Below are 102,292 nucleotides of genomic sequence, written 5' to 3' on the forward strand. Positions count from 1 at the left end.
GGCGCAGGGGCAGAAGATCCGCGCCTCACTGGCCGCCAGACGCGACGTTCTGGCCGAAGTGCTCGGCGCGCTGCAGCGCATGGGGCTCAATCCGCCGCCGGCGATCCTGGTCAAGCCGGAGGACGCATTGTCGTCGGTGCGCAGCGCCATCCTGCTCGGTGCCGTGGTGCCGGAACTGCGCCAGCAGACCGACATGTTGCTGGCCGACCTCAAGGAGCAGTCGCGGGTGACGGCCTCGATCGAGGCCGAGCGGGCGCGGCTGACGGCAGCTGTCGGCGAGCAGGCGACGGAAAAAAAGCGGCTCGGCATGCTGCTCGAAGCCAAGCAGAAGCTCGCCGCCGATACGCAAACCGCGCTGGCCGCCGAAAAGCAACGGTCCGCGATGCTGGCGGCCAAGGCCGGCAGCCTGAAAGAACTGATCGCCTCGCTCGAGGCCGACAGAGCCCGCAAGGCGGCGGATGCGGCCAAGGCAGCCGAGCAAAAGACGGCCGACGCCGACAAGGGCCCGGCATCGGCTGCGGCGCCGACGGAATTGGCCTCGCTGCCGGTGCCGGAGAGCAACAGGCTCACCGCTGCCGCGCCGTTTTCCGCGCTTCAAGGGCAGATCGCGCTGCCGGTCACCGGCAGGATCAAGCGGCGGTTCGGGGCCGACGACGGTAACGGCGCGATGATGCTCGGTGACATGGTTGCGACACAATCGGGAGCCATCGTCACAGCGCCGGCGGATGGAAATGTGCTTTATGCGGGGCCTTTCCGCTCTTACGGTCAACTCTTGATCCTGAATGCGGGTGACGGCTATCATGTCGTCCTGGCGGGGATGAGCAGAATCAGCGTCGCGTCTGGCCAGTCGGTGCTCGCAGGTGAGCCGGTCGGCGCGATGGGAGAGGCCCGGGTGGCGAGCACCTCGGCATCGAAGAATGGAAATGCCACGCCGGAGCTCTATGTCGAGTTCCGCAAGGATGGAAAACCCGTCGATCCGGCCCCATGGTGGGCGGACCGTTTTTCTGGAAGGACGTGAATGATGCGGAAACTGTCGCTTCTGTTTGCCGGTGCGCTGATGGGTGCATCGGCGATGAGCCTGGTCTATGGCGCGCCCGGCTCGACAGCGAAAGCTGCGGGCTCCGAGACCTATAAGCAACTGGCGATCTTCGGCGATATCTTCGAACGGGTACGGGCGAATTATGTGACGCCGCCCGACGACAAGTCGCTGGTCGAAAATGCCATCAACGGCATGCTGTCGTCGCTCGACCCACACTCCTCCTACATGAATGCCGAAGAAGCGCAGGACATGCGCGTGCAGACCAAGGGCGAATTCGGCGGCCTCGGCATCGAGGTCACCATGGAGAACGACCTGGTCAAGGTGATCACGCCGATCGACGATACGCCGGCCGCCAAGGCAGGCGTGCTCGCCGGCGACTATATCGCCAAGATCGACGGCGAGGAGGTCCGCGGCCTGACGCTCAACGACGCTGTCGAGAAGATGCGCGGGCTGGTCAATACGCCGATCAAGCTCACCATCCTGCGCCAGGGCGCCGACAAGCCGATCGAACTGACGGTCGTGCGCGACATCATCAAGGTCAAGGCGGTCAAGTTCCGGGTCGAAAACGACATCGGCTACATGAAGATCACCTCCTTTACCGAAAAAACCTATGACGACCTCGAGAATGCCATCGACACCATCAAGAAGCAGGTGCCGAACGACAAGCTCAAGGGCTACGTGCTCGACCTGCGCCTCAATCCGGGCGGTTTGCTCGACCAGGCGGTGAGCGTGTCGGATGCCTTCCTCGACCGTGGCGAGATCGTCTCGACGCGCGGCCGCGACCCGAAGGACGTCACCCGCTTCGACGCGCGGGCCGGCGACGACATCGGCGGCAAGCCGCTGATCGTGCTCGTCAATGGCGGCTCGGCCAGTGCCTCGGAAATCGTCGCCGGCGCGCTGCAGGATCTGCGCCGCGCCACGGTGGTCGGCACGCAGTCCTTCGGCAAGGGTTCGGTGCAGACCATCATTCCGCTTGGCGAGAACGGGGCGCTGCGGCTGACGACGGCGCTCTATTACACGCCGTCCGGCAAGTCGATCCAGGGCAAGGGCATCACGCCCGACATCAAGGTCGACCAGCCGCTGCCGGCGGAACTGCAGGGCAGGGACCTGACGCGCGGCGAATCCGACCTCAAGGGCCATATCAAGGGCGCCGACGAAAGCACCACCGGTTCGGGTTCGGCAGCCTATGTGCCGCCGGAACCGAAGGACGATTTGCAGCTCATCTATGCCGAGCAGCTGCTGCGCGGCCAGAAGACCGATCCGGCGTTCCCGCCGAATCCGCAAAAGGCCGTGTTGAACCAGTAAGGGCAGGCAAGCCGGGCCAAACAGGTCTGGCTGCCTGAGCGAAGCGATGCGATGCGGCCGGGGCCGCGAGGCTCCGGCAGTTTGATTCGGGGGCCGCGGCCGGCATGCTGCGCGTCCAGTGAAGCAAGGGGACGCGCCGACATTTTGGATTTGCGCCTCCGGAGAAGGTTTCACTTCGGGGATGCGCGCCGGGGGTGCGGGCTTGGCTGATATCGGCAAGGACATAGAACGACCTCTCGGACAGGCGATCCGGCTGCCGCGCTCAGGCAGCGGGATCAGCGCCGGTGCGGTCGCGGCCGCGCTTGTCGTGCTGTCGGTGGTAGGCGTCTCCAGCGCGATCGCCTTGCGAGACAAGCCGTTCCGGAAGCTGCAAGAAGTAGCCGTTTCGACGCCTAAGACGCCGGCGGCGGATACCGCCGCCGCGCCCGCCAAGGCGACGCCCGAAATGGCTGCGCCAAGCAACGCAAGCGGGGCCAACATAAGCGGGCCGAAGACGGGCGGTCCGCAGATCATCCATGTCCAGACCGAGGGGGGCGACGGTCCACCCGAGGCGGCCATAGTCATTCGCGACCCTTCGACGATCGGCCAGAACCTCAGGATCGCGCATATTCCCGACAAGGCGCTGGTCGAGGCCAGCGAAACCGGTCCGTTGCCGATCCGCGCCGCCGACGGCAGGCGCCCGTTCGATGTCTATGCGCGGCCGTGGTCCGGGGCTCGCGGTGCACGCGTCGCGCTCGTCATCGGCGGGCTTGCCGTGTCGCAGACCGGCACGCAGGCAGCCATCGCCAAGCTGCCGGCGGAAGTGACGCTGGCCTTCGCGCCGCAAGGCAACAGCATCGGCCGCTGGATGCAGGTAGCGCGGCAGAGCGGCCATGAGGTCATCATGCAGGTACCGCTTGAGCCGTTCGACTATCCGAACGTGAATCCCGGCCGTAACACGCTGACCGTGGCTGCAACGCCGGACGAGAATTTGAAGAATTTACGCTGGGCGCTGTCGCGAACGACCAACTACACCGGCGTCATGAACTATATGGGCGCCCGCTTTTCGGCCGACGCGACGGCGATGGGGCCGTTGATGGCCGAGCTTGGCAAGCGTGGTCTGGCCTATGTCGACGACGGTTCGTCGGCGCGCAGCCTGGCACCCGAACTGGCGCTGAAGGACGGCGTGCCGTTCGTCGGCGGCGATACGGCGATCGATGCGGTGCAGGACCGCGGCGCCATATTGAAGAAACTGGATGGGCTGGAAGCGACGGCACGGGCGAAAGGGTTTGCCGTCGGCATCGGCTCGGCTTTCGACCTGACGGTGGATACCGTGTCTTCCTGGGTGACCGAGGCCAAGAAGCGCGGCATCGAGATCGTGCCGGTTTCGGCGGTGGCCATAGATCCGGAAAAAGGCTGAGATGGCAAAGAACAAGCTCGTTGACTCCGAGACGCTGCCCTACCGGCCCTGCGTAGGGGCGATGGTCCTCAATGAGGCCGGCCTGGTCTGGGTCGGCCGTCGCATTGCCGAGCCGGACAGCGAATTCGCTGGAAAGACGCAGCTCTGGCAGATGCCGCAGGGCGGCATCGATGATGGCGAGGAGCCGCTGCCCGCGGCGGCGCGTGAACTTTACGAAGAGACCGGCATGCGCTCGGTGTCGCTGCTGGCCGAGGCGCCGCACTGGATCAAATACGACCTGCCGGCGCATCTGGTCGGCGTCGCCTTCAAGGGACGATATCGGGGCCAGACGCAGAAATGGTTTGCCTTCCGTTTCCACGGCGACGAAAGCGAGATCGCGATCAATCCGCCGCCGGGTGGCCACAAGGCCGAGTTCGACCGGTGGGCGTGGCGGCCGATGCTGGAATTGCCGGGCCTGATCGTGCCGTTCAAGCGCAAGGTCTACGAAGACGTGGTGGCGGCGTTCCGGCACCTGGTGGCGTAGCCGCCGGCCTTCCGTTAAAACAGGTCGGCATGAACGACATCTCAAGCAAATCTCTTCCGCCGACCGTCACCCTGGGCGAACCGATCAGCGAAGCCGCGGCAGGGGCGATCCTGACCATCGATCTCGGCGCCGTCCGTGAGAACTACCGGCGGCTGAAGGCGCGGCTGGGCGGCGTCGGCTGTGCTGGAGTGGTCAAGGCCGACGGCTATGGGATTGGCGCGGCGCCGGTGGCGGCGGCGCTGATGGGTGAGGGCTGTAATACTTTCTTTGTTGCGCATTTGGCCGGCGGCATCTTGCTGCGCAAGGCGCTCGGCTCAGACCCGGCCATTTATGTGCTGAACGGCATTCCGCCGGGTGCGGAAACGGAAGCGGTTGCGGCAGGGCTTTGCCCAGTACTCAACAGCGCCAGCCAACTCGCGGCATGGCGCGAGATGGCCGGGCGGGTGGGCCGTAAGTTGCCGGCCGCCCTCCAGGTCGACAGCGGCATGTCGCGGCTCGGCATGATGCCATCCGAGGTGAAGGCAGTCGCGCAGGATCCGCAGGCTTTCGACGGTGTCGAACTGACGTTCGTGATGAGCCATCTCGCCTGCGCCGATGAACCCGAGCAGCCGGCCAACGAGCGGCAGCGGCTGGAATTCGAACGGCTGCGCCGGATGCTGCCGGAAGCGCCGGTTTCCCTTGCCAATTCATCAGGCATTTTTCTCGGGCAGCGCTATCACTACGACCTCGTTCGTCCGGGTGCCGCTCTCTATGGCGTCAATCCGACGCCGGCGAAGGACAATCCGATGCTGCCGGTGGTGCGATTGCAAGCCAAGGTCATCCAGACGCGGATATTGGAGGCCGGCGCCGGTGTCGGCTACGGTCACACTTTCCACGCCAAGGCTCCGCTTGCCGCGGCGACGATTTCGCTCGGCTATGGCGATGGCTGGCATCGACGCGCCGCTTCCTCCGCCTGGCTCGAAAATGTGCGGCTGCCCTTCGTCGGCCGGGTTTCGATGGATTCGATCATCCTCGACATTTCCGCATTGCCGCCCGGCAGGCTGAAGGCCGGCGACCTCGTCGAACTCATCGGACCGTCGTCGCAGACGGTGGACCAGGTAGCCGGCCAAGCCGGCACCATCGGCTATGAGGTCTTGACCAGTCTCGGCCACCGTTTCCACCGGCGCTATGTGAATGGCTAGGACGCAAGGTTGTTGTCCTCACGCATGTCTTTTCCCTAAGCATCGGCACTTGGCTGAGGCCACAGAATCCGGCAGACATGAGGCGGCGATGATCCCGGTCTCGAATCCCGACGAGATGCCGCCGCGGAGAACCAAACGATGAAGATCTTCGTGCTGGGCGGCGGCGTGATCGGGGTCACAACCGCCTATTTTCTTGCCGAGGCCGGTCATCAGGTGACGGTGATCGATCGCCAGAAAGGCCCGGCGCTGGAAACCAGCTTTGCCAATGCCGGCGAGATCTCGCCCGGCTATGCCTCGCCCTGGGCCGGGCCCGGCGTTCCGCTGAAGGCCATCAAATGGCTTTTGATGAAGCACGGTCCACTGGTGGTGCGACCGGCCCTCGATCCGCATATGTGGATATGGCTGGTCAAGATGCTGCGCAATTGCACGGCTGAACGCTACGCGCTGAACAAGGCGCGCATGGTGCCGCTGGCCGAGTACAGCCGCGACACGCTGAAGGCGCTGCGCGAGGCGACCGGCATCGCCTATGACGAGCGCGCCAAGGGCACGCTGCAGCTCTTCCGAACGCAAAAGCAGCTCGACGGCGTCGGCGGCGATGTCGAGGTGCTGAAGGCCTATGGCGTCCCCTACGAGGTCCTCGACCCCGACGGCTGCATTGCGGCCGAGCCTGGGCTGGCCGGCGTGCGCGAAAAATTCGTCGGTGGCCTGCGGTTGCCCGGCGACGAAACCGGCGACTGCAAGATGTTCACCGACAGGCTTGCCGAGCTTTGCGCGGCACGCGGCGTCACCTTCGAATACGACACGGAGATACGGCGCGTCGTCAAGAAGCGCGATCGCATCACCAACGTCAGCACCAGCAAGGGCTGGATGGTCGCTGATGCCTATGTGATGGCGATGGGCAGCTATTCGGCACGGTTCATGCGCATGCTGAAGCGGCCCATCCCGGTCTACCCGGTCAAGGGCTATTCGATCACCCTGCCGATCAAGGACGCCGCCGCCGCACCGGTCTCGACCGTGATGGACGAGAGCTACAAAGTAGCGATCACCCGGCTCGGCGACCGTATCCGGGTCGGCGGCACGGCGGAGATTTCCGGCTTCGACCTGCGGCTGCACGAATCGCGGCGGCGCACGCTCGAACATTCGGTCGGCGACCTGTTTCCGGGCAGCGGCGACATGCGATCGGCGACCTTCTGGTGCGGGCTGCGGCCGATGACACCCGACGGGCCGCCGCTGATCGGCCGCACCGATTTCTCCAATCTCTATCTCAACACCGGCCATGGCACACTCGGCTGGACCATGGCCTGCGGCTCGGCCAAAGTTCTGGCCGACATCATCTCCAGCCGGGTGCCGGACATCGACGTCGGCGATCTCGGGCTCGGACGATACGCCAAGTAAGACGCCCACCAGCTAAGACAGCCAGCGGCCGGCAGGCTCACGCAAACAAACCCCTGTCCCGTTCGACGGCCTTGGTAATGAAGCTCGCGACGACCTGGACGCGGCGCAGCGGCCTGACCGATTCATGATAGACCAGCCAGTAGGCGCGGCGTATGGGTGCGACGATATCGAGAGGCACCAGCTCCGGCATCGAGCGGGCAACGAAGGTGTGCAGGATGCCGATGCCGGCGCCGGAACGCACTGCTTCGGCCTGGCCGAGCGCGGAGGAAATAGCGAAGCTGGTGCGCCAGTCGGGGCTGAATTCGGCCGCGTAGTCGAGCGAGCGACTGACGATCAGGTCCGGCACGTAGCCGATCAGCGTATGCTGGCCTAGCTCGGCGGCGGTTCCGGGCAGGCCATGGGTGTCGGCGTAGGCCCGCGACGCGAACAGGCCGAGCGTGTAGTCGACCAGCTTTCCCGCCACCAGGCGGCCTTCCGTCGGCCGTTCGACGGTGATGGCAATGTCGGCCTCGCGCCGGGACAAAGAGAAGGAGCGTGGCACCGGCACCAGCTGGATGGTGAGCTCACGGTGCAGAGCGGTCAGCGCGCCGAGGCGCCTGGCCAGGAAGGCGACGCCAAAGCCGTCCGGCGCGCCGATGCGCACGGTGCCCGAGACGTCGTCGCCTTCGCCTGAAACGGTCGAGCGCGCGGCGATCATGTCGCCCTCCATGCGTTCGGCAATCTCGAGGAAACGCTCGCCCGCCGGCGTCAGCTCGCTGCCGGTGGTAAGCCGGCGAAACAGTTTTGTCCTGAGCGCATCCTCGAGGGCGGCAATGCGGCGCGAGACGGTCGCGTGATTAAGCTCCAGCCGCCTGGCGGCGCCGAGGATCTGGCCGGCCCGCGCTACGGCAAGGAAGATACGGGCATCATCCCAGTTCATGAGGGTGGTCTTGGCGATAACGATCAAAACCGCGTTCCTTCGCGCCCCCCTCTGTCCTGCCGGACATCTCCCCCTCAAGGGGGGAGATTGGCAGTTCCGCCGCAGGCGTCTTTCTTGCCGCAGTGAAGATTTCCGAAGGCGGGCGTGACAGCCAATCTCCCTCCTTGAGGGGGAGATGTCCGGCAGGACAGAGGGGGGCGGTGAAGGAACTCAATCTCAATCCTTGCTGCTGGGGACCTGCATTCTTCCTATTTGCGAGAATTGATGCTCTGCCGTCAATCGCTATCTATTCTCCGCACAACGGTTGCGTTTTCGCTCGCGTTGCCATCGCTCCCGCAAAGGCGGACAATGCCTCATCACGAACCAGGGAGAGAGACCATGATCGAATACGGTCATTTCATCGGCGGCAAGCGCGTCGCCGGAACCAGCGGCCGCAAGCAGGACGTCATGCAGCCGATGGACGGCACGGTGCGCGGCACGGTGGCGCTGGCTTCGCAGGCGGAATTGCGCGCGGCGGTCGAAAACGCCAAGGCCGCACAGCCCGGCTGGGCGGCGACCAATCCGCAGCGACGCGTACGCGTCCTGATGCGGTTCCTCGAGCTGGTCGCCAAGGAGTATGACGCGCTGGCCGAGATATTGGCGCGCGAACACGGCAAGACCATCGCCGACGCCAAGGGCGACATCCAGCGCGGCCTCGAAGTGGTCGAGGTCTGCATCGGTGCGCCGCATATGATGAAGGGCGAGTTCACCGATGGCGCCGGCCCCGGCATCGACGTCTATTCGATGCGCCAGCCGCTCGGCGTCGTCGCCGGCATCACGCCGTTCAATTTTCCGGCGATGATCCCGTTGTGGAAGATCGCGCCGGCCATCGCCTGCGGCAATGCCTTCATTCTCAAGCCGTCCGAACGCGACCCGGGCGTGCCGATGCGCATTGCCGAACTGTTCATCGAGGCCGGTCTGCCGGCGGGCATCCTCAATGTCGTCAACGGCGACAAGGAAGTGGTCGACGCCATCCTCGACGATCCCGACATCAAGGCCATCGGTTTCGTAGGCTCGACACCGATCGCCCAGTACATCTATTCGCGCGGCTGCGCGGCCGGCAAGCGCGTGCAGTGCTTCGGCGGCGCCAAGAATCACATGATCATCATGCCGGATGCCGACATGGACCAGACCGTCGACGCGCTGATCGGCGCCGGCTACGGCTCGGCCGGCGAGCGCTGCATGGCGATCTCGGTGGCCGTCCCGGTCGGCAACGACACCGCCAACCGGCTGATGGAAAGACTGGTGCCGCGCGTCGAGAGCCTGAAGGTCGGTCCGTCGACGGATTCTTCCGCCGATTTCGGCCCGCTGGTCACGGCGCAGGCGCTGGAGCGGGTCAAGTCCTATGTCGACACCGGCGTCAAGGAAGGCGCCAAGCTGGTCGTCGACGGCCGCGGCTTTTCCATGCAGGGCTACGAGAACGGCTACTATATGGGCGGCTGCCTGTTCGACAATGTGACCGCCGACATGCGCATCTACAAGGAAGAGATCTTCGGGCCGGTGCTCTCGGTCGTTCGCGCACCGACCTACGAGAACGCCATCAAGCTCGCCAACGAGCACGAGATGGGCAATGGCGTCGCCATCTTCACCCGCGACGGCGACGCGGCGCGCGACTTCGCCTCGCGGGTTCAGGTCGGCATGGTCGGCATCAACGTGCCGATCCCGGTGCCGATCGCCTACTACACCTTCGGCGGCTGGAAGGCGTCCTCCTTCGGCGACCTCAACCAGCACGGGCCGGACGCGTTCCGCTTCTACACCAAGACCAAGACGGTGACGTCGCGCTGGCCGTCCGGTGTGAAGGACGGTGCCGAGTTCGTCATCCCGACGATGAACTGATCCAGATCGCAAACACTGAACGAGGCCTGGGCTCGGACCCGGGCCTTTTCGTTTGAACGTTAATGTGATGGAACCAAGAAGGCAGCAATCTTCTTAGGTTGCAGTCCTGCCGCGAAGGAGACGCTGGCAGATCAACCAACGGCGCTGGTGACGGCTCCGGGGGAAATGTCCGGCGCAAAGGAGGTGTCAGATGACACGTCTCATGGCGACTATAGCTTGCGCTGCGATGGCCCTTTCCGCCGTCCCGGCAATGGCTGCCGAGCAATGCGCGGCTCGCGCCGATATGGTCAAGGCGCTCGGCGAGAAGTTTCATGAAAACCCGAGCGCGGTCGGCGTCGTCAATCCGAATGTGGTGCTTGAAGTCTTCGTTTCCGACAAGGGCACCTGGACCATCCTCGCCAGCGACACAAAAGGTCAAAGCTGCGTGATTTCAGTCGGCGAAGGCTGGGAAAGCGCGATGACGACAGCGGCGCTGCCAGGCATCTGAACGATTTATCACGGGTCTGCGCGCCTCGGCATGGCCGCGCGGCCTGTGGCCCATTCTTTCGGCGACAACCGTAAAACGGATCTGCAGGCGCCCGCTTGGGCGCCTGCTTGCGCTTTTCCATTGCCGATACCATATATCGAGAACATAATGGGAACATCTGGAATCGTTCCCACCAATGGCAGACCGGAACACAGAAAGGAACGACGCGATGATGATGACGTCGGAACCGGCCTGGATCGCTCCGGCAAAATGAGGCAATCAAACCCCTCCTTTGCCGGAACGTGATGGCAAAGGAGGTGCCCTATGGCACGCAAATCGCTGTTGAGATGGGTGAAAACCCTGGTTTTTGCTGGCGCATTGGCGGTGGGTACGAACACCGCAGGCGCGCAATATCAATACTGCGTTGAACATGGCGAGATCGTCGCCCATTTGAGCGAGAAGTTCCAGGAAAGGCAGTTTGCTTTGGGGCTGATCGGTCATGAGGCGGTCATGGAAGTCTTTGTCGCCGAGACCGGAACCTGGACCATCGTCGTCACCGATATCGCTGGCAGAAGCTGCATCGTCGCGGCCGGCGACAATTGGGAAAACGTGATGGCCCTGCCCGGCCAGGGCGCATGACGAAATGGCAGGCTCAGCGCGTAGCAGCCGCCTCGGCATGGCCGCGCAAAAGCGCCATCAGCCGCTTGGCGTCCTTGGCCGCGGCCTCTTCGTCGCCGGCGAGGATCGAACGGATCAGCGCGACATGATGCTCGGCCGATTCGGCCAATCCGGTATCGGCCTTGTAGCGGAACCAGAAGCGACGGCTGTGGGTTTGCAAGGGTGCCGCCAGGCGCGCGGCGAACGGGTTGTCGGCAGCCAGCGCCAGCGCCTCGTCGAGCGCCTTGTCGGCCTGGATGAAGTAGAACACATTTTCCGAAATCACTGCCTTTTGCATGGCAAGGGCAGCGTCATGGAACAGGTCGGCGGCCTCGCGGGTAACGAAGCGGGCGGCCGAGCGGGCAAGCACCACCTCGACGCCACGGCGGGCGTCGAGGACACGCAGCCAGTCGCCGGGGTGGAGCGGCGCGATGGCGATGCCGGCGCGCGGCCGGACCTCGAGCAGCCCCTCCCAGGCCAGCCGCTGGATTGCTTCGCGAACCGGGGTGCGGCCGAGGCCGAGCCTGTCGATCAGCGCCCCCTCGGTGATGAAGCTCGCCGGCGCCAGTTCGAGAGTTACGATCATGTGCTCGAGCCTGCGGTAGGCCTTCGCGGTCGCCGGCTCGGAGCCCGGTCTGTCATATACCAATGCGACTTCTCCTGATATATTGTTGATATATCATATCAGATTCAATGTTGACAGCCGGCTTCTTAAGAAATATACGACTGATATATCAGATGGAGCGATCGACATGTGGGCCGGAGTCTTCCCCGCCGTTACGACCAAATTCACCGAGGACGACGGCCTCGACCATGCCGAGATGGAGCGCTGCTTTGCGCTGCAGATGGAGGCCGGCTGTGACGGCATCATCGTCTGCGGGTCGCTCGGCGAAGGCCCGATGCTGTCGCACGACGAGAAGATCGCGGTGCTGAAGAACGCGCAGAAGATCGCCGGCAAGAAACCGGTGCTGTTGACGGTCAACGAGGCCGGTACACGCGAGGCGGCGGCGATCGCGCGCCGCGCCGCCAAGGCGGGCGCCAACGGTTTGATGGTGGTGCCGAGTCCGATCTACCATACCAATGCCGAAGAGACGGTCGCGGCACTCAGCGCCGTCGCCGCGGCCGGCGACCTGCCGGTGATGATCTACTCCAACCGGCTTGCCTACCGCGTCGACGTCACCGTCGACCAGATGGAGGAGTTGGCGAAGGACCAACGCTTCGTCGCCATAAAAGAGTCCTCCGACGACATCCGCCGCTCGACCGAGATCATCAACCGCCTCGGCGACCGCTACGACCTGTTCACCGGCGTAGACAATCTCGCCTTCGAGGCGCTGTCGGTCGGCGCCATCGGCTGGGTGGCGGGCCTGGTCACCGCGTTCCCGCGCGAGACGGTCGCCATCTACCAGCTGATGAGACAGGGCCGTCGCGAGGAGGCGCTGAAGATCTACCGCTGGTTCCGGCCGCTGCTCGACCTCGACGTCTCGACCTATCTGGTGCAGAACATCAAGCTCGCCGAAGTGTTGGCGATCAACACCAACGACCGCGTGCGCATGCCGCGCCAGCCATTGTCGGGCGAGCGGCGCAAGGCAGTCGAAAAGATCGTCAGGGATGCGCTGGCGGTGCGGCCAGAGCTGCCGACATTCTGATCCAGTCGCTTTGAAGGCATTTGCAGATGTGCAGCGCGGCGCATGGCAATGAATGATAATGCTACGCTCGATGTCGCCATCATTGGTGGCGGCATCATCGGCATCTGCGCCGCCGCCTTTCTGGCAGAGGCGGGCCAAAATGTCACGATCTTCGATCGGACGGGGATCTGTGAGGAAACCAGCTCCGGCAATGCCGCTGCCTTTGCCTTCTCCGATGTGCTGCCACTCGCCCACAAGGGCATGATCAAGCAGTTGCCGAAATGGCTCGCCGACCCGCTCGGCCCGCTCAGCATCCCACCCGCGTATCTGCCGAAGCTGCTGCCCTGGCTGGTCCGCTTCTGGCGCGCCGGCCGAAGCGACCGCTATGAAGCCGGCCTTGCCGCGCAGGCCGGGATGATGAAGCTCGCCGAGGCGGAATGGATGGGCTTGCTCGACCGTTCCGGCACACGGCCGATGCTGCATGAGGACGGCTCGCTCGAACTCTACGACAGCGAGGCTGAGTTCAAGGCCTCGCTGACCGGCTGGGCGGCAAGGCAGCGCTTCGGCATCGGCTTCAGCCATGTCGAGGGGAGCGCTCTCACAGCCCTGCAGCCCGGTCTGTCGCCGCGCTTCGTCAAGGGAACGTTCGTGCCGGGGTGGAAAACCGTTGCCGATCCCAAGCTGCTTGGAAAGGCCTTGTGGGCCTATGCCGAGAGGTTGGGCGCCGGGTTCGAAAGGGCCCGGATCGAGCGTGTCAAGGCGGGACAGGACGGCGCGATCTTGACCACGGCCGACGGCACGCGGCGACGGGCGAAGCACGTCGTCATCGCTGCCGGGGCCTGGTCGCATCTGCTGGCGAGACATCTCGGCGACGGAATCCCGCTGGAGACCGAGCGTGGCTACAACACGACGTTGCCGAAGACTGCCTTCGATGTAAGGCGGCAATTGATCTTCTCCGGGCATGGCTTCGTCATCACGCCGCTCGAGACGGGCCTGCGCGTCGGCGGCGCGGTCGAACTCGGCGGCCTTGAGCGGCCGCCCAATTATGCGCGCTCGAAAGCGCTGCTCGAAAAGGCGCAGAAATTCCTGCCGGGACTGGATCCGGCCAATGGACGCGAATGGATGGGGTTCCGGCCGTCGCTGCCGGATTCGCTGCCGGTGATCGGGCGGTCGCAACAAACGCCGTCGGTGGTGTATGGTTTCGGCCACGGTCACCTCGGCCTGACCCAGGCTGCGGCGACCGGGCGCTTGATCCGCGAGCTCGTTCTCGGGCAGAATCCATCGCTCGATCTCGGCCCGTTCAGCCCGCAACGGTTTTGAGTTCGAAGACATTCAGTTGGGAGCCGGCATGGCCAAGAATTCCTTCTTCTGCATAGACGGCCACACCTGCGGCAATCCGGTGCGGCTGGTCGCCGGCGGTGGGCCTTTGCTCAAGGGCTCAACGATGATGGAGCGGCGAGCGCATTTCCTGGCCGAATATGACTGGATCCGCACCGGGCTGATGTTCGAGCCGCGCGGCCATGACGTGATGTCCGGCTCGATCCTCTATCCGCCGACGCGTGAAGATTGCGACATCGCCATCCTGTTCATCGAAACCTCGGGCTGCTTGCCGATGTGCGGCCACGGCACCATCGGCACGGTAACTTTTGCCGTCGAGCATGGGCTGATCAAGCCGAAGACACCGGGCGTGCTCAGGCTGGATACGCCGGCGGGCGTGGTCGTAGCGGAGTACAGCCAGGTCGGCGACTATGTCGAGGAGGTGCGCATCACCAATGTGCCTTCCTTCCTCTATGCCGAGGCACTGACGGTCGAATGCCCCGGGCTCGGCGAGATCAGCGTCGATGTCGCCTATGGCGGCAATTTCTACGCCATCGTCGAACCGCAAAAGACCTATCGCGACATGGCCGACCATTCGGCCGGCGAACTGATCGCCTGGAGCCCGGTGGTGCGGCAGCGGCTCAACGAAAAATATACCTTCGTGCATCCGGAGAATCCCGGCATCAATACGCTGTCGCACATATTGTGGACCGGCGCGCCGACCAACCCGCAAGCCGATGCCCGCAACGCCGTCTTCTACGGCGACAAGGCAATCGACCGGTCGCCCTGCGGCACCGGCACCTCGGCGCGTATGGCGCAGCTTCACGCCAAGGGCAAGCTTGGGGTTGGCGACGACTTCGTCCACGAATCGATCATTGGTTCGCTGTTCAAGGGCAGGGTCGAGGAAGAGGTCACCGTCGCCGGCAAGCCGGCAATCATTCCCTCGATCGGCGGCTGGGCACGAATGACCGGATTGAACACGATCTTCATCGACGACCGCGACCCGTTCGCGCACGGCTTCGTCGTCAAATAGAAAAAACACTGACGCAAGGGAAAGAGAGAGCGCAAGCGGATTGACGTCAACGGCGCAACGATCCCGCTCATCAACTTATTTTGACGGCGATTTCTTCGAAATGGAGCGCATGCTGCGATTGAATCGTCAAAGACATTGCGTTAGGCCAATGGTAGGGTCCGCGATGGTCCAGGGGGCGGACGGGAACAAAACGGGCAATCGAACGGCGTGCGGCGAAAACACGCATAATGATCGAAAAATCACGTTGCAATCCGGGCTCGAAACTTTACGACTAGGGGAAATACGAAAAGGAATGCGTCTGCATGGGCGACATTCCAGGGGAGCCACGACAGCATGCAGTATTTTGTCCAGCAGCTTATCAATGGGCTGACGCTGGGATCGATCTATGGGCTGATCGCGATCGGCTATACGATGGTCTACGGCATCATCGGCATGATCAATTTCGCCCATGGCGACATTTTCATGATCGGCGCTTTCACCGCGCTCATCGTTTTCCTTATCCTCGGTGCGTTGTTCTATTCGCTGCCGATCGTCGTTGCGCTGCTGATCATGATGATCGTCGCGATGCTGCTGACCAGCCTGTATAATTGGACGATCGAGAAGGTGGCCTACCGGCCTTTGCGCGGTTCATTCCGGCTGGCGCCGCTGATCACCGCGATTGGCATGTCGATTGCGCTGTCCAATTTCGTCCAGGTGACCCAAGGGCCGCGCAACAAGCCGGTCCCGCCAATGGTGTCCAAGGTCTACAACATCGAAGGCATCAGCGTCTCGCTGAAGCAGATCATCATCGTCCTGGTCACCATAGTCCTGCTGGCGCTGTTCTGGTACCTGGTCAACAAGACCTCGCTCGGTCGGGCGCAGCGCGCCTGCGAGCAGGACCGCAAGATGGCCGCACTGCTTGGCATCGACGTCGACCGCACCATCTCGATCACCTTCATCATGGGCGCCGCCCTTGCCGCCGTCGCCGGCACGTTGTTCCTGATGTACTACGGTGTGGTGGTGTTTTCCGACGGCTTTACGCCCGGTGTGAAGGCATTTACTGCCGCGGTGCTCGGCGGCATCGGCTCACTGCCCGGCGCCGTGCTCGGCGGGCTGATGATTGGCTTCATCGAAAGCATGTGGTCGGCTTATTTCTCGATCGATTACAAGGACGTCGCCGCCTTTTCCATCCTGGCGATCGTGCTGATCTTCCTGCCTTCCGGCATTCTCGGCCGGCCAGAAGTCGAAAAGGTCTGAGATCATGGCGGTTACCGTGTCTCCGGAAAGCACCGTCGTCGCCACCCCGGTCCAGCGCGCTTTTCGCGAAGCGCTCTATGCCGGCGCCATCTCGCTTGGCCTGTTCGTGCTGTTCATCGGCCTGAAGACCGACCAGAACATCTCCAACGAACTGATCCTGGTGCAGCGCTGGGGCTTGCTCGCCGGCGTCGTGATCGCCACCATGGCCGGACGCTTCCTTTACGTCGCCTATGGCCAACCCTTCCTGGCGAACCAGAAGATCGTCGACGTCGCCACCGGCCTGCTGCCGGTCAGCCTGGCTTCGCGATTCTTCCGCCTTCCCGCGTTCATCGTGGCGCTCGCCGTCGCCGTTATTCTGCTCGCGCTCAGCGGCTTTCTGACCGAGGCCTTAGGGCCGGAACTTTCCGATTTCGTGCGGTTCGTGCGGGCGCTTGCAATCATCTATGCGCTGGCCTGGCTGATTTATCATTTCCGGGCCTTCATTCATGCTCATTTCTCGGCATTGGGCATAACTGCACTGGCGCTCTACCCGATCGTGGTGGTGTTGGTGCTAGCGCTATATGCCGGGTCGATGGCCGCCGGTTTCCAGGGTTCGCTGAAGTATGTCGACAATTACGGCATCCAGATCCTGATCTACGTGATGCTGGCCTGGGGGCTGAATATCGTTATCGGCTTGGCCGGCCTGCTCGATCTCGGCTATGTCGCCTTCTACGCCGTCGGTGCCTACGCCTATGCGCTGCTCGGCACGCATTTTGGCCTCTCCTTCTGGATCCTTCTGCCCGCCGCCGGCCTAATGGCTGCGTTTTGGGGGGTGATGCTAGGCTTCCCGGTGCTGCGCTTGCGCGGTGACTATCTGGCGATCGTGACGCTCGCCTTCGGCGAAATCATAAGGCTGGTGATCATCAACTGGCGCGAGGTGACCAACGGCTCGGCCGGGATTTCCGGCATCCCGAAGGTCTCTTTCTTCGGCCTGATGTCGTTCAACGTCTCCGATCCGAACTACATCTCGAAGGTGCTCGGCATCGCCCAATCGGGTGCCTACTACAAGATATTCCTCTACTATTTGATCCTCGGGCTCTGCCTGCTGACGGCCTTCGTCACCGTGAGGCTCAGGCGGATGCCGGTCGGCCGTGCCTGGGAAGCGCTGCGCGAGGACGAGATCGCCTGCCGTTCGCTCGGCATCAACACCACCACCACCAAGCTCACCGCCTTTGCCACGGGCGCGATGTTCGGCGGCTTCGCCGGCTCGTTCTTTGCCGCGCGGCAAGGCTTCGTCAGCCCGGAATCCTTCGTCTTCCTGGAATCGGCGATCATCCTCGCCATCGTCGTGCTTGGCGGCATGGGCTCGCTGGTCGGCATTGCCGTCGCCGCCATGGTGATGATCGGCGGCACCGAAGTCCTGCGCGAACTGGATTTCCTCAAGACCGGCCTCAGGTGGGGCAACACTACGGTCATACCCGGTTTCGGGTCCGGCTTCACGCCGGAACTGTATCGCATGCTGCTGTTCGGCATGGCGATGGTCATCGTCATGCTGTGGAAGCCGCGCGGCTTCGTCGGCAGCCGCGAGCCGACAGCTTTCCTCAAGGTGCGCAGGGCGGTGTCCGGGTCCTTCACCAAGGAGGGACACGGCTGATGAACGCGAGCCCCTCCATGAACAATGCCATCCTGCAGGTCGAGCATCTGTCGATGAAGTTCGGCGGTCTCGTCGCCATCGGCGACCTTTCCTTCCAGGCCAAGCGCGGCGAGATCACCGCGCTGATCGGTCCGAACGGCGCCGGCAAGACCACCGTGTTCAATTGCATCACCGGTTTCTACAAACCGTCGGAAGGCATGATCACGCTCAACCGGCGCGACGGCTCGACGTTCCTGCTCGAACGCTTGCCCAACCATGAGATCCCGGCGCGCGCCAAGGTGGCGCGCACCTTTCAGAACATCCGCCTGTTCTCGGGCATGACGCTGCTGGAGAACCTTCTCGTCGCCCAGCACAACAAGCTGATGAAGGCCTCCGGTTACACCATTCTCGGCCTGTTCGGCTTTAGCGGCTACAGACAGGCCTCGGCGGAATCGGTTGAACTGGCCGAGCACTGGCTGGAGAAGGCCGATCTTGTCGACCGCGCCGACGATCCGGCCGGCGATCTGCCCTATGGCGCGCAGCGGCGGCTCGAAATCGCTCGCGCCATGTGCACCGGGCCTGAGCTTCTGTGCCTCGACGAGCCGGCCGCTGGTCTCAATCCGAAAGAATCGGCGGGGCTCAATGCGCTGCTGATGGACATCAAGGACAACACCGGCACGTCGATCCTTTTGATCGAGCACGACATGGCGGTGGTGATGCAGATTTCCGATCACGTCGTGGTGCTCGAATACGGGCGCAAAATCTCGGACGGCAACCCGCAATCGGTGCGAACCGACCCGCGCGTCATCGCCGCCTATCTTGGCGTCGACGACGAGGAGGTCGAGACGGTGCTCACCGAAGTCGGCGACGAAGATGTCATCGAGCAATTGGATACGGGCCCGGATGCCGCCCACGGCCCAGGCACATCGTCTTCCTATCTCGCCGGACCGGTTGCCGACACGGTCGGCCACAGCGAGGGCGAGCGCGTCACCGTGTCGAAAGGTGCCTCGAAAGCCGGGCAGTTCGATGCGAGGTCGAGTGCCGCAGCAAGCAAGGCGGCAGCGCAGGCCAAAGCCAAACCGACGGCGAAATCTTCTGCCGCGAAATCCTCTGCAGCAAAGCCGGCCACCAAGGCTCCGGTGAAGCCGAAGACGCCGCGCGTCTCCAATCGGCGCGGAGGGCGCAAGTGATGGCCGGCACAACGCTGCTCGATATCAAGGGCGTTCAGACCTACTACGGCAACATCAGGGCGCTGAACGGTGTCGACGTCACCGTCAGGCAAGGTGAGATCGTAGCGCTGATCGGTGCCAACGGCGCCGGCAAGTCGACGCTGATGATGACCATCTTCGGTGCTCCCCGCGCCCGCGCGGGTACCATCACATTCGCCGGTACCGACATCACCCAACTGCCGACCCACGAGATCGCGCGCATGCGCATCGCCCAGTCGCCGGAAGGGCGCCGCATTTTCCCGCGCATGACGGTGATGGAAAACCTGCAAATGGGCGCCAGCCTCGACAACCTTGAGCATTATGACGAGGACGTCGAGAAGGTGTTCACGCTGTTTCCACGCCTGAAGGAACGCATTGCCCAGCGTGGCGGCACGCTGTCCGGCGGCGAGCAGCAGATGCTGTCGATCGGGCGCGCGCTGATGGCACGGCCGAAGCTGCTCCTGCTCGACGAGCCGTCGCTCGGCCTGGCGCCGCTGATCGTCAAGCAGATCTTCGACGCCATTCGCGAGCTGAACCGCACGCAGGGACTGACGGTGTTCCTGGTCGAGCAGAACGCCTTCGGCGCACTCAAGCTCGCCACGCGCGGCTATGTCATGGTCAACGGCAATGTGACGATGAGCGGCACCGGCAAGGAACTGCTCGCCAATCCGGAAGTGCGCGCCGCCTATCTCGAAGGCGGCCATCACTGAGTTTCAGGAGACATCAATCATGCAGGGCATTCTCTATGAGGAACCCTCGATCTGGCAGTTCTTCTTCGTCACCTGCCTGCTCGGCGGCTGGGCGGCGTGGATGACGGGCAAGGCGTGTGCGCAGACGTGGCGCAGCTTCGCCCAGTTGTTCGCCTTCATGCTGGGGCTCGGCATCGGCATAAGGTTCATTCATCACGCGCTGTTCGGCGGAACGATGTTCTCGCTGCATTACTACATCGTCGATACCATTGTGCTGATGATCTTGGGCTTCATCGGCTACCAATACACGCGCACCAACCAGATGGTAACGCAGTATAATTGGCTTTACGAAAGAGCCTCTCTTTTGAGCTGGAAACCAAAAGGTTGACATTTATCATTAACGGCGTTTCAGGGATGAATCGGCGTGACAAGTGCCTGAAAATCGGCAAAGTACTCTTTCTGCGAGCAAGAGTGGGCATCGCATGAAAGCAACATCCACGCCCACTCGGTAAATGGGAGCGTTTCAATGAAAAAGTCACTTTTGTCCGCCGTCGCCCTGACCGCGCTTGTCGCGTTCAGCGGCAACGCGTGGGCTGACATCCTGATCGGCGTTGCCGGTCCGATCACCGGCCCGAACGCAGCGTTCGGCGCCCAGCTTCAGAAGGGTGCCGAACAGGCAGTCGCCGATATCAATGCGGCGGGCGGCGTTCTTGGCCAGCAGCTCAAGCTTGAAGTCGGCGACGACGTCTCCGATCCCAAGCAAGGCATCTCGGTCGCCAACAAGTTCGTCGCCGACGGCGTCAAGTATGTCGATGGCCACTTCAACTCCGGCGTCTCGATCCCGGCGTCGGAAGTCTACGCCGAGAACGGCATCCTTGAGATCACGCCGGCCGCGACCAATCCGAAGTTGACGGAACGTGGCATGTGGAACACCTTCCGCACCTGCGGACGCGACGATCAGCAGGGCAAGGTCGCTGGCGACTATCTCGCCGCGAACTTCAAGGATGCCAAGATCGCTGTCATCCATGACAAGACGCCTTATGGCCAGGGCCTCGCCGACGAAACCAAGAAGGCGCTCGCAGCCAACGGCGTGACTGAGGCCATGTATGAAGGCATCAATGTCGGCGACAAGGATTTCTCGGCCCTCATCGCCAAGATGAAGGACGCGGGCGTCTCGGTCGTCTACTATGGCGGCCTGCACACCGAAGCCGGCCTGATCATACGCCAGCTCGCTGACCAGGGCCTCAAGGCAACCTTCATGTCCGGCGACGGCATCGTGTCGAACGAATTGGCCTCCATCGCCGGCGACGCCGTCGAGGGCACGCTGATGACGTTCGCTCCGGATCCGCGCAAGAATCCGAACGCCAAGGAACTCGTCGAGAAGTTCCGTGCGGCCGGCTTCGAGCCTGAGGCCTATACCCTTTACTCCTACGCGGCGATGGAAATCATCGCGGCCGCCATCACCAAGACCGGTTCAGCCGATGACGCTCAGAAGGTAGCCGAGACCATCAAGTCGGCCGGCCCCTGGAAGACCGCGATCGGCGAGATCGGCTACGACGCGAAGGGCGATATCACCCGTCCTGACTACGTCATGTACACCTGGAAGAAGGGTGACGACGGCAAGTACACCTATGTCGAGAACGCACCCGGCAAATAACCGGACGTTGCTACATGAGAATGCCCGGCGCCTCGCGCCGGGCATTTTTTATGAGAGTTCCCGAAAGCCTGGATCGGAACTGCCCAGGCGTTCTTCGGATCGACACGCAATGTGTCAGCGCGATGGATCAAATTAAATCGGTTTAATCCTCTTTTCGATTTTGTTTGCACTGCAGCATTTTCGCGCTAATCATGTCCGGCAGTTCCCTTCCCCGCGTCCGGAGCCCTGTCCTTGGCAATCTCGAAGATCCTTGTCGCCAACCGCTCCGAAATAGCCATCCGCGTCTTCCGCGCGGCAAACGAGCTCGGCCTCAAAACCGTGGCGATCTGGGCAGAGGAGGACAAATACTCCCTGCATCGCTTCAAGGCCGACGAAAGCTACCAGGTCGGGCGCGGGCCGCATTTGGCCAGGGATATGGGGCCGATCGAAAGCTATCTGTCGATCGAGGAGGTTATCCGCGTCGCCAGGCTTTCGGGCGCCGATGCCATCCATCCAGGCTACGGCCTGCTGTCGGAAAGCCCGGAATTCGCCGAGGCCTGCGCCACGGCCGGCATCATCTTCATCGGGCCAAAGCCGGATACGATGCGCAGGCTGGGCAACAAGGTCGCTGCCCGCAATCTCGCAATCGAAGTCGGCGTGCCGGTAATTCCCGCTACCGATCCCTTGCCGGACGACATGGCGGCGGTAAAGGAACTCGCCAAGACGATCGGCTACCCGGTGATGCTCAAGGCGTCCTGGGGCGGCGGCGGCCGGGGCATGCGCGCCATCCGGTCCGAGGCCGATCTCGCCCGCGAGGTGATGGAAGGCAAGCGTGAGGCGAAGGCCGCTTTCGGCAAGGACGAGGTCTATCTCGAAAAGCTGATCGAGCGCGCGCGCCATGTCGAGGTGCAGGTGCTGGGCGACACACATGGCAACGCCGTGCACCTGTTCGAGCGCGATTGTTCGATCCAGCGTCGCAACCAGAAAGTGGTCGAGCGGGCGCCGGCGCCCTACCTCGAAATGTCACAGCGCGAGGAGCTTTGCGGCTACGCGCTGAGGATCGCGCGCGAAACCAGCTATATCGGCGCCGGCACGGTCGAGTTCCTACAGGATGCCGATACCGGAAAATTCTATTTCATCGAGGTCAATCCGCGTATCCAGGTCGAGCACACCGTCACCGAACAGGTGACCGGCATCGACATCGTCAAGGCGCAGATCCACATCCTCGACGGCTTTGCCATCGGCACAGCGGAATCGGGCGTGCCGGCGCAGAAGGACATCAGGCTCAACGGCCACGCGCTGCAGTGCCGCATCACCACCGAAGACCCCGAGCATAATTTCATCCCCGATTATGGCCGCATCACCGCCTATCGCGGCGCCACCGGCTTCGGTATCCGCCTTGATGGCGGCACCGCCTATTCGGGCGCGGTCATCACCCGCTTCTACGATCCGCTGCTGGAAAAGGTGACGGCGTGGGCGCCGACGCCGGCCGAGACCATCGCCCGCATGAACCGGGCGCTGCGCGAATTCCGCATCCGCGGCGTGGCGACCAACCTCACGTTCCTCGAGGCGATCATCAATCACCCGAGCTTCGCCGACAATTCCTACACCACCAAGTTCATCGACACGACGCCGGAACTGTTCGCCAGTGTGAAGCGGCAGGACCGCGCGACCAAGCTGCTCAACTACCTTGCCGACGTTTCGGTCAATGGTCATCCCGAGACGCGCGGCCGGCCGCAGCCAAAGGCCGATGCGGCGCCACCGGTGGTGCCATATCTCAACGGCAATGTGCCTCAAGGCAGCAAGCAGAAGCTCGACGTGCTCGGGCCGGAGAAATTCGCCGCGTGGATGCGCGAGCAAAGAGAGGTGCTGGTCACCGACACGACAATGCGCGACGGGCATCAGTCGCTGCTCGCGACGCGTATGCGCACCTATGACATCGCCGGAATTGCCGGCACCTATGCGCGCGCTCTGCCGCAGCTTCTGTCGCTCGAATGCTGGGGCGGCGCCACATTCGACGTCGCCATGCGCTTTCTCACCGAAGACCCATGGGAGCGGCTGTCGCTGGTGCGCGAGGCAGCACCCAACCTTCTTCTGCAGATGCTTCTGCGCGGCGCCAATGGGGTTGGCTATACCAACTATCCCGACAACGTCGTCCAGCATTTCGTCCACCAGGCCGCTGCCGGCGGCATCGACCTGTTCCGCGTCTTCGACTGCCTGAACTGGGTCGAGAACATGCGCGTCGCCATGGATGCGGTCGGCGCCGAGGGCAGACTGATCGAAGCGGCGATCTGTTATACCGGTGACATACTCGATCCGGCGCGGGCCAAATACGATCTGAAATACTATGTCGGCCTGGCCAGGGAATTGCAGGCGGCAGGCGCCCATATCATCGCCGTCAAGGACATGGCTGGGCTTCTAAAGCCGAGCGCTGCCCGCGTGCTGTTCAAGGCACTGCGCGAGGCGACGGACCTGCCGATCCACTTCCACACCCACGACACATCCGGCCTGTCGGCGGCAACCGTGCTGGCGGCGGTGGAGAGCGGCGTCGACGCCATCGACGCGGCGATGGATTCGCTATCCGGCAACACCTCGCAGCCGTGTCTCGGTTCGATCGTGGAGGCGCTGAAGGGCACCGAGCGCGATCCGGGCCTCGACCCGCAGTGGATCAGGAACATCTCGTTCTACTGGGAGGCGGTGCGCAACCAGTATTCAGCCTTCGAAAGCGACCTGAAGGGGCCGGCATCGGAGGTCTATCTGCACGAAATGCCGGGCGGTCAGTTCACCAACCTCAAGGAACAGGCGCGCTCGCTCGGGCTGGAGACACGCTGGCACGAAGTGGCGCAGACCTATCAGGACGTCAATCTGATGTTCGGCGACATCGTCAAGGTGACGCCGTCGTCCAAGGTCGTCGGCGACATGGCGCTGATGATGGTGAGCCAGGACCTGACCGTCGCCGACGTCGAGAATCCGGCGAGGGACATCGCCTTCCCGGATTCGGTGGTGTCGATGTTGCGCGGCGATCTCGGCCAGTCGCCGGGCGGCTGGCCAAAGCCATTGCAGAAGAAGGTGCTGAAGGGCGAAAAGCCGATCACGGTGCGGCCGGGTTCGCTGCTCAAACCGGCGGACCTCAAGGCCAGTCGCACGGAGGTCGAGGAAAAGCTCGAGCGCAAGCTCAGTGAGTTCGAGTTCGCGTCGTGGCTGATGTATCCGAAGGTGTTTTCCGATTTTGCCGCCGCGCAGGAGACCTACGGGCCGGTCAGCGTGCTGCCGACGCCGACCTATTTCTACGGCATGAAGCCGGAAGACGAGATTTTCGTCGACATCGAAAAAGGCAAGACGCTGGTGGTGCGCTGCCTTGCCATCGGCGATGTCGACGAAAAGGGCATGGTCACCGTGTTCTTCGAGCTCAACGGGCAGCCGCGCCGGGTGAAGGTGCCGGACCGGGCGCATGGCGCCTCCGCCGCCAAGGCACGGCGCAAGGCGGAGCCGGGCAATGAGGCGCATGTCGGCGCGCCGATGCCTGGCGTCGTCTCGGCGCTTGCGGTGGCTGCCGGCCAGCCGGTGAAGGCGGGTGACGTGCTGCTGTCGATCGAAGCGATGAAGATGGAAACGGCGCTGCATGCCGAACGCGACGGCACCATAGCCGAGGTGCTGGTCAAGGCCGGCGACCAGATCGATGCCAAGGATCTGCTGATCGCGTTCGGGTGAAATAGGCCGGCATCAGACAGCCTTGTCGGCGCCTGGCAGCAACCCTTCATGCCGCATCGATAGCACCTTGACCCGCCGCGCCCGGTCGGGCATCGAACCGCTGCAATTCGCCGCTCGGGTCACCCCGAGTCGCGGTGAGAAAACGACGCGGAGAGAAGACTATGGCCGACGACATCATCGAGACCAGCCAGACTGTTGCCGCCGGCCAGCTGCGCGCCTTCATCGAACGCATCGAGCGGCTCGAGGAAGAGAAAAAGACGATTGCCGACGACATCAAGGAAGTGTTCGCAGAGGCCAAGGGCACCGGCTTCGACACCAAGGCGATGCGGTCGATTATCCGGCTGCGCAAGAAGGACCAGGCCGAGCGGCAGGAAGAGGAATCCATCCTCGATCTGTACAAGGCTGCGCTCGGCATGGTGTAAAGGCCGGCCTCGGCGCCGGAGACGATCGCGGGAGAAGCGGTTCTGACCATGGATTCCAGCCATGAGCGAATTCGATTTTGGCGCCCGCCGCGCCTCTGAATTCCGCCAACGCAGCTTCTGGACGCTGTTCGCGGAACGGCATCCGGATGAAAGGGCTCTGCTGGCGAGGCGCGGACCGTGGTTCTGGCAGCGTGGGCTGCCCGATTTCGCATTGGTCCTTTCCATGTACGTCGCGCCTGCGCAGAATCATGTCGGCGTCTTCTTCGGCCGCAACGAGAAGTTCGGTGCCACGCAAGCCTGGTCGCGGTTGAAGCCGTTCCAGCCGGCCATCGAAGACAGGCTGAAGCTCAGGCCAGAACAAAGTTGCGACGGCCTCGGCATCAATTCGATGTGGCGGGTGAATTGTCTTGCCGAAGACAATTGGCCGGCGATGACCGACTGGCTGGTGACGGAAGCCTCGCGTTTCGAGCGCGCGATTGCCGAAGTTCTGGGTCAGGAATAAAGCAGGGTTTCCAGACGCAATCCTTAGAATCGCTCTGGTGAGCAGAGCGAGGGAGCCGGTCGATCGATGACGATCATGTCGCGCGTTGCCGCCTTCTTCCGCTCACGCTGGTTCGGCGGCGTGCCGCTCGATCGGCTGTTCTGGCGCGACCTGGTCGTTGTCGGCACAGCGATCAACGTCGCGTCGTCGGTGGCGGCACTCATTCTGCTCGGGCTGAAGCTGCCGCTTGCGCTAGTCCTGGCGGTGCATTTCGCGCCGGTGCCCTACAATATCTTCCTGACCTTTGCCGTTTGGCGAACTGCCGGAAAATCGAGTGGCGTCATGGCCTCGCTGATGACGCTTGGCGCCACGTTGTGGCTGATCCTGGTGGTTGTGGCCTGACGATCAGGCGGCCGGATCGAATTTGAGCGCCACGCCGTTGATGCAATAGCGCAGACCGGTCGGCGGCGGGCCGTCGTCGAAGACATGGCCGAGATGGCTGCCGCAGCGGGCGCAATGGCACTCGGTGCGGACCATGCCATAGCTGCGGTCGACGGTGGTCTCGAGCGAACCCGGCACTGGGTCGTTGAAGCTCGGCCAACCGGTGCCGCTCTCGAATTTCAGCTTGGATTCAAACAAGGGCTGGTCGCAGCCGACGCAGGAGAAGGTGCCGGCGCGCTTCTCGTGCAGCAGGGCGCAGCTTCCCGGCCGCTCGGTGCCGTGGTTGCGCATCACCGCATATTGCTCGGGCGTCAGCCGGGCGCGCCATTCGGCATCGGTGCGGGTAACGGGGTAGGTGTGGCTGTCCATTTTTTCCTCTTAGCTTATCTCGCTATTTGGGTTGCCTTCCCAACTTCGCCTGAAATAGGCATTTGTTACGGCGTTTGCCCGTATTTCCAATCCCGTTGCAAAGAATTCCTCAGGCGATGGCCGCGAGATAGCGCGCAACCGATGCTGAAAATGCCGCCTTTGCATCTCCGATGACGTTCTGGTTCCACCATGCGCCGTAGATATGGTCGAACGCGAAAGGCTCCAGCGCGGCCTTGATGCCGTGCACCTTCGTCGCGTTGAGCGGGATATAGTTCGGATAGCTGTACATGAAGCTGACATGACGGCGGGTCGGCGTCACCTGCAGGATGTCGCCGGCCAGGATGGCATTGCCGGCATCGCGCTTCCAGTGCAGCACCTGGCCACCGGCAAAGTGGCCGCCGCAGCGGATGAGCGTCAGCGACGGGTTTATGGCGCGCATCTCGCCCTCCCAACTGATGATTGCCGGATGCGGCCGCATGATCCACTGACGATCATCGGCGTGCAGATAAATCGGCACGCCGCCAAACGCCGCGCTCCATTCGACCATTGCCGAATAATAATGGCCGTGCGAAATGGCGATGGCGGCCAGGCCGCCCCGGCGGTTGATCTCCGCCACCGCCTCGTCGCTGACCATCGAGATACAGTCCCACAGCACATTGCCGTGCGGCGTTTGCGCCAGCAATGCGCGCTGGCCGATAGCGAAGCGCGGCTCGATGCCGAAGGCGAGCACGCCGGCGTCATCCCTCATCATGATCCGATGGCCGGCGGCGAGCTCTTCCGGCGTGATCCAGGCCTGGCCCTCCCAGCGCACATATTGCCGCTCGTCCTCGCAGATCGGGCAATGTCGCGGCGGCGTCGCTGTTGCCGCGAACTGGACACCGCATTGCAGGCAAAGGAAACAGGTCGACCGTCCTGTTTTGCGTGGATCCATTCAGTGCTTCCTTGAAAGTTGCTTCGTCGCGGCTTCGAGGCCGGCGAGCGTCAGCGGAAACATGCGGCCGCCAAAGATATCGCGGATCATGGCAATCGAATGGGTATAGCCCCAGTTCTTCGCGCCTTCCGGATTGAGCCAAATGGCGTTCGGCCATTGCTGCAGCAGCCGGCCGAGCCAGACGGCACCGGCCTCCTTGTTCCAGTGCTCGACCGAGCCGCCGGGATGGGCGATCTCATAGGGGCTCATCGAGGCGTCGCCGACGACGATCACCTTGTAGTCGGGGCCATATTTATGCAGGAGATCGAAGGTCGGAATCACCTCGGCATGGCGGCGGCGATTGTCCTTCCACACGCCTTCGTAGAGGCAGTTGTGGAAGTAGAAATATTCGAGCTGGCGGAATTCGGCGCGGGCAGCCGAAAACAGCTCCTCGACGCTCCTGATGTGGTCATCCATCGAGCCGCCAACATCGAAGAACATCAGAAGCTTGACCGCATTGCGACGTTCGGGTTGTGTCTTAACGTCAAGATAACCGTGTTCGGCGGTGGCGTGGATGGTGCCGGACAGGTCGAATTCCTCTTCGGCGCCTTCGCGCACCCAGCGGCGCAAGCGCTTCAGCGCGACCTTGATGTTGCGGGTGCCGAGTTCGACGGCATCGTCGAAATTCCTGAACTCGCGCCTGTCCCAGACTTTTACCGCGCGGCGGTTGCGGCTCTCGTGCTGGCCGATGCGCACGCCTTCGGGATTGTAGCCATAGGCGCCGAAGGGCGAGGTGCCGCCGGTGCCGATCCATTTCGAACCGCCCTGATGCCGGCCCTTTTGCTCCTCCAACCGCTTCTTCAGCGTCTCCATCAGCTTTCCGAAGCCGCCCAGCGCCTCGACAAGTTTTTTTTCCTCGTCGGAGAGGTGCTTTTCAGCGAGCCTCCGCAGCCATTCCTCCGGGATGTTTGCGACATCGACCGCGTTTTCGCCAGCCAGCGCCTCGACACCTTTGAAGATGTGCGAAAAGACCTGGTCGAAGCGGTCGATGTGGCGCTCGTCCTTCACCAGAGCGGCGCGGGCGAGATAGTAAAAGCCCTCGACATCATAGTCGACCAGCCCGGCCTCCAGCCCCTCCAGCAGCGACAGATATTCGCGGAGCGAGACCGGAACCCGCGCTGCCTTCAGTTCGAGGAAGAAGGGGATGAACATGAAAATGAATGTATTAGATTGAATGCTGGCTGTCATTTACGATAACCTCGAACGAGGCTATCCGGTTATAGGGCATTTTGTCGTGAATTCATGTCTTTGAGAAGAACCCTACTGAGCAAAGGCCTTTTCCCTGAAACCCTTCCGCCTTGCTTCGATAGTGCGGACTTAAATAGATCTCTAATTGGATTGGTGGGAGAGCTTAATACTAGAAAATTTTATAAAAAGCGGTCCACCGCCTATATTCGGTATGTCGGCACGAAACACGATCGAAATCGTCGGGCTTATGCGACGCCAAATCCTATAACGTACTTTAGTATTTGTGAGTTTGTCTCTGCAAACTGGAAAAAGTTTGAAAAACAATTCAACCTTTCTCCATATAGCCTGAGTAGCCCAAAGATTGGGGGCAAGGATGACGATCGATCCGTCATAGTAGCCTCTCTCAGCGAGTTATCAGACCAGACCGCTAAGCGAATTAGATACGCTCCATACATCCTTAAGACTGACATATCTCAGTATTTTTCCAGCATATACAGGCACTCAATACCGTGGATCGCGCATGGGACAGAGGCGTCTAAGCTGGATAGGGACCCAAAATCAAAGAAAAATAGGTTCAATGCACTCGACTGGTTCGTGCAGCAATCTCAAAGGGAGCAGACGCGCGGTATTCTAATTGGCCCGGACGCATATCGTTTGATAGCCGAATTCATTGGATGTCAGATAGACAAAGCCTTAACGAGCGAGCTCAGCATCTAATTGTCGGGGCCATTCGGCATGTCGATGATTTTTATATTGGAGTTAGAAGCGAGTCTGACGCCAGCGTTGTCTTATCTCATCTAAGAGAGGTATTGCTGGACTATGAATTGCAACTTAACGATCCAAAAACCGGAATTTTGAACGGCCTGTCTCCAATTGACGACCTGTGGGCACAAAGATTACGAGGGTTCGGTGTTGAAAAGTGGGGGGAGCTTGAATCGGATAAGGTAGCATACCTGCTCGACAGTTCCTATCAGATGTCAAAGGACATGGGCTCCGAAAGCCCCCTTAAAATCGCTTTACGAAAACTAGATAAAGCGAAAGTTTACAAGAAAGATACATGGAACATAATAGAGCCAAAGCTTCAAAGAATAGTTCAGCATTTCCCGCATTCAATATATTATGCATTTTTACTTGTAGCAAAGCGTTATGCTATTGGTGAAGATTTAGATGTGGACGGCTGGTCAGAGGTCATATCGACGTTAATCGCAAAGCATTCGTCTTATAGCCATCATCATGAAATTGTTTGGTGCCTTTGGCTCCTTTTTACGTGCGGCCTTAAGCATAGCAAGGATCTTATAGAGAGAACCGGCAAGCTGGAAAATGCTCATATTAGAGCGATAATAATTGCCGCGTATGGCGACGGCAGATGCCTTTATGGTCCTGGAATCAATTTGGGCGCTCGATTGCCATCTGACGATCAAAATTGGCTATCTGCGATTGTTTCCCGGACTTCTGGTGTTTCTAAGGCGCCTTTTGGCGGATCATTGGCGCCAGAATTTGAGCATCTGTCGGATCGAAACCTCCGGTTAATCGATTTTGAGAAGCATATCGAGGCTGTCCGTGTAAACAAGGTGCGGGCGATTAGCCGCTCTCGCTACGGCTATGACGACGATGACGATGATGTTGATTTTGACATCGATGATCTAGAATTTTGACAGTATGCGCTCTCATCACAACAGATCGTATTCGATGAAGCCGGTCCTGCGCGCCACGTGGTCGTAGAGCTTGCGTGCGGTGGTGTTGGTCTCGTGGGTCATCCAGTAGACGTTCTTGACGCCGATCTTGCCGGCTTCCTGCTTGACCGCTTCGATCAGGGCGGCGCCGACGCCCTTGCCGCGCACATCGGGGTCGGCGAACAGGTCCTGCAGATAACAGTTGTTTATCTGCGACCAGCAGGAGCGATGGTAGAGATAGTGCGTCAGGCCGACGGCCTTGCCGTCGAGGGTGGCGATGAAACCCTTCGGCTCGAACTCGCCCGCCGTGAACAGCCGCTTCCAGGTGACGGCGTAAACCTCTTCCGGCAGCTTGGTTTCGTAAAAGGTGAGGTAGGCGGTCCACAGACGCCGCCAGTTGGTATGGTCGGATTGCGCCAATGGGCGGACGGTGATCTCGGTCATTTCGTTTCCCTCTGAACTCGGCAACCCGAAGCTGCCTCCGTGCCCGGCTAGAGGCAACGGTCCAGCACCGGGAAAGCGCTGTCCGGTGACTTCGTGGGCTTCCGGCCGACCGGCCCCTCACCCCTGCCGTCTCGCCATGAAAGCCAGGCGCTCGAACAGATGCACGTCCTGTTCGTTCTTCAGCAAGGCGCCGTGCAGTTTCGGCAGCGCGTTCTTCGGGTCGGCGCGCAGGTCTTCGGGCGCGATGTCGTCGGCGACCAGCAGGCGGATCCAGTCGAGTGCCTCGGAGGTCGACGGCTTCTTCTTGAGGCCCGGCACGTCACGGATTTCATAGAATTGCGTGAGTGCGGCGCGCACCAGGTTCTGCTTGATGCCGGGATAGTGCACGTCGACGATTTTGTGCAGCGTCTCGACGTCGGGAAAGCGGATGTAGTGGAAGAAGCAGCGGCGCAGGAAGGCGTCCGGCAGCTCTTTTTCGTTGTTGGAGGTGATGATGACGATCGGCCGGACGGTGGCACGGATGGTCTCGCCGGTCTCGTAGACGAAGAACTCCATCCGATCCAGTTCCTGCAACAGATCGTTGGGGAACTCGATATCGGCCTTGTCGATCTCGTCGATCAGAAGCACGACTTTCTTGCCGGCAGCAAAGGCGTCCCACAGCTTGCCGCGCTTGATGTAATTGCGGATGTCGTTGAAGCGCTCGTCGCCGAGTTGGCTGTCGCGCAGCCGCGAGACGGCATCATATTCATAGAGGCCCTGCTGCGCCCGCGTGGTCGATTTGACGTGCCATTCGATCAGATCCAGGCCGAGCGCCGCCGCCACCTGGCGGGCAAGTTCGGTCTTGCCGGTACCGGGCTCGCCCTTGACCAGCAACGGCCGCTCCAGCGCGATCGCCGCGTTGACCGCCACCATCAGATCCTTGTCGGCAACATAGGCTGCCGTGCCTTCGAAACGCATTTTTGCTCCCGGGTTCATCGCGCGACCCTAAGGACGCGGCCTTCGCTGTGCAAGGCGCCGCTGGCAAAGCGGGGATCTTGCCGGCGCGACCTCGTCGAGCGGTTCTGCGTCGATTTAAGACTCGAAACATGTCGTCTCTCTGGCGCTTGGTCTGCCGTCTGCCTATATTGGCGGAGACGGTCTGCGCTTCCCGGCAGGAGAACATTTTCCCCGGGGCCTTAATGATCCCTAGGGAGCTGTCCCTGGGAAGACCCGTGGGTTTTCTCATACGGCGCCCACCTACTTTGTAGGTTCCCGGGATCGCTCTCTCCACCGGTTGTGTGGATCGTCACCTATCGAAAAGGCCATGTCTGGCGGATCTTGTCGTCGCGCCGCTTTGTGCGGTGCTCTCACGAACGAAAAGTTCGCCCCGCTCCTCCAAAACGTCGCTCGTAAAACTCCATTCAAATCTGACCTTTTCTAGCGTCGGCGCATGACATCCCCAAAAGACCTGAAAAAAAATCTCCGCAACCAAGCCCTCGGGCGCCGCGACGCGCTCGATCCTTTCTGGCGGGTGGAGGCAGCACTCGAAATGGCCGAGACGGCGCGCGACCGGATCACGGTCGAGCCGGGCCAGATCGTCTCAGGCTTCTGGCCGATGCGCTCGGAAGTCGACGTCCGGCCGCTGATGTTTGCCTTGCGCGAGAAGGGGGCAAGGCTCTGCCTGCCGGCCATTCTGGACAAGACCACCATCGTCTTTCGCGAGCTGGTGCGTGGCGCGCCGATGATCGACATGGGCTTCGGCACCGTCGGGCCGCATGAGGAAGCCGAGGTACTCGACCCCCAGGTCATGCTGGTGCCGCTCGCCGCCTTCGATGCGCGCGGCCACCGCATCGGTTACGGCGCCGGCTATTACGACCGGGCGATCGCGCGGCTGGCCGACAAGGGGCAGCAGCCGCGGCTGATCGGCATTGCCTTCGACTGCCAGGAGGTGGCCCTGGTGCCGGACGAGCCGCATGACGTGATCATTCCGGAAATACTCACCGAGAGCGGGTTGCGCCGGTTCGGTATCCCTTAAAATGTTCCGATCCGCTTAACGCGTTTCCAAGACATATCAGGATAGTGTTTCTGCAATACAATCCGGGTCGATGGCGCGATGGCTTTTGTCTTTATGCGATTCCTCTTGATGCCGTTCGCCCTGATCGCGGTAGCGCTGTTTGCGATGGGATTGCACGTCATCGGGACCACGCTGCATCACAAAGCCGCCTGGCATCAGACGGTCGCCACGGTGACGGATGTCGATCCCTACACCGAAACGCAGGAAAACGGCCTCACCACGGATGGCATCGATGTCGCCGTCACCTATGTGGTCAACGACGCGCCGATGACCTGGTCCGGAAAGGGAAAAATTATCGGTCTTTACAGTGCGTCCATGGGCGACAAGGTAGAATTGTACTACGACCCTGCCGATCCATCGAACCTCGATACCGCCGCAATGAAAGGCTGGCGTGGCGGGCTGTTGCTGCTTGTCGTCACCGGCGGTTTCATCGCCTTCTACGTCTGGTTCTTCTGGCTACGCGGACGGAATCCGCCGTCGCCTATGACGCCATCGCCCGTTCGCGCAGCGGGCGCGAGCGCAAAGCCGCAACGGCAGCGCGCCACTTTCGGCCGACATTAGAACCAATCGCGGGTACCGCTTGCCTAGCGTCCATGGCTCTGGATAGAAGTGCGCATGAGACTTCTCTTTCTCGGCGACATGGTCGGCAAGACAGGACGTACGGCGGTGTGGGAACAGCTGCCCGGCCTGATTTCGGATTTCAAGCTCGACTTCGTCATCGTCAATGGCGAGAACGCCGCCGGAGGCTTCGGCATCACCGAGGAAATTTTTCGTGAGACGATCTCGGCCGGCGCCGATGTCGTCACCACCGGCAACCACGTCTGGGACCAGCGCGATGCGCTGATTTTCGCGCCGCGCGAAGAGCGCTTCCTGCGTCCGTCCAATTTCCCCAAGGGTACGCCGGGGCGCGGCTCAGGCGTCTACATCGCCAGGAACGGCGCGCGCGTGCTGGTCGCCAACATCATGGGCCGGGTGTTCATGCATCCCGAGCTCGACGATCCGTTCCAGGCCGGCGAGCGCGAACTTGCCGCTTGTCCGCTTGGCGAGCAGGCCGATGCGATCGTCATCGATTTCCATGCCGAGGCGACCTCGGAAAAAATGTGCTTCGCTCATTTCGTCGACGGCCGTGCCAGCCTTGTTGTCGGCACCCATACGCATCAGCCGACCGGCGATCACCAGATCCTCAATGGCGGCACCGGTTATATTTCCGATGCCGGCATGTGCGGCGATTACGATTCCTCGCTCGGCATGGACAAGGAGGAGCCGCTCAACCGGTTCTTGTCCAAGGTGCCGAAAGGCCGCTTCGAGGCGTCGACCGGACCGGCGACATTGTGCGGCGTCGGCGTCGACATTTCCGACCGTAGCGGCCTGACCGAACGGATCGCGCCGTTTCGCCGCGGCCCGCGGCTGGAGGAAACGGCTCCATCCTTCTGGTCGTGACATTGATATAGACGCTTGCAATACCCAATTGCCGGCGAAACTGCTCTAGATCGTAGAGGGGACGACCTCCATGCAGCTAGTCGAATTCCTGGCGCCGCATCTCGCCTTTGTCTCCGACCCGACGGCATGGGTCGCGCTGCTGACGCTGATCGTGCTGGAAGTCGTGCTCGGCATCGACAATCTGATCTTCATCTCGATCCTGACCAACAAATTGCCGGTAGCGCAGCGGGCCCGCGCCCGGCGGCTCGGCATCTCGGCCGCGCTGGTGATGCGGCTGATCCTGCTGGCCACCATCTCGATCATCGTCCAACTGACGACGCCGATATTCACCGCCTTCGGCCACGGGTTTTCATGGCGCGACCTGATCCTGATCGCCGGCGGCCTGTTTCTCGTCTGGAAGGCGACCAAGGAGATCCACCACACGGTCGATCTCGATGATCACCAGGACACCATGATGGGCGAGACGCTGCAGCTTTCGCTGGCCGGCGCGATTTTCCAGATATTGCTGCTCGACCTCGTCTTCTCGATCGACTCGATCATCACCGCCGTCGGCATGACCGACGAAATCGCGATCATGTACATCGCGGTGATCGTGGCGGTGAGCGTGATGATGCTGGCGGCCGGGCCGCTGGCCGATTTCATCGCCAGGAACCCCAGCATCGTCATGCTGGCGCTCGGCTTCCTGCTGATGATCGGCATGACGCTGATCGCCGACGGCATGGGTTACCACGTGCCGAAAGGCTACATCTACGCCGCCATGGGTTTTTCGGCCTTGGTCGAAGGGCTCAACATGCTGGCTCGGCGGCGGAAGAAGGCAAAGGGCGGGGGCGGGCATTGACTTGACTCTTACAGAATTGTGCGTACAATTTTGTAAATAACGGTGCCGCCATATTGCGATTTGAATGGGATCCCGAGAAGGCCAAGCGCAACCGTGCCAAGCATGGTGTTGCGTTCGATCTCGCCGAAGATGTCTTCAAGGATCCGCTTCATCTGATTGTGCCTGACCGGTTTGAAGATGGCGAGCAAAGGTGGCATGCGATCGGGATGATCCAAGGGCTGGTGGTACTGCTCGTTGTTCACACTTATCCCGATCTCGAAGATGAGGAACGAATTCGGATTGTCGGTGCCCGGAAAGCAACGCCGCATGAAAGGAGGCGCTATGAGCAGGAAGGAACTTAGCCAAGATCAGCGCAACCAGCTCGCCAATTTGGCAGATTTGCCTGACAGCGAAATTGACACGTCCGACATTCCGGAAACTTCGGCCGAGAATTGGGTTCATGCTCGCCGAGGGCACCTCTACCGGCCACTAAAGCAGCCGGTGACCATTCGGCTTGACGCTGATGTGCTGTCCTGGTTCAAGGAGCATGTCGAAGGCGGTGGCTATCAAACGGAGATCAACCGCGTGCTCCGCCGTCATGTGCTAGAGCAGGAAAAGCGGCGTTCCTGAGCATTCGCGGTCTGTTGCCAGCCGATCTTGGCTCGCCGTTACTTAATTTGCTGGAACGTCCTTCGGGTGGCGGTCGCCGATCAGGCCGAGCATCACGCCTTGCTCCAGCCACGCCTTGGCGCCGGCGAGCACCAGCGCAAAACCGCCGGTCGAGCCGATCGCCTGCTTGACCTGCTCATCGGGGCTGCCGACAAAGCCGGAATTGCGGACCTCGACAAAGGTCGTGCCGCCCGGCATCTCGGCGAAAGTCCACACTACGGTGGTCGGCGGATCGCTCCATTGCATGACGATCTTCTTGTTATCGACGATCTCACTGACATTGACCGTCGTCGAGACGCCATACATGCGCCATTCCCAACTGATTTCCTTGCCGCTGTCCAACCTGTCGCTGCCATGGGTGAACCAGAATTTCGTCGTGATCGCCGGATCGACGAAGGCTTCGAATACGTCGGCGACCGGCCGCCTTATCAGCATGCCGGCTTCGGCGGTCGGTGTTTCACGGATTTTCATAGCGTCCTCCTTTCCACGGCGCCGCCCTGTTCACCAGGCATCGGGTTCGCGCACGAGGTGAATGATGTTGGCCGGATTGGTGATCCAGCCGCCGCGAAAGCCTTCACCCAGTGCCTCAATGGCATCGCAGCGCACGACGCCGGCCTTGGCGAGATGGTCCGCAGCGCCTGGAAAATCATCGGTGAACAGTTCCAGCCAGATCTCGGCCTGGCTAAGCGTCGGCGCTTCGTCGATCCACAGGCGATTGGGGCCGAGTTCGAAGCCGACGGCCGGCGGCTTGGCCGTGAATGGCTTCAGGCCGATGACGTCGCGATAGAAGGCGATCGTCGCCTGGTATTGATGCGGCGGGACTTTCATGGCGATGTTGATGCCGCCGGTGATCTTCGCGGTCATTCTTACTCCATTGCTCTCAGATGTTGTTCTCGTTAGCCGGCTCGCCCTTCATCTCGCTGCGGTAATAGCCGTCGCGCAGATTGATGCCGTATTCGACATAGGCCTTCATGCAGGCCAGCATCTGCGACCAGCCCTCGCAATTGAGGTAGGATTTCTTCAGGCCGACCGCGTTCTCGTGCCAGCCGGTTTCGGCGATGGTGACGAAGGTGCCGCCATCGTCGAGCGGCTCGAAATTCATCTCGATGCGGGTCTTGTAGGCTGGCTTGCCGTCGGCGTCGGTGGCATCCCAGCGCAGCACGATGCGGCTGTCCTTGGCCACCTCCTCTACCTCGACGGGAACCTTGCCCCACCAGATGACGGTGGCGCCCGCCACCAGCAGTGCGCTGGCGCCGCCGATCGTGGTGAAGTAGCCGCTGAGTTTCTTCGGATTGACGACCGCATCGAAGACTTCGGCGACGGGTTTGCCGATGCGGCCAGAAACCCTGAATCCAAGAGACATATCCACAGCTCCTTCCTTGAATGGCTCAAGGATATGTTATAGAAATATAACATGTCAAGCCAATCGCGAGACGACAATGTTTTCAAGGCGCTGGCGCATCCGCGCCGGCGTGCGTTGCTGGACCGGCTGAAGGATGCGCCGCAGACCACCGGCATGTTGTGCGATGCCTTCCCCGACATGGACCGCTGCACGGTCATGCTGCACCTGAAGGTGCTGGAGGAGGCCGACCTGGTCGTGGCGCGGCGCGAGGGGCGCGAACGCTGGAACCATCTCAACGCGCTGCCGATCAAGCACATCCACGACCGCTGGATCAGTCAATATGCCACGCACGCGATCAGCATCCTCGACCGGCTGAAATCCGATCTTAAGGGATGAAAGGTTTGCCGAAGCCTGCCGATTTTCGGATCTTGAAAGCCTTGCGTGCCGGCAGCAATGGCGCGGCTGGACGAATTGAGCCGATTTATCTATAAGCCGGCCATTCCGACAGCGAGCGCCGTCCGTCCGTCAGGGACGCAGCAGGACGTTCTGAAATTTTGAATTCGAGCATTTTTGCAAGATGCCGGGTGGTTCACCAGGCGGCAGATGCTCTAGCCGAGAAGACGACAGGGGTGCCATGGCTGGCCATTCACAGTTCAAGAACATCATGCACCGCAAGGGCCGCCAGGATGCGGTGCGGTCTAAAATGTTTTCCAAGCTGGCGCGCGAAATCACCGTCGCCGCCAAGAGCGGCACGCCCGATCCATCGATGAACCCGCGCCTGCGCCTTGCGGTGCAGAACGCCAAGGCGGTGTCGATGCCGAAGGACAATATCCAGCGCGCCATCAACAAGGCGTCGATGGGCGATGCCGAGACCTACGAAGCCGTGCGCTACGAGGGTTACGGGCCAGGCGGCGTCGCGCTGATCGTCGAGGCGCTAACCGATAACCGCAACCGCTCGGCGTCGAATGTGCGCGCCGCCTTCACCAAGGCCGGCGGGGCGATGGGCGAGACCGGCTCGGTATCGTTCATGTGGGACCGCGTCGGCGAGATCTACTATCCGGCATCGGCCGGCAGCGCCGAGAAGGTGATGGACGCGGCGATCGAGGCCGGCGCCGACGATGTCCAGTCGGACGAGGACGGCCACACGATCTATTGCGCCTTCGAGAATCTCGGCGAAGTGTCGAAGGCGCTGGAAGGCGCGCTCGGCGAGGCTGAATCGGTGAAGCCGATCTGGAAGCCGCAGACCAATATCGCGGTCGACGAGGAGCGGGCACAATCGCTGATGAAGCTGGTTGCGACGCTCGAGGACGACGACGACGTGCAGAGCGTCTACGCCAATTTCGAGGTCGACGAGGAGACCTTGGCGAAGCTCAGCGCGGCATGATCCAACAGGCGCTGCCCACAGTCCGCATCACCTATTGCACCCAGTGCCAGTGGCTGCTCAGGGCCGGCTGGATGGCGCAGGAGCTGCTGTCGACCTTCGGCACCGATCTGGGCGAAGTGACGCTGGTGCCCGGCACCGGTGGCATCTTCACCATTTCCTGCAATGACACGCTGGTCTGGGACCGCAAGCGTGACGGCGGTTTTCCCGACGCCGCAAAGCTCAAGCAGCTGGTTCGCGACGTCATTGATCCGGATCGCGATCTCGGCCATGCCGATCGCAAGGGCCATAAGCCAAAAGACCCTGCCTGAAGGCCTTTTACGCTTCCATCCTGCATTCACCGCCATGCGAAGATGAAGCAGCCCAGCGCCAGGATGGCGGTGATGGTGCGGACATGGTTCCACATCACCCAGTCCTTGAGATAGGTGGCCCACACGGCGGCGCCGTTGGCGCTTGCCGGATCGACGGCGGCCAGGGCGTTGTTGAGCGGCACGTTGAACATCATCGTCACGATCGGGTTGCCGACGAGATAGATCAGGGCGCCGGCGAGGAGCCAGAATGCACCCGGTTGGCTCCAGCCGATAAGAGCGCCGGCGGCAAGGACAAGGCAGACCAGTCCGGTGCCGAAAAGCGCGGTCATGAATGCCGGCGTAATCACGGTGATGTTGATCGAATTCATGGCGGCGATGCCGCCTCCGGCAGGCAAGCGGGCGAGCGCCGGCATGATAAAGTTGGAGAAGGCGAAGAAAACGCCGCCGACAACGCCTGAGCCAATGGCAGCGACGAAGGTGAGGGTGGGAAGCAGTTTCATGATCATATCAGTTCCTCCGGTTTCGGGGTTCGAGCAATTTGATTGGCACGTCCACAAATGTGAATAATCCTCATGTTTGCAAAACGTGATAAACCCTCGTATTTTGCGAGTCAAGGCAATTTGTTGATTGTTCGTCTGGAGACAGTCATGGAAGGCACCGCTGCACCGGGTTCCCGCAACGAGCAGATCGCATCGCCGCGCCGGGCGCCGAGCCAGCAGCGCAGCCGCGAGCGGGTCGAGCGCATGCTGGCCGCCGCCTCGGCGCTGATCGCCGAGCAAGGCAGCGACGCCATGCGCATGGGCGAGGTGGCCGAGAGGGCCGGCGTGTCGATCGGCTCGGTCTACCAGTTCTTCCCCGACAAGAGGGCGATCATCTGGGCGCTGGCCGAACGCTACACCGCCGAAAGCCAGGCCTGCATTGCGGCAGCGCTAGCCGAGGTCAATGACGCCGACGGCCTGCGTCGGGCATTTTCGGAACTGGTGAATATCTACTACGGAATGTTCCTGGCGGAGCCGGTGATGCGCGACATCTGGTCGGGCACGCAGGCCGACAAGGCGCTACGCGAACTCGAGCTTGCCGATAGCCGGGCCAACGCCGAATTCCTTACAGCCGTGCTGAAACGGCTGCGGCCATCCGCCGATCCGGAAGCGCTGGAAACGACGGCGTTTCTCATCTGGCAGATGGGCGAGGCCGCAATGCGGCTGGCGATCTCGGTCGGGCGGCAAGAGGGCGACAGGCTGGTTGCCGCCTACAAGCGGATGGCGCTGCGCGAGCTGGTCGGCGAATAGGGCCGTATTTTCGCAATAAAAAACCCGCCACGAAGGCGGGTTTCTCGATCTGCGAAACGCCAATGCGGCTTAGAGGCCGAAGCCTTCGAAACGCTTCTTGAACTTCGACAGGCGGCCACCGCGGTCGAGCAGGGTCTGCTGGCCGCCAGTCCAGGCCGGATGGGTGGTGGGGTCGATATCGAGGTTCATCGTATCGCCTTCCTTGCCCCAGGTCGAACGGGTCATGTATTCGGTGCCGTCGGTCATGACGACCTTGATGGTGTGGTAGTCGGGATGGATATCGGTCTTCATGGGTCTGTTCCTGGCTTGCCGGGTGCTGCCGACGGGCTGAAGCCTGCGTCGATGCGCCCCTTTTTAAAACTCGAAGCCGCAGCTATTGAGGAGCCACGGCTTCTAAAACGGTCGGCGAGCCTATACATCAGCCGGAATTGAATCACAAGGCCGCGGCAAGCGCATATTGATGGCGCAAACCTCAAAGGGCCAAAGGAAACGGTCATGGCGAACATCAGCGGCGATGCAGACGAGCGCAGGCGCTCGCTGAGGCCGCTGCAGCGCCTGTTTCCCTACATCACCCATTACCGCAAAATGGTCATCGGCGCGATCGTCTCTCTGGCCGTCGCGGCGGCGACGACGCTGGCGCTGCCGCTGGCCGTGCGGCGGATGATCGACCACGGCTTTTCCGCCTCCGATTCCAGCTTCATTGCCGAATATTTCGCCATGCTGGTGGTGATGGCCGCCGTGCTGGCGGCGGCATCGGCCAGCCGCTACTATTTCGTCATCACGCTCGGCGAGCGCGTCGTTGCCGATATCCGCCGCGATGTCTTTGCCCACGTCACCACCCTGTCGCCCTCGTTCTTCGATACAGCCCAGTCGGGCGAGATCGTCTCGCGGCTCGCCGCCGACACGACACAGGTCAAATCGGCCGTCGGTGCCACCGCCTCGGTGGCTTTGCGCAACGTCATCCTCGGCCTTGGCGCCGTGGCGATGATGGTCTTCACCAGCCCAAAACTGTCCGGCCTGGTCATCGCGGCCATTCCGCTAATCGTGCTGCCGCTGGTCGCCTTCGGCCGCTCGGTGCGGCGCAAGTCACGGCTGGCGCAGGATACTCTGGCCAATGCCACCGCCTACGCCAGCGAGCAGATCGGCGCGGTGCGCACCCTGCAGGCCTTCACCAACGAGAAGCTTGTCACCGGGTATTTTTCATCCGCCGTGGAAGCAGCGTTCGAAGCGGCGCGGGCCTCGATCTTTGCCCGCTCCTTTCTCACCTTCTTCGCCATCTTTATGATCTTTTCGTCAGTCGTGGCGGTGCTGTGGTTCGGTTCGCGGGACGTGCTCGACGGCACGCTGTCGCCGGGCACGCTCGGTCAATTCCTGCTCTATTCGGTGTTCGCCGCCGGCGCGCTCGGTGCCCTGTCGGAGGTCTGGGGCGAACTGTCCCAGGCAGCGGGCGCTGCCGAACGGCTGACCGAGATCCTGGCCGAGAAACCCGCGATCCAGGCGCCCGCCGATCCGAAGCCGCTGCCGGCAAAGGCGAGAGGCGCGATCAGCTTCGACGATGTCTCCTTCTCCTATCCGGCCCGGCCCGACCGCGCCGCCGTCCATGGCCTGAGCTTTCAGGTCAAACCCGGTGAGACGGTGGCGATCGTCGGGCCATCCGGCGCCGGCAAGAGCACGGTGTTTTCGCTGCTTCTGCGCTTCTACGATCCGGAGGCCGGCAGGATCGTCATCGACGGGGTCGATCTGCGCGAGGCCGATCCGGCCGCGATCCGCGCGCGCATCGCCATCGTGCCGCAGGACGTCACCATCTTTGCCGCGAGCGCGCGCGACAATATCGGCTTTGGCCGACCTGGCGCCAGCCAGACCGAGATCGAGGCGGCGGCGAAGGACGCGCTTGCCGACGAGTTCATCCTGAAACTCGAAAAGGGCTATGACAGCCAGGTCGGCGAGCGCGGCGTGACGCTGTCGGGCGGCCAGCGCCAGCGCGTGGCGATCGCCCGCGCGATTCTGCGCGATGCGCCTATCCTGCTGCTCGACGAGGCGACCTCGGCGCTCGATGCCGAAAGCGAGACGCTGGTGCAGACGGCGCTGGACCGGCTGATGAAGGGCCGCACCACGATCGTCATCGCCCATCGGCTGGCAACCGTGCTGAAGGCCGATCGCATCCTGGTCATGGATGGCGGCCGCATCGTCGAGGAAGGCACGCATCAGAGCCTGGTCGCCAAGGGCGGCATCTATGCGCGGCTGGCCAAGCTGCAGTTCGATACCGGGGCGAATGCTTTCAGGGGCGCGGCGGAGTAGCATCGCTCCATCCCGATGAAATCGGGATGAGGCTCCATCTTCTTGTTTGACCATGATCTTTTCCGAAAACCGGCATCCACTTTTCGGGATCATGGTCCCCAGCGGCCGCCGGGATTCTTCAGCTACCGAAAGCTCGGCGTTTGCCGCGTCGATAGGCGATGAACAGGGGAACGCCGACAAGCAACGACAACAAAAGCATGCTGGCGACGGTCTGTCGCTGCTCCTTTGCCGGATCGCTGAGCTGCACATCGGCAGGCGGCTCTTCATAGGTAAAATCGTACTGCCAGCGAACCTGGTCTGCGACGTCATCGACGGTTTTCAGATAATCGGCAATCGCCTTGGCCGGTACTTCAGTCGCCAGCGTCTGAAAGTTCCATTCAACTTGCAATTCGGTGGGCGTGTTGGACCAGGACGCCTTGAGAGACAGATAGGGCGTCACGACGTTTTTCATCGACTCGCCGGAAAACCTCGCCTTGAGGTTGCGCACGGTCACCTTGTGGCGGCGGTAGAACTGGGGGCCGAGGGAGACGGGCCCGGTTCGTTCGACGATTGTCGGGGTTGGAAGAGAGTTGTTGCCGAGATCGGCCGCGCGGATCGGGAAATTCTTTGCCAGATCGTTGGCCGCCAGCGCCTCCGCCGGCAAGCGATAACTTTCCTTCACGCTCACTATGTTGCCGTCGCGCCGATCCACGATTTCCGGCTTGGCGATGGTTTGGATGCCCGGATATTGCTTGTTGTAGTATTTCAGGTAGGCGTCCGACACCTCGCTCAGCGACCGGCTGGCGAAATTGCCGCGCATCCAATCGGCATCGGCGTCCTCATATGTCGAGAAGACCGTCAGCACGAGGGAATCGCCCGGTTTCCGCGGAAAGTCGAATTCCTCGGCGATCTGGATCGATGGGCTGCTAAGCACAGGGCTCGGCATCTTCTCCAACCCGCCGGTGCTGGAAAGCGGCAGCGCGAAGCCGTAGTCAGGCTGTGCGAGATTGTGCGCCCTGCCGCCCTGAAGATAGTTCGTGGCGTCCAGCCAATATGTCTTTGCTCCGATCTTTGCCTTGACGATGGCATGGTCGAAATCGCGAAGCGCCGGCAGATGCTGGTCCAGAGCCCGCCCCTCGTCGAGATCGGCCAAGGCAACCTCGGCAGCAATGCCAAGCCGCACAAGCGACGAAACCAGCAGCAGGGCCTTGTCCTTGCAGTCACCGAACCCGCTCAGGATAACCGTCGCGGGATCACGTGGAACGTAGGAACCGGCACCCATCGACAGGCTTACATAGCGAATCTGGTCCTGCACCAACCGCATTGCCTCGACCATCCGGTCTTCGGGCACCGGATGCCGCAGAGCGATGTCGTCGAGCTTTGCGGCAAAAGCCGAGGGAAAAACGGTCGCTGGCTTGTAATAGGGCGCAACGGCATCGACCACACTTTGCCAATTCGCGGTAGACGCGACATCGATGGAGCCCCAGCCTGGATAGGTCACGGGCAGGTTATCCTCGACATTGACCGGTTTCGGGTTTGGAATTTCCCATAGATAGGTGGTGTCCGGCCCAGTCGGGGAGATTGAAGGCTTGAGTCGGGTTCCCCTTGTCTTGATCTGGAGCGGCTGGCCCGAAGGCCAAATGATGCTTGTGCGGATAAGCGCTACCGGCTCTTCCCATTCGGTGGAGAAATTCTTGAAGAAAAGGTCCTTGCCGACCAGCGGTGTTACTTCGTAGGTCGACCCGTAATCGACGATGTCGCCGGCACGCACGTCATCGATGTTGACATGTGCTGTCAGCCAGCCGTCGAAGACGCCTTTCTCGGCGTCTCTTTCCCTGCGGAAGATGTCGAATTGGACGCCTTCCAGCCGGTCCAAAACGGCACCATCGCGGATGATGTGAAGATGGTTGAGCGTGACCTTGTGCCGGGACGGATCGAACTGCAGATCGATACTCGCGCCACGATCCAGGCCGGGACGGTCGACGATTTTATAGACGGTGCGCGAGTACTCGACATAGCCGCCGGCGCGATGCTTGATCTGGTCGTCCGAGAGCAGCCATGAAACGCCATTCTTGATTTGATCCGATCGGGTGGGATCGGCAGCCGGAATATCAAGCTGCTTTACCCAGCTTTCTGCCGGACCCTTGAGAACCATGTCGTCGGACATGGCCGGAGAACTCAGGCCGATCAATAAGATGAAAAATACCAAGCGGGGCCAGAAAGACTTCATCCTATGAAAACTGTAACAGACAGACATCTACGCTCGCCCAACTTGGAAGAACTCCTTTTTCAGAGGCTTTCCCACCAAAGTAAAGGCCAGTTTCGCGGATTTCTGCAGTCACCGCGGCAAGAACCTGGAATAGACGAAGCGGCTCAGTTCCCGTACCGCTTCTTCAGATGGTCAGTGAAATGTGCGGCATCGAGCTTTTCGCCGGTAGCGCGTTCGAGCAGTTCCGGTGTCGACCAGCGCGAGCCTTGCGACCAGATCCTTTTGCGGCGCCAGTCGTTGATCGCGGCGAAATCTCCCTTGGCGAGGTCTTCGTCGGCTGAAGGATGATCCCTGGTCAGCGCCGCCCATTGCTGCGCCGCCATCATGGCGCCGAGCGTGTAGGAGGGGAAATAGCCGAAGGCGGCACCCGGCCAGTGGACGTCCTGCATCGGACCGTCAGCCGGATTGTCTGATGTCGACAGGCCGAGATAATCGCGCATCTTGGCATCCCAGGCTTCGGGCAGGTCGGCTGCTTCCAGCCGTCCCGAGACAAGCTCCTGCTCCAGTTCGTAGCGCAGGATGACGTGCAGCGGATAGGTGACCTCGTCGGCATCGACGCGGATCAGGCCGCGCTCGACCCGGTGTACATGCGGCAGGATGTCGTCGATCGTCCAGCTCTCGCCGAGGTGTCTTTCGACCACCGGCAGCGCCCAGCGCCAGAATTCTGGATTGCGGCCGATCTGCTTTTCGACGAACAGGCTCTGGCTTTCATGCACCGCCATGCCGCGCGCTCTGCCCAGAGGCCAGTGCGCCCACGCCTTCGGCAGGTTCTGCTCGTACAGCGCATGGCCGGTCTCGTGCAGCACGCCCATCAGCGCCGACAGGAAATCCGAGGTCTTGTAGCGGGTGGTGATGCGCACGTCGCTCGGCACGCCGCCGCAGATGGGATGGTGCGAAACCGACAGCGAGCCGTGGGTGAGGTCGAAGCCGACTGCCGCCATCATGGCGAGGCCGAGCTCGCGCTGCTTGTCCAAGGGGTAGGTGCCGGAAAGCGGCTTCAGCGGATGTTTCGCCAGCCGCTCTTCCTGCACGGCCAGTGCCTCCGGCACGAAGCCTTTCAGGAAGGTCTTCAACTCGGCAAACACAGGCGTGATGTCGGCGGTGCGATTGCCCGGATCATATTGCTCCATCAGCGCGTCGTAAGGCTCGAGCCCGAGCACCTCGGCGCGAAGGGCCGCCTCCTCGCGGACCAGCGCCACGACGCCTTCCAGCGCCGGCAGGAAGCCGGCCCAGTCGTTCTTGGCGCGCAGGTCGCGCCAGAGCTGCTCGGAGCGCATGCGCGCGGTCGTCTGGCGCTCGACGAACTCGACCGGCAGGCAGGTCAGGTTGGTGTATTGCCGGCGGAATTCCCTGACCGCGGCCTGCTGCTCTTCGTTCAGCGCCTCCTGCTCGGCCGCCGCGATCCAGTCGGCAATCTCCGGCGCAGTCGCCCGGGCATGGTGCATGCCGGCAAGCGCCGACATTGCCTCTGCGCGCTTCTCGCCGCCGCCGACCGCCATATGGGTCGCCTCGTCGGCGCCGAGGATGGCGAGGGCGTGTTCCAGCGCTTCGAGCTTGTGGCCGAGGTCGTCGAGTTTTTGAAAGGACATTGTGGGTTCCGCTGATTTGACGGCGGGAAAAGATACCAATGCAAAACCGTTGGCAACCCCGAAGCCGTCCGCGATCGACGCATCGACTGCCAGCTGCAACGGCCGAAAAGCATCTTGTGGAAGCGGTGGCGTGCGTGATCAATGTCGTCCGGCGGCGGCAGACCGCGATGCGGAGACGAAACATGATCGCCAATGTGCTGGTCGGGCTGGTGGCCGTGATCCACCTCTGCATCGTCTATCTTGAGATGGTGCTGTGGGACACGCCGCGCGGCCATATGGTATTCAGGCTGACGCCGGAATTCGCCAGTGCCTCGAAAGTGCTTGCTGCCAATCAGGGGCTTTACAACGGCTTTCTCGCAGCCGGGCTGATCTGGGGGCTTTACTTCGGCGAAGCCGGTTTCCAGTTCAAAGTCTTCTTCTTGCTCTGCGTCGCCATCGCCGGCCTTTACGGCGCAGCGACGGCGGGCCGTAAAATCCTGTTCATCCAGACAGTGCCGGCAGTGCTGGCGCTGATTGCGCTGGCGTTGGGCTAGCGCATGATCCCTGAACCGAAAGCTGGAAAAGGATCATGCGCAAAATCAATTGCCACAGCGCCGGGCACTGCGGCCGATTTCAGCCGCCTGGATAAGTTGGGCCATAGCCGTTGGGATAGTATCCGCCATCGGCGCCGTTGCCGATGAGGAAGGCGCTGCCGGTGTCAGCGCGCAGCTTTTGGCTGACATCGTCGAGCTGCGCCATCAACTGCTGATATTGCGTGCTCGGCATCGTTCCACGGCGGGCGGCCCTCTGGGCGGCCCGATCGAGTTGAGCGACCTGCGTGCGCAAGTCGCGCGCCTCGCCCGGCTCTAGCTTGTTCGCCCGGATGGCGCCCTGGATACCCGTCTCCACGCTCTGGATCTGATTGATCAAGGCCGTCGCACGCGGGCCGGCGTAAGCGCCAGCAAACGGAACGGCGAGGAGCAGTGTGGCGAGCGTAGCAGTCCTGAGATTCCTGGGAGCGAAGAAGCGCATGGTTGCGTCTCCTTTACTGGGGAAGGCGGTGGTTGGGAGGGTCCTGCCTTCCGGCCGCGGGCCGTCAGGTTCCGTCGCGTCGCGATGAGCGGTTCCACCGCCGGCGGTTCTCGGCCCATGACCAAGGCTAAAAGGCCATGGCGGCAAAGTGTAATTAAAAAAAGGTAATTTTTTTCAGCTCTTGCCGCTGCCGCACCAGTGCCCTAAATGCCGCCGACTTGAGCCGGCTCGACCTGGCCCGACCTGGCGCATGATACAAGCCAAAGGCCTGCAGATCACCGCTCGGTCAGCTTCAACTCGATGCGGCGGTTCTTGTTGCGCGCCTCTTCGGTATCGGCGGGGTCGAGCGGCTGGAATTCGCCGAAGCCGGCCGCGACCAGCCGGTTGGCCGGCACGCCGTTCTCGATCAGGAACTTGACCACCGACGTCGAGCGCGCCGTCGACAATTCCCAATTGTCGCGGTAGCGGCCGGTGCCGGAGAGCGGCTTGTTGTCGGTGTGGCCGTCGACGCGCAGCACCCAGTTGATCTCCGGCGGGATTTCCTTTTGCAATTCGATGATGGCATCGGCGAGCTTCTTCATCTCGACCTTGCCGGCATCGTTGATCACCTCGGAGCCGGTCGGGAAAAGTACTTCCGACTGGAAGACGAAGCGGTCGCCGACGATGCGGATGTTCTCGCGGTCGGCAAGAATTTCACGTAAGCGGCCGAAGAAATCGGAGCGGTAGCGGTTTAGCTCCTGCACGCGTTGCGCCAGTGCGACGTTGAGGCGGCGGCCGAGATCGGCGATCTTGGTGTTGGATTCGCGGTCGCGCGTTTCGGACACGTCGAGCGCTTGTTCGAGCGCTGCGATCTGCCTGCGCAGCGCCGAAATCTGCTGGTTGAGGATCTCGACCTGGCTCAGCGCCTGCTGGCTGATCTGGCGCTGGCTGTCGAGCTCGCCGGAAAGTGCCGTCGCGCGCTGGTTGGCGGCATCGCCGGCACCGGCGCCTTGCGCCAGCAATTGCTCGAGCCGGCTCTTTTCCGCCTCCGACGCGGACAGCGACGCCTGCAAATTGGCAAGGGTGTCCTCCTTGTCCTGCGTCGTCGAGCGCTCCAGCGCCAGAAGCTGGGTCAACTCGTTGATCTGCGAGTTGAGGCGGTTGAGCACCGTGTCCTTGCCGGAGATCTCGCGGCCGAGCAGGAACTGCGCCAGCACGAAAACCGTGAGCAGGAACATGATCGCCAACAGCAGCGTCGACAGCGCATCGACGAAGCCCGGCCAGTAATCGATGCGGCGGTCGGAGCGCCGGCCTCGTGCCAACGCCACGTCAATGCACTCCAGGCTTCTTCAAGGCGTCGGCGATCTTCTCCAGGGTGTTGCGCATCGCCTTCTGCTCGTCGGACTGGGCCTCGACCCAGTCGCGCATGATCTGCTGCTCCGAGCGCATGTTCTTGACTAGGCCGGAAATGCCGTCGGCGAGATTGGCCATGGCGGTGGCCACGCGCGGATTGGAGCCGCCGCCATTCTCCTGCAGGGTGCGCAGCTTTTCCGACAACAGCCGGATTTCCTCGGAGGGTTCGGTCTTGGCCGCGTCGGCAACGACGATGTCGGAGGACAGGTCGGTGACCGAGGATAGCCAGTTTTCGAGTTCGGTATAGAAGCGCGTCTGGGCACGGCCGGCCTGCAGGTCGAGGAAGCCGAGCACCAGCGAGCCGGAGAGGCCGAACAGCGAGGACGAGAAGGCGGTGCCCATGCCGGCCAACGGAGCGGAAAGCCCCTGCTTCAGGGATTCGAGCACGGCCGCGGCATCGCCGGTGCCGGGATCGAGCGACTCGATGGTTTCGCGGATCGAGCCGATCGTGTTGAGCAGGCCCCAGAAGGTGCCGAGCAGGCCGAGGAACACCAGCAGTCCGACAAGGTAGCGCGACGTGTCGCGGCTTTCGTCGAGGCGGGTGGCGATCGAATCCAGCATGGTGCGCATCGAACTGGTCGAGAAAGCAATCGTCGAGGAGCGGCCGATCATCGCCTTCATCGGCGCCAGCAACACCGGTTCGGTGGTTTCGGAACCGGCGCGGAACGAGTTGACCCAGCGCACCTCGCGGAACAGCCGGCCGACCTGGACGAAGGCCAGCAGGATGCCGACCGCCAGCACGCCGATGATCAGGCCGTTGAGGCCGGGATTGGTGACGAAGGCGGTCGAGATCTGGCGGGTCAGGATGGCGGCGATGAAGGCCACGATGAACAGAAAGATCACCATGGTCAGCAGAAACACCTGCGGGCTCGACAATTTGTGCGGGTCGTAGATCAGAACGTCGGAGCGCCTGCCCATGCCGAAGGATCTGAGAAGAGTCATCCGTGCCCCGTTTCCGATGCCGTCGCCGCCGATCAATTTGTGTTTGCGACTCTAAACGGAATTGTGACGAAATTGAATGGCGCTTGGCAATATTGCCACTGTCCGCGACCGGAGGTCAAAGCCGGTTGATGACCAGGCAGTCGACCATGGCGGCCAGATGCAGGCCGGCGCCGGTGACGACAAAGCCATGCCACAGCGCATTGTGGAAACGCAGGCCCTTCCAGGCGAAGAAGATCACGCCACAGGAGTAGACGATGCCGCCGGCAACGATGAGCGCGATCGATGTCGCCGGCAGCGTCCGCACGAGCGGCTCCACCAGAACGATGCCGCTCCAGCCGATAGCCAGATAAAACACGATCGCCAGCCGGTCGAAACGGCCGGGAAGAAAGACCTTGATGGCGATGCCGACCGCCGCGGCGGTCCAGACCAGGACGATCATGGAAACGGCCTGCGGCGAGCCGCCGAGCTGGGCTAGGAAAGGCGTGTAGGTGGCAGCGATCAGCAGATAGATCGCGGCATGGTCGAAGCGCCGCAATATCCATTTTGCCGGCGACGACACCGGCCAGACATTGTAGGCCAGCGAAACCGACAGCACGGTGAGCAGCGAGACTACATAGAAGGCGGCGGCGACGTATTCGCCGGGGCCGGTTCGATAGGCGGCCAGTGCCAGCAGCGTCGAGCCGGCAGCGATCGCCAGCACGATGCCCACGGCGTGGACAATGCCGTCGGCGATGATCTCGGCGCGCGAGTAATGCCAGCGCCCCATAAAGGGAATGTCGAGCTGGGAGAGTTCGCTCTGGGGTTGGGGCCGGCTGTTCGTCATCGATGATCCTGCGCCACCTTATCTGGGCGGCCGCGGGACAGTATTTCAAGCTTTGGTTGCGGTTTTGCGACTGCGGCGGTTCAGCGCGGCGTGCCTGTATCAGCCGGCTGAGAGTGGCCTTTTGATAGTCTTCAACAGCGCGCGCTGGATGAGTTCGTTGCCGGCGACCAGTGAACCGGCGTTCAGCACATCCTGTCCCCCGGCGAAATCGGAGACGAAACCGCCCGCCTCGCGGATCAGCAAAATGCCGGCGGCGACATCCCAGGCCGACAGGCCGGTTTCCCAGAACCCGTCCATGCGGCCGGCGGCGACGTAGGCGAGATCGAGCGAGGCGGAGCCGAGACGGCGGACGCCAGAGACCTCGGCCATGACATTGCGCAACTCGATGAGGAAATTGCCGTGCTGGCCACGCCCGAGATGCGGCATGCCGCAGCCGATCACCGCATCGACCAGCTTGGTGCGGCCGGCGACGCGCAGCCGGCGGTCGTTCATGAAAGCGCCGCCGCCGCGCTCGGCGGTATAGAGCTCATCCATCGCCGGATTGTAGACGACGCCGGCGACGATCTGGCCCTGGCGCTCCAGCGCGATCGAAACGGCAAAGAGCGGAATGCCGTGCAGGAAATTGGTGGTGCCGTCGAGCGGGTCGACGATCCAGCGGTGCTGGCCGTCGTCGCCCTCGATCACGCCGCGTTCCTCCATCAGGAAGGCGTAGCCGGGCCGCGCCTTGGAGAGTTCGGCAAAGACGATGTCTTCGGCCTTGCGGTCGGCCTGGCTGACATAGTCGCCCGGCCCCTTCATCGAGACCTGCAGGTTCTGCACTTCGCCGAAGTCACGCGACAGCGAGCGGCCGGCCTTCATTGCGGCCTGGACCATGACATTGAGGATCGCGGAACGCGCCATTGCTGTTCTTCCTGTCGCTGCGCCTATTTGCCTTGACGCATCATCTTATCCAAAAAGTCTGCAACTCTTTGGGATCACGCCTTAGTCGGCGCGGCGCACGTAAGTGATTTCGTTGGTATCGACGATGATGCGCTCGCCCGAGCCGATGAACGGCGGCACCAGCACGCGGATGCCGTTTTCGAGTATCGCCGGCTTGTAGGACGAGGCTGCCGTCTGGCCCCTCACCACCGGGTCGGCCTCGGTGATGGTCAGCGTCACCTGGTCGGGCAGCGAAATGCCGATCGGCCTTTCGTCATAGAGCTGGACCGTCACCATCATGCCGTCCTGCAGGAAGGCGGCGCGATCGCCGACGAACTCCTTTTGCAATTCGAGCTGCTCGTAGCTTTCGGTGTCCATGAACACCAGCGCGTCCCCCTGCTCGTAGAGGAAAGAAAAATCCTTCAGATCGAGCCGGATCTGCTCGACCGTCTCGGCCGAACGGAAGCGCTCGTTGAGCTTGGTGCCGTTGATCAGGTTCTTGAGTTCGACCTGGTTGTAGGCGCCGCCCTTGCCGGGCTTGACGGTGTTGGTCCTGACCGCCACCCAAAGGCCGCCATCGTGCTCGATGACGTTGCCGGGACGGATTTCGTTGCCATTGATCTTGGCCATGGTGAGGTGATCCGGAAATGAGATGATCGCCGCAAAGGGCAATTTGGCGCCTCCAAGACCACAAATCGCCAGCAGAGGCAAGGAGCGCCTTCCGATGAAGCGGGAACGAAGCTGGCCCGGCAGCGCGGCGTGGCGGCCTCAGTCCGTCCTGACAGTCGCGGTGACGGCCTCGGTCACTGCGTCGGCGACCTCTCTCAAAAGATGCAGGTGCGGCGAACGCAGGACGACAATTCGCAGCGACAGCTCGAGGCCGGGAGCGTCGACCAGGGCAATGCCCTGCGGCAGCTTTTCCCGCAGCAGCCGCCTGGGCAGCAGGCCAAGGCCTTGGCCTCGACGAACCCAGTCGATCTGCAGCGCGCTGTCCTGAATCTCGGCGCCGACAGTCAATCTGTTCCCGCCCTCAGCAAGGGCAGCCGTCAGCCGCCGGCGCGCGTCGCAAGGCTCAGGGCTGAGGATCCAGGGCATGGTCTTGACGTCGGCTTGCCGGACAGTGCTTTCGGCAGCGATGACGCCGAGGGCCTCGGTTCCGACAACGCCGTCGCCAGCTTTGGAATTGCTGCCGTCCAGGATGACGGCGAGGTCAAGCTGTCCGCGCTTGTGCTGGTCGGCCAACTCAAGGCTCCAGCCGCTCTTCAGACGCAGCGAGACCTTCGGAAACCGGGCCACGGCATCACCAATGGCGGCGGCCACGGCTTTGTCGCAAAGTCCATGCGCGAGGCCGAGCCGCAGCAGGCCCTCCGGCTCGTCGCCCTTGGCGAATGATCTCAGCGCGGCGACGGCGGCGAGAATTTCCTTGCCGCGTGCCAGCACCTCTACGCCGGCCGGGGTCAGTCGCGACGGCTTTAGCCGGCGGTCGAGCAATTCCGTGCCGAGCATCTCCTCCAGCCGCTGGATCTGGCGGGTGACGGCCGGCTGCGTCAATGGCAGGCGTTGCGCCACCTTCTGAATCGAACCCTCCTCGGCAAAGAGGGCCAGTGTTTTCAGTTCTTCAAGCACGACACACCCGAACATGTCATAGAAGCATAATTATCCTGAACATTATGAATTTGAAATCCGATGGATGGCAAGCGATTTTCTTCCGGCAGGACCCCAGCTGGAAAGGAACGACGATGAAGGCGATCGAATTGCAGAGCCCGGGCGGCCTCGAGAACCTCAGAATGGTCGAGCGGCCGATGCCTGAGCCAGGGCGCCAGGAGATGATTGTGAAGGTCAAGGCGACGGCGCTGAACTACCGCGATGCCGAGATCGTTCGCGGCAGCTATCACACGAAGTTTGCATTGCCGCTGGTGCCGCTGTCGGACGGCGTCGGCGAAGTCGTTGCCATCGGCGCCGAGGTCAGCCGGTTCAAGATCGGCGACCGGGTCTGCGCCACGTTCTGGCAGCGCTGGGTCGGCGGCAGTTTCGCCATGGCCGAGCCATCCTATCAACGCGGCGGCCCAATCGACGGGCTGCTCAGCGAATTTGCCCGGCTCGACGAACAGGCGGCGGTGCTGGCGCCGGCCAATCTGAGCGACCTCGAAGCGGCGACGCTGCCATGCGCCGGCGTGACGGCATGGCACGCGCTGTTTACGGAGGGCAGCGTCAAACCCGGCGACACCGTGCTTTGCCTCGGCACCGGCGGCGTTTCGCTGTTTGCGGTGCAGTTCGCCGCCGCTGCCGGGGCGCGCGTCATCGTGACGTCGAGCAGCGACGAGAAGCTTGCGCGGGCAAAGCAACTTGGCGCGCAGGATGGCGTGAACTATCGCAGCGTCCCCGATTGGGCATCGGCCGTGCTGGGATTAACGGATGGCCGCGGCGCCGACCATATCATCGAGGTTGGCGGACCGCAGAGTTTTGCACAATCGCTGAGGGCAGCGGCGCGCGGCGCCCAGATCAACGTCATCGGCTATCTCGGCGGCAGTGACGGCGCCATCAACCCGCTCGACATCTTCCGCCGGCAGGTCCGGGCGCGAGGCATACCGGTGGGCTCACGCGAATCCTTCGAGGCGATGAACCGCGCCATTGTCGTCAACCGGTTGAGACCGGTGATCGACCGGGTCGTGCCATGGAGCCGGGCCGCCGAAGCCTTTCGGTACCTTGAACACGGCTCTCCCTTCGGCAAGGTCGTGCTCGATCATACGCAATGAGTCCGCCTGATGAGCCTGGTGCAATGAGTCGCGAGACCGCGGTCAGGGCAGGCGGTTGGCCCGTTGCAGCGCCTGCTGCGTCTGCTCGTCGGTCAGGCCCTGCAGGAAATCGTCCATCTCTTGGTCGATGAGCCCGGCGCGGCGGGCGACAACATACCAGGCGCCGGCGAGGATCAGATCCGGGTCGGTGCCGATGCCGTTCATGTAGAGCTTGGCGAGACGGTTCTGGGCGGCGACATTGCCGCCCTCGGCGGCCTGCTTCATCCAGTTGAAGCCGGATTTCAGGTCGCGGGCGCCGCCGCGCCCCTCGATCATCCAGGTTGCGAGATCGATCTGTGCCGTGTCGTAGTTCTGCCGCGCGGCCTGTGCCAGCAGGCCGCGGGCGCGGACATCGTCGCGCGGCTTGCCGCCGGCGCCATTGGCGTAGACCTGTGCCATCGCATATTGTGCGTCGGCAAGCCCGGTCGCGGCAGCGCGCTCGTAATAGGACACGGCTTTGGCAATACCGGCATCGCCGGGCTCCTGTTCGACCATCAGCTGCGCAAAATTGAACTGCGCCAGGCGGTTGCCGGCCTCGGCGGCGGCCTGCATCAGCGCATAGGCTTCCTTCTCGTCCTTTTTGACGTAGCGGCCGTCGAGCAGCATCAGCGCATACTGGAATTGCGATTCCGGCACGCCCTGCTCGGCGGCAAGCGCATACCACTTCGCCGCCCCTGCCGCGTCGACCGGCACGCCGAGGCCGCGCGACAATATCTCGGCCACCAGCGTCTGTGCCGCCGGATCGCCGTTTTGAGCGCGCGAAAGCGCAAGGTTGTAGGCCGTCTTGTAGAGCCCGCGCTGAAAGGCGCCGTAGGCAGCGTCGGACGGCTTTGCGCCGAAGCGGTCGGGGTTGATGGTATCGGCCGACGGCAACGGGGCGGTGGTGGCGGGCTGCGGCAATTGTGCGGCGATGGGCTTGTCGGCAGGTTCGCTGGAATCCGGCCTGGGCTGCGGCAGCGGAACGGGTTCCGCCGCTATCGCCTGCGTCACGGCCGTTGCAAGAAAGGCGCTGAAAAGGATTTTCCGCGAGAGCACGTCAGTCCTCGAAGCGCGGCGCGGTTTCGTCGAGCAGCGCGTTGGCGGCGGCGACCGCCATCTTCGGATCGACGCCGTCGGTGAAAACGGCGCTGGACAGCGCCACGAATTCAGCGCCGGTGGCGGCGACCGCTTCCACCGAGGCAAGATCCGATCCGGCCATGACGATGCAGGGGATCTGGATGACGTCCGCCCACCATTGCCCGAGCGACAGGTTGCGGGGGTGCGGCTCAGGCTTGTTGTCGTAACCGAAACGGCCGAAGAAAATGTAATCAGGCCTGACCTCGCCGAGTTCCAGCGCATCGTCGCGGGTCTTAGCGCCGCCGGTGCCGACCATCATCCTGGCCTGGAAGTGTTCGATCGTTTCGGCGAGCTCGTCCTTGCCGACCTCGACATGGATGCCGTCGGCCTGGACACGGCCGGCGATGCGGGTGTCGCCGGCAATGATGACGGCAATGCCGGCCGCTTGCGCCACCGGCACGATCTGTTCGGCAAAGGCTTGGAAAGAGGCCTCGTCCATACCGTTTTCCGGCAGAATGAGCGAGGCGACGTCACCGCCGTCGAAGGCCGCGGCGATGCGCTCGGCCGGCACGTTCGGCGGCGCGATCAGCACGATACGGCAGCGGTTGGGCGGCGTTGCGTCATTCATTGGTGTTCGATCCCGGTTATCGCCTATGCCGGGCGAAGATGGTTGCATTGCGGCATAGAGCAAAGTGCGGGGATTGAACAGGCGGCAGGGGGATCACGATTGCCGTCAATGATTCCATAGGGCTCGGCGCATGACTGCCGTTGGCCGAAATTCTCCTCGCCTGGTCGCTTGCGGCCCTACGCAGGCACCTTCGATTTCCACAGCGACCAGCCGAGATTCGTGCCGGCCGCGGCGACCAGGATGGCGGCGGCGCCGACGATCTGCGCCGGATGCAGCCGATGGCCGAAGGCGACGACATCGACGAGGATGGCGACGACGGGATAGATGAAGGACAGCGATCCCTGCAGATGCGTCGGCAGCTTCTGGATGGCGCCGTACATGAGGATGTACATCAGACCGGTATGGACGATGCCGAGTGTCGCCAGCATGACCCAGCTCCGCGCATCGACGGGAAGGTGGGTGAGATTGGCGAAGGGTGCCAGCATGAGAACGCCGACGCAGACCTGGATCAGGGCGATCAGGTGCGGCGGCGTGCCTTTGAGCTTCTTGGTGACGATAGCCGCAACGGCCCAGAAGAAAGCCGCGGCCAGCGCCATCGCAATGCCGGTAAAGTAATCCGTACCATGATCGCCTGCATCGGGCGCGGCCTGCACGATCAGCAGCATGCCGGCGAAGGCGATGCCGAGCCAGGTCAGCTTGGTCACCGTCAGCCGTTCGGAGAAGAAGAGCGCGCCAAAACCCACCAGCATAAAGGGCTGCGTATTGTAGACAGCCGTGGCGATCGAGATCGACGCGCGGGAAAACGCGCTGAACAGCAACAGCCAGTTGATAACGATGGCAGCACCGCCGAGCGCCGCGATCGCGACAATGCGAAGCGACAGCCTGCCGCGCAGCAGTCCCAGCGCCGCGCAGATGATCAGCAGCGTTACCGCCCCGAAAGCACAGCGCCAGAACACCACGTCCATGATGGGTTGGCCGGAAAGCACGACGAACCAGCCGATCGTGCCGAGGATCGCCATCGCCGCCGTCATTTCGATCGTGCCGCGTACCGTGTTGTCCATGGATGCTCCTGAAATCCGTTGAGATTTTATAATCCCACAGCGGATCGGGTCTTTCCATCACTTCTAGTTGGTGATATGCATGATGAACCTCATTAAATTAGGTAAACATCGGCTTTTTCTTGGAATTGTAAAATGCTGGACGAGCTCGACAGAAAGCTCCTCGATATCCTGGTCAAGGATTCACGGACCTCGCTGAAGGAACTGGCGCTGCAGGTCGGGCTGTCGTCGCCAAGCGTTTCGGAGCGGCTTCGGCGGCTAGAGGATCGCGGCGTCATCCGCGCGTTCACCATCGACATCAATCCGCAGGCGCTCGGCTACGCCTTGCAGGCGATCGTTCGCATCCGGCCATTGCCGGGCAAGCTGCACATCGTCCAGAAGCTGATCGAGGAAATCCCGGAATTCGGCGAATGCGACAAGGTGACGGGCGATGACTGCTTCGTTGCCCGGCTGTTCGTCCGCTCGATCGGCGAGCTCGACGGGATTCTCGACCGCATCGCCGACAAGGCCGAAACCAGCACGGCCATCATCAAGGCGCAGCCGATCCGGAGACGCCCGCCACCGCTCGACATGCCAAACATGTGACGGGTTCGGTGGCGTGGCCCAAGTATTTGCGGTCGCGGTCCGATCATTTCTGGTTTATTCCAGAGATCACTTTCCCTCCAGCGTCCTTTCCCATGTCAGGCCTGCTCGTCGATCCCTGGTTCTATGCCGCGGCCATTCCGGCCGTCATCCTCGTCGGCCTGTCGAAAGGCGGCTTCGGCGGCGCCGTCGGCTTTGTCGGCGTGCCGTTGATGGCGCTGACCATGCCGCCGGTTCAGGCTGCCGCAATTCTTCTGCCAATTCTGTGCCTGATGGACATTGTCTCGGTGTGGACGTGGTGGGGCATCTTCGACCGCAAGATGCTGGCCGACATGATGCCGGGCGCCGTGATCGGCATCGCCCTTGGCTGGCTGACGGCGGCACTTGTAACCGAAGAGATGGTGCGGCTGATCGTCGGCGCGGTTGCCCTGATCTTCGTGCTGCGCTGGCTCTATTTGCAACTCCGCCACGGTGCCGGCCACGCGACGGAGCCCAACCGCGTCGCTGCGGGCTTCTGGGGTACTGTTGCCGGGTTCACCAGCTTCGTCGCCCATGTCGGCGGCCCGCCTTTTCAGGTCTATGCGCTGCCGATCAGGCTCGATCCGAAGGTGCTGTCGGGCACCGCGGCGATCTTTTTCGCCGTTACCAATGCGCTGAAGCTCATCCCTTATTTCGCGCTCGGCCAGTTCGATACCACCAATTTGACCGCGTCGGCGGTGCTGATGCCGCTGGCGCCGCTGTCGACAATCGCCGGCGCCTGGCTGGTGCGGCGGATGCGGCCGGAGCTGTTCTATCCCTTCACCTATGCGACCGTGGCAGTCGTCGCGGTCAAGCTTCTGTGGGACGGCATCGCCGGCCTCCTGTAAGACGGCGGCCCCATTCGGCCGCCGCCGGATTCCTTACACCTCAGGCGGCACTCGGCAGCAGCTGCCGCGTCCTGCCAAGCGCCAGGGCAATGCCGGTTGCCAGTACGAGCGCCATGCAGCCCAGAATGGTGATGTCGTGCAGCGTCGGCTTCAGCACCATGTCCGCGATGATCACCAGCATCACCGAATAGTCGAAGCGCGCGGCGCTGAGGACGCGCTGGCCCTGGGCAAGCACTGCCGGCGTCACGCCCTCCTTGGCGATCATGCCTGCCATGCGGTCGGCAGTCGGCTTGAAGATGAACATGCCGATGCAGAAGGTCGTCGCATAACCGGCAAGGCCGATCAGCACCCACAGATCGGAAAAGCCGATCCAGAAGCCGCACATGATGAGCCCGAAGAGCAATGTCAGCATCGACATCGGCGCGAAGAACCGGTTGCCGAGCTCGCCGGTAGCGCGCATCGCCTGCAGCATGCCTTCGACGTTTCCAGCGCGGTCGGCGCGTACCGCGAGCAGCATCAGCGTGAAGCCGCCGCCGACCCAGAGGATCGCCGAGACGATGTGCAGAAATTTAACGGCCGAGTACCAGTCCATTATTCGCTCCTTGAGAGATTTGATGATTTGCCGGAGCGCAAGGTTTGCTCCGCCTCGTTGCGAGGAGCGGGCGTTTACCGCGGCGCCTGTTTCGGAACGATGTCGCGCGGCGAGCGGATCTGTTTCGGTATGTCGGTCACGACCTGGAGGAAACATGGCGCAAGCGCGTCGCCCCGACTTTCCAGCCGGTGGTGAGAACGGCAGCTTAGCCAGTCAGCTGTGCTGTTACGGCACAGATGCTGGGCGCTTGATCAAGAAATATGCCCCGCGTTAAGGCTTCGTTAAGCTTTACAGGCGTTTACTATGTCCATCCAGTGATCTGGATTCTTACCGAGTGGTTGGAGCCACTTTGTTTGACGCCTCCCTGTTAAACTCCTGAGAGCCGCCTTATCCGCGGCTCTTTTTTTGTCCGCCGGCATGGGCGTCCTTCCGGCTAAATGCGGCCGTTAACCGTTTGTTAAACATGTGCTTGCCTTCGCTGGCAGCGAAGCGCATTTTCAAGCTTCAGTCGTTTAGGCTGCCGGATATGGCGGCCAAGAGCCGAATCGGCCGGCTGTCAGGCAAGTGCAGGGGCGTAGCGATGAACGAGCCTTCGAAGGCGAGCGCGAAAACCATCAAGCTGGCGGAGCGCCGGGTTTTCTCCCAATCCTTCAAGCCGCTCTATCAGGAAGGCATGGGCCTGGTCGAGCAGGCGGCCGAATATCTCGACGGCAAGGGCCGCGCCGAGGCCAAGAAGCTGTCGAGGCTGGCGGCGACGCTTTATGCGGCCGAATCGATGCGGCTGACTACCAGGCTGATGCAGGTCGCCTCGTGGCTGCTTTTGCAGCGGGCGGCGAATTCCGGCGAGATGACCCGCGATCAGGTGGCCTCAGAAAAATCCAAGGTGCGTCTCGACACCGCCTCCGCGCATGAGGAGGCGCCCGGCTGGGCCGAGCTGCCGAAGGATTTCATCGACCTCGTCAACCGTTCGCTGCGGCTGCAGGCGCTGGTGCGCCGGATGGACGAGGAGATCTATGGCGGCCTCGCCGAGGTGCCGCCGTCGAGCCGTCGCGTCAATCCGGTCTCAGACCAGATCACGCTGCTAAACACGGCTTTCGCCCGCGGCTGAGAGAACGTTTCATAATTCTACTCCGGCGACCATCTAGACTAACCGCGAAGGGATGGGCTCGCGATCATCAGGCGGGGAGAATCACGCAGCAGCAGGCGCGATCCGACCTCCACGATAGACCTGATCGCTGGGAGCAGCTCCTGCCCCAATGACGTCAGCTCATACTCCACGGTCGGCGGCGATGTCGGCATCACGTGGCGTGCGAGGACGCCGCGCTCCTCGAGATCGCGCAACCTGCCGGTCAGCACCTTCGCCGAAATGGCTGGGATATCGCGGCGCAATTCGGAGAACCGGCGCGGGCCGTCGCTCAAGGACCAGAGCACCTCGGGTGTCCAGCACCCGCCAAGCAGCGCCATGCACCTCGACATTGGGCAGCCGGGAAGCGCCTTCACCTTCGTTCGCATCCTGAGGACCATCGCGCATCTTCCATGGGAGTTTCCAGTTGGTTACCAGAAAATGATGGTAACTACAAGATACGTGGTTTCCGATGGTAACGAGAGCCGCTATCTGAGGCTCTCAATCCATCCAACCACGAAATGGACAGAACGATGTACGCAATAACTGGAGCAACAGGACAGCTTGGCCGTCTCGTGATCGACGCACTGCTGAAGACAGTTCCGGCCAGCCGGATCGTTGCGGCGGTTCGTGATCCGGCAAAGGCCAGCGATCTTGTCCAACGCGGCGTAGTCGTGCGGGAGGCGGACTATAATCGTCCCGACACGCTCCCGATGGCGCTGGCCGGCGTCGATAGACTGCTGCTGATTTCCTCGACCGAAGTCAGCGGCCGCTTGCCGCAGCATCGGTCAGTGATCAAGGCCGCCCAACGGGTGGGGGTTTCGCTGATCGCTTACACGAGCATGCTGCATGCGGACACGTCTCCCGCGAGGCTCGCGGTCGAACATCGGCAGACGGAGGAGGTCATCGCGGCCTCCGGCCTACCCGCCGTCATCCTGCGCAACGGCTGGTACACCGAGAACCATCTGATGGCGCTCCCGGCGGCTCTGGAGCACGGCGCCTTCATCGGCGCCGCAAATGAGGGGCGCTTCTCGTCCGCGGCGCGGCAGGATTATGCCGAGGCCGCGGCCGTGGTGCTGACGAGCGAGGATCAAGCAGGGAGGACTTACGAGCTCGCCGCGGACCAAGCCTTCACGCTCGCCGAGCTTGCGGCGAAGGTCTCGCGGCAATCGGGCAAAGCGATCGCCTACAACGATCTTGCCGGGGCGGCCTATGAGGGTGTGTTGACAGGCGCCGGGCTGCCCGCCGATCTCGCCGCTATCCTGGCCGATGCCGACATTGCAGCCTCACGCGGAGCGTTGTTCGATGACGGCGGCGCCATGAGCCGGCTGATCGGTCGACCGACAACGCCACTGGAGAGCGTCGTTGCGGCAGCATTGCGCGGTTGAAACCGAGATGGCTGTCACATCCGCCAAAGGATCAGAGGACCGTCTGTCGCTCGCGCCAACAGTTATTCAAACGGCTAGACTAGCGCAGCCTTCTGCGCTTCCGGTGCTCGCGTACTTATGTACGCTCCGCTCCGGTTCTCGAAAACCACGCTATCTGTCTCGCCAGAGCGAATTCTCAAACATTCTCTAAACCAGACTCGGCTTGCTGTTTCTGGTTTGTTCACATTTCGCTGGCATCGCTGCTCGCCGGGGTTAAAGTTGACGGATGGGGGAAGCGATTCGCATCATCGGCATCGATCCAGGGCTGAGGCGCACCGGCTGGGGCATAGTCGAAAGCCTCGGCAATTCGCTTCGCTTCGTCGCTTCCGGCACGGTGCGGTCCGACGACAAGGCCGCGCTGGCGGTGCGTCTTTGCCAGTTGCATGACGGGCTCGCCGAGATCCTGCATGCCGCGATGCCGCACGAGGCGGCGGTCGAGCAAACTTTCGTCAACAAGGACGCGGCGGCGACGCTGAAACTCGGCCAGGCACGCGGCATCGCCATGCTGGTGCCGGCGCGTGCCGGCCTTGTCGTTGCCGAATATGCGCCAAACGCCGTCAAAAAGGCGGTGATCGGCGTCGGCCATGGCGACAAGAAACAGATCCACATGATGGTCAAGGTGCTGATGCCGAAGGCGACTTTCGACAGCGACGACGCCGCCGATGCGCTGGCTATCGCCATCTGTCACGCGCATCACCGGCAGAGCATCGCCTACAGGATGGCGGCGCTGGCCGGATAAGTATGTTCTTGACTTGTTCTCCAGTGGGCAATAAGTAATACCAACGAGGTATTACCATGCGCGTTACCACCAAGGGCCAAGTGACCATCCCGAAGGAAATACGGGATCATCTGGGTATCGGCCCGGGCTCGGAGGTGGAGTTCGTCCCCACCGAGGACGGGGCTCGTGTCATAGCCGTCGACGAAAACATGTCGGAGGAGGAAGCCTCGCGCAGATTCAGCCAGATGCTCGATCGTATGGCCGGTACGCTGGATCTGGGAGGCATGACGACGGACGAATATATGGAATGGCTGAGGGGCCCACGTGAAGATCTCGACATTGATTGACACAAATGTCCTGATCGACGTTTGGGGTCCTGCCGGACGGGAGACGAAATGGTCGGCATCCGCGATTACCGCATGCCGGCGCGACGGCGCACTTGTTATCAATGCAATCGTCTGGTCCGAACTCGCGCCGTTGATTGCGACCGAACAGGCTCTTCGTCAAGCAGCCGACATGCTCAAGATGGATCGCGAATTCCTGCCGTGGGAAGCAGCCTTCCTCGCCGGTGTCACGCATTCCCGCTATCGCCGCGCCGGCGGCATTCGCGAACGAACGCTGCCGGATTTCTTTATTGGAGCCCATGCGGTTGTCGCCGGGCATCGCCTGCTGACGCGCAATGCCGCGCGCTATCGCGGCTATTTCCCGGACCTCGATATCATCTCTCCGGAAACCCACCCGGCATGATCGGCACGCTCAAATGATCGGCAAGCTAAAAGGCACGCTGGATGAGATCGACGAGGATTTCTGCATCGTCGACGTGCATGGCGTCGGCTATGTCGCCTACTGCTCGGCGCGCACGCTGGCGGCATTGCCGCGGCCGGGCGAGGCGGTCGTGCTGTTCATCGAGACCTATGTGCGCGAGGACATGCTGCGGCTCTATGGGTTCCAGTCGGTGCTGGAGCGCGAATGGTTCCGGCTGTTGATGAACAATGTGCAAGGCGTCGGCGCCAAGGTGGCGCTGGCCATCCTGTCGACGCTGGCGCCGACCGATCTCGCCAATGCGATTGCGTTGCGCGATATCGCCATGGTCAGCCGTGCGCCGGGCGTCGGCAAGAAGGTGGCGGAGCGCATCGTCACCGAATTGAAGAACAAGGCGCCGGCCTATGCGGGCACTGCCTCCGGCACTATCGGCCTGAAGCAGGAGCTCGGCGAGGGCGTCGCCTCGGCGCCGATTACCGACGCCGTCTCGGCGCTGGTCAATCTCGGCTATTCGCGCGACACCGCCGCCAATGCGGTGGCGGCGGCGCTGAAGACGGCAGGCGAAGAGGCGGACGCGTCGAAGCTGATCCGCTTCGGGCTGAAGGAGCTGGCACGCTGAGACGTTGCTGGAAAGTGAAATTCCAACTACTATCTGGTCGGTAAGAATTTTTTGCAGGAGTAAGAATATGGGCGCATATGCCAGTCTGACCTCCAAGGGACAGCTCACGATTCCAAAGGACGTCCGCGACGCCTTGTCGCTCAAGACGGGCGACACGATCGCCTGGACGGTGATGGATGGCTATTTGGTCGGGACGCCGCGCAATCTCGACTTCGCCGACCTAGCCGGATTTCTCGGCGATCCACCCGGCGGTCCCGCTTCCCTGGAAGAGATCGATGCGGCTGTGAGGGAGGCCGTAGGCCAGCACGTTGTTGGTGACAAGCCACAGGGCGGAAAAGAGGGCGACGCGTGACGTCGATAGGTATCGATACCAACGTTCTGCTTCGAATGGTGCTGAACGATGATGCCGAGCAACAGGCCAAGTCTCTCGCCTTCGGTAAGAGCCTCAGCGGCGACAAGCTCGGCTTTGTGAGTTTGATTGTGCTGGTGGAATTCAGTTGGTCACTGCTTTCGCGTTACCGGCAGCCAAAGGAGCAAATACTGGCCGCGATCCAGAGATTGCTCAAGATCAAGACGCTGGTGTTTGAGGATTTCGATGCCATCGTGATCGCGCTCGAACGATCGAATTCGAGCCAGGTCGACTTTGCTGATGCGCTGATAGCCGAGCACAATCGAAATTTCGGTTGCTCGCATACGGTCACGTTCGACCAGCGGGCTGCAAGGTCCATTGCCGGTATGGAACTGCTCGCATGAGCCTTTCGCCACGGCTCATTGCTCCCGACAGACGCGGCGAGGACGCCGAGCAGACCTTGCGGCCGCAGACGCTCGGCGACTTCGTCGGCCAGGCGGCGGTGCGGGCCAATCTCAAAGTGTTCATCGAGGCCGCCAAGGGCCGCAGCGAAGCGCTCGACCATGTGCTGTTCGTCGGCCCGCCCGGCCTCGGCAAGACGACGCTGGCGCAGATCATGGCGCGCGAGCTCGGCGTGAATTTCCGCTCGACCTCGGGTCCGGTCATCGCCAAGGCCGGCGATCTCGCGGCGCTGCTCACCAACCTCGAAGACCGTGACGTGCTGTTCATCGATGAGATCCACCGGCTCAACCCGGCGGTCGAGGAAATCCTCTATCCGGCGATGGAGGATTTCCAGCTCGACCTGATCATCGGCGAGGGGCCGGCGGCGCGCTCGGTCAAGATCGACCTGGCCCGCTTCACGCTTGTCGCCGCCACCACCCGGCTCGGCCTTTTGACCAACCCGCTGCGCGACCGGTTCGGCATTCCGGTGCGGCTCAATTTTTACTCGGTCGAGGAACTCGAGCAGATCGTGCGGCGTGGCGCCCGCATCCTTGCCATGCCGCTCGGCGACGACGGTGCCTTGGAGATCGCCCGGCGGGCGCGCGGCACGCCGCGCATCGCCGGCCGGCTGTTGCGCCGGGTGCGCGACTTCGCCAGCGTTGCCGGCGACGGTCATGTCGACCGCAAGGTCGCCGACGAGGCGCTGACGCGGCTGGAGGTCGACGGGCTCGGCCTCGACGCGCTCGACCGCCGTTATCTGTCGATGATCGCCCGGAATTTCGGCGGCGGGCCGGTCGGCATCGAGACCATCGCTGCCGGGCTTTCCGAGCCACGCGATGCCATCGAGGACATCATCGAACCCTTTCTGATCCAGCAAGGCTTCATCATGCGTACCCCGCGCGGCCGCGTGCTGGCGGCCAATGCCTGGCGGCATCTCGGCCTCGACGCGCCAAAGGACCTGGCGCAGCAGCAGATCAGCCTGTTCCAGGAAGAACCGTAAGTTCCGCTGCTTATGGCTTCGGTGCTGGCAGTTCCCCGGCCCAGCCCTCCAGGTCTTGATCATCGCCGGTCTATGCGCAAAACAGGTGTTGCTTGAAACAGGGCCTGTCGGGCCAAAAGGACAGCGCAATGGACGATCACGGTGAATCGGCATTGTCCGCCGGACTTTCCGGCGCGCTGACGGAATTCGGCCATCGACTGATGGCGCGGGTCTATTATGCAGACACCGATTTTTCCGGCGTCGTCTACCACGCGCGCTATCTCGAATTCTTCGAGCGCGGCCGTTCCGACTATCTGCGGCTGGCCGGCGTCCACCACACCGAGCTTGCCGACGGCAAGCATGGCGAGAAAATAGTCTGGGTGGTGCGGCGCATGGAGATCGACTTCCGCGGTTCGGCCCGCATGGACGACATCCTGACCATCGATACGCGCACCGACGAGATTTCCGGCGCCCGCATCGTCATGGCGCAACAGTTGAAGCGCGGCAGCGAAGTGCTGGTCGAGGCGCGTGTCGAAGCGGCGATCGTCGGCGAGAACGGGCGGCCGCGGCGCTTTCCCAAGGACTGGATCGCAGCCTTCATGCCCAGAACGCGCAAATAAAGGTTCAGAGGCGGACGATCCCGGAGCTCCCGGTCCAGGCCAGAATCGCGAGGCGGCCTATCAGGGCGCGGCAATGCGCCGCGCTGTACGTCCTAACCCATCCTTAACCATAACGGTCCATGAAGGGATTGGTTAAGATTGGGAGAATCCAAGCGCCTTCCTTTCACCAATATTTGCCCCGAAAAGGCCGCCAACGGTGCATTTGGGGTTATTCCGCAAGCCTAACGCGAACGGACCACAAGGGATGCCCATGGGCCAGCCGCCAGCCACGCCCGGAAAATCTTTAAGGACGTAACATGGAAAACATCGCTCTCGCCGAACCGGGCGCGCATTTATCGATTTGGGCCTTGTTCATGCAGGCCGGTTGGGTGGTCAAGCTGGTCATGATCGGGCTGCTTGGTGCCTCGATCTGGACCTGGGCGATCATCGTCGACAAGCTCGTCGCCTATGCCCGCATGCGGCTGGCGCTCAACCGCTTCGAACAGGTGTTCTGGTCGGGACAGTCGCTGGAAGAACTTTACCGCACGCTCGCCGACCGCAAGACGACCGGCATGAGCGCGATCTTCGTCGCCGCCATGCGCGAATGGAAGAAAAGCTTCGAGAAGGGCGCGAAATCGCCGCTCGGCCTGCAGACCCGCATCGACAAGGCGATGGATCTGGCGCTGACCCGTGAAATGGAAAAGCTTGAAGGGCGGCTCGGCTTTCTCGCCACCACCGGCTCGGCGGCGCCCTTCATCGGCCTGTTCGGCACGGTTATCGGCATCATGACCTCGTTCCAGGCGATCGCCGCCTCGAAGAACACCAGCCTCTCGGTGGTCGCGCCCGGCATCGCCGAGGCGCTGCTGGCGACGGCCATCGGCCTGCTCGCCGCCATCCCAGCCGTCATCGCCTACAACAAGCTGTCGTCCGACGCGAGCAAGATCGCGGTGCGCATGGAAGGGTTCGCGGATGAGTTCTCCGCCATACTCTCGCGCCAAATCGATGAAAAAGTCGCGCAGAAGGCCTGAGGAACGATCATGGGAATGTCCGTAAGCGCAGGTGGCGGAGGACGCGGCGGGCGCGGCCACAGGCGGCGCGGCCGCCATCACGCCTTGATATCGGAGATCAACGTCACGCCGATGGTCGACGTGATGCTGGTGCTGCTGATCATCTTCATGGTCGCGGCGCCGTTGCTGACGGTCGGCGTGCCGATCGACCTGCCGGATACCCAGGCCAAAGCGATGAACGCCGATACGCAGCCTATAACCGTGTCCATCAACTCGGCCGGTCAGATCTACCTCCAGGAAACCGAGATCCCGATCGAGGAGCTGGTGGCAAAGCTGCAGGCGATCTCGAAGACCGGCTATGAAGAGCGCATTTTCATCAGGGGTGACAAGTCCACCGACTATGGCACTGCCATGAAGGTGATGGCCCGCATCTCGGCTGCTGGCTACAAGAATATCGGCCTGGTTTCACTGCAGGAACAGGATCAGTAGACGCAAGATGAGGACCGGCCTCACCACATCGGTGATCTTGCATACGGTGGCGATCGCCTTCGGGCTGTTCACGTTGTCCTCGCCGCCCGCGATGCCTGCGTCCGATGCGGAATCGGTGTCGGTCGAGATCGTGCCGATGGAAGCGACGGCACAGGTCCTGCAAGGCGACAAGAAGGCTGTAATGCACGACAAGCCGGCGCCGGTACCGACGCAGCGTCCCGACATCGTTCCCGATGCCCAGAAAGTCGGCGATAACAGCGTCGACACCGACAAGCCGCCGACACCTGAGCCCAAGCCCCAGCCAGTCGACATGACGGCGGCTCCGCCACCCGCGCCGACGCCGGTCGAAAAGCCCAAGCCCGAGGACGTGCCGAAGCCGAAGGAAGAGCCGAAGCCTATTCCCGCTACGGAGGTGGCGCCGGTGCCGCAGCCGAAGGAAGAGGTCAAGCCCGAACCTGTCAAGCAGACCGAGCCCAAGCCGACGCCGGCCAAGGAGCCGACGCCCACGCCGCCGCAGGACAAGACTGCCGCGATCGATCCGCAGCCCGAGGTCAAGCCGGATGCCGTCGCCGAGGCGATTGCCAAGCAACCGCCAACCGAGGAGGCGCAGCTTCCGGACTCGGCGCCAGCACCCGAGGCTCGGCCAAAGCCGCAGCCGGCCCAGGCCGAGAGCGCCAAGGCACCGGAGCGCAAGGACGCCGACAAGCCGGTCAAGGAAGCCTCATCCAAGCCGAAATCGGACGACAAGCAATTCAACGCCGACGAGATTTCGGCTTTGCTCGACAAGCGCAAGCCGTCGGGCGGCGGCGCCAAGCGCTCGACCCAGCAGGCATCGCTCGGCGGCGAGAAGGATCAGGGCCAGAAGCTTTCGAAATCGGAGCAGGGGGCATTGGAGGCCCAGCTTGGTGGTTGCTGGACGCTTCCGGCAGGGCTCGAGGGTTCGGAGAATTTCGTCGTCGTGGTCCGGTTTAATCTGGACGCCTCCGGCAAGCTGGATGGCCGGCCGAGCGTTGAAAAGTCGAGCGGAAACCGCCCGTTTGACGAAAGCGCAGTGCGCGCGGTTCAGAAATGCGATGTGGCCGGCCTGCAGGTTCCAGCGGGCAAGCAAGACATCTGGTCCGACGTTCGGGTCACTTTTGACCCCAGGGAGATGCTCGGTCTTTAGGCCCGGCTCCCACAGAATCAGCGAAGAGAAGCGAGAAGACATGAAATCCATCCTCAAGCCGCTCCTGACGATCGCAGCGATGGCGCTGGGTATGACCGTTGCTGTCACCCTGCCGGCGCGGGCGCTCGTTGAGCTCAACGTCGATAAGGGCAATGTCGAGCCGTTGCCGATCGCCATCACGGACTTCCAGGGCGGCGATGCCCTCGGCGCCGAGATTTCCGGCATCGTCAGTGCCGACCTGAAACGCTCCGGCCTGTTCGCGCCGATCGACAAAAGCGCTTTCATTGAAAAGATCTCGAATCCGGATGCCACGCCGCGCTTCGAAGACTGGAAGGTGATCAATGCGCAGGCGCTGGTCACCGGCAGTGTCGGCAAGGAGGCTGACGGCCGCATTCGCGCCCAGTACCGGTTGTGGGACACGTTTGCCGGCCAGCAGATGTCGGGCGAGCAGTTCTTCGCCAACGACGCCAATACCAGGCGCGTCGCCCATATCATCGCCGATGCGATCTACGAGCGGCTGACCGGCGAGAAGGGCTATTTCGACACGCGCGTTGTCTTCATCGACGAGTCCGGTGCCAAGAATGCGCGCAAGAAGCGGCTTGCCATCATGGACCAGGACGGCGCCAACGTCCGCTATCTCTCGAACGGCAAATCGATCGTGCTGACGCCGCGCTTCTCGCCGAACCGGCAGGAAATCACCTACATGTCCTATGAAAGCGGTCAGCCGCGGGTGTACCTGCTGCAGATCGAGACGGGGCAGCGCGAGCTGGTCGGCAATTTCCCCGGCATGACGTTTGCGCCGCGCTTTTCGCCCGACGGCCAGAAGGTGATCATGAGCCTGCTGCGCGATGACGGCAATTCCAACATCTTCGCCATGGATCTGAGAAGCCGCTCGACGACCAGGCTCACCAACTCGACCGCCATCGACACCTCACCGTCCTACTCGCCTGACGGCAGCAAGGTGGTGTTCACCTCGGATCGCGGCGGCCGCGCGCAGATCTATGTGATGGGCGCCGACGGCTCGGGCCAGACCCGCATCTCGTTCGGCGACGGCGTCTATTCGACGCCGGTGTGGTCGCCGCGCGGCGATCTCATCGCCTTCACCAAGCAGACCGGCGGCGAATTCCAGATCGGCGTCATGCGCACCGACGGTTCGGGTGAGCGCATCCTGTCCACCGGCTTTCAGCAGGAAGGGCCGACCTGGGCGCCCAACGGCCGGGTGCTGATGTTCTTCCGCGATTCCAATGGCGGACCAAAACTTGTTTCGGTCGATCTCACCGGCCGCAACGAACAGTCGATCCCGACGGCGAACTTCGCCTCGGATCCGGCCTGGTCGCCGCTGCTGGAGTGATGGAAGAAGAACTGAGGAATTGAAGAACTGACGAACTGACGAGTTGAAGAACTGAAGAGTTGAAGAACTGAAGAATGGAGAAGGCAGGGGTCTACATCGAGCACGCGAGGGATTTAGAAGTCTATAAGCGTGCCTATGCGGTTTCCCTTGGGGTACACAGAGCCACGCTTGCTTTTCCGAAAATGGAGCAATACGCGCTCGCCGATCAACTACGTCGTTCCAGCAAGGCGATCTGCGCCAATTTGGCCGAAGGCTTTGCCAAACAGACTCACTCCAAGCCCGAATTCGCACGCTTCATTTCGATGGCCATAGGATCATGCAGTGAGGTGGAGACCTGGATTTCGTATGCGTTCGACCTCGAGTACATCACACAGGCGCAACGCGACGATTGGTTGCAATCCTATGCCCGCATCTACGGAATGCTGGTCAATCTCAGAGAGAAGCTGAGGTGATCTCTTTCCTCAATTCCTCAGTTCTTCAGTTCCTCAATTCCCTCTTTTTCATGTTTTGGCCGCATTTCCGCCTACGGTCCGCGCTCATTGTCGCCCCTCGGCAGAACGGTTGCGGACGGCAGCCGAAACCAAATTTTAACCGTGTTTCTTGAGCGCCGGTTAACCCAAACGTGGTTACTGGACGATCAATGAAATCACTCGAATTGCGAAGGAGAGGCGGCATGGGCCGTATCGCAGCACTTACCACAAACCCGGTCATGATCGCGCTGGTCGCTATGCTCGCGATCACCGGTTGCGCCTCGAAGAAGACGCCGAACAGCGCCGCCGATCTCGGCCTCAACGGCGCCGGCGCGGCAACGCCCGGGTCGGCCCAGGACTTTACCGTCAACATCGGCGACCGCATCTTCTTCGATACCGATTCGTCCTCGATCCGCGCCGATGCGCAGACGACGCTGTCGCGCCAGGCGCAGTGGCTGAACCAGTACAAGCAGTATGCCATCGTCATCGAAGGCCATGCCGACGAGCGCGGCACGCGCGAATACAATCTGGCGCTCGGCGCCCGCCGTGCTGCCGCCACACGCGACTTCCTGGTCGCCAAGGGTGTTTCGGCGCAGCGCCTGAAGACCATTTCCTACGGCAAGGAGCGTCCGGTCGCGGTTTGCGACGACATCTCCTGCTGGTCGCAGAACCGCCGCGCCGTAACCACCCTGGGCGGCGCCGGTTCTTGATCGGCATAAATGCAACACTTGGTGCGAAAGGCGGCCAAAAGGCCGCCTTTTTCATATCTGCTCGCTCCAAACAAAATTTGGCCGAAGTCTCACGTCCTGTTAAGAGCCGAGAGCGTCTGGCTAGTCCCCAGTTGACTGGTCTACTTCGAATGAGAGGCGCGCAACAATGGTTTCACGGCGAGAGGCACATGCATTTCAGATCGGTCTTGAGCGGTACGCTTGCGCTGCTGCTCGTATCAAGTATCGCGGCACTTGCTGACGGGGCAAACGGCACCGGGCAGTCATCGGAAAGCGGTTTTTCCTTCCACCTGCCGACGATCAAACTGCCCGGCATTTTCGGCGAAAAGAAAAAGCCGGATCAGGTTCAATTCGCGCAACAGGATGGCACCGGCACTCCGGCGCTGGAGGAACAGCTCCGGCAGATGAATGGCAAGATCGAGGAACTCAATTTCCAGGTCCTGCAGATGCAGGAGCAGATCCGCAAGCAGCAGGAAGACAACGAATTCCGCTTCCAGCAGTTGGAAGGCGGTCCGCAAGGCGCGCAGCAGCCGGCCGAGCAGAAGAAGTCCGAGGCGGCGCCTAGCAGCGACAGCCCCAACGGCGACAGTAACGTGGCGGAGGCGCCGGGGACGCCGGCTCCGGCCGATGCGGGCAAGGCGGCAGACGGCGACAAGAGCGTCGAGGACGTCATCGTCGAATCGCCCAACGGCGATCCCGGCAAGCTGATCCCCGGCGCGCCGCCCAAGACGTTCGGCACCATCACCGTCGACAAAAACGGCAATGTCGTCGAAGCCGACGGCAATGCGCAAGCGAATGCGCCGCAGCAGAATACGGCCCCAGCCAACGGCGCCAGCGCAGCCGGCAACAAGGCCGGTAAATCCGATGATACGGTGGTCGCGGCACTCCCGTCGACCAACGATCCGGAGGAGCTTTACCGCAATTCTTACCAGTTCATCCTGTCGGGCGACTACAGCACCGCCGAACAGGGTTTCCGCGACCATATCGCCCGTTTTCCCAGAGACGCCAAGGCGGCGGACGCGCATTACTGGCTCGGTGAATCGCTGCTCGGCCAGCAGAAATACCGCGATGCGGCCGAGATTTTCCTCGCTGCCAGCAAGGACTATCCCAAGGCCAAGAAGGCGCCCGACATGCTGCTGAAACTCGGCGTTTCACTGGTCGGGCTGAAGCAGCGCGACGTGGCCTGTGCCACTTTCAGCGAGATCGGCAAGCGCTACCCCGATATTTCCGGCGCGCTCAAGGAGCGGGTCAAGCAGGAAAGGGCGCTCGCGGCGTGCTAGTTTTTCCTTTGCATGTCGTTGCCCCAAAACCGGGCCCACTTTTGGGCGACATGCATGATGCTCGACACCGAGCCTGACCTTCCGGATTTTTCGCGGATCGACTTTTCCAACGGCGCTGTTGCGGCCGTGTCCGGCGGCAGCGACTCGACCGCCCTTCTCCTCCTCCTCAAAGCCCATCTCGACCGTAACGCCCCGGCAACGAAATTGCTGGCGGTAACGATCGATCATCAATTGCGGCCGCAAGCGGCAGCGGAAGCGCAAGCCGTGGCCAGGCTGTGCGCGGCGCGCGGCATTGCCCATCGCGTCCTCGCCTGGTCGGGGCACAAACCATCGACCGGCCTGCCTGCCGCCGCGCGCGAAGCCCGATACCGGCTGCTCGCCGAGGCCGCCGAAGCGGCAGGCATCGGCCTGATCCTGACCGGCCACACCGCCGACGACCAGGCCGAGACCGTGCTGATGCGGCAAGCACGTGACGACGGGCCAGGTGAGGAGAGGCCGCGCGACGAAGGGCGGGGCCTTGCCGGCATGGCGCCGGCAACCCTCTACGATTGGCGGCACTGGATCGTGCGGCCGCTGCTCGGCGTGCGGCGTGCTGAGCTGCGCGAATTGCTGCAACGCGAACAGGTCGCCTGGATCGAAGATCCGACCAATGCCGACACTGCTTTCGAGCGGCCGCGCGTCCGCGCAGCACTTGTTGAAGGCGACGATGCGCCTCGCATGGCTGAAGCTATGGCGCTGGCCAGAAAGGCGGCGGCCGAGCGTGAGCAGCTGGGCAATCGCGCGGCCATGCTGATCCGCAGCTTGGCCTCCAGGCCGGCCGCCGGCCTCGTCCGCCTCGATCGGGATTTTGCGACGGCCGCCGACAGCCGGACGGCCATTTATGCGCTGCGCATCCTGCTGGCGGCGACCGGCGGCACCGCCTTCCTTCCCGACCAGGCCCGCAGCGAAGCCCTTTTCGGCCGGTTCCGCACCGGGCCGCTTTGTGCCACATTGTCGCGGACCGTGATCGATGCCCGGCGTACCGGCATCTTTCTGCACCGCGAATTGCGGGATCTGCCGCCCGCTGTTGCGGTTTCCGACAATGCCCTGTGGGACGGCCGCAGACGGATCACATTGGGCGACAGTTCAGGTGCATTGTTGATCGCGCCGCCGTTGGTGGCACCGCTCGGGGCGGCTCTTGCCGCAAAGCGGGCAATTGAAGGGCATGGCACGCCGGCAAGCCTTGTATGTGCCGCCCTGGCCGCCGAGCCGGCGCTCTGGCGGGACGGCGAATGCCTTGGTTTGCTCGGGGAAGGCCCGGGTTTGCCCGGGGAAGGCCCGATGCCGGCGGCTGTCGCCGCATATCCGGCAGTCGCGCCCTTCGCCCGTTTCCTGCCGTCCTTCGATCTGGCGCCGGCCGATGCCGTCGCCGCGTTGCTTGGCGCGGCGCCCGTTCCAGCCGTGCCATTCGGCGGCCACAGTGCCGGCCTACCACGGGCGAAAGCTTAACCGAGACCTGCTGTTATGCTTGGCAAGGGGGAACGCTCTCCCTATGTTAGGGCCAAGTTTCCTCTCACGACGCGTGTCCGCCCAGCGGGCGCCAACGGGACAATTGATGAATCCGAATTATCGCAACCTCGCGCTCTGGGCGATCATAGCGGTCCTGCTCATCGCGCTCTTCAATCTTTTCCAGACGCCGCAGACGCGTGGAGCCTCGAGCGATGTTCCCTATTCGCAGTTCCTGCAGGAAGTCGCGGCGGGACGGATCAAGTCGGTGACCATCGCCGGCGCCCGTATCTCCGGCAATTACACGGACAGTTCCAACGGCTTCCAGACCTATTCGCCTGGGGACCCGTCGCTGGTTTCGCGCCTGCAGGACAAGAACGTCACCATCAATGCGCGTCCTGAATCCGACGGCTCCAATTCGCTGTTCGGCACCCTGATCTCCTGGCTGCCGATGATCCTCATCCTCGGCGTCTGGATATTCTTCATGCGCCAGATGCAGTCCGGTTCCGGCCGCGCCATGGGCTTCGGCAAGTCGAAGGCCAAGCTTTTGACCGAAGCACATGGCCGCGTCACCTTCCAGGACGTCGCCGGCGTCGACGAAGCCAAGGAAGATCTGGAAGAGATCGTCGAGTTCCTGCGCGACCCGCAGAAATTCCAGCGGCTCGGCGGCAAGATCCCGCGCGGCGTGCTGCTCGTCGGTCCTCCCGGAACCGGCAAGACGCTGCTCGCCCGCTCGGTCGCGGGTGAAGCCAACGTGCCGTTCTTCACCATTTCGGGCTCGGACTTCGTCGAGATGTTCGTCGGCGTAGGCGCAAGCCGCGTCCGCGACATGTTCGACCAAGCCAAGAAGAATGCGCCTTGCATCATCTTCATCGACGAAATCGACGCGGTCGGCCGCCATCGCGGCGCCGGCCTCGGCGGCGGCAATGATGAACGCGAGCAGACGCTGAACCAGCTGCTGGTCGAGATGGATGGCTTCGAATCCAACGAAAGCATCATCCTGATCGCCGCCACCAACCGGCCAGACGTGCTCGATCCGGCGCTGCTGAGGCCGGGCCGCTTCGACCGCCAGGTGGTGGTGCCGAACCCCGACATCGTCGGCCGCGAGAAGATCCTGAAAGTGCATGTGCGCAACGTGCCGCTGGCGCCCAATGTCGACCTCAAGGTGATCGCGCGCGGCACGCCGGGCTTTTCCGGCGCCGACCTGATGAACCTGGTCAACGAATCCGCCCTGATGGCGGCGCGGCGCAACAAGCGCCTCGTCACCATGGCCGAATTCGAGGACGCCAAGGACAAGATCATGATGGGCGCCGAGCGCCGCTCGTCGGCGATGACACAGGCCGAGAAGGAGCTGACCGCCTATCACGAGGCCGGTCATGCCATCCTGGCACTCAACGTGCCGTCGGCCGATCCGCTGCACAAGGCGACCATCATCCCGCGCGGCCGGGCACTCGGCATGGTCATGCAGCTGCCGGAAGGCGACCGCTATTCGATGAGCTACAAATACATGATCTCGCGCCTCGCCATCATGATGGGCGGCCGTGTCGCCGAGGAGTTCAAGTTCGGCAAGGAGAACATCACCTCCGGCGCCTCCTCCGATATCGAGCAGGCGACCAAGCTGGCGCGTGCCATGGTGACGCGCTGGGGCTTCTCCGACAAGCTCGGCCATGTCGCCTATGGCGACAACCAGGAGGAGGTGTTCCTCGGCCATTCGGTGGCGCGCACGCAGAATATCTCGGAAGAGACGGCGCAGATCATCGACGCCGAAGTGCGCCGGCTGATCGACGAGGCCTATTCGACGGCAAGGTCCATCCTGACCAAGAAAAAGAAGGAATGGATCGCGCTGGCGCAGGGCCTGCTCGAATACGAGACGCTGTCCGGCGAGGAGATCAAGCAGCTGATCGCCGGCAATAAGCCCGCGCGCGACCTTGGCGACGACACGCCGCCGAGCCGCGGCTCGGCCGTGCCGAAGTCCGGCCGCCGCAAGAAGGGCCCCGAGCCCGAAGGCGGCATGGAACCCCAGCCATCAAGCTAGGCTCCGGCCCAGGACAGATCGACTTCGAAACGCCGCGGCTCTAACCGCGGCGTTTTCTCTTGGGGAATGCGACCCTTCCTGCATCGCTGGAAATTGGCGAAAGTGACGATAACGGCCAATCTCCCCCCTCGTGGGGGAGATGTCCGGCAGGACAGAGAGGGGCGCGAAGGAATGGGGCCTTCTATCGTCCTCGTTGACGACTTCGGGAAGATCGACAAGGCGCGCCGGAGAATGAAGTTCGCATTTTTTGCCGACGGCGCCACATTTTGTTCTTGCTTTGTGCCGGCAGGTATGCTACTAATTTGAGTATGGTGCCAATTGGCGCCGCCGACCCGCCCACGGAGGCGGGTTTTTTTATTTCAGGCTCCTTCGACCCGACGTGGCGCGTGCTGGCGACCATCGATGTCGGCGGGACAGTGCCCTGGACAGTGCCCCTCTGTCCTGCCGGACATCTCCCCCGCACGAGGGGGAGATTGCTAGTCTAGAGCGGCGGCCGATGCCGCCTCTTCTGAACGCGCGGCAGCATGCAACAAAAAAGCCCGCGAACCTTGCGGCTCGCGGGCTCATGTCGTCGGATGGTGGCGCCGGTCAGCTCTTCAGCTTGGCGTTGCAGAGGCTGTAGAAGCCGCCGCCTTTCTGGATCCACCTGAGGCCGCCCAGCGTGTTGGCGTCCTTGTTGGCGTAGTAGAGGTCGAGGCAGGTGTGCATGCGGCCCTTGGCCGGGGTCTCGGTTGCATACTTCTTGGAGACCGCCGTCGGGAATTTCACACCCTGGGGGGCGGTGATTGTCGGCGGTTGCGGATCGCCGGTGTACTTGGCGTCGGGAGCCGGCAGGGTGTCGTCGTCGGCTGCGCCGGCGCCGCATTGGCTCTTGCGGAAGTCGTTCCACTTCATGCCATTCAGCGTGTTGCCGGTCTTGGCAGCCTGATATTTGGCGCTGCAATCCGCCATGCTGAGGCCTTTGCCGGTATCGGTCGCGGCGGCTGTCGTCGCCTTGGCAGGTGCCGCGGCAGGCTGTGCGGCTGCAGTTGCGCCGGCGGCGCATTCACTCTTGCGGAAGTCGTTCCATTTCATGCCGTTGAGCGTGCCGGCAGCCTTGGCGGCCTGGTATTTGGTGCTGCATTCCTTGGCCGTCAGCCCAGGCGCCGCGTCATCGCTGCTGGTCGCCGCTGCTTTGGTCGTGGCGGCGGGTTGTGCGGCTGCCGTCGCGCCGGCGGCGCACTGGGTCTTGCGGAAATCGTTCCACTTCATGCCGTTGAGCGTGCCGGCAGCCTTGGCGGCCTGGTATTTGGTGCTGCACTCCTTCGCCGTCAGGCCCGGCGCCGCATCGTCGGCGGCGGCTGCCTTGGTCGTGTCGGCGGCCTTGGCCGTGGCTTTGGCTGGGGCGGGATCGTTCGTAGCAGCGGTGGCGTCGGTGCCGCATTGGGCCTTGCGGAACTGGTTCCAGTTCTGCCCGCCAAGCGTTCCCGCATCTTTGGCCGCATTATACTTGGTGCTGCACTCGGCCATGGTCAGCGCGTTGGCAGGCGCGGCCAGGAATAAGGTCGCGACGGCAAGACCCGTCAAAGTGGCAAGTCGGTGGATGAGCATGCGTTTTCTCCCTACGGCGGTTCATGATATGTCCCAGTGCAGCAATAGCGCTCAACGGCTGGTTGCGCCAGATGCTAAGTAGCGTAGAGACAAATTTAGAAGTGCATTCTTTTCTTTAAGGTGATGAATTCGTTGCCGGGACTGTCTCCCGGCCAAGTTCGTCCGGGTGCATTGCACGGAGAGCGCGCATATGGCTGGTTCCCAGCGAGGACACTGCGTCGCATGACAGCCAGTCAAATCGGCGGGTGCGGCGGACCTGAGCCTACCGCTGTCTGGAGCAGCACGATGCGGATTCGGGTTCAAGGCCACACTGCCACAGACCAAAGGATCCAGATGAGGTTTGAGTTGACGTTTCTGATGTTGCTGCCGCAACAAGGGCTCGGAACTTGAAAATCAACACACTAGCGTGACGCAAAACACACAAAACAATAATTTTCTAAGGATTGGTCGTCCATAATCATACAATGTGATGACGGGGCTTGGGCCATTTTATGGCATGAGATGCTCGGAAAGAACCATCGGGAAGCTGGCGAACATGGCAGGACATTATTTCGGTACGGACGGCATTCGTGGGCGAGCCAACAAGTTTCCAATGACGGCGGAGGTCGCCATGCGGGTCGGCATGGCCGCCGGCCTCTCCTTCCAGCGCGGCAGCCACCGCCACCGCGTCGTGCTCGGCAAGGATACCAGGCTTTCCGGCTACATGATCGAGAACGCGATGGTATCCGGCCTGTGCGCCGCCGGCATGGATGTCTTCCTGCTCGGCCCGATCCCGACGCCGGCTGTTGCCATGCTGGTGCGCTCGCTGCGCGCCGATATCGGCGTGATGATCTCTGCCTCGCACAACCCCTATTACGACAACGGCATCAAGCTGTTCGGTCCCGATGGCTACAAGCTGTCCGATGAGATCGAGGAGCGTATCGAGGGGATGCTCGACAAGGATATCGAACTGGCGCTCGCCGATTCCGATGGGCTCGGCCGCGCCAAACGCGTCGACGGCGTGCATGACCGCTATATCGAATTCGCCAAGCGCACGCTGCCGCGCTCGATGTCGCTGTCGGGCCTGCGCATCGTCGTCGATTGCGCCAATGGCGCCGCCTACAAGGTGGCGCCCGACGCGCTGTGGGAACTCGGCGCCGAGGTCGTTGCCATCAATGTCGAGCCCAACGGCTTCAACATCAACAAGGAATGCGGCTCGACTCATCCGGCCGGCCTGCAAAAGAAGGTGCACGAGGTGCGCGCCGATATCGGCATTGCGCTCGACGGCGATGCCGACCGCGTCGTCATCGTCGATGAAAACGGCGCGATCGTCGATGGCGACCAGATCATGGCACTGATCGCCGAATCCTGGCACCAGAACGGACGGCTGGCCGGCGGCGGCGTCGTCTCGACGGTGATGTCCAATCTCGGCCTCGAACGCTTCCTCGGCGACATGAACCTGCAGTTGCATCGCACCAAGGTCGGTGACCGCTATGTCGTCGAGCACATGCGTGCCCATGGGCTCAATGTCGGCGGCGAACAGTCGGGCCACATCGTGCTGTCCGATTTCTCGACTACCGGCGACGGGCTCGTCTCGGCGCTCCAGGTGCTCGCCTGCATCAAGCGGCATAACCGGCCGGTCAGCGAACTGTCGAAGAAATTCGAGCCGGTGCCGCAGCTTTTGAAGAATGTGCATATTTCCGGCGGCAAGCCGCTGGAGGAGGCGCCGGTCAAGGCGGCGATCGAAGATGCGCGCAATCGCCTCGGCAAGGCCGGGCGCCTGGTCATCCGGCCATCCGGCACGGAGCCGCTCATCCGCGTCATGGCGGAGGGCGACGACCCGCAGCTTGTCGAGTCCGTGGTCAACGACATCGTCGAGGTCATTTCGGAAACGCGCAGCGCCGCCTGATCTCCCTCCAACATCGGTTCAAAGGCCCGCCTTGCCGGCGGGCTTTTTTATTGGGTCGCGGCCAGCTCGCCTGCAGCAACGGCCGCCAGATTGCTCCACTTTTAGAGATTCGTGGTTAATCAATACGGTTAAACGCCTTTTAACCTTTCCGATTCATTATCCACAACTGAGGTCAATCACATTTCGGGCGCGTTCGCCGTTCGAGGGTTCTCAGGGGTGATAAGCATGTTCAACACAGCAAGAATGGCTCTCCTGGCCGCGCTGTTTGCCGGCGCCGGGCCGGCATTCGCCGCCGATTTCGTCGAGCCGCCCGTCGTCGAGGAGGCGCCGCCACCGGTTGCCTACGAGCAGCCGGCCGACTTTGGCGGCTGGTATATCCGTGGCGACATCGACTATCACTGGTCGAAGTTTCGTGGTGGCGACTACATCACCTACGGTGTGGCGCCCCAGAGTCCCGGCAAGTTCGATACAGGCAAGCTGGATGGCGCCTTCTCGGCCGGCGGCGGTGTTGGTTACCAGATCGACGAGCATTTCCGCACCGATCTCACCTTGGACTGGATGAGCAAGTCCAAATTCCGCGGCTCGACCAACGGCTTCTGCGGCGTATTACAAACTCCTTGCACATCCGTCGACACCTCGTCCTATTCGGCGCTGCTGCTCTTGGCCAACGCCTATGTCGACATCGGCACCTGGCATGGCGTCACGCCTTATGCCGGTGCCGGCATCGGCGGCGCCTGGGTTAAGTGGGATACACTCCACAACGTCGACGATGACGGCGAGTTCGAGCATCACGGCGGCAAAGGCTGGCGTTTTGCCTATGCTGCCATGGCGGGCGCCTCCTACTGCCTGACCGACCGCGTCAAACTCGACGTCGGCTACCGCTTCAGCCACATCAATGGCGGCAAGATGTTCGACTACGCTTCGGATAGCAATGTTGGCCCGGGCTATGACCGCGGCATCAACGTGCACGAAGTGCGCGGCGGCCTGCGCTACCAGTTCGGCAGGTCGGACTGCGCGCCGCCGGAGCCTTACGTCCCGGAACCCGAGCCGGTCTACACGAAGTAGTCGCTTCGAAATCGAGGAATTCGTCGACCGCCCGGCTGATGCCGGGCGGTTTCGTTTGGCTGCCTAAAGATGCTGCGTTGCCCTGTAACACCGTCCAGCTCGAGGAGCGAAAACGGACCAAATCAATTGCTAACGCCTTGTTATCCTTAACCCGCACTTAACCACTATGGTTAACAATGCTGCCTGAAACGGCGCGCGCGATCGCGAATGCGCCAAGTTCGGGAGCCGAGGACCATGACATCCAAATCGCCTGTAGCACTGGCGCTTGCAGCAGTCGTCCTGATGCCGCTGACGCCGGCGCTTGGCGCCGATTACGAACCGCCGGTCTATGTCGACCAGGCGCCCGACTATGTACCGGTCGAGGTTGGCTCGGGATGGTATCTGCGTGGCGATGTCTCCTATCTGGTGCAGAAGAGCTTCAAGGATGAGCATTTCGCCTTTACACCCACGAGCTTCGACGAAAAGGAAGATCCCATCTTCGCCAGCATCGGCTTCGGCTACCATTTCAACGACTATCTGCGCGCCGATCTCAATGTGGGCTATCTTCCCGGCAACAAGATCGACGTCGGCTATAACGACGGAACGACCGTGGCATCGGCGACCCTGAAGAACTATGCCTTCTCAGGCATACTCAATGGCTATGTCGATCTTGGCACCTATGTCGGAATCACACCTTATCTCGGCGCTGGTGTCGGTATCGTGCAGAGCAAGCGTCGCCTCTCGGCGAGCTACTTCACCGACAACGCCGACCCCACCGACGATTTCGTCCTGCGTGACAACAAGACCCAATACTCCTTCGCCTACACGCTGAATGCCGGGCTTGCGTACCAAGTGTCCAAGAACGTCTCAGTCGATCTGGGCTATCAGTATTTTTCCGCGCCAGACGCCGAATATGTGACTGCCGAGAGCCTGACTTCCTTTCCGATCCGCAAAGGAATCAACAATCATCAAGTCAAAGTCGGACTACGCTACGATCTCTGGTAGGCTCGATCGAAGCCGAGGCGTTGACAATGGCGGGTCGTAGGCCCGCCGTTTGGGTTTCGCCGCCGGCAATATCCCGGCAGGGACAAAAACTTTCCCCTTGACGCCGAAAGCCTGAACGCATATCGCCGTCCGTGGGCCACCCCTCCCCAACGAGGGGCCACTATCTGGAAGGATAGACCACGATGACGACGCATACGAAGCCCGGATTCCGTCCGGCAAATCCCAATTTTTCCTCAGGTCCCTGTGCAAAACGCCCCGGCTGGTCGGTCGAGGCGCTCAAAAATGCCGCGCTCGGGCGCTCGCACCGTGCCAAGATCGGCAAGACCAAGCTCGAACAAGCGATCGAGCTGACGCGGGAAATCCTCCAGGTTCCGGCGGATTACCGCATCGGCATCGTGCCGGCCTCGGATACCGGCGCGGTCGAAATGGCGCTGTGGTCGCTGCTCGGCGAGCGCGGCGTCGACATGGTGGCCTGGGAGAGCTTCGGCTCCGGCTGGGTCACCGATGTGGTCAAGCAGCTGAGGCTCGCCGATGTGCGCAGGTTAGAGGCTGACTACGGCGCACTGCCGGACCTGACCAAAATCGACTTCGACCGCGACGTGGTCTTCACCTGGAACGGCACGACGTCGGGCGTGCGCGTGCCGAACGGCGACTTCATCCCGGCCACACGCAAGGGCCTGACCATCTGCGACGCCACTTCGGCGGCCTTTGCGCAACAGCTCGATTTCAGGAAACTCGACGTCGTCACCTTCTCCTGGCAGAAGGTCTTGGGCGGTGAGGGCGCGCACGGCATGCTGATCCTCAGCCCGCGCGCCGTCGAACGCCTGGAAAGCTACAAGCCGGCCTGGCCACTGCCGAAGATCTTCCGTCTCACCTCGGGCGGCAAGCTGATCGAAGGCATCTTCAAGGGCGAGACGATCAACACGCCGTCGATGCTGTGCGTCGAGGACTATCTCGACGCGCTGCGTTGGGCGAAGTCGATCGGCGGCCTCGACGCGCTGGTCACCAGAGCGGATGCCAATGCCGCTGTTCTCGATCGCTTTGTCGGGAAATCTTCCTGGCTCGGCCATCTTGCCGTACACCCGGCGACGCGTTCGAACACGTCGGTCTGCCTTTCCTTCACCGACCGGCAAGTCGCTGCACTCGACGCCGACGGACAGGCTGCGTTCGCCAAGGCAATTGTCTCGGTGCTCGACAAGGAAGGCGTCGCCTATGACATCGGCGCCTACCGCGATGCACCGCCCGGCCTGCGCATCTGGTGCGGCGCGACAGTCGAGACCTCCGATCTCGAAGCGTTGCTGCCCTGGCTCGACTGGGCCTTTGCCGCGCAAAAGGCGTCGCTCAAAGCGGCGGCCTGACTCCCTCCCCCTCGAGGGGAGGGTGGCCCGAAGGGCCGGGTGGGGTCGCCTCCACCCGCTCAACGATCCGCCATCCAGAAAGAAAAAGATTTGGCCGCATCCGGCCGCAACGACCCCACCCCGGCGCTTCGCGCCGACCCTCCCCTCAAGGGGGAGGGACGCCAATCGCAAAGGACCAAGCCAATGCCCCGCGTTCTCGTCTCAGACAAACTTTCCACCACCGCCGTGCAGATCTTCAGGGATCGCGGCATCGAGGTCGACTATTTGCCGGATCTCGGCAAGGACAAGGAAAAACTGCTCGAAGTGATCGGCCAGTATGATGGGCTGGCCATCCGCTCGGCGACAAAGGTCACGGAGAAGCTGATCAATGCCGCGACCAGGCTGAAGGTCGTGGGCCGCGCCGGCATCGGCGTCGACAATGTCGACATCCCGGCGGCGAGCCGCAAGGGCATCATCGTGATGAACACGCCCTTCGGCAATTCGATCACCACCGCCGAGCATGCCGTCGCCATGATCTTCGCGCTGGCCCGCCAGATACCGGAGGCCAACGCCTCGACCCACGCCGGCAAATGGGAAAAGAACCGCTTCATGGGTGTCGAGATCACCGGCAAGACGCTGGGCATCATCGGCTGCGGCAATATCGGTTCGATCGTCGCTGCGCGCGGCGTCGGCCTGAAGATGCATGTCATCGCCTTCGATCCATTCCTGTCGGACAGCCGCGCCGAGGAGCTCGGCGTCGAAAAGGTCGAGCTCGACGAGCTGTTCGCCCGCGCCGACTTCATCACGCTGCACACGCCGCTTACCGACAAGACGCGCAACATCATCGACGCCGCGGCGATCGCCAAGATGAAGACCGGCGTGCGTATCATCAACTGCGCCCGTGGCGGGCTGATCGTCGAGGCCGACCTGATCGCGGCGCTGAAGAGCGGCAAGGTGGCCGGCGCCGGCATCGACGTGTTCGAGGTCGAACCGGCGGACAACAACGCACTGTTCGGCATGGAGAATGTCGTGGCGACGCCGCATCTCGGCGCGTCGACCACCGAAGCGCAGGAGAATGTCGCCCTGCATGTCGCCGAGCAGATGTCCGACTATTTGATCAAGGGCGCCGTTTCCAACGCCATCAACATGCCGTCGATCACCGCCGAAGAGGCGCCGCGGCTGAAACCTTTCGTCAAGCTTGCCGAAGTGCTCGGCGCCTTTGTCGGACAGGTCACCGAGGATCCGATCAAGGAGGTCGAGATACTGTTCGACGGCTCGACCGCGACGATGAACACGCGCGCGCTGATCAGTGCCACCCTTGCCGGGCTGATCCGGCCGCAGGTCTCCGACGTCAACATGGTGTCGGCGCCGATCATGGTGAAGGAGCGCGGCATCATCGTCGCCGAGGTCAAGCGTGACAAGTCGGGCGTGTTCGACGGCTATATCAAGCTGACGGTTAAGACCGAGCACAGGACGCGCTCGATCGCCGGCACCTGTTTCTCGGACGGCAAGCCGCGCTTCATCCAGATCAAGGGCATCAATCTCGACGCAGAGGTCGGCCAGCACATGCTCTACACGACCAATGCCGACGCGCCCGGCATCATCGGTCTGCTCGGCACGGTGTGCGGCGAGAACGGCGTCAACATCGCCAACTTCCAGCTCGGCCGCAACCGGCCGGGCGGCGATGCCATCGCATTGCTCTATCTCGATGCGCCGTTCCCGGAAAACGTGTTGGCGCAGGTGCGCTCGCACAAGTCGATCGACTCCGCCAAGCGGCTGCATTTCGATGTGGGGATAGCCTGAAATTCGGTCGCCCCGTGTGCAGCAGCACGCGGGGCGGTGGAACGTCGCGGCAAGCGACTTCATTCAGCAGCGGATGCCGCCATCTTCCGTCCGCTGTATTCGGCGAGGCTGATGCCACCGAGCACCAGCGCGAGAGCCAGCGCCTGATAGAGCTGGAATGTCTCACCGACAATCAGCACCGATAGCAGCGTACCGAAGATCGGCACCAGATTGATGAACAGGCCGGCCCGGTTGGCGCCGATCAGCTCGTTGCCCCTGATATAGAAGATCTGCGCGATGACCGAAGCACCGATGGCGGTATAGAACGCGACCGCCCAGCCGCGGGCATCGGGGACAATGACCTTGCCGGCGGCAATCTCCCACAGGAAGAAAGGCAGCGATGTGACGAGTGCGGCAACCGACAGCGCCAGCATCAGGCTCTGCCAGCGGATGACCGGCTTCAGCCGCAACCCCACCGAATAGAAGGAGTAGCAAAGCACGGCGACCAACATGATCGCGTCGCCAAAGTTGAGATCCAGCTTGAGAAGCTGGCGCAGGTCGCCATGGCTCGCCGTCACCGCGACGCCAATGATGGTCAGCACGACGCCAGCTATCTGCACCCGGTTCACCCGCAGGCGAAACAGCACGAAATTGGCGATGATGATCACGATCGGTATCGCCGCCTGCTCGATCGAGACGTTGATCGCCGTCGTGTAGTTGAGCGCCGTGTAGAAGATCGCATTGAAAAAGGCGAAGCCGCAAGCGCCGAGCCCGCCAAGCAGCAACCAGTGCCTGCGCACCACCGGCCAGTCTTGGCGTAGCGTTCCCCAGCCGATCGGCAGCAGGATCAGAACCGCCAGCAGCCAACGCAGGAAGACCAGCGTCATCGGCGAGATATGACCGACCGCCAGCTTTCCCGCCACGGAGTTGCCGCCCCACAGCAAGGTGGTGAACAGCAGGAACAGATAGGCGGCTCGATGCATCGTGAACTCCCGGCCAGGCAGAGGGAATTTGACGGTCGGTGTGGGCCTATTGCGACCGCCAGCCCAAGTAAATGATGTCAAAGGCGAAAATTGTTGTGCCTCGGAGCGCTTTGGGCGGCAAAGAGTGGTCGCGCTCGCCGGGTCTTGACGCTATAGAGCGACGTGCGTGCAATTGGACGCTACAAAGTACGCGTCGGAAGGCTTTAATCTCGCGTCGTGCTTTTCCGAAAATCGATTCCGATTTTGGGGGCCGATGCGATAGAGGCCTATCGTTTCGAATTGTTTCAAGCTGCTCGTGCGGCGTCTCAAGGGAAAAGAAATATGGCCAATGTGGTGGTCGTCGGCTCGCAATGGGGCGATGAGGGCAAAGGCAAGATCGTAGACTGGCTGTCGGAGCGCGCCGATGTTGTCGTGCGCTTCCAGGGCGGCCACAATGCCGGCCACACGCTGGTCGTCGACGGCAAGGTCTACAAGCTGTCGCTGCTGCCGTCCGGCGTGGTGCGGCAAGGCAAGCTTTCCATCATCGGCAACGGCGTCGTCTTCGATCCGCACGCTTTCGTCGCGGAGGTTGCGAAATTGAAGGCGCAAGGCGTCGAGGTGACGCCAGACCGCCTGAAAATAGCCGAAAACACCGCGCTTATCCTGTCCTTGCACCGGGAGCTGGACGGATTTCGCGAGGACGCCGCTTCCAATTCCGGAACGAAGATCGGCACGACCCGTCGCGGCATCGGTCCCGCCTATGAAGACAAGGTGGGCCGGCGCGCGGTCAGGGTGATGGATTTGGCGGATTTGGAAACGCTGCCCTTGAAGGTCGACAGGCTGCTGACGCACCACAATGCGCTGCGGCGCGGGCTCGGCCATGCCGAGGTCACGCATGAGGCGATCATGAGCGAGCTGATCTCGGTGGCCGACGAGATCCTGCCCTATATGGACCGCGTCTGGAAAATCCTCGACGACAAGCGCCGCGCCGGCGAGCGCATCCTGTTCGAGGGCGCGCAAGGCACGTTGCTCGACATCGACCACGGCACCTATCCGTTCGTCACCTCGTCCAATACGGTTGCCGGTCAGGCCGCCGCCGGGTCGGGTGTCGGGCCGGGCGCCATCGGCTATGTGCTCGGCATCACCAAGGCCTATACGACGCGCGTCGGCGAAGGCCCGTTTCCAACCGAACAGAAGAACGAGATCGGCGAGTTCCTGGGCACGCGCGGCCATGAATTCGGCGTCGTCACCGGCCGCAAGCGGCGCTGCGGCTGGTTCGATGCCGTGCTGGTCCGCCAGGCCGTCGCCGTCAACGGCATCAAGGGCATTGCGCTGACCAAGCTCGATGTGCTCGATGGGCTGGACGAGATCAAGGTCTGTACCGGCTACCGACTCGACGGCGAGGCGATCGATTACCTGCCGGCCAGCCAGGGTGCGCAGGCCCGCGTCGAACCGGTCTACGAGACGCTGGAGGGGTGGAAAGGCACCACTGCCGGCGCGCGTAGCTGGAACGACCTGCCGGCCCAGGCGGTGAAGTACGTCCGCTACATCGAAGAGCTGATCGGCGCGCCGGTCGCACTCCTTTCCACCAGCCCTGAACGGGACGACACGATACTTGTGACCGATCCGTTTCAAGACTAGTTTCTCAGCCTTCCGGGCATTGCGGCTGATTTGCGGGGGCCGGCCCAGAAACAAATGCAGGTCGACTGACGTATGGTAGATTTTGTTCCTATTCTGAAAAAGGCGCTCGATAAACTCGGTGAGCCGTCGGCGGAAGTGCGCGCCAGGGTCTATGACAGGGCCCGTTCGTCAATCGCGAAACAACTCGCAGAGAAGGCCACGATGACGCCTTCCGATGTCGACCGGCAGATGCGTGCACTGGAAGACGCCATCGCCAAAGTCGAGCGGGACTATGCCAAGCCTGCGCCGCCACCCGACCCGCTGGCGGAACTGGAGGACATCTTCTCCTCCATCGACCGCAACAAGAACCAGTCCAGCCATATCCGACAGCCAGCAAAGACGGAGCCGGCATGGCAGCCGGCCAAGACCGAGCCGGCAAAGACCGGGCCGGCCTGGCAGCCCACGCCCGCCAAGGCGGCGCCGAACTGGCAAAAGCCGCAGCCCGTCGCTCTTTCTCAGGAGCGCGCTGGTCCGCCGCCGTCCGATATGGATCTTCCGACGGCTGACGGCCAAGACGGCGTTTTTCGGGGCGACGACTTTTCCAACGACGGCGGGCCCGCGGAGGACAGGTTCCAGCGGCTCCATCCTGCCGAGCGCAGGCGTAGCTATGGCGGTGTGATCGCCGCCGCCATTGCCTTGCTCGTCATTGCCGGTGGTGGCTATGGCATCTGGCTGAACAAGGATGCGTTCGGCAGCATGCTCGGCCTCGACTCGACCAAAGCCGTCGCCACCGAACCGCTGGTAAAACCAGCCCCGCCCAAGCCTGAGGCCGATGCGGCCGTACCGGCCGCCGCGCCTCCGACGGAGGCCGGCGAGGGCGCGAAGTTCACGCAGCGCCTGACGCCCGAGGGCCACGAAGTCGATCCCGGCCCCGCGGCCGGGCAGGCGGGCATCGGCGAAGGCGAATCCGTCGCCGCACTGACCACGCCGCCATCGGCCGCACAAGCGCCGACCACCCCGGCACCCGCCGCGCCGGCACCGGCCGCACCCGCCGACACGCAAGCCACGGCCAATGCTCCAGCAGTCGATGGGTCCGCTGCACCAACTCCCGCAACGCCGCCCGCCAACGGGGCAGCAGCGCCTGCAGCGGCCGCCCCGCCGCCCGCACCGGCAGCGGCACCAACGGCAGTTCCGCCGCAAGCCACGTTGGCCGTCGGCCAGAAGGCGATCTTCTACGAGGAGCGCACCAGCACCGCTCAAGGCTCGGCCGAGCCCGGCAACATCGTCTGGTCGCTGGTGCAGGAATCGCCCGGCGGCGACCTGCCGCCCGAGCCGGCGATCCGCGCCGAGGCGACCATTCCAGGCAAGGATATCCAGTTGCGCATGACGATCCGTCGCAACACCGACCAGACGCTGCCGGCCAGCCATATTATCGAGATGATCTTCCTGACGCCTGACGGCTTCGAGGGCGGCGGCGTCGACAACATCCTGCGTGTCGCCATGAAGGGCTCCGAGCAGGATGCCGGAAGCCCGCTGATCGGCATCCCGGCCAAGATCGCCGACGGTTTCTTCCTGGTTGCGCTCAACGATACCAAGGCGGATGAAGACGCCAATCTGACCTTGCTCAGAGGTCAGGACTGGATCGATGTGCCGGTCGTCTACAAGACCGGGCGGCGGGCGCTGCTCACCATGGAAAAGGGCATTCCAGGCGAGAAGGTGTTCGACGAGGCGCTAAAGGCCTGGCAGACAAAGACGGCGGGGTGAGGCCGGCTCACCAGCCCAACGCCTCTCTGGCTCAGAAGCCTTGGAACAGCATGTCGAGCGCGCTCACGATGTCGTCGTGATGGCGAGAAAGATTTCCTTCGGCAACGGGCAATTCAGAGGTCATCAAGGCTGACATGAATTGAGTGACCATGACATGGTCCTTACCGTTGATGGTGAAGATAGGGTTTAGCCGGCGGCCCGGCACTGGGGCCTTGTTGGCTGGCATCAGCGGGACGACGACCTTCGTGTCGAGCCGTCCCAGAAGGTCGGATTGGACATCGAGAAGGTAACCGTCGCCTTCGGCACTCTGGTAGAAATCATAACGTGCCATCAAAACAGCCGGTGCTTGGCCAGAGGCAAGCCGTTGCGCCTGACATAGTCATTCGAACTGTCGATCGCTTCCTTGTTTTCCTCCTGCCACCGGCGGTTTTTTTCGGCCGAAATCGCCTTGGCGATGCCCTCTTCCGCAGCGCGGGATATATTGATGCCCAACGCCTTGGCATCCTCGATCAATCGGGAGTCGATCGATGTATTAACCGACTTTCTTTGGGTTTTTGGCTTCGATTGAAGCATACAGCCGCTCCCATTTATGCGCATAATGTAGGCGCATATGAGCGTGCACGCAACCTCTCATCCCTCCATCTCTTCCCTTAGCATCTCGAGTTCCAGCCATTCCTCCTCGAGCGCTGCCAGTGTGACGCGCTCCTTGTCGAGCGCGGCAATCGTCTTCTGGAACGAGGCCGGGTCGCGCTCGTAATAGGCCGGATCGGCGATGTTGTTCTCCAGCCGCGAGATCGAGGCCGACACCGCCTCGATCTTCTTGGGTAAGGTTTCCAGCGCGAATTTCTGCTTGAACGACAGTTTCTTGGCCGGGCCCTTCGGTGCGGCCGCTTCGTTCCTGCTTGCCGCCGTCGCTTCACCGGCTTCTGCTTTTGGCCGCGCCCTGCGGTCGTCCAGCCTGGTGCCGCCGCGCTGCCCAAGCATGTCGGAATAGCCGCCGGCATATTCGATCCAGCGGCCGTCACCATCCGGCGCGATGATGCTGGTCACGGTGCGGTCGAGGAAATCGCGATCGTGGCTGACCAGGATCACCGTGCCGGCAAAACCGGCGACCAGTTCCTGCAGCAGCTCCAGCGTCTCCATGTCGAGATCGTTGGTCGGCTCGTCGAGCACAAGCAGGTTTGCCGGCCGCGCCAAAACGCGTGCGAGAATCAGCCGTGCCCGCTCGCCGCCCGAAAGCTCGCGCACCGGCGTGCGCGCCTGTTCCGGCTTGAACAGGAAGTCTTTCATGTAAGAGACGACGTGGCGCTGCTCGCCATTGATGACGAGGTTCTCGCCGCGCCCGTCGGTCAGATACTGCGCCAGTGTCTCCTGCGGGTCGACGGCTTCGCGCTTCTGGTCGAGCGTGGCGATCTCCAGATTGGTGCCGAGCCGCACCGTGCCTGCGTCCGGCTTCAATTCGCCGGTCAGCATCTTCAACAGCGTCGTCTTGCCGGCGCCGTTCGGCCCGACCAGGCCGACGCGATCGCCGCGCTGGATGCGGGTCGAGAATCCCTTGACCACGGTCAGATCGCCAAAGCTCTTCTCGATGTTCTTGGCTTCGATCACCAGTTTGCCGGATTCGGCGGCGTCGCTGGCTGTCATCGTCGCCGCACCCTCGGCGCCGCGATGACCACGAAAGCGCTGGCGCATGGTCTGCAATTCACCGAGCCGGCGCATGTTGCGCTTGCGCCTTGCCGTCACGCCATAGCGCAGCCAGTGCTCCTCGCGCACGATCTGGCGACCGAGCTTGTGCTGCTCGCGCTCTTCCTCCTCCAGCACCGTGTCGCGCCATTCCTCGAAATAGCCAAAGCCCTTGTCGAGACGGCGGGTCTGGCCGCGGTCGAGCCAGATTGTGGCGCGTGACACGCGCTCGAGAAAACGGCGGTCATGCGAGATGACGACCAGTGCCGAGGAGGTGCGGGCAAGCTCCTCCTCCAGCCATTCGATGACCGAAAGGTCAAGATGATTGGTCGGCTCATCGAGGAGGAGAATGTCGGGCTCCGGCGCCATGACGCGGGCGAGGGCGGCGCGCCGCGCCTCGCCGCCGGAGAGGTCGTTCGGCCGTTCCTCGCCGGTCAGGCCGAGATGCTCCATCAGATAGGTGGCGCGGTAGGGATCGTCGGCCGGCCCGAGCCCCGCCTCGACATAGGCGCGGACAGTCGCAAAGCCGTCCATGTCGGGCATTTGCGGCAAGTAGCGCACGGTCGCCGAAGGCTGGCGGAAGACTTCGCCGTCCTGCGGTTCGATCAGCCCGGCGGCTATCTTGAGGAGCGTCGACTTGCCAGAGCCGTTGCGGCCGACCAGGGCGATCTTGTCACCAACTGAGGCCGTCAGGGCGGCACCGTCGAGCAGCGGCGTGCCGCCAAATGTCAGCTTTATCCCGTCGAGATTGAGAAGCGGCGGCGCCATGTCAGCTTTCTGGGCTCAGCTTTCCGGAAGAGGGTAGGGATGCGCGAGCAGCAGCGCGCGGCCGCTGGCCAGCGCGATTTCCAACCGGCCCCTGACCTCGTTGGAAATGGTCAGCGACGAGCCGAACGCAACCTCGACATGGTCGAGCGGCCATTTGGCGCCGGTGACTGTCAGGCCGGCGAGATCCGAAAAGCCGAGCACCGAAAACAGCGTGCCGTCGACATAGTCGAAGCCAGTCTTTCCAGGCAGCAAAGGAATGCCTTCCTGTGCGCCGCTGGTCAAAAGCACTTCCGTTCCGCCTTCCGCCAGCCGGACGCTTAGCGCCAGATGCAGGAAGATGTGGTCGGTACGTTTGCCGCCGAAGGCGCCTGCGAGCACAAGGCTGGTCGCACCACGTTCGAGTGCGGCGGCGATAGCGAGTTCACCGTCGGTCTTGTCTTTTTCGGCGGGAAACACCTGCCGTGGCACGGCGGCCAGATCCTCCGGCAACTCGGCAGGCACCGAATCGAAATCGCCGACCCAGAGTTCCGGCCTCAGGCCCAGCATGCGGGCATGGCCGATGCCGGCATCGGCGGCGATGACGCGCGAGCCTTCGACCTGGCGGTCGAGCAGCGGCGTGCGGATGAGATCGCCGCCAAGCAGGATGGTGAATGTGCTCATATCTCGTGGCCCTTACCAGCCCTGCCCCGGAAACGGAAGATGAAACGGCAGACGAAACGGAAGGCTGGGCTTTGGATGCCCGGCAAACTTCCGCTTGCGCAGCACTTCGGCCGGGCCTATGTGTCGAAACGCTCTAACGGGGTGCCGGACGCGATCTTCGCGGACCGGCTGAGAGGCAAGACTGCCAACCCGCTGAACCTGATCCGGTTTGTACCGGCGGAGGGATTAGACGTTTCGGACAGCCCGACGCCTCAATTCCTTTCAACGCGAACGAAGGAGGCGCCGATGCGCAGTTTTTTCCACTCTCTTGTCTCAATTGTCCTGCTTGCGGCATCCGCGCTCGCCCTGCCAGGGCAGGCATCGGCACAGGATAGACTGACGGTCTATACCTATGAAAGCTTCACCGCCGATTGGGGTCCGGGACCGGCGGTGAAGAAGGCCTTCGAGGCCGAATGCAGTTGCGTCGTCGAATTCGTCTCGGTCGCCGACGGCGTGGCGCTGCTCAATCGTGTGAAGCTGGAAGGCGCCGCGACCAAGGCCGATATCGTACTTGGCCTCGATACCAACGTAACCGCCGACGCCAAGGCAACCGGCCTGTTTTCGCCGCACGGCGCCGTGTCGGGCGTCAGTGTGCCGGGCGGCTGGAGCGACGATATTTTCGTGCCGTTCGACTATGGCTATTTCGCCGTCGTCTACGATACCGAAAAACTGAAGAGCCCGCCGAAGAGCCTCAGGGAATTGGTCGAGGGCGATGCCGGAGAGAAGATCGTCATCCAGGATCCGCGCACCTCGACGCCGGGCCTTGGCCTGCTGCTGTGGGTCAAGTCGGTCTACGGCGACAAGGCGCCGGAAGCCTGGGCCAAACTCAAGGCGAAGGTGCTGACGGTAACGCCGGGCTGGAGCGAGGCCTACGGCCTGTTCACCAAGGGCGAGGCGCCGATGGTGCTGTCCTACACCACCTCGCCGGCCTACCACATGGTCGCCGAAAACACCGAGCGCTACCAGGCGGCGTCCTTCGAGGAGGGCGAATATCTGCAGATCGAGGTTGCGGGGATCACCACCAAGGGTGCGAAGAACCCGCTGGCAGAAAAGTTCATTGCCTTCATGACCGGACCGAAGTTCCAGGATGTCATTCCCGAAACCAACTGGATGTTCCCGGCCGGCAAAACCGACAAGCCGCTCAACCCGGCGTTCGATAAGCTGGTCAAGCCGACCAAGACCTTGCTGTTCAGCCCGGAAGACGTCGCCGCAAATCGCAAGGCCTGGGTCGACGAGTGGCTGGCGGTGATGAGCAAGTAGGGCTCAAGCCTCGTCGGATGTTTGCGCCAAGCCACCCCCCTCTGGCCTGCCGGCCATCTCCCCCTCAAGGGGGGAGATCGGCAGCTTTGTCGCCTCTCCTCATCCTGCCACTTGTGAGATTGGCGAAGGCGGCTGAGTGCGCAATCTCCCCCCTTGAGGGGGAGATGGCCGGCAGGCCAGAGAGGGGTGGGCTCGGCCATTGTCAGGTATTTCCTTCGATCAACACCTGTCGTAGTGTCGGGTAGCGCGACATGCGTACGCGTCATCCGGCCGATCCCCGCGTCACTGCCGGCATCGTCGCGCTCGCCGCCATCGCGCTGCTGATCGGCGGTGCATTCGCCGGGCTCGTCGTCGAAGCCACACGCGACCTGTCCGGCGCCGCCTCCGCTTTCGATTCCTATCTCTTGCGCGTCGTCCGTTTCACGCTCTGGCAGGCTCTGCTGTCGACCCTGCTCTCCGTTGCACCGGCGCTGTTCGTCGCGCGTGCCCTGTCGCGGCATCCACGTTTTTTCGGGCGAGGCTTCATCCTCCAGCTTTTCGCCGTGCCGCTGGCGCTGCCGGCCATTGTTGCCGCACTCGGTGTCTTGGCGCTCTATGGCCGCGCCGGCTATTTTGCCGGCACGCTGGGCGCGCTAGGCGGCCAGAGCTGGCCCGGCATCTATGGCCTGTCGGGCATACTCGTCGCCCATGTCTTCTTCAACCTGCCGCTGGCGACGCGGCTGTTCCTGGAGGCGTTGCAGACCGTGCCGGCCGACCAATGGCGGCTGGCGAGCCAGCTTGGCATGGGCGCTGCGCCGGCCTTCCGGCTGATCGAATGGCCGCCGCTGCGTGCGGCCTTGCCCGGCGTTGCAGGGCTCGTTTTCATGCTGTGCATCACCTCCTTCACCATCGTGCTTACGCTCGGCGGCGGACCCAGCGCGACGACGCTCGAGGTTGCCATCTACCAGGCGCTGCGTTTCGACTTCGACCCGGCGCGGGCTGTGACGCTGACCCTGCTGCAGATTGCCCTGACCTTCGTCGTCGTGCTGGCCTTGACGCGGCTCGGCGCCAATATGGTAGGGGATGCCAATCTGCCGGTGGCGCCGCGCCGGTATTTTTCAGCCGGTGCGGCCGAGACCGTGCTGAACGCATTGGCGATCGGGCTGGCACTGCTGTTTGTCGCCGGGCCGATGGCGGCCACGTTGGCAGCCGGGCTTGGCGCCGATCTCGGCCGCCTGGCCGGCGAGAGCGCGGTGCGGCAAGCGACGGCGACCAGTGCCGTGCTCTCCCTCCTATCGGCGCTGCTCTCTGTGGCGTTGTCGCTGTCGCTGGTCATGGCGCGCCGGGCGCTGGCGCTCACCCGGCGGACAGGCCGGCGGACACTGCTCGAACATCTGGCCGACACCGGTGCGGGGTTCGTCCTGGTGGTGCCGCCCATCGTCATCGGCGCCGGCTGGTTCCTGCTCTTGCGCACCGTCAGCGATGTCTTTGCGATCGCCCCTGTCATGGTCGTTGCGGTCAATGCGGTGATGGCGATGCCGTTCGCCATCCGCGCCATCCGCCCTGCCTATGACGCGTCGAGCGAACGCCACGAACGGCTCTGCGCACAGCTTGGTATCTCGGGCTGGAACCGGTTGCGGCTGGTCGACTGGCCGTCGCTGCGGCGGCCGCTCGCCACCGGCTTCGCTTTCGCCATGGCGCTGTCGCTTGGCGATCTCGGCGTCATTGCGCTGTTCGGCAGCGATTCCGTGCAGACCTTGCCCTATCTGCTGCTGGCGCGCATGGGCAGTTACCGCACTGAGGATGCCGCCGGCCTGGCGCTGCTGCTCGGCCTTGTCTGCCTGGCGCTGGTGTTGGCCGCGGACTGGCTGGGAAGGGGCGAGAAATCATGATGCCGACCAGCCCGGAACGGTCCATTTCGGTGGAAAAAGGCGCGGCCGTACGACTCGATAATGTCTCGTTCAGCTATGGTGAAACGCCGCTTATATTCGATGTCGATTTCCCGGCGTCGGAAATCACCGCCATTATGGGGCCGAGCGGTTCGGGAAAGTCGACGCTGCTCAATCTGGTGGCCGGCTTCGAGACGCCGCGGTCGGGCCGCGTGCTGATCGGCGGCGCCGACGTCAGCACTGCGCCGCCATCAGCGCGGCCGGTATCGATGGTGTTCCAGGAAAACAACCTGTTTGCCCATCTTTCCCTCGAGCAGAATGTCGGGCTCGGCCGCTCGCCTTCGCTCAGGCTGAGCGAGGCTGACCGCGCCGCAATCGCCGCAGCGCTGAAGCGCGTCGGCCTTGCCGGCAAGGAAAGCCGGCTGCCGCGCGAACTCTCGGGCGGCGAGCGGCAGCGCGTCGCGCTCGCCCGCGTCCTGGTGCGCGACCGGCCGGTGCTGTTGCTCGACGAGCCGTTCGCTTCGCTCGGACCGGCACTGCGCGACGACATGCTCGACCTGGTGGCCGACGTCCATTCGGAGCAGCGCATGACGGTGCTATTCGTCACGCACCAGCCGGACGATGCGCGCCGTATCGGCCAAAACATGGTTTTCCTGGATGGTGGCACGGTTGCCGCGACGGGCACCGCGGCCGATTTTTTCGTCGGGGCTGGACCGGAGGCATTCCGACGCTATATCGGCTCGGGTCCCTTTGCGGCTGGATCACGAGATGTTGCCCGGAAGCGGACATAATTTATGGTCAAACCGGCGGAAGGCGAAGCGGCGCTTGCTTGCCATGGTCGAGGTAGTGTGGCTAGGTCCGCCAGGAGCTGGTCCGGCCTAGACCGTGATTTGCCCTTGCTGCCTCGTATCTGTCGGACGCACGAAGGACGCCGTAGCACTTGATTTTGCGCGTGATGCTTTCCGGAAATCGCGCCCGATTTTCGCGGTCACGTGCCAGGACTTGAAAGGACGCCGATCTGCCGACCGGCATCGACAATCGGAGGGTGAAACCGCTGGCGCGCTTTCTGGCGCTGGCCGGTCTTGCCGTGGCGCTGGCAAGCTGCCAGATGTTCACGCCTCCCGACGTGCAGGAATCGGGCTTCCAGCCCTCCGACAAGCCGATCACGGTCGACAATGTCGCCGCCAACGGCAAGCTCGCTCAACTGGCGAAGGCGCAGCACCCGCGCATCCTCGCCACCTATGGCGGCGAGTATTCCGACCCCAAGCTCGAGCGCATGGTGGCCAAGATCGTCGGCAGACTGACCGTGGTGTCGGCCAACCCAACCCAGACCTACCGCATCACCATCCTCAACTCGCCCAACGTCAATGCCTTCGCGCTGCCGGGCGGCTATCTCTACATCACCCGCGGGCTGCTGGCGCTGGCCAACGATTCCGCCGAGCTTGCCGCCGTCATCGCGCATGAGATGGGCCACGTTACGGCCAACCACGGCCTGCAGCGCCAGCAGCTGGAAGCCGAGGAGGGGTTGGCGACCAAGGTCGTTTCGGATGTGCTCGGCGACAACCCGACGGCCAAGGCGGCGCTGATCCGCGGCAAGCTGAGGCTGGCCCAGTTCTCGCGCAATCAGGAGCTGGAGGCCGACGCCATCGGCATCAAGTCGATCGGCGAAGCCGGTTTCGATCCCTACGCCGCCGGCCGCTTCCTGCAGTCGATGTCGGCCTATACCGATTTCCGCTCGATCAGCGGCGCCACCGACGCCAGCCTCGACTTCCTGGCGACGCACCCCAACACGCCGCAGCGTATCGACCTCGCGCAGCGCCACGCCCGCCAGTTCGGCGCGCCCGGTGTCGGGTCGCGCGACCGCGATTCATTTCTTGCCGGCGTAGACGGGCTACTTTACGGCGACACGCCGGAGGAAGGCTATGTGCGCGGCGAAACCTTCCTGCACCCTGGCCTCGGCGTGTCGTTCTCGGTGCCCAACGGCTTCGTCATCGACAATTCGGCGGCGGCGGTGACGGCGACCGGCCCGGGCGACATGGCGATCCGCTTCGACGGCGTTTCGATCGACAAGAACCGCTCGCTGACCGACTACATCCGCAGCGGCTGGGTTGCCGGCCTCGACGACAGCAGCGTGCGCCAGGAGACGATCAACGGCAACGAAGCGGCAACCGCGCATGCCGGCGCCGACGGCTGGCAATTCGACATTGCGGTGATCCGCGCCGGCGGCCAGGTCTACCGCTTGCTGACCGCGGCACCGTCGGCCAGCACCTCGCTGAGCACGGTGGCGCGCTCGGTCAGCGGCTCGTTCCGCATCCTGAGTGCTGCCGAGAAGGCGGCGTTGAAGCCACTGCGTATCCGCATCGTCACGGTGCAGCCCGGCCAGACAATGGGCTCCCTGGCCGCACAGATGGTCGGCGTCGACCGCAAGCTGGATTTGTTCAGGGTGCTCAACGCGCTGTCGCCGGGTGCCGCGGTTTCGGCCGGCGACAAGGTCAAGATCGTCACCGACAAATAGCAGCCGACGCAATTCAGGCTGCGAGAAATTCCGGGTTCTGCTTTACCAGCGCCGCCTTGAGCTTTTCCATGGCGCGCGCCTCGATCTGGCGGACACGTTCCTTGGAGATGCCGAGCGTCTCGCCGAGCGCTTCGAGCGTCGCGCCCTCGTCGCTCAGCCGGCGCTCCTCGATAATCCTGAGCTCGCGCGCATTGAGAGCGCCGAGTGCCGTCTTCAGCCACACCGAGCGGCGTTCGACGTCGATCGTATCGCCGACGACCTCATCGGGCAGCGGGTCATCCGAAACCAGGAACTCCATCCGCTCGGTTGCGCCCGCATCGTCGGCTAGCGGCGTGTTGAGCGAGCTGTCCGGCGCCGAAAGGCGGGAATCCATCATCGCCACATCGGCCTCCGATACCCCGAGAGCCGCCGACACTTCGCGGTAGAGCGTGGCATTCGACATCTGCTCGGCGCCGTTTGCCAGGCGGGCGCGCAGACGCCGCAGGTTGAAGAACAGCGCCTTTTGCGCCGAGCTAGTGCCGCCGCGCACGATCGACCAGTTGCGCAGGATATAGTCCTGCATCGAGGCGCGAATCCACCAAGTCGCGTAGGTCGAGAACCGGACCTCGCGCTCGGGCTCGAAACGGGCCGCTGCCTCCAGCAGCCCGACATGGCCTTCCTGGATCAGGTCGCCCAGCGGAAGGCCGTAGTGGCGAAACCGCGACGCCATGGAAATGACCAACCGCATATGCGCGACGGTGATGCGGTGCAGCGCGTGCTGGTCATTGTTTTCCTTCCAGCGCAGCGCCAGGAGATGCTCTTCGTCACGTTCCAGATAAGGGGCTTTCATCGCCGCGCGAACCATGGTCCGTCCTGCACTGTCTTCCATCATGCCGCGCTCCTGCTCCAGGCGTTGCGGTGCGATCGAATCGTGAGTTGGCGCCGATGGTTGAAATGGCGGCGCCGCGCCCTACAACAGCGAAGAACGTGCCATGCGGGGGAATGTTCCCCCGGACTGTCATGTCGATTGCGCTGTTCCAGGCGATTCGCCACCGGCCTTGACTCAGCCGGATGGCGCCCGGAGATGCTGGTTGAGAATTGGATTTCAAGGGCGCGAGATTTTTGAAATTTAGTTTCTTATTCTGGCATCGCGCATCTGTCATTTTCCGGCACTCGCAATGACGCCGGACATCGGCCGAGGACGGGATCACAGAAAAATGAAATGGCTCAAATCGCTCATCATCGCCGGAACGCTGCAGGTTCTGGCCATCGCCGCCAGTCATGCCGGCGCCAATCTCGACCAGATCAAGCAGGCCGGCGTCTTCAAGGTCGGCACGGAAGGAACCTATGCGCCCTTCACCTATCATGATGCTTCCGGCGCGCTGGTCGGCTTCGACGTCGAGATCGCGCGGGCCATCGCCGAGCGCCTCGGCGTCAAGGCCCAGTTCCTCGAAGGCAAATGGGACGGGCTGATCGCCGGTCTCGACGCCAACCGCTACGATGCCGTCATCAACGAGGTCGGCATCACAGAGGCGCGCAAGGCCAAATATGATTTCTCCGATCCTTACATCGCCTCCAAGGCAGTGCTGATCGTGCGCGGCGACAACACCGACATCAAGGGTTTCGCCGATCTCAAGGGCAAGAAGGCGGCGCAGTCGTTGACTTCGAACTTCGGCAAGCTGGCTGAAACCAACGGCGCCGAACTCGTCGGCACCGACGGCTTCGACCAGTCGATCCAGCTGCTTCTTACCGGCCGCGCCGACGCCACCATCAACGACAGCCTGTCCTTCCTCGACTTCAAGAAGCACAAGCCCGACGCCAATGTGAAGATTGCCGCGCAGGAAGAAAACGCCGACTATTCCGGCGTCATCGTACGCAAGGGCGATCCGGAACTGGTGGCCGCCATCAATAAGGCGCTGGCCGACATCAAGGCCGACGGCACCTACAAGAAAATCGCCGACACCTATTTCGGCCAGGACGTTTCGAAGTAAAACGGCTTTCTCGTGTGGGCCGAATGCCGGCCCCCGTCGTTCGTATCGCGGCGAGCTGTCTTTTGACGGCCCGCCGCTTTCGCGTGATATGAGCGACGGCAATCTGGCAAGGAGGAGCCTTCGTGCCGCACTGGCTGCAATTGATGCTGGAATCCCTGCCTACGCTGCTGTGGGCTGCACTGATCTTCACCGTGCCGTTGACGCTGCTGTCGTTTGCATTCGGTCTTGTCCTAGGCCTGGTTGTGGCGCTTGTCCGGCTGTTCGGTCCCAAGCCGCTGGTCGCCGTGGTCCGCTTCTACGTCTGGATATTCCGCGGCACGCCGCTTCTCGTGCAACTGTTCCTTATCTTCTACGGCCTGCCATCGGTCGGCATCCTGCTCGACGCCTTTCCGGCAGCACTGATCGGCTTCACCTTGAACATCGGCGCATATTCGTCGGAAATCATCCGCGCCGTCATTGGTTCGGTGCCGAAGGGCCAGTGGGAAGCGGCCTATTCGATCGGCATGACCTGGGCCCAGGCAATGCGGCGCACCATTCTTCCACAGGCGGGGCGCGTCGCGGTGCCGCCGCTGTCCAACACCTTCATCTCGTTGGTCAAGGACACTTCGCTCGCCGCCGCCATCACCGTGCCGGAGATGTTCCAGGCAGCGCAGCGCATCGTCGCCACCACCTATGAGCCGCTGATCCTCTATGTCGAGGCAGCGGCCCTCTATCTGATCATGAGCTCCGTGCTGTCGGCCTTGCAGGCGCGGCTGGAAACGCGGCTCAACCGTTATGGCGGCTTCCTGGAGGCGCGCGCATGATCGGCCTCACCAACATCGAAAAGCGTTTCGGCGACAATTTGGTGCTGAAGGGCGTCACCGTCACCATCGAGGAAGGCAGCGTTACGGCGCTTGTCGGGCCGTCGGGCGGAGGGAAGAGCACGCTTTTGCGCTGCATCAACCTGCTCGAGCTGCCGACTTCAGGCACGGTACGGATCGGCGACGATGCACTCGAATTCCACCCCGGCGGCAGGGTCTCGACCAGGGATATCCAGCGGCTGCGGCTGCAGACCGGCATGGTGTTCCAGAATTTCCAGCTGTTTCCGCATCGCACCGCGATCGAGAACATCATGGAGGGGCTGGTGACGGTGCTGAAATGGCCCAAGGAGAGGGCGCGCGAACGGGCGCTGGCCCTGCTCGAAAAGGTCGGCATGGCGCACAAGGCCGATGCCTGGCCGGCGACGCTGTCAGGTGGCCAGCAGCAGCGCGTGGCGATTGCCCGGGCTCTGGCGCCTTCGCCGAAAGTCCTGCTCTGCGACGAGCCGACCTCGGCACTCGATCCGGAACTGGCGCAGGAGGTGGTCGACGTGCTCGGCAAGCTCGCCAGCGAGGGCACGACCATGGTGATGGCGACGCATGACCTGCGGCTCGCCTCCAAGATCGCGCGGGAAGTGGTGTTCCTCGATGCCGGCAACATCGTCGAACAAGGCCCGGCCGCGGTGCTGTTCAGCAACCCGGAACGCCAGCGGACCAAGCGGTTCATCGCCACGCTGAAGCACGAGGCGGAAAGGGAGGGCGGCGAAGGTTAGATATGCCCGTCGCCGGTCAGCTAAGACAAAAAAACCCGGCGCAAGGCCGGGTTTTTCTGAATTCGAAAGCAAAAAAGCTCAGGCGGCTTCTTCCTGCTCGGCTTCCTCGTTGTCGGCCTTAGCGCCGCGCTTGGGGCCCTTATTGAGGTTCACCTCGATGAGGCGCACCGCTTCGGTCTCCGACATGCGGTTGACGGCCGCGATCTCGCGGGCCATGCGGTCAAGCGCCGCCTCGTAGAGCTGGCGCTCGGAATAGGACTGCTCCGGCTGGTTATCGGCGCGGTAAAGGTCGCGCACCACTTCCGAGATCGAGATCAGATCGCCGGAGTTGATCTTGGCATCATATTCCTGGGCGCGGCGTGACCACATGGTGCGCTTGACGCGGGCGCGGCCCTGCACGACCTTCAGCGCGCGCTCGACATAATCCTCTTCCGACAGCTTGCGCATGCCGATCGAGGTCGCCTTGGCGACCGGCACCTTGAGGCGCATCTTGTCCTTCTGGAAGTCGATGACGAACAGCTCCAGCTTGTGGCCCGCGACTTCCTGCTCATCGATCGAGACGATCTGGCCGACACCATGCGCCGGATAGACGATGTACTCGCCGGTCTTGAAACCGTGGCGCGCTGCGGTGGACTTCTTCTGCGGGGTGATCGTTGCCATTACGCCCTGAACTCCTTGTTGTGGTACCGGCATCGTGCCGGCCCGAACTCGTGCGACCGGGGTGACCGGTCCTTAGCCACACAACGATGAACTCACCGGAAAGGCCAGGACCGGCAAATCGCAACATTGCGACCGCCTGCCCCAGATCGCTCTGGTCCGGATTGAGAAATTCACCTTTCAGTGATTTGGGGCGTTTGCGCCATAAATCGACGTTGTGTCACCGGCATGTTTGGCTCATATAGCACAAAAAGTCGGAAGAATCAAGGTTTTGCTGCACGCGCTGTCGTAAGCAGATGAGTTGTCCGGGTTAGGTAGCAGACGAGTTGTCCGGTTTGATCTTCAGCGAACGGAGGCTGGGGATGAGAC

The 102,292-nt window shown here is 62.6% G+C and carries 104 protein-coding genes, 1 other RNA gene, 1 pseudogene and 1 riboswitch (1 of these 107 only partly in view); of the genes and pseudogenes, 72 read left to right on the plus strand and 34 right to left on the minus strand.

The window, feature by feature from the left end:
• The 6 genes from NKJ73_RS12170 to NKJ73_RS12195 form a co-directional block, all read left to right on the plus strand.
• Positions 1–1,018 carry the 3' portion of a murein hydrolase activator EnvC family protein gene (locus tag NKJ73_RS12170; RefSeq protein ID WP_352569555.1) on the plus strand. The gene continues 326 nt to the left of window position 1, outside the view, so only the last 1,018 of its 1,344 coding nucleotides appear in the window; its start codon lies beyond the left edge, outside the window; the stop codon is at positions 1,016–1,018.
• Complete coding sequence (locus NKJ73_RS12175; RefSeq protein WP_023678065.1) at positions 1,019–2,344, plus strand: S41 family peptidase; 1,326 nt, start codon at positions 1,019–1,021, stop codon at positions 2,342–2,344. It begins immediately after the preceding gene.
• Between the two features lie 202 nt (positions 2,345–2,546).
• The gene (locus NKJ73_RS12180; protein ID WP_352569556.1) at positions 2,547–3,743 is read left to right on the plus strand and encodes a divergent polysaccharide deacetylase family protein; all 1,197 of its coding nucleotides are present in this window, start codon (positions 2,547–2,549) and stop codon (positions 3,741–3,743) included.
• 1 nt (position 3,744) lies between these two features.
• Positions 3,745–4,266 (plus strand): RNA pyrophosphohydrolase, encoded by a 522-nt coding sequence (locus NKJ73_RS12185; RefSeq protein ID WP_352569557.1) that lies wholly within the window; start codon positions 3,745–3,747, stop codon positions 4,264–4,266.
• A gap of 29 nt (positions 4,267–4,295) precedes the next feature.
• On the plus strand, positions 4,296–5,447 hold the full coding sequence (gene alr / locus NKJ73_RS12190) for an alanine racemase (RefSeq protein WP_352454935.1): 1,152 nt from the start codon (positions 4,296–4,298) through the stop codon (positions 5,445–5,447).
• A 138-nt stretch (positions 5,448–5,585) separates the two neighbouring features.
• Positions 5,586–6,842, plus strand: a complete 1,257-nt coding sequence (locus NKJ73_RS12195; RefSeq protein WP_502905371.1) for a D-amino acid dehydrogenase — start codon at positions 5,586–5,588, stop codon at positions 6,840–6,842.
• 37 nt (positions 6,843–6,879) lie between these two features.
• Here the strand turns inward: NKJ73_RS12195 and NKJ73_RS12200 are convergent, their stop codons facing one another.
• Positions 6,880–7,761: a LysR family transcriptional regulator gene (locus NKJ73_RS12200; protein WP_023678060.1), complete on the minus strand. Its 882-nt coding sequence runs from the start codon at positions 7,759–7,761 to the stop codon at positions 6,880–6,882.
• A 378-nt stretch (positions 7,762–8,139) separates the two neighbouring features.
• Here NKJ73_RS12200 and NKJ73_RS12205 point away from each other — a divergent pair, with 378 nt between their 5' ends.
• The 3 genes from NKJ73_RS12205 to NKJ73_RS12215 all read left to right on the plus strand — a co-directional run bounded on the left by NKJ73_RS12205 (position 8,140) and on the right by NKJ73_RS12215 (position 10,741).
• A complete protein-coding gene (locus NKJ73_RS12205; protein WP_352471248.1) occupies positions 8,140–9,636 on the plus strand; it encodes a CoA-acylating methylmalonate-semialdehyde dehydrogenase in 1,497 nt (498 codons plus the stop codon).
• Between the two features lie 190 nt (positions 9,637–9,826).
• Positions 9,827–10,123 (plus strand): hypothetical protein, encoded by a 297-nt coding sequence (locus NKJ73_RS12210; RefSeq protein WP_023678058.1) that lies wholly within the window; start codon positions 9,827–9,829, stop codon positions 10,121–10,123.
• A gap of 303 nt (positions 10,124–10,426) precedes the next feature.
• A complete protein-coding gene (locus NKJ73_RS12215) occupies positions 10,427–10,741 on the plus strand; it encodes a hypothetical protein (RefSeq protein WP_352569558.1) in 315 nt (104 codons plus the stop codon).
• A gap of 13 nt (positions 10,742–10,754) precedes the next feature.
• Here NKJ73_RS12215 and NKJ73_RS12220 read toward each other — a convergent pair whose 3' ends face one another.
• On the minus strand, positions 10,755–11,345 hold the full coding sequence (locus NKJ73_RS12220; protein ID WP_502895519.1) for a GntR family transcriptional regulator: 591 nt from the start codon (positions 11,343–11,345) through the stop codon (positions 10,755–10,757).
• A gap of 166 nt (positions 11,346–11,511) precedes the next feature.
• On the opposite strand from NKJ73_RS12220, the gene NKJ73_RS12225 reads away from it, so the two are divergent.
• The 13 genes and pseudogenes from NKJ73_RS12225 to NKJ73_RS12285 all read left to right on the plus strand — a co-directional run bounded on the left by NKJ73_RS12225 (position 11,512) and on the right by NKJ73_RS12285 (position 26,131).
• A complete protein-coding gene (locus NKJ73_RS12225; protein WP_352569559.1) occupies positions 11,512–12,405 on the plus strand; it encodes a dihydrodipicolinate synthase family protein in 894 nt (297 codons plus the stop codon).
• 48 nt (positions 12,406–12,453) lie between these two features.
• Entirely contained in the window at positions 12,454–13,704 is a 1,251-nt protein-coding gene (locus NKJ73_RS12230; protein ID WP_352569560.1) for an NAD(P)/FAD-dependent oxidoreductase, read from the plus strand.
• Between the two features lie 28 nt (positions 13,705–13,732).
• Complete coding sequence (locus tag NKJ73_RS12235) at positions 13,733–14,734, plus strand: 4-hydroxyproline epimerase (protein ID WP_023678053.1); 1,002 nt, start codon at positions 13,733–13,735, stop codon at positions 14,732–14,734.
• A 333-nt stretch (positions 14,735–15,067) separates the two neighbouring features.
• On the plus strand, positions 15,068–15,970 hold the full coding sequence (locus NKJ73_RS12240; protein ID WP_023678052.1) for a branched-chain amino acid ABC transporter permease: 903 nt from the start codon (positions 15,068–15,070) through the stop codon (positions 15,968–15,970).
• A gap of 4 nt (positions 15,971–15,974) precedes the next feature.
• On the plus strand, positions 15,975–17,603 hold the full coding sequence (livM, locus tag NKJ73_RS12245; RefSeq protein WP_352569561.1) for a high-affinity branched-chain amino acid ABC transporter permease LivM: 1,629 nt from the start codon (positions 15,975–15,977) through the stop codon (positions 17,601–17,603).
• Positions 17,603–18,763, plus strand: a pseudogene (locus NKJ73_RS12250) (ABC transporter ATP-binding protein); the annotation flags it as partial. The gene livM and the pseudogene NKJ73_RS12250, both read left to right, overlap by 1 nt.
• Positions 18,764–18,771: 8 nt before the next feature.
• A complete protein-coding gene (locus NKJ73_RS12255) occupies positions 18,772–19,500 on the plus strand; it encodes an ABC transporter ATP-binding protein (protein WP_352455032.1) in 729 nt (242 codons plus the stop codon).
• Positions 19,501–19,519: 19 nt separating this feature from the next.
• Positions 19,520–19,867 (plus strand): DUF6867 family protein, encoded by a 348-nt coding sequence (locus tag NKJ73_RS12260; RefSeq protein WP_023678048.1) that lies wholly within the window; start codon positions 19,520–19,522, stop codon positions 19,865–19,867.
• A 138-nt stretch (positions 19,868–20,005) separates the two neighbouring features.
• Positions 20,006–21,136 carry a branched-chain amino acid ABC transporter substrate-binding protein gene (locus NKJ73_RS12265; RefSeq protein WP_023678047.1) on the plus strand — a complete coding sequence of 377 codons (1,131 nt, stop codon included), beginning with the start codon at positions 20,006–20,008 and terminating at the stop codon, positions 21,134–21,136.
• A gap of 231 nt (positions 21,137–21,367) precedes the next feature.
• A complete protein-coding gene (gene pyc / locus NKJ73_RS12270) occupies positions 21,368–24,826 on the plus strand; it encodes a pyruvate carboxylase (protein WP_352569563.1) in 3,459 nt (1,152 codons plus the stop codon).
• 161 nt (positions 24,827–24,987) lie between these two features.
• Positions 24,988–25,248 carry a DUF2312 domain-containing protein gene (locus tag NKJ73_RS12275; protein WP_023678045.1) on the plus strand — a complete coding sequence of 87 codons (261 nt, stop codon included), beginning with the start codon at positions 24,988–24,990 and terminating at the stop codon, positions 25,246–25,248.
• 61 nt (positions 25,249–25,309) lie between these two features.
• Positions 25,310–25,750 carry a hypothetical protein gene (locus tag NKJ73_RS12280; RefSeq protein WP_352569564.1) on the plus strand — a complete coding sequence of 147 codons (441 nt, stop codon included), beginning with the start codon at positions 25,310–25,312 and terminating at the stop codon, positions 25,748–25,750.
• A 66-nt stretch (positions 25,751–25,816) separates the two neighbouring features.
• Positions 25,817–26,131, plus strand: a complete 315-nt coding sequence (locus NKJ73_RS12285; protein WP_023678043.1) for a hypothetical protein — start codon at positions 25,817–25,819, stop codon at positions 26,129–26,131.
• Positions 26,132–26,134: 3 nt separating this feature from the next.
• On the opposite strand, the gene msrB is transcribed toward NKJ73_RS12285, so the two are convergent.
• The 3 genes from msrB to NKJ73_RS12300 all read right to left on the minus strand — a co-directional run bounded on the left by msrB (position 26,135) and on the right by NKJ73_RS12300 (position 28,661).
• The gene (msrB, locus tag NKJ73_RS12290) at positions 26,135–26,539 is read right to left on the minus strand and encodes a peptide-methionine (R)-S-oxide reductase MsrB (RefSeq protein WP_352569565.1); all 405 of its coding nucleotides are present in this window, start codon (positions 26,537–26,539) and stop codon (positions 26,135–26,137) included.
• Positions 26,540–26,648: 109 nt separating this feature from the next.
• Positions 26,649–27,470, minus strand: a complete 822-nt coding sequence (locus tag NKJ73_RS12295) for an MBL fold metallo-hydrolase (protein ID WP_352569566.1) — start codon at positions 27,468–27,470, stop codon at positions 26,649–26,651.
• Positions 27,471–28,661: a vWA domain-containing protein gene (locus tag NKJ73_RS12300; RefSeq protein ID WP_352569623.1), complete on the minus strand. Its 1,191-nt coding sequence runs from the start codon at positions 28,659–28,661 to the stop codon at positions 27,471–27,473.
• Positions 28,662–29,371: 710 nt separating this feature from the next.
• Between NKJ73_RS12300 and NKJ73_RS12305 the strand changes: the two genes are divergently transcribed.
• Positions 29,372–30,352 (plus strand): RNA-dependent RNA polymerase family protein, encoded by a 981-nt coding sequence (locus NKJ73_RS12305; protein WP_352569567.1) that lies wholly within the window; start codon positions 29,372–29,374, stop codon positions 30,350–30,352.
• A 15-nt stretch (positions 30,353–30,367) separates the two neighbouring features.
• On the opposite strand, the gene NKJ73_RS12310 is transcribed toward NKJ73_RS12305, so the two are convergent.
• Complete coding sequence (locus NKJ73_RS12310) at positions 30,368–30,814, minus strand: GNAT family N-acetyltransferase (RefSeq protein ID WP_023678039.1); 447 nt, start codon at positions 30,812–30,814, stop codon at positions 30,368–30,370.
• A gap of 117 nt (positions 30,815–30,931) precedes the next feature.
• On the minus strand, positions 30,932–31,771 hold the full coding sequence (locus tag NKJ73_RS12315) for an AAA family ATPase (protein WP_352569568.1): 840 nt from the start codon (positions 31,769–31,771) through the stop codon (positions 30,932–30,934).
• A gap of 175 nt (positions 31,772–31,946) precedes the next feature.
• Here NKJ73_RS12315 and ssrS point away from each other — a divergent pair.
• The 7 genes from ssrS (at position 31,947) to NKJ73_RS12350 (ending at position 35,754) form a co-directional block, all read left to right on the plus strand.
• Positions 31,947–32,102: non-coding RNA, 6S RNA (ssrS, locus tag NKJ73_RS12320), on the plus strand.
• A 141-nt stretch (positions 32,103–32,243) separates the two neighbouring features.
• Complete coding sequence (locus tag NKJ73_RS12325) at positions 32,244–32,828, plus strand: 5-formyltetrahydrofolate cyclo-ligase (protein ID WP_352569569.1); 585 nt, start codon at positions 32,244–32,246, stop codon at positions 32,826–32,828.
• 78 nt (positions 32,829–32,906) lie between these two features.
• Entirely contained in the window at positions 32,907–33,428 is a 522-nt protein-coding gene (locus NKJ73_RS12330) for a DUF3592 domain-containing protein (protein WP_352569571.1), read from the plus strand.
• Positions 33,429–33,482: 54 nt separating this feature from the next.
• The gene (locus tag NKJ73_RS12335; RefSeq protein ID WP_023678036.1) at positions 33,483–34,307 is read left to right on the plus strand and encodes a TIGR00282 family metallophosphoesterase; all 825 of its coding nucleotides are present in this window, start codon (positions 33,483–33,485) and stop codon (positions 34,305–34,307) included.
• Positions 34,308–34,377: 70 nt separating this feature from the next.
• Positions 34,378–35,145: a TerC family protein gene (locus NKJ73_RS12340; RefSeq protein WP_352569572.1), complete on the plus strand. Its 768-nt coding sequence runs from the start codon at positions 34,378–34,380 to the stop codon at positions 35,143–35,145.
• A gap of 53 nt (positions 35,146–35,198) precedes the next feature.
• Positions 35,199–35,486, plus strand: a complete 288-nt coding sequence (locus NKJ73_RS12345; protein ID WP_352569573.1) for a BrnT family toxin — start codon at positions 35,199–35,201, stop codon at positions 35,484–35,486.
• Positions 35,467–35,754, plus strand: a complete 288-nt coding sequence (locus NKJ73_RS12350) for a BrnA antitoxin family protein (protein WP_352450852.1) — start codon at positions 35,467–35,469, stop codon at positions 35,752–35,754. Before NKJ73_RS12345 ends, NKJ73_RS12350 begins: the two co-directional genes overlap by 20 nt.
• A 42-nt stretch (positions 35,755–35,796) precedes the next feature.
• Here the strand turns inward: NKJ73_RS12350 and NKJ73_RS12355 are convergent, their stop codons facing one another.
• From NKJ73_RS12355 to NKJ73_RS12365, 3 genes are read right to left on the minus strand one after another with little or no spacing between them, the layout of a single operon-like run.
• A complete protein-coding gene (locus tag NKJ73_RS12355) occupies positions 35,797–36,264 on the minus strand; it encodes an SRPBCC family protein (RefSeq protein WP_352569574.1) in 468 nt (155 codons plus the stop codon).
• A gap of 30 nt (positions 36,265–36,294) precedes the next feature.
• A complete protein-coding gene (locus NKJ73_RS12360; protein ID WP_352454915.1) occupies positions 36,295–36,657 on the minus strand; it encodes a VOC family protein in 363 nt (120 codons plus the stop codon).
• Between the two features lie 16 nt (positions 36,658–36,673).
• Positions 36,674–37,156, minus strand: a complete 483-nt coding sequence (locus NKJ73_RS12365) for an SRPBCC domain-containing protein (RefSeq protein WP_352569575.1) — start codon at positions 37,154–37,156, stop codon at positions 36,674–36,676.
• A 51-nt stretch (positions 37,157–37,207) separates the two neighbouring features.
• Between NKJ73_RS12365 and NKJ73_RS12370 the strand changes: the two genes are divergently transcribed.
• From NKJ73_RS12370 to NKJ73_RS12380, 3 genes are all read left to right on the plus strand, one after another.
• Complete coding sequence (locus NKJ73_RS12370) at positions 37,208–37,531, plus strand: ArsR/SmtB family transcription factor (RefSeq protein ID WP_352569576.1); 324 nt, start codon at positions 37,208–37,210, stop codon at positions 37,529–37,531.
• A 238-nt stretch (positions 37,532–37,769) separates the two neighbouring features.
• Complete coding sequence (locus NKJ73_RS12375; protein WP_352540320.1) at positions 37,770–38,519, plus strand: YebC/PmpR family DNA-binding transcriptional regulator; 750 nt, start codon at positions 37,770–37,772, stop codon at positions 38,517–38,519.
• Positions 38,516–38,827: an Rdx family protein gene (locus tag NKJ73_RS12380; RefSeq protein ID WP_352569577.1), complete on the plus strand. Its 312-nt coding sequence runs from the start codon at positions 38,516–38,518 to the stop codon at positions 38,825–38,827. The genes NKJ73_RS12375 and NKJ73_RS12380 overlap by 4 nt, the downstream gene beginning before the upstream one ends.
• A gap of 26 nt (positions 38,828–38,853) precedes the next feature.
• Here NKJ73_RS12380 and NKJ73_RS12385 read toward each other — a convergent pair whose 3' ends face one another.
• The gene (locus tag NKJ73_RS12385) at positions 38,854–39,333 is read right to left on the minus strand and encodes an anthrone oxygenase family protein (RefSeq protein WP_352569578.1); all 480 of its coding nucleotides are present in this window, start codon (positions 39,331–39,333) and stop codon (positions 38,854–38,856) included.
• A 141-nt stretch (positions 39,334–39,474) separates the two neighbouring features.
• Here NKJ73_RS12385 and NKJ73_RS12390 point away from each other — a divergent pair, with 141 nt between their 5' ends.
• Positions 39,475–40,116: a TetR family transcriptional regulator gene (locus NKJ73_RS12390; protein ID WP_352569579.1), complete on the plus strand. Its 642-nt coding sequence runs from the start codon at positions 39,475–39,477 to the stop codon at positions 40,114–40,116.
• Between the two features lie 69 nt (positions 40,117–40,185).
• Here the strand turns inward: NKJ73_RS12390 and rpmE are convergent, their stop codons facing one another.
• Positions 40,186–40,407: a 50S ribosomal protein L31 gene (gene rpmE, locus NKJ73_RS12395; protein ID WP_006327661.1), complete on the minus strand. Its 222-nt coding sequence runs from the start codon at positions 40,405–40,407 to the stop codon at positions 40,186–40,188.
• A gap of 204 nt (positions 40,408–40,611) precedes the next feature.
• Between rpmE and NKJ73_RS12400 the strand changes: the two genes are divergently transcribed.
• Positions 40,612–42,414, plus strand: a complete 1,803-nt coding sequence (locus tag NKJ73_RS12400; protein WP_352569580.1) for an ABC transporter transmembrane domain-containing protein — start codon at positions 40,612–40,614, stop codon at positions 42,412–42,414.
• A 118-nt stretch (positions 42,415–42,532) separates the two neighbouring features.
• On the opposite strand, the gene NKJ73_RS12405 is transcribed toward NKJ73_RS12400, so the two are convergent.
• Together NKJ73_RS12405 and NKJ73_RS12410 are read right to left on the minus strand one after the other, a co-directional pair.
• Entirely contained in the window at positions 42,533–44,560 is a 2,028-nt protein-coding gene (locus NKJ73_RS12405; protein WP_352569581.1) for a DUF3857 domain-containing protein, read from the minus strand.
• A 206-nt stretch (positions 44,561–44,766) separates the two neighbouring features.
• Positions 44,767–46,251 (minus strand): carboxypeptidase M32, encoded by a 1,485-nt coding sequence (locus tag NKJ73_RS12410; protein WP_352569582.1) that lies wholly within the window; start codon positions 46,249–46,251, stop codon positions 44,767–44,769.
• A gap of 182 nt (positions 46,252–46,433) precedes the next feature.
• Here NKJ73_RS12410 and NKJ73_RS12415 point away from each other — a divergent pair, with 182 nt between their 5' ends.
• Positions 46,434–46,784 (plus strand): DUF1304 domain-containing protein, encoded by a 351-nt coding sequence (locus NKJ73_RS12415; RefSeq protein ID WP_352569583.1) that lies wholly within the window; start codon positions 46,434–46,436, stop codon positions 46,782–46,784.
• Between the two features lie 79 nt (positions 46,785–46,863).
• Here the strand turns inward: NKJ73_RS12415 and NKJ73_RS12420 are convergent, their stop codons facing one another.
• From NKJ73_RS12420 to NKJ73_RS12450, 7 genes are all read right to left on the minus strand, one after another.
• On the minus strand, positions 46,864–47,262 hold the full coding sequence (locus NKJ73_RS12420; protein ID WP_352569584.1) for a hypothetical protein: 399 nt from the start codon (positions 47,260–47,262) through the stop codon (positions 46,864–46,866).
• 275 nt (positions 47,263–47,537) lie between these two features.
• A complete protein-coding gene (locus NKJ73_RS12425) occupies positions 47,538–48,569 on the minus strand; it encodes a peptidoglycan -binding protein (RefSeq protein ID WP_023678020.1) in 1,032 nt (343 codons plus the stop codon).
• Position 48,570: 1 nt separating this feature from the next.
• Positions 48,571–49,596: a MotA/TolQ/ExbB proton channel family protein gene (locus NKJ73_RS12430; protein ID WP_023678019.1), complete on the minus strand. Its 1,026-nt coding sequence runs from the start codon at positions 49,594–49,596 to the stop codon at positions 48,571–48,573.
• 115 nt (positions 49,597–49,711) lie between these two features.
• Positions 49,712–50,419: a PAQR family membrane homeostasis protein TrhA gene (gene trhA / locus NKJ73_RS12435; RefSeq protein WP_352569585.1), complete on the minus strand. Its 708-nt coding sequence runs from the start codon at positions 50,417–50,419 to the stop codon at positions 49,712–49,714.
• Between the two features lie 99 nt (positions 50,420–50,518).
• Positions 50,519–51,319: an inositol monophosphatase family protein gene (locus NKJ73_RS12440; protein WP_023678017.1), complete on the minus strand. Its 801-nt coding sequence runs from the start codon at positions 51,317–51,319 to the stop codon at positions 50,519–50,521.
• Positions 51,320–51,400: 81 nt separating this feature from the next.
• Complete coding sequence (gene efp / locus NKJ73_RS12445; protein WP_023678016.1) at positions 51,401–51,967, minus strand: elongation factor P; 567 nt, start codon at positions 51,965–51,967, stop codon at positions 51,401–51,403.
• Between the two features lie 138 nt (positions 51,968–52,105).
• A complete protein-coding gene (locus NKJ73_RS12450; RefSeq protein WP_198023577.1) occupies positions 52,106–52,963 on the minus strand; it encodes a LysR family transcriptional regulator in 858 nt (285 codons plus the stop codon).
• A 113-nt stretch (positions 52,964–53,076) separates the two neighbouring features.
• On the opposite strand from NKJ73_RS12450, the gene NKJ73_RS12455 reads away from it, so the two are divergent.
• A complete protein-coding gene (locus NKJ73_RS12455; RefSeq protein ID WP_352569586.1) occupies positions 53,077–54,093 on the plus strand; it encodes a zinc-dependent alcohol dehydrogenase family protein in 1,017 nt (338 codons plus the stop codon).
• Between the two features lie 42 nt (positions 54,094–54,135).
• Here NKJ73_RS12455 and NKJ73_RS12460 read toward each other — a convergent pair whose 3' ends face one another.
• The 3 genes from NKJ73_RS12460 to NKJ73_RS12470 all read right to left on the minus strand — a co-directional run bounded on the left by NKJ73_RS12460 (position 54,136) and on the right by NKJ73_RS12470 (position 56,877).
• Entirely contained in the window at positions 54,136–55,167 is a 1,032-nt protein-coding gene (locus NKJ73_RS12460) for a tetratricopeptide repeat protein (RefSeq protein ID WP_023678013.1), read from the minus strand.
• Position 55,168: 1 nt separating this feature from the next.
• Positions 55,169–55,816 (minus strand): thiamine phosphate synthase, encoded by a 648-nt coding sequence (locus NKJ73_RS12465; RefSeq protein WP_352569587.1) that lies wholly within the window; start codon positions 55,814–55,816, stop codon positions 55,169–55,171.
• Positions 55,817–55,992: 176 nt separating this feature from the next.
• Complete coding sequence (locus tag NKJ73_RS12470) at positions 55,993–56,877, minus strand: DMT family transporter (RefSeq protein WP_352569588.1); 885 nt, start codon at positions 56,875–56,877, stop codon at positions 55,993–55,995.
• Between the two features lie 132 nt (positions 56,878–57,009).
• Here NKJ73_RS12470 and NKJ73_RS12475 point away from each other — a divergent pair, with 132 nt between their 5' ends.
• Positions 57,010–57,459 (plus strand): Lrp/AsnC family transcriptional regulator, encoded by a 450-nt coding sequence (locus NKJ73_RS12475; protein WP_352569589.1) that lies wholly within the window; start codon positions 57,010–57,012, stop codon positions 57,457–57,459.
• A gap of 92 nt (positions 57,460–57,551) precedes the next feature.
• Complete coding sequence (locus NKJ73_RS12480; RefSeq protein WP_352569590.1) at positions 57,552–58,322, plus strand: sulfite exporter TauE/SafE family protein; 771 nt, start codon at positions 57,552–57,554, stop codon at positions 58,320–58,322.
• Positions 58,323–58,362: 40 nt separating this feature from the next.
• Here NKJ73_RS12480 and NKJ73_RS12485 read toward each other — a convergent pair whose 3' ends face one another.
• The gene (locus tag NKJ73_RS12485; protein ID WP_352569591.1) at positions 58,363–58,914 is read right to left on the minus strand and encodes a DUF2269 family protein; all 552 of its coding nucleotides are present in this window, start codon (positions 58,912–58,914) and stop codon (positions 58,363–58,365) included.
• A 580-nt stretch (positions 58,915–59,494) separates the two neighbouring features.
• On the opposite strand from NKJ73_RS12485, the gene rcdA reads away from it, so the two are divergent.
• Positions 59,495–60,022, plus strand: a complete 528-nt coding sequence (rcdA, locus tag NKJ73_RS12490) for a protease adaptor protein RcdA (protein WP_352569592.1) — start codon at positions 59,495–59,497, stop codon at positions 60,020–60,022.
• Between the two features lie 38 nt (positions 60,023–60,060).
• Here the strand turns inward: rcdA and NKJ73_RS12495 are convergent, their stop codons facing one another.
• Positions 60,061–60,378: a winged helix-turn-helix transcriptional regulator gene (locus NKJ73_RS12495; protein ID WP_245274745.1), complete on the minus strand. Its 318-nt coding sequence runs from the start codon at positions 60,376–60,378 to the stop codon at positions 60,061–60,063.
• A gap of 192 nt (positions 60,379–60,570) precedes the next feature.
• Between NKJ73_RS12495 and NKJ73_RS12500 the strand changes: the two genes are divergently transcribed.
• The 18 genes from NKJ73_RS12500 (at position 60,571) to ftsH (ending at position 75,941) form a co-directional block, all read left to right on the plus strand.
• Complete coding sequence (locus NKJ73_RS12500; protein WP_023678005.1) at positions 60,571–61,425, plus strand: SDR family oxidoreductase; 855 nt, start codon at positions 60,571–60,573, stop codon at positions 61,423–61,425.
• 265 nt (positions 61,426–61,690) lie between these two features.
• Complete coding sequence (ruvC, locus tag NKJ73_RS12505) at positions 61,691–62,203, plus strand: crossover junction endodeoxyribonuclease RuvC (RefSeq protein ID WP_023678004.1); 513 nt, start codon at positions 61,691–61,693, stop codon at positions 62,201–62,203.
• Positions 62,204–62,259: 56 nt separating this feature from the next.
• Positions 62,260–62,529 (plus strand): AbrB/MazE/SpoVT family DNA-binding domain-containing protein, encoded by a 270-nt coding sequence (locus tag NKJ73_RS12510; protein WP_023678003.1) that lies wholly within the window; start codon positions 62,260–62,262, stop codon positions 62,527–62,529.
• Positions 62,507–62,929, plus strand: coding sequence for a type II toxin-antitoxin system VapC family toxin (locus NKJ73_RS12515; RefSeq protein WP_023678002.1), 423 nt, complete (start codon positions 62,507–62,509; stop codon positions 62,927–62,929). The genes NKJ73_RS12510 and NKJ73_RS12515 overlap by 23 nt, the downstream gene beginning before the upstream one ends.
• A gap of 13 nt (positions 62,930–62,942) precedes the next feature.
• Positions 62,943–63,563: a Holliday junction branch migration protein RuvA gene (ruvA, locus tag NKJ73_RS12520; RefSeq protein ID WP_352454898.1), complete on the plus strand. Its 621-nt coding sequence runs from the start codon at positions 62,943–62,945 to the stop codon at positions 63,561–63,563.
• Positions 63,564–63,630: 67 nt separating this feature from the next.
• Positions 63,631–63,915: an AbrB/MazE/SpoVT family DNA-binding domain-containing protein gene (locus NKJ73_RS12525; RefSeq protein WP_352569593.1), complete on the plus strand. Its 285-nt coding sequence runs from the start codon at positions 63,631–63,633 to the stop codon at positions 63,913–63,915.
• Positions 63,912–64,316 carry a type II toxin-antitoxin system VapC family toxin gene (locus tag NKJ73_RS12530; protein ID WP_352569594.1) on the plus strand — a complete coding sequence of 135 codons (405 nt, stop codon included), beginning with the start codon at positions 63,912–63,914 and terminating at the stop codon, positions 64,314–64,316. Before NKJ73_RS12525 ends, NKJ73_RS12530 begins: the two co-directional genes overlap by 4 nt.
• Positions 64,313–65,353: a Holliday junction branch migration DNA helicase RuvB gene (gene ruvB, locus NKJ73_RS12535; RefSeq protein WP_023677999.1), complete on the plus strand. Its 1,041-nt coding sequence runs from the start codon at positions 64,313–64,315 to the stop codon at positions 65,351–65,353. Before NKJ73_RS12530 ends, ruvB begins: the two co-directional genes overlap by 4 nt.
• A gap of 128 nt (positions 65,354–65,481) precedes the next feature.
• The gene (gene ybgC / locus NKJ73_RS12540; RefSeq protein ID WP_023677998.1) at positions 65,482–65,952 is read left to right on the plus strand and encodes a tol-pal system-associated acyl-CoA thioesterase; all 471 of its coding nucleotides are present in this window, start codon (positions 65,482–65,484) and stop codon (positions 65,950–65,952) included.
• A 296-nt stretch (positions 65,953–66,248) separates the two neighbouring features.
• On the plus strand, positions 66,249–66,959 hold the full coding sequence (gene tolQ / locus NKJ73_RS12545) for a protein TolQ (protein ID WP_023677997.1): 711 nt from the start codon (positions 66,249–66,251) through the stop codon (positions 66,957–66,959).
• 9 nt (positions 66,960–66,968) lie between these two features.
• Positions 66,969–67,427, plus strand: coding sequence for a protein TolR (gene tolR / locus NKJ73_RS12550; protein WP_352569595.1), 459 nt, complete (start codon positions 66,969–66,971; stop codon positions 67,425–67,427).
• A 7-nt stretch (positions 67,428–67,434) separates the two neighbouring features.
• Positions 67,435–68,592 carry a cell envelope integrity protein TolA gene (gene tolA / locus NKJ73_RS12555; protein WP_352569596.1) on the plus strand — a complete coding sequence of 386 codons (1,158 nt, stop codon included), beginning with the start codon at positions 67,435–67,437 and terminating at the stop codon, positions 68,590–68,592.
• Positions 68,593–68,671: 79 nt separating this feature from the next.
• On the plus strand, positions 68,672–69,943 hold the full coding sequence (tolB, locus tag NKJ73_RS12560; protein WP_502905372.1) for a Tol-Pal system beta propeller repeat protein TolB: 1,272 nt from the start codon (positions 68,672–68,674) through the stop codon (positions 69,941–69,943).
• Between the two features lie 74 nt (positions 69,944–70,017).
• The gene (locus NKJ73_RS12565; protein WP_023677993.1) at positions 70,018–70,395 is read left to right on the plus strand and encodes a four helix bundle protein; all 378 of its coding nucleotides are present in this window, start codon (positions 70,018–70,020) and stop codon (positions 70,393–70,395) included.
• 221 nt (positions 70,396–70,616) lie between these two features.
• Positions 70,617–71,123, plus strand: coding sequence for a peptidoglycan-associated lipoprotein Pal (pal, locus tag NKJ73_RS12570; protein ID WP_023677992.1), 507 nt, complete (start codon positions 70,617–70,619; stop codon positions 71,121–71,123).
• Positions 71,124–71,311: 188 nt separating this feature from the next.
• Positions 71,312–72,421, plus strand: coding sequence for a tol-pal system protein YbgF (gene ybgF / locus NKJ73_RS12575; RefSeq protein WP_352569598.1), 1,110 nt, complete (start codon positions 71,312–71,314; stop codon positions 72,419–72,421).
• A gap of 57 nt (positions 72,422–72,478) precedes the next feature.
• Positions 72,479–73,909 (plus strand): tRNA lysidine(34) synthetase TilS, encoded by a 1,431-nt coding sequence (gene tilS, locus NKJ73_RS12580; RefSeq protein ID WP_352569625.1) that lies wholly within the window; start codon positions 72,479–72,481, stop codon positions 73,907–73,909.
• A 106-nt stretch (positions 73,910–74,015) separates the two neighbouring features.
• Positions 74,016–75,941 (plus strand): ATP-dependent zinc metalloprotease FtsH, encoded by a 1,926-nt coding sequence (gene ftsH / locus NKJ73_RS12585; protein ID WP_023677989.1) that lies wholly within the window; start codon positions 74,016–74,018, stop codon positions 75,939–75,941.
• Positions 75,942–76,529: 588 nt separating this feature from the next.
• Here the strand turns inward: ftsH and NKJ73_RS12590 are convergent.
• Positions 76,530–77,192, minus strand: a complete 663-nt coding sequence (locus NKJ73_RS12590) for a hypothetical protein (protein ID WP_502897737.1) — start codon at positions 77,190–77,192, stop codon at positions 76,530–76,532.
• 874 nt (positions 77,193–78,066) lie between these two features.
• Between NKJ73_RS12590 and glmM the strand changes: the two genes are divergently transcribed.
• The 5 genes from glmM (at position 78,067) to serA (ending at position 84,608) form a co-directional block, all read left to right on the plus strand.
• Positions 78,067–79,419, plus strand: a complete 1,353-nt coding sequence (gene glmM / locus NKJ73_RS12595) for a phosphoglucosamine mutase (protein ID WP_352454889.1) — start codon at positions 78,067–78,069, stop codon at positions 79,417–79,419.
• 225 nt (positions 79,420–79,644) lie between these two features.
• Complete coding sequence (locus NKJ73_RS12600; protein ID WP_352569600.1) at positions 79,645–80,484, plus strand: outer membrane protein; 840 nt, start codon at positions 79,645–79,647, stop codon at positions 80,482–80,484.
• 234 nt (positions 80,485–80,718) lie between these two features.
• Positions 80,719–81,468 carry an outer membrane protein gene (locus NKJ73_RS12605; RefSeq protein ID WP_352569601.1) on the plus strand — a complete coding sequence of 250 codons (750 nt, stop codon included), beginning with the start codon at positions 80,719–80,721 and terminating at the stop codon, positions 81,466–81,468.
• 182 nt (positions 81,469–81,650) lie between these two features.
• Positions 81,651–82,826, plus strand: coding sequence for a phosphoserine transaminase (locus tag NKJ73_RS12610; protein WP_352569602.1), 1,176 nt, complete (start codon positions 81,651–81,653; stop codon positions 82,824–82,826).
• A gap of 183 nt (positions 82,827–83,009) precedes the next feature.
• Positions 83,010–84,608, plus strand: coding sequence for a phosphoglycerate dehydrogenase (gene serA / locus NKJ73_RS12615; RefSeq protein ID WP_352569603.1), 1,599 nt, complete (start codon positions 83,010–83,012; stop codon positions 84,606–84,608).
• A 59-nt stretch (positions 84,609–84,667) separates the two neighbouring features.
• Here serA and NKJ73_RS12620 read toward each other — a convergent pair whose 3' ends face one another.
• Complete coding sequence (locus NKJ73_RS12620) at positions 84,668–85,570, minus strand: DMT family transporter (protein WP_023680655.1); 903 nt, start codon at positions 85,568–85,570, stop codon at positions 84,668–84,670.
• Positions 85,571–85,891: 321 nt separating this feature from the next.
• On the opposite strand from NKJ73_RS12620, the gene NKJ73_RS12625 reads away from it, so the two are divergent.
• Both NKJ73_RS12625 and NKJ73_RS12630 read left to right on the plus strand, forming a co-directional pair.
• On the plus strand, positions 85,892–87,190 hold the full coding sequence (locus NKJ73_RS12625; RefSeq protein WP_023680654.1) for an adenylosuccinate synthase: 1,299 nt from the start codon (positions 85,892–85,894) through the stop codon (positions 87,188–87,190).
• Between the two features lie 72 nt (positions 87,191–87,262).
• Positions 87,263–88,933, plus strand: coding sequence for a hypothetical protein (locus tag NKJ73_RS12630; protein WP_352569604.1), 1,671 nt, complete (start codon positions 87,263–87,265; stop codon positions 88,931–88,933).
• 31 nt (positions 88,934–88,964) lie between these two features.
• Here the strand turns inward: NKJ73_RS12630 and NKJ73_RS12635 are convergent, their stop codons facing one another.
• The 4 genes from NKJ73_RS12635 to NKJ73_RS12650 all read right to left on the minus strand — a co-directional run bounded on the left by NKJ73_RS12635 (position 88,965) and on the right by NKJ73_RS12650 (position 92,044).
• Positions 88,965–89,264 (minus strand): CcdB family protein, encoded by a 300-nt coding sequence (locus tag NKJ73_RS12635; protein WP_352569605.1) that lies wholly within the window; start codon positions 89,262–89,264, stop codon positions 88,965–88,967.
• Positions 89,264–89,425: a type II toxin-antitoxin system CcdA family antitoxin gene (locus tag NKJ73_RS12640; protein ID WP_502894507.1), complete on the minus strand. Its 162-nt coding sequence runs from the start codon at positions 89,423–89,425 to the stop codon at positions 89,264–89,266. Before NKJ73_RS12640 ends, NKJ73_RS12635 begins: the two co-directional genes overlap by 1 nt.
• Positions 89,426–89,563: 138 nt before the next feature.
• Positions 89,564–91,384, minus strand: coding sequence for an ABC-F family ATP-binding cassette domain-containing protein (locus NKJ73_RS12645; RefSeq protein WP_352569607.1), 1,821 nt, complete (start codon positions 91,382–91,384; stop codon positions 89,564–89,566).
• A 15-nt stretch (positions 91,385–91,399) separates the two neighbouring features.
• Positions 91,400–92,044, minus strand: a complete 645-nt coding sequence (locus NKJ73_RS12650) for a thiamine diphosphokinase (RefSeq protein ID WP_352569608.1) — start codon at positions 92,042–92,044, stop codon at positions 91,400–91,402.
• A gap of 127 nt (positions 92,045–92,171) precedes the next feature.
• Positions 92,172–92,286, plus strand: a riboswitch (TPP riboswitch).
• A 43-nt stretch (positions 92,287–92,329) separates the two neighbouring features.
• Between NKJ73_RS12650 and thiB the strand changes: the two genes are divergently transcribed.
• From thiB to NKJ73_RS12670, 4 genes are all read left to right on the plus strand, one after another.
• Complete coding sequence (gene thiB, locus NKJ73_RS12655) at positions 92,330–93,343, plus strand: thiamine ABC transporter substrate binding subunit (RefSeq protein ID WP_352569609.1); 1,014 nt, start codon at positions 92,330–92,332, stop codon at positions 93,341–93,343.
• A 251-nt stretch (positions 93,344–93,594) separates the two neighbouring features.
• Entirely contained in the window at positions 93,595–95,214 is a 1,620-nt protein-coding gene (gene thiP, locus NKJ73_RS12660; RefSeq protein WP_352569610.1) for a thiamine/thiamine pyrophosphate ABC transporter permease, read from the plus strand.
• On the plus strand, positions 95,211–96,002 hold the full coding sequence (thiQ, locus tag NKJ73_RS12665) for a thiamine ABC transporter ATP-binding protein (RefSeq protein WP_352569612.1): 792 nt from the start codon (positions 95,211–95,213) through the stop codon (positions 96,000–96,002). The genes thiP and thiQ overlap by 4 nt, the downstream gene beginning before the upstream one ends.
• Before the next feature lie 254 nt (positions 96,003–96,256).
• A complete protein-coding gene (locus NKJ73_RS12670; RefSeq protein ID WP_023680559.1) occupies positions 96,257–97,726 on the plus strand; it encodes a M48 family metalloprotease in 1,470 nt (489 codons plus the stop codon).
• A gap of 13 nt (positions 97,727–97,739) precedes the next feature.
• Here NKJ73_RS12670 and NKJ73_RS12675 read toward each other — a convergent pair whose 3' ends face one another.
• Positions 97,740–98,597 (minus strand): RNA polymerase factor sigma-32, encoded by an 858-nt coding sequence (locus tag NKJ73_RS12675; protein ID WP_023680558.1) that lies wholly within the window; start codon positions 98,595–98,597, stop codon positions 97,740–97,742.
• A 325-nt stretch (positions 98,598–98,922) separates the two neighbouring features.
• On the opposite strand from NKJ73_RS12675, the gene NKJ73_RS12680 reads away from it, so the two are divergent.
• From NKJ73_RS12680 to NKJ73_RS12690, 3 genes are all read left to right on the plus strand, one after another.
• Complete coding sequence (locus NKJ73_RS12680) at positions 98,923–99,696, plus strand: amino acid ABC transporter substrate-binding protein (RefSeq protein WP_352569613.1); 774 nt, start codon at positions 98,923–98,925, stop codon at positions 99,694–99,696.
• A gap of 122 nt (positions 99,697–99,818) precedes the next feature.
• Positions 99,819–100,499 (plus strand): ABC transporter permease subunit, encoded by a 681-nt coding sequence (locus tag NKJ73_RS12685; protein WP_352471183.1) that lies wholly within the window; start codon positions 99,819–99,821, stop codon positions 100,497–100,499.
• Positions 100,496–101,266 (plus strand): amino acid ABC transporter ATP-binding protein, encoded by a 771-nt coding sequence (locus NKJ73_RS12690; protein ID WP_352452513.1) that lies wholly within the window; start codon positions 100,496–100,498, stop codon positions 101,264–101,266. Before NKJ73_RS12685 ends, NKJ73_RS12690 begins: the two co-directional genes overlap by 4 nt.
• A 78-nt stretch (positions 101,267–101,344) precedes the next feature.
• Here NKJ73_RS12690 and NKJ73_RS12695 read toward each other — a convergent pair whose 3' ends face one another.
• On the minus strand, positions 101,345–101,926 hold the full coding sequence (locus tag NKJ73_RS12695) for a CarD family transcriptional regulator (protein WP_006327799.1): 582 nt from the start codon (positions 101,924–101,926) through the stop codon (positions 101,345–101,347).
• Positions 101,927–102,292: the final 366 nt, after the last annotated feature.

This window comes from Mesorhizobium sp. M0074, from assembly GCF_040322975.1.
Classification (GTDB): domain Bacteria; phylum Pseudomonadota; class Alphaproteobacteria; order Rhizobiales; family Rhizobiaceae; genus Mesorhizobium.

Coding starts and splice junctions, on each gene's coding strand:
- NKJ73_RS12370 (WP_352569576.1), top strand. CDS start 37,208: ATGTCAAGCCAATCGCGAGACGACAATGTTTTCAAGGCGCTGGCGCAT.
- NKJ73_RS12565 (WP_023677993.1), top strand. CDS start 70,018: ATGGAGAAGGCAGGGGTCTACATCGAGCACGCGAGGGATTTAGAAGTC.
- NKJ73_RS12310 (WP_023678039.1), bottom strand. CDS start 30,814: ATGACCGAGATCACCGTCCGCCCATTGGCGCAATCCGACCATACCAAC.
- trhA (WP_352569585.1), bottom strand. CDS start 50,419: ATGACGAACAGCCGGCCCCAACCCCAGAGCGAACTCTCCCAGCTCGAC.
- NKJ73_RS12240 (WP_023678052.1), top strand. CDS start 15,068: ATGCAGTATTTTGTCCAGCAGCTTATCAATGGGCTGACGCTGGGATCG.
- NKJ73_RS12455 (WP_352569586.1), top strand. CDS start 53,077: ATGAAGGCGATCGAATTGCAGAGCCCGGGCGGCCTCGAGAACCTCAGA.
- ruvB (WP_023677999.1), top strand. CDS start 64,313: ATGAGCCTTTCGCCACGGCTCATTGCTCCCGACAGACGCGGCGAGGAC.
- NKJ73_RS12195 (WP_502905371.1), top strand. CDS start 5,586: ATGAAGATCTTCGTGCTGGGCGGCGGCGTGATCGGGGTCACAACCGCC.
- NKJ73_RS12430 (WP_023678019.1), bottom strand. CDS start 49,596: ATGACTCTTCTCAGATCCTTCGGCATGGGCAGGCGCTCCGACGTTCTG.
- NKJ73_RS12475 (WP_352569589.1), top strand. CDS start 57,010: ATGCTGGACGAGCTCGACAGAAAGCTCCTCGATATCCTGGTCAAGGAT.
- NKJ73_RS12380 (WP_352569577.1), top strand. CDS start 38,516: ATGATCCAACAGGCGCTGCCCACAGTCCGCATCACCTATTGCACCCAG.
- NKJ73_RS12210 (WP_023678058.1), top strand. CDS start 9,827: ATGACACGTCTCATGGCGACTATAGCTTGCGCTGCGATGGCCCTTTCC.
- NKJ73_RS12205 (WP_352471248.1), top strand. CDS start 8,140: ATGATCGAATACGGTCATTTCATCGGCGGCAAGCGCGTCGCCGGAACC.
- tolB (WP_502905372.1), top strand. CDS start 68,672: ATGGCGCTGGGTATGACCGTTGCTGTCACCCTGCCGGCGCGGGCGCTC.
- ftsH (WP_023677989.1), top strand. CDS start 74,016: ATGAATCCGAATTATCGCAACCTCGCGCTCTGGGCGATCATAGCGGTC.
- serA (WP_352569603.1), top strand. CDS start 83,010: ATGCCCCGCGTTCTCGTCTCAGACAAACTTTCCACCACCGCCGTGCAG.
- alr (WP_352454935.1), top strand. CDS start 4,296: ATGAACGACATCTCAAGCAAATCTCTTCCGCCGACCGTCACCCTGGGC.
- NKJ73_RS12525 (WP_352569593.1), top strand. CDS start 63,631: ATGGGCGCATATGCCAGTCTGACCTCCAAGGGACAGCTCACGATTCCA.
- NKJ73_RS12330 (WP_352569571.1), top strand. CDS start 32,907: ATGGCTTTTGTCTTTATGCGATTCCTCTTGATGCCGTTCGCCCTGATC.
- NKJ73_RS12385 (WP_352569578.1), bottom strand. CDS start 39,333: ATGATCATGAAACTGCTTCCCACCCTCACCTTCGTCGCTGCCATTGGC.
- NKJ73_RS12335 (WP_023678036.1), top strand. CDS start 33,483: ATGAGACTTCTCTTTCTCGGCGACATGGTCGGCAAGACAGGACGTACG.
- NKJ73_RS12215 (WP_352569558.1), top strand. CDS start 10,427: ATGGCACGCAAATCGCTGTTGAGATGGGTGAAAACCCTGGTTTTTGCT.
- NKJ73_RS12495 (WP_245274745.1), bottom strand. CDS start 60,378: ATGGCGCTGCTTGGCGGGTGCTGGACACCCGAGGTGCTCTGGTCCTTG.
- tilS (WP_352569625.1), top strand. CDS start 72,479: ATGCTCGACACCGAGCCTGACCTTCCGGATTTTTCGCGGATCGACTTT.
- NKJ73_RS12480 (WP_352569590.1), top strand. CDS start 57,552: ATGTCAGGCCTGCTCGTCGATCCCTGGTTCTATGCCGCGGCCATTCCG.
- NKJ73_RS12175 (WP_023678065.1), top strand. CDS start 1,019: ATGATGCGGAAACTGTCGCTTCTGTTTGCCGGTGCGCTGATGGGTGCA.
- NKJ73_RS12695 (WP_006327799.1), bottom strand. CDS start 101,926: ATGGCAACGATCACCCCGCAGAAGAAGTCCACCGCAGCGCGCCACGGT.
- NKJ73_RS12465 (WP_352569587.1), bottom strand. CDS start 55,816: ATGAATGACGCAACGCCGCCCAACCGCTGCCGTATCGTGCTGATCGCG.
- NKJ73_RS12255 (WP_352455032.1), top strand. CDS start 18,772: ATGGCCGGCACAACGCTGCTCGATATCAAGGGCGTTCAGACCTACTAC.
- rpmE (WP_006327661.1), bottom strand. CDS start 40,407: ATGAAGACCGATATCCATCCCGACTACCACACCATCAAGGTCGTCATG.
- NKJ73_RS12470 (WP_352569588.1), bottom strand. CDS start 56,877: ATGGACAACACGGTACGCGGCACGATCGAAATGACGGCGGCGATGGCG.
- NKJ73_RS12510 (WP_023678003.1), top strand. CDS start 62,260: ATGCGCGTTACCACCAAGGGCCAAGTGACCATCCCGAAGGAAATACGG.
- ybgF (WP_352569598.1), top strand. CDS start 71,312: ATGCATTTCAGATCGGTCTTGAGCGGTACGCTTGCGCTGCTGCTCGTA.
- NKJ73_RS12230 (WP_352569560.1), top strand. CDS start 12,454: ATGAATGATAATGCTACGCTCGATGTCGCCATCATTGGTGGCGGCATC.
- NKJ73_RS12680 (WP_352569613.1), top strand. CDS start 98,923: ATGAAATGGCTCAAATCGCTCATCATCGCCGGAACGCTGCAGGTTCTG.
- NKJ73_RS12440 (WP_023678017.1), bottom strand. CDS start 51,319: ATGGCGCGTTCCGCGATCCTCAATGTCATGGTCCAGGCCGCAATGAAG.
- ruvA (WP_352454898.1), top strand. CDS start 62,943: ATGATCGGCAAGCTAAAAGGCACGCTGGATGAGATCGACGAGGATTTC.
- NKJ73_RS12280 (WP_352569564.1), top strand. CDS start 25,310: ATGAGCGAATTCGATTTTGGCGCCCGCCGCGCCTCTGAATTCCGCCAA.
- NKJ73_RS12225 (WP_352569559.1), top strand. CDS start 11,512: ATGTGGGCCGGAGTCTTCCCCGCCGTTACGACCAAATTCACCGAGGAC.
- NKJ73_RS12405 (WP_352569581.1), bottom strand. CDS start 44,560: ATGTCCGACGACATGGTTCTCAAGGGTCCGGCAGAAAGCTGGGTAAAG.
- NKJ73_RS12645 (WP_352569607.1), bottom strand. CDS start 91,384: ATGGCGCCGCCGCTTCTCAATCTCGACGGGATAAAGCTGACATTTGGC.
- thiP (WP_352569610.1), top strand. CDS start 93,595: ATGCGTACGCGTCATCCGGCCGATCCCCGCGTCACTGCCGGCATCGTC.
- NKJ73_RS12325 (WP_352569569.1), top strand. CDS start 32,244: ATGACATCCCCAAAAGACCTGAAAAAAAATCTCCGCAACCAAGCCCTC.
- NKJ73_RS12415 (WP_352569583.1), top strand. CDS start 46,434: ATGATCGCCAATGTGCTGGTCGGGCTGGTGGCCGTGATCCACCTCTGC.
- ybgC (WP_023677998.1), top strand. CDS start 65,482: ATGGACGATCACGGTGAATCGGCATTGTCCGCCGGACTTTCCGGCGCG.
- NKJ73_RS12590 (WP_502897737.1), bottom strand. CDS start 77,192: ATGAAGTGGAACGATTTCCGCAAGACCCAGTGCGCCGCCGGCGCGACG.
- NKJ73_RS12635 (WP_352569605.1), bottom strand. CDS start 89,264: ATGGCACGTTATGATTTCTACCAGAGTGCCGAAGGCGACGGTTACCTT.
- msrB (WP_352569565.1), bottom strand. CDS start 26,539: ATGGACAGCCACACCTACCCCGTTACCCGCACCGATGCCGAATGGCGC.
- thiQ (WP_352569612.1), top strand. CDS start 95,211: ATGATGCCGACCAGCCCGGAACGGTCCATTTCGGTGGAAAAAGGCGCG.
- NKJ73_RS12355 (WP_352569574.1), bottom strand. CDS start 36,264: ATGAAAATCCGTGAAACACCGACCGCCGAAGCCGGCATGCTGATAAGG.
- NKJ73_RS12650 (WP_352569608.1), bottom strand. CDS start 92,044: ATGAGCACATTCACCATCCTGCTTGGCGGCGATCTCATCCGCACGCCG.
- NKJ73_RS12275 (WP_023678045.1), top strand. CDS start 24,988: ATGGCCGACGACATCATCGAGACCAGCCAGACTGTTGCCGCCGGCCAG.
- pal (WP_023677992.1), top strand. CDS start 70,617: ATGGGCCGTATCGCAGCACTTACCACAAACCCGGTCATGATCGCGCTG.
- NKJ73_RS12235 (WP_023678053.1), top strand. CDS start 13,733: ATGGCCAAGAATTCCTTCTTCTGCATAGACGGCCACACCTGCGGCAAT.
- NKJ73_RS12340 (WP_352569572.1), top strand. CDS start 34,378: ATGCAGCTAGTCGAATTCCTGGCGCCGCATCTCGCCTTTGTCTCCGAC.
- livM (WP_352569561.1), top strand. CDS start 15,975: ATGGCGGTTACCGTGTCTCCGGAAAGCACCGTCGTCGCCACCCCGGTC.
- glmM (WP_352454889.1), top strand. CDS start 78,067: ATGGCAGGACATTATTTCGGTACGGACGGCATTCGTGGGCGAGCCAAC.
- rcdA (WP_352569592.1), top strand. CDS start 59,495: ATGAACGAGCCTTCGAAGGCGAGCGCGAAAACCATCAAGCTGGCGGAG.
- NKJ73_RS12220 (WP_502895519.1), bottom strand. CDS start 11,345: ATGATCGTAACTCTCGAACTGGCGCCGGCGAGCTTCATCACCGAGGGG.
- NKJ73_RS12675 (WP_023680558.1), bottom strand. CDS start 98,597: ATGATGGAAGACAGTGCAGGACGGACCATGGTTCGCGCGGCGATGAAA.
- tolQ (WP_023677997.1), top strand. CDS start 66,249: ATGGAAAACATCGCTCTCGCCGAACCGGGCGCGCATTTATCGATTTGG.
- NKJ73_RS12185 (WP_352569557.1), top strand. CDS start 3,745: ATGGCAAAGAACAAGCTCGTTGACTCCGAGACGCTGCCCTACCGGCCC.
- NKJ73_RS12400 (WP_352569580.1), top strand. CDS start 40,612: ATGGCGAACATCAGCGGCGATGCAGACGAGCGCAGGCGCTCGCTGAGG.
- NKJ73_RS12620 (WP_023680655.1), bottom strand. CDS start 85,570: ATGCATCGAGCCGCCTATCTGTTCCTGCTGTTCACCACCTTGCTGTGG.
- NKJ73_RS12625 (WP_023680654.1), top strand. CDS start 85,892: ATGGCCAATGTGGTGGTCGTCGGCTCGCAATGGGGCGATGAGGGCAAA.
- NKJ73_RS12630 (WP_352569604.1), top strand. CDS start 87,263: ATGGTAGATTTTGTTCCTATTCTGAAAAAGGCGCTCGATAAACTCGGT.
- NKJ73_RS12300 (WP_352569623.1), bottom strand. CDS start 28,661: ATGTTCATCCCCTTCTTCCTCGAACTGAAGGCAGCGCGGGTTCCGGTC.
- NKJ73_RS12375 (WP_352540320.1), top strand. CDS start 37,770: ATGGCTGGCCATTCACAGTTCAAGAACATCATGCACCGCAAGGGCCGC.
- NKJ73_RS12500 (WP_023678005.1), top strand. CDS start 60,571: ATGTACGCAATAACTGGAGCAACAGGACAGCTTGGCCGTCTCGTGATC.
- NKJ73_RS12315 (WP_352569568.1), bottom strand. CDS start 31,771: ATGCGTTTCGAAGGCACGGCAGCCTATGTTGCCGACAAGGATCTGATG.
- NKJ73_RS12360 (WP_352454915.1), bottom strand. CDS start 36,657: ATGACCGCGAAGATCACCGGCGGCATCAACATCGCCATGAAAGTCCCG.
- NKJ73_RS12410 (WP_352569582.1), bottom strand. CDS start 46,251: ATGTCCTTTCAAAAACTCGACGACCTCGGCCACAAGCTCGAAGCGCTG.
- NKJ73_RS12285 (WP_023678043.1), top strand. CDS start 25,817: ATGACGATCATGTCGCGCGTTGCCGCCTTCTTCCGCTCACGCTGGTTC.
- NKJ73_RS12610 (WP_352569602.1), top strand. CDS start 81,651: ATGACGACGCATACGAAGCCCGGATTCCGTCCGGCAAATCCCAATTTT.
- NKJ73_RS12200 (WP_023678060.1), bottom strand. CDS start 7,761: ATGAACTGGGATGATGCCCGTATCTTCCTTGCCGTAGCGCGGGCCGGC.
- thiB (WP_352569609.1), top strand. CDS start 92,330: ATGCGCAGTTTTTTCCACTCTCTTGTCTCAATTGTCCTGCTTGCGGCA.
- ruvC (WP_023678004.1), top strand. CDS start 61,691: ATGGGGGAAGCGATTCGCATCATCGGCATCGATCCAGGGCTGAGGCGC.
- NKJ73_RS12365 (WP_352569575.1), bottom strand. CDS start 37,156: ATGTCTCTTGGATTCAGGGTTTCTGGCCGCATCGGCAAACCCGTCGCC.
- NKJ73_RS12605 (WP_352569601.1), top strand. CDS start 80,719: ATGACATCCAAATCGCCTGTAGCACTGGCGCTTGCAGCAGTCGTCCTG.
- NKJ73_RS12265 (WP_023678047.1), top strand. CDS start 20,006: ATGAAAAAGTCACTTTTGTCCGCCGTCGCCCTGACCGCGCTTGTCGCG.
- NKJ73_RS12260 (WP_023678048.1), top strand. CDS start 19,520: ATGCAGGGCATTCTCTATGAGGAACCCTCGATCTGGCAGTTCTTCTTC.
- NKJ73_RS12295 (WP_352569566.1), bottom strand. CDS start 27,470: ATGGATCCACGCAAAACAGGACGGTCGACCTGTTTCCTTTGCCTGCAA.
- NKJ73_RS12600 (WP_352569600.1), top strand. CDS start 79,645: ATGTTCAACACAGCAAGAATGGCTCTCCTGGCCGCGCTGTTTGCCGGC.
- NKJ73_RS12485 (WP_352569591.1), bottom strand. CDS start 58,914: ATGGACTGGTACTCGGCCGTTAAATTTCTGCACATCGTCTCGGCGATC.
- tolA (WP_352569596.1), top strand. CDS start 67,435: ATGAGGACCGGCCTCACCACATCGGTGATCTTGCATACGGTGGCGATC.
- NKJ73_RS12420 (WP_352569584.1), bottom strand. CDS start 47,262: ATGCGCTTCTTCGCTCCCAGGAATCTCAGGACTGCTACGCTCGCCACA.
- NKJ73_RS12690 (WP_352452513.1), top strand. CDS start 100,496: ATGATCGGCCTCACCAACATCGAAAAGCGTTTCGGCGACAATTTGGTG.
- NKJ73_RS12390 (WP_352569579.1), top strand. CDS start 39,475: ATGGAAGGCACCGCTGCACCGGGTTCCCGCAACGAGCAGATCGCATCG.
- efp (WP_023678016.1), bottom strand. CDS start 51,967: ATGGCCAAGATCAATGGCAACGAAATCCGTCCCGGCAACGTCATCGAG.
- tolR (WP_352569595.1), top strand. CDS start 66,969: ATGGGAATGTCCGTAAGCGCAGGTGGCGGAGGACGCGGCGGGCGCGGC.
- NKJ73_RS12305 (WP_352569567.1), top strand. CDS start 29,372: ATGTCAGATAGACAAAGCCTTAACGAGCGAGCTCAGCATCTAATTGTC.
- NKJ73_RS12350 (WP_352450852.1), top strand. CDS start 35,467: ATGAGCAGGAAGGAACTTAGCCAAGATCAGCGCAACCAGCTCGCCAAT.